Source organism: Synechococcus sp. W4D4, from assembly GCF_047716805.1.
Taxonomy (GTDB): domain Bacteria; phylum Cyanobacteriota; class Cyanobacteriia; order PCC-6307; family Cyanobiaceae; genus Vulcanococcus.
Genome location: NZ_CP180404.1, coordinates 1308402 through 1415187 on the forward strand (window position 1 = coordinate 1308402; position 106786 = coordinate 1415187).

Genomic DNA, 106786 nt, shown 5'->3' on the forward strand with positions numbered 1-106786 from the left:
TCCCCAGGGGCCTCCGGTTTGCCACTGATGGCGGTGTACGAGCGCTTGGCCACCCGACGGCTCAAGTCGAAGCCCTCCTCCAAGGCCAACTCCCCCGCCACGGCGACGTAGTCAACGGCCGGAGCAAAGAAGGCTCCCGGCCAGCGCTGATCCACAAAGGCGCGCATCGCCGTGGGCCGAAGCGCCGTGTGGGGACTGCCCAAGGTGTAAAGGCGATCGACCCAACGCTGGGCGCCATAGCAGCGTCCCATCCAGGGATCTGAGCTAAGCAGCAGGCGCAACATCACCCCGCCCGAGCTATGGCCAATCAAAGTCACCTTGCCCGTGGTGGATTGCCCAGCCGCGGTCTCCACCAGGGCAGCCGTGCGATCCAGCAGACGACGCCAACCCCAGCTTGTTGCCGTCAATAACCAATCCAGCCGCGTCGCAGGAACGACAACAACAGGCTGCTGTAGGGAATCCTCAAGCCAACAGCGCATCGGCTCATAGGCCTCAACACCAATCAAAAATCCGCCCAGGATGACGACAGGCTGGGTTGTCATCAGCAGCTGGTCCAGTCAAACAATCCGAACTATCTTGCGGCCACAGCAACTGCTGCGTGAATTGATATCCCATTCCGGTTTGATTCCATGCCCCAACTCAAAGAACAAACAACCGCACCTAAACAGGCCAACCAACCACACCAAAACGGCGAGCGCGCTCTTCATCAGAAGAGACCCCTCTCACCTCCATCCAGCAGCAGTGCACCCAGTTGGGATGACTTATTGGGACGACGTTGAGCACTAATCCTTCAGAGCGCGCTTGACTGACGCGATGGACAAGCGTTTGTTGGATCTGCGTTGGCCTGTCACCGTGCTCCTGCTTGGAGCCATGGTTTTTGTCCTGCTCGCTCGGAGCAGCAAGCATCCGATTCAGCTGCGGCTGCAGGTGAACTTTGACAATCCCTTAGCGGTGGGCGGGACGATGCAACACGAGCTGCTGATGCAGCAACCGGTGCAGGTTCGGATGACAGAAGCCGCACCGATTCAGCTGAAGATGAGCCACCCCAAACCCATCCGGGTTGAGGTCAGTGAGAAGAAACCCATGCAGGTCAGGGTGGGCGAAGACCAACCGATGGAGGTTCAGGTCAAACCGGAAGGCTCCGTGAAAGTGCGGCTAGGGCTCTAGGCCAGCTTTGAAAACCACGGATAGCTTGAAGCCAGCACCCGTTGGATGATGGCTCCCGAACGTTTTTTTCTCGAGCTAACCCCAGCATCTGAACTCCTCAGAAGCGCACCCCATGTGGTGATCGTCGGAGGTGGGTTCGCCGGTCTACGGGCGGCCCACGTGCTGGCGGGGAAAACCATTCGCGTCACCCTGATCGACAGGCGCAATTTCAACCTGTTCCAGCCGTTGCTTTACCAGGTGGCCTCTGGGTTGGTCTCCCAAACCGATGTGGCCTCACCATTACGGGTGATGTTGGGCGAATCCGAAAACATCCAAATCCTGATGGGGGAAGTGGATGACATCAATACCGATGAGAAGGAGGTGGTCTTTAACAACCGCCGCTACAAGTACGACCATCTCGTGCTGGCAGCCGGGGCCACCAGCAGCTACTTCGGCCATGACGAATGGCGCAGCGAAGCCATCCCGATGAAGACCCTGGAGGATGCCTATGCCATCCGGCGCCAGGTTCTCAGCTCCCTCGAGGAAGCCGAGCAAACCCCTGACCTGGAGCGGCGCAAGTGGCTGCAGTCCGTCGTCGTCATCGGCGGAGGCCCGACCGGCTGTGAACTCGCCGCCTCCCTGAACGATCTGATGCGGCACACCCTCGAGCGGGACTTCATGCAGATCGATCCCACCCATTGCAACGTCACCTTGGTCGATCCGGGTGATCGGGTCCTGCGGGCCATGGATCCGCAGCTCTCCCAATCGGCTGGGGAGCACCTCAAAGCCAAGGGCGTCGAGCTCCTGCTGGGGGGCCGTGTCAAGGACATCAGCGACGGCAAGGTCGTGGTCACCACCCCGAATGGCGAGGTCAGCCTGGAGGCCAGCACCATCTGCTGGACCGCCGGTGTCGCCGCCTCACCCCTTGGAAAGATGCTCGCAGAACGCACCGGCTGCGAAGTGGACCGGGGCGGGCGCGTGGTGGTGGAGCCCGACTTTTCGATCAAGGGCCACGGCGAGATCCGCGTGATCGGTGACCTCTGCAGCTACAGCCACACCCGCGATGGCAAACCCCTACCCGGCATGGCTGGCCCGGCCGTGCAGATGGGGGGATGGGTGGCCAAGGACATCCTGGCCCAGTGCCAAAGCCAAGCCAATCCTGCCTTCCAATTCACTGACTTCGGCAGCATGGCGGTGGTCGGTCCGCTCTTTGCCGTGGCCAACCTGAGGGGCCTGAAGCTCAGCGGCACCCTGGGCTGGATCCTCTGGGGCTTCGCCCATTTGGCCTTCATGCCTGCGAACGAAAGCCGGTTGACGTTGCTGACCAAATGGCTCTGGATGATTGCCACCCGCGAGCGCTCAGCCCTGGTGATTACGGAGACGTCTTCGTAGCGTCCCCGGAGAGAGCATGCAGCGCGTGGTAGATCGGCTTGGTGACGAACTGACGGCTCACGTAGGCCGCCAAGACGCAAGCGACCAGTAGACCCGGCAGCAATTGCTGATCGCCCGCCAAGCGAATACCAAAGAGGACCGACATCACCGGTAGCTGGGTCGCACCGGAAAGCCCAGCGACCATGCCCAAGGCCAAAAAGAGCTGGGGCAAACCGGCAAGATCTGCAATCACCTGGCCCATCACCGCACCAAAGGTGAAAGAAGGGTCAATCAATCCGCCGGGAATCCCTGTGGAGAGGGCCAAAACCGGACCAATCACTCGGAAGAGGAGTGTCATCAGATCGGTCCACAACCCGTGGGGCAGCTCAACGCCATTGGATGAACCAAACAGCAGGCGGCCCATCAGCAACTCCCCGTCTCCGCCGCCGGTTCCGCCACTCACCAGCAGGAAGACACTCAGGCAGGCACCGACCCCAAGGCCCAGACGAATCGGATAACGGCGAGCCAACCCCACACCGCGGCGCGTACCAGCCAAGAGCAAGCGGGCAAAGGCTGCCCCCACCAAGCCACCGAGCAAGCCAACCGGAAGAGCCCAAAGCACCTGGGCCAATTCCATCGGCTCCACCCCGACGGTGCCCAAGGCAAACATCGGCTGACCGGCCAGGTTGCTGAAGGAGGCGGCCATGCCACTAACGACCATGGCGGGCCAGATCAAGGTGGAGGAGAACGCACTGATGAACTCCTCGACGACAAACACCACCCCCAAAAGCGGCGTATCGAAACCACCGGCCAAACCAGCGCCACCGGCCACAGCTAAGAGCTCGGCCTGCCCCAAGCCATAGAACCAGTTGGGGAAACGCTTACGCAGAAAGTGAGCCGCGGAGGCGCCAACCTGCACCACCGGTCCCTCCCGGCCAATCGGCAACAAGGCCAAGCTGGCGATACCCCAAAGCGCCAAGCGCTGCAGGCTGGGCGCCCAACCGAGCAGGGCGGACGCCTGAGCGGGATGCTCAATACTGGTCATGGTTTGCGGAATGCCAGAGCCGGCTCCCCGCGACCAAATCCCCTGTTGCAAGAGCAGCAGCACGGGCACGACCACGAGCGGTGAGCAGGCCAATGCCAACGCCGCGGGCGTCCACTCTTCGCCGCTGAAGGCTGGCAGCAGGTTGAGCAGCTGGTCCTGCCAGCGGTCGAGCATGTTGAACGGCCAGCAGGCCACACCCACCAGCACACCCAGCAGAGACAACTGCAGCAGGTTGCGGATCAACTCGCGGGTGCGCAGAACCACTAAAGGCGAGTGCTCAACAGTGATCAGCCTGGCCGCGGCCTTTCAAAATGTCAGCTGAACTGTCATGAAGCGGAGGCGAGCGGCCTAGCGTTCAAGGACAGCCTTGTGTTGCCATGGTCCGCCGCGTGCTCCTTGCTGGCTCCGGGCTGGTGTTGATGGCCTTTCTGGTCGCTCATCTCATCGGCGTAGCCATTGCGCCAGTCGCACCGCTGCAGTTCGAGCGCTATGCCAGCGCACTCCACCAAAGCTGGTGGCTTCCCCTTCTGGAAGGCCTGCTGCTCGCTGCCGCCAGCGTGCATGCAAGCCTCAGCCTGAACAAGGCCTTGAATAACTGGAAGGCTGGCAACCACGCCCTGCTCATCAGTCGACGCGGGGACCCCCTGGGGAGCTGGAGCGCTCGGTTGCAACCAATCGGTGGTCTCACCCTGTTGCTCTTCATCGCAGTCCACCTCAAACAGCTGCGTCTTCCGCGACCTGCCCCTGGATTCGAGCTAGTGCACTTGAGCGCAAGCCTCCAGTCCCCCCTCACGCTGGTGCTCTACGGCCTGGCCTGTCTCGCCCTAAGCCTGCACATCGCCCAGGGCGGAGAATCGGCGCAACGAAGCTTGGGGTTACTGACGCCACAGAACGCTGAGGCCATCCGCCAGAGCGCCCGTGCAGCGGGATTACTGCTCGGCCTTGGCTTTGCGGGATCAGCGAGCTGGCTGGCGCTGCTGGGATGACTCCGATGTACGCACTGAATCCTCGTATTCCTAGTGGTCCTCTCAGCGACGCCTGGACACGCACAAAAGAAGAGCTCCCGCTCATCAGCCCGCTGCGCAAGCGCGAGCTGACGGTCCTGGTTGTGGGAACTGGATTAGCGGGATCATCGGCGGCAGCAACACTTGCTGAACAGGGATACCGCGTGAAGGTGATCACCTTTCACGACAGTCCGCGCCGCGCCCATTCGGTCGCCGCCCAAGGCGGAATCAATGCAGCCCGTCCTGTCTCCGTTGACGGAGACAGCGTGAGCCGACTGTTCAGGGACACCGTCCGAGGCGGAGACTTTCGCGCTCGCGAAGCAGGCTGTCACCGCTTGGCCGAAATCAGCAGCGCAATCATTGATCAATGCGTGGCTCAAGGGGTTCCCTTTGCCCGCGAATACGGCGGGACGTTGGCCACCCGTAATTTCGGTGGTTCATTGGTGAGCCGGACGTTCTACGCGAGGGGGCAAACAGGTCAACAACTTCTCTATGGCGCTTACCAGGCCTTGATGCGGCAAGTCCATCTTGGCCGCATTGAACTCTTACCCCGACGCGATCTACTCGAACTCGTTCGCATCGATGGTGTCGCCCGTGGCGTGATCTGCCGGAACCTGCTGAGTGGCGCCCTTGAAACTCACACAGGCCATGCTGTTGTGCTGGCCACCGGTGGGTACAGCAATATCTACTTTCTCTCAACCAATGCCCTGAAATCCAACGCCAGTGCCATTTGGAGGGCCCATGAACAGGGAGCACTCTTTGCCAACCCCTGTTTCACGCAGATCCACCCAACCTGCATTCCAAGTGGTGACCCCTACCAAAGCAAGCTGACGCTCATGAGCGAAAGCCTGCGCAACGACGGTCGCGTCTGGCTTCCGCAAGAGAGTCATGACACCAGAGATCCAGAGTCCATTCCGGAATCGGAACGGGATTATTTCCTCGAGCGCCAATACCCCAGCTACGGAAACATGGTGCCGCGGGATGTGGCCTCCCGCAGAGCTCAGGAACTCTGCAATTCAGGCAAAGGTGTTGGACCAGCCGGTCGCTCGATCTACCTCGACCTCCGCGATGCAATTCAACAGAACGGTCGTGATGTGATCGCCAAGCGCTACGGCAACCTGCTGGAAATGTATGAGCGAATCAGCGGTGAGGATCCTTATTCCAAACCGCTCAAGATCTACCCAGCCCCCCACTACACCATGGGAGGGCTTTGGGTTGACTACCACCTAATGAGTACGATCCCTGGACTCTTCGTGCTTGGAGAAGCCAACTTCTCTGAACATGGAGCAAACCGCCTTGGGGCAAGTGCCTTAATGCAGGGCCTTGCCGATGGCTACTTCATCGCCCCAGCGACCGTGACCGCATGGCTCGCCAGTCACCCCACCCCAGCAGTGAATGAGGAGCATGAATCTTTCCGTGCTGCCCGAGCAGCCGCACAAACAAGGATCGACTCACTCATGACGAACGAAGGAGACACTCCCGTCGATCAATTCCACCGTCAACTGGGACTCACAATGATTGAGCGCTGTGGCATTAGTCGTGATGCCGCCGGCTTGCAAGAGGGACTACAAGAAGTCCATCAGCTCGAACAAGAATTTCATCATCGAGTTCGAATCCCGGGCTGCACCTCTGGGCCCAATGTCGAATTGGAGAAAGCGCTGCGATTGGGTGACTTCTTCGGCCTCGCCAAACTCATGCTGCGGGACGCGCTGGCCCGTGAGGAATCCTGCGGGGCCCATTTCCGTGAAGAGCACCAAACCCCTGAGGGAGAAGCCCTCAGAGACGACAAACACTTCGCCGACATCGCCGCTTGGGAATACCAGAAAGGCGCCGATCCGCTACGCCATAGCGAACCCTTGCTGTTTACGGCCCTGCAGCCCAGCACCCGCAGCTACCGATGACAATGCCCCTCTCACTCATGCTGCGGATTTGGCGCCAAGAGAACCGTCAAACCAAAGGCAATTTTGAGACCTACCCCGTCCAAGGGCTGAGCCCCGATCTATCGCTGCTTGAGGTGCTGGATCAGCTAAACGATCAACTGATTCGCCGTGGAGAGAGGCCGATCTATTTCGAGCACGACTGCAGGGAGGGAATCTGCGGAAGTTGCGGATTTCTCGTCAATGGCCAGGCCCATGGCTCCCAACGGGCGACGACCGTCTGTCAGCTCTATGTCCGGCAATTCCAGAACGGAGAGACCGTGACCTTGGAACCCTGGCGCGCAGCGGCCTTCCCCCTCATCCAAGACCTGGGCGTCGAACGCTTGGCCTTCGATCAGATCATTGCCGCAGGTGGCTATTGCTCGGTGAATACCGGCCAGGCCCCGGATGGCAACGGAATGTTGATCGGGCAAGAGCAAGCCCTCTCAGCCTTTGAAACAGCCATGTGCATCGGCTGTGGGGCCTGCGTCGCCAGCTGCCGCAATGCATCGGCGAGCCTCTTCACGGCTGCCAAACTGGCACATCTGGCTCAACTTCCCCAAGGCCAACCAGAACGGCGATCCAGGGCTCAAGCGATGCAGGCAGCCATGGAGGCCGAGGGTTTTGGTAGTTGCAGCAGCAACCTCGAATGCGAAGCGGTTTGCCCGAAGGAGATTTCAGCGAACTGGATCAGCTGGATGAACGGCGAAGCCCACTAAGAGCAACGCATGGGACCAGAGGGACTTGAACCCTCACAACGTTGCCGTCTGCGGATTTTAAGTCCGCTGCGTCTACCAATTCCGCCATGGTCCCGGCGCCGCCCATCTTAGATTTACCGAGACGTTGCACCATCGCCGTGCCACTGCCCGGGTTCCTCAGCTCCCTCTCCAATGAGACCCTGCTGGTGCTGGCCGCCTATGGGGCCCTCGCCGGTGCCTACCTAGTGGCCGTGCCCTTGGCCCTCATGACTTGGATGACCAAGCGTTGGACCTTGATGGGCAAGATCGAGCGCACAGCCGTCTATGGACTGGTCTTCCTCTTCTTCCCTGGACTGATCCTCTTCGCACCGTTTGTGAACCTGCGCATGCAGGGCCAGGGCAACACTTAATGGGATCTGGGATTACGCGGGGCAAAGCCCTTCTGGCAGGCCTGGCCATCTTTGGCATAGGGGGCATCGGGTACTGGGCCTTCCAAGCGGCTGGCTTTGAAGGCTTCAGTGCCGGCATTGCCGCCCAGGCTCTCTTGGTGGTCATCGTCCTGGTCTGGACTGGCTCCTATCTCTTCCGGGTCGTGAGCGGAAACATGACCTACATGGAGCAGCGTCGCCGCTACCGCTCGGTCTATGACGCCGCGACCGATGAAGAGCTGCAAAAACGCTTCGATGCCCTGAGTCCTGAGGAACAGGAACGACTGATGCGGGAGCTGGCCCAAGAGGCCGAGGGCTGAGGCCATAGGCTCAGCAGCAGATCTCACGCTGCCGTGACCACCAGCACCCCGATCCAGCAGCGTTTTCAGGAGCTGAAGTCGGAACAGCGTTGTGCCTTGATGCCATTCCTGATGGCAGGCGACCCTGATCTGGCCCAAACCCGCTCCACCCTCTTGGCCCTGGAGACAGCAGGTGCCGACATGATCGAGCTGGGGATTCCCTACAGCGATCCGCTAGCGGATGGTCCAGTGATCCAGCTCGCCGCGAGCCGAGCTCTGGGTTCCGGAACAACCCCTGGTCGTGTGCTGGAGATGCTGCAGAGCCTCAAGGGCGAGCTCTCGATTCCGGTCATCCTCTTCACCTACAGCAATCCGCTGCTGAACCGCGGGATGGAGAACTTCTGCCGCGACGCCGCCGCCGCCGGCGCAGCAGGACTGGTGGTCCCTGATCTCCCCCTCGAAGAAGCCGAAAAACTCTCGGCCATTGCTGAAGCCGCAGGGCTGGATCTTGTGCTGCTGGTTGCTCCCACCACTCCGACTGATCGCATGGCACGGATTGCCCAGGCCAGCCGCGGCTTCACTTACCTGGTCAGCGTCACCGGCGTGACCGGCGTGCGCACCACCCTGGAGAACCGGGTGGCCACCCTCGTGCAGCAGCTCAAAGGGATGGGTCCGACCCCCGTGGCCGTTGGCTTTGGCATCTCCGGAACCGAACAGGCGCGCCAGGTCCGCGATTGGGGAGCCGATGGCGCCATCGTCGGCAGCGCCCTGGTCAAAGTGATGGCGGAAAGCCACAGCCAACAAGGAGATGTCGCCGCTGCGGCCGCTGAATTCTGTGGTCAACTGCGCCAAGCCCTCGACCACTAACCATCCAGCACTGGATCCGCACGGCAGAATTCCTTCAGTTCGATCCAGCTGGGGACCATTCCACATGGCGCTGCGCACCCGCCTCTCCCGCGGCCTCTTGGGCGCTGCCTTGCTCCTAGCCCCCAGCGCTGCCCAAGCCGGCTGGAGTGAGTTCACCTCCAACATCTCAGAGGTCGACGCCTGCAACCAGGCCCAATACCTGATGCCCGATCAGGCCGTGCCTCAGCAATATGTCCTCAAGGTCCAGGACGGCACCTTCCGCTGCAAGGTGCGCTGGAGCGACAAGGCCGGCGCTGAACCCAGCAACCGGCCGGTCCTACTGCCCGCCAAGATCCAACAGCCGATCTTCGCCGGGGGCTGGCTGTAGCTTGCTGGGACACGCCAACTGATCCGTGCGCTTTGTTCTCTGGGGGACCTACTGCGAGAACGCGCTGGACAAACGAACCCCCTACCGCGAGGAACATCTCGCCGGCCTGCAGCGCCAAAAGGATGACGGGCTGCTGATCACCCTCGGCCCCACCGAGACCAGTAGCCACGTCTTCGGGATTTACGAGGCGGAGTCCAAGCAGCAGGTCGAGGACTTGCTGCATGACGACGTCTACTGGCGCCAGGGAATCTGGACAGCCCTCGAGGTCCACCCCTGGATCCAGGCCTTCTAGGTCAAGCCTTCGGCCAGCCGGCCTGGCTTTGCTGCCAGACCCACTCGGCCACCTGCTGGACACCGTCCTCTCCCAGAGCCTCCGCATACCCGCTCATCTGCCCCTGGCCTTGGGAAGCGATCGCTGCAATCGCCTCCTGGGAGGCGATGCCCTGGCGCTCGAGGGTCGCCAATTTCAGGTTCTTACCGCGGCGAATGATGTTGCCGCCGTTGAGATGGCAGCCCGCGCAGTGCAGTTCAAACAGCTGAGCGCCGTCAGCCCAGGCCGGCTCTGAAACGCTCAACCCGAGAACCAAGACCAGGGCCAAGAGCAACCGGCGCAGGGCAGAGAGCGTCATGGAATTCAGCACAGAGGGGGCGCAGAGCACCAAGCGTCAGTCTGACCGGCCCACGACCCCAGGGGCCGCGCTGAAATAGCCCCACAACTCCCCACATGCATGCTGTCGTTTCTGCACAGTGCCGACTGGCAGATCGGCAAGCCCTACGCCCGGGTCGAGGACCCTGACAAACGGGCCAAACTGCGGCAAGTGCGGATCGCGGCCATCGATCGAATCGGCCTGTGCGCGCTCGATCAGGACGCTGCTTTCCTACTGGTCGCAGGGGATCTGTTCGACTCACCGACACCAAGCAGCAGCGACATCAGCGCCGTCTGCCAAGCCCTCGGCCGGCTGGACTGTCCTGTCTTGGTGATCCCTGGCAACCATGATCACGGTGCCCCAGGCAGCGTCTGGCACCAGCGTTTTTTCCAGGAGGAGTGCCAGCGGCGGGCCCCCAACATCCAGGTGCTCCTGGAGCGCAGACCGGTGGTGCTCGAGCAGGCGATTGTGCTGCCCTGCCCCCTCCTCCGGCGCAGTGACAGCCAGGACCCGACGGCCTGGGTGCGATCGATCGATTGGGAATCGCTGCCCAACGACCGTCCTCGCCTCCTGCTGGCCCACGGCTCCATCCATGGCTTCAGCTCCGATGACCTGGATGCCGATGAGGAGAACACCTCCAGCGCCCTGAACCAACTGCGCCTGGATGACGGTCTGCTCGAGCAGCTCGACTACGTCGCCCTTGGGGATTGGCACGGTCTTAAACAGGTCCATGCCAAGTGCTGGTACAGCGGAACCCCTGAACCCGATCGCTTTCCTCGTCATGACGCCTACCGCGATGGAGTCGTCCTGGCGGTCCGGGCAGAACGGGGCGGCCTCCCCCAGGTCACACCAGTGCCCACCGCAGCCTTGCAGTGGCATGCCGCAGCGGTGCGGCTCAGCAGCGACGACGAGCTGGAACGCTTTGAAGTTCAGCTGCAGGGGCTCCTGGGCGACGAGCCCGGACAGCATCTGCTGCTGCTGGAGGAGAGCGGCAGCTTGAGTCTCGCGGGCCATCGCCGCTACGACGCCCTGATCGAGCGCCTGGAGGCCCAACTCCTGCGCCTGAAGCGTCGGGGGCGCTGCGCGCTGACCCCAGATCCCACCGAACTCAAGGCCCTGAGCCAACGGCCCAGCGACCCTTTAATTGCGAACGTCGCCCATCGCCTGCAGTCCGAACTGGACGACACCGCGCTCGTGGAGGAGCGGCGCGAGCTGCTGCAGCTGGCCCTCGCCGAACTGCACCGCTGCGCGAGGGACTGAGCCATGCACCTGCTTTCCTGTCGCCTGCAACGGGTCCGTCAACACCTGGATCTGCAGCTGACCTTTGGTCGCCAACTGACCCTGATTGGCGGGGTCAATGAATCCGGCAAAAGCACCCTCGTCGAGGCGCTGCATAAAACCCTGTTCCTACGGTCCACCGCCACCGGTCGCGGGGTCGAGGAGCTCCGCTCGCGAACCCATGGCGGCCTGCCGGAAATCGAGCTCTGCTTTGCCGCCAACGGGGAGCGTTGGAGCCTGCGTAAACGCTTCGCCGGCGCCGGGGGAACCTGTCAGCTCAGCAACCAGCAGGGTCAAGCCCTCAGCGGTCCCGCGGCGGAAGAGGAGCTGGCGCGCCTGCTGGGTCTGGAGGGGCCCATCGAAGGACGGCGGATCGCCCAACTTCCAGAACGCTGGGCTCACCTCTGGGTGCGGCAGGGGGACTCGGGTTTCAACCCCTTGGAGGGAAAACCCGAGAGCTACGACTACGAGCGGCTGCTCCAACAGCTCCAGTCCAAGACCGATCTGGGGACCCTGCAGTCCTCCCTTGATCGCCAGGTCGTCGAGCAGCTCCAGCAGCGTCTGGGCCAGTTGTTCACCCCAACGGGCCGCATCAAAGCCGGCTCCCCGCTGGCCCAGGTCATCCAGAAGGAACAGGACTGCCTTGCGCAGCTGAACGAGGCCAGGCAGCAGCTACGCGAACTCGAGCAGGCCATGGAGCGGCTGGGGACCATCGCCGAACGCCTGAGGACCATTGATCAGGAGTTGCGGCCGGACTTACTGCGGGAGCGGGAACTGGAGCAGCAACAACAACTGCTGCAGGCAGAACTGGAGCCCGTGCTGCTGCAACGGAACACCCTCGAGCAGCAGCAAAAGCAACGGCAGGAACTCGAGCGCACCCAACAGGAGCAACGCAAAGAGCAGCTCCTTCTCCAACTGCAACTGGCCGAGTCCGACGAGCACCAGAAACTCAGGACAACCCAACGGCGGCAGGACGAACAGCAGATCGCTGCAGCTCAGGAGCAGCTGCAAAAGTTGCGGGTCCGGCAGGAGGCCATTCGACAACGCATTGCTCTCCAGCAACTGCGGCGGGAGCGTCAACAGCTCGAATCCCACCAGCAGGAGATGAACCGCCTGCAGTCGGAAGCCTCCCGGCTGAAGCAAACCCTGGCCGAACTGCCGCCGATCGATGCGGAACAGGTACGTGGCTTCCGGCGGGCCGAGCAAGCCGCCGCCCAAGCGGAGGCGCGGCTGGAGGCCATGGCCACCAGCATCGAAGTGCTCCAAAGCAATCAAGCCATCCAGCTCGCCGGAGAAGCGATCCAACCCGGGGAGAGGCGACAGCTCAACAGCATTAGCGACCTGCAGGTCGGCGACGGTGTTCGCCTCAGGGTGAGTCCCGGTGGCGGCGAATCCTTGCCCCAGGCCCAAGCCCAACTGGAGCATTGCCGCAAGGAATGCCAGCTCCTGGCGCAACGGCTGGGGGCCGCCAACAGCGAAGCGGCGGAGACGATTGAGCAACAACGACGCAGCCTCGAGCGGGATCTCATCAACCTGCGCAACGCCGCCAAGGCCATCCCCTGGTCTGGGCTGAGTGAGCGCCTCAACGCCTTGCTGCCGCGGCAGCATGAGCTCGAGCAAACCATCGCTCAGGACAGCCAGGAGGGACTGCCGGAGGACGCCACGGCGCTCGAAGGCCTGGATGGAGAACTGCGCCAGGCGATTCAGCAGCAAGACACCGCTCTTGACCGCCAGCAACAACACCAACAACAGCAGCGGCAACAGGAAGAAACCCAGGCCCGCCAACTGGAGGAACGCCGCAACCGCCTCGAGCAACTCGGAGGCTCCTTAGCCATGCTCAACGCGCGACTCCAACAGGAATCCCAAGGCGAGTCCCCCGAGGACGTCGCCGAGCGGCTGAAGCGTCTGGAGCAACAGCTGCTAGAGCGGCGTGCCGCACTGACGGCCATCGACAGTGAGCGAAAACGACTGCAGCACCAGCGCCCCGGATCTCTGGGGGCGGCCCAGCGACTCGAGCAGCTCGACCAGGAGAAAGAGCAGCTGCTGAATGAGCGGGGACAGAACGAGCAACTCTGCGCCAGCCTCGGAGCCCAAAACCCCACCGCTCAACTGGAGCTGGCCCAGGCCCGCTGGGAAAACGCCCAACTGGACAGGCGCAACCAGGAGCGTGAAGCCCAAGCCCTGCAACTGCTGCAGGAGCACTTCCACCAGGCCCAGGCGGAACTCGCCAATCGCTACAGCGAACCGCTCTGCTCGGCCCTCAATCCCTACCTCGAGGTTCTGCTGAATACAGGGCCAGAACGGGCCCTACTGGAATTCAATCCCAAACATGGCTTCCAGCAATTGCAACTGCTGCAAGACACCCAGGCCTATGCGTTTGCGCAGCTCAGTGGAGGAATGCGCGAACAACTCTCTGGAGCCCTGCGACTGGCCATGGCCGAAGTCCTGATGGGTGCCTATGACGGCGCTCTGCCCTTGGTTTTCGACGATGCCTTTACCAACACCGACCGGCAGCGGCTAGCGCAATTGCAATCGATGCTGCATCGCGGCATGGAGCAAGGCATTCAACTCATCCTGCTGAGCTGCCATCCTGAGGACTATCAAGACGTCCTGAACTGGGCACAAAAAAACCCCCTCGAATCGCTCGAGGGGGCGTCTGGAGTCGAAGTGAATCTCAGCCGTTGAGGCCGACGATCACTCCTCGTCCTCGTCGCTACCACCGGCAGGAATCAGACGAATCTGCTTACGACCGAGCTTGATTTCGAATTCGTCACCGGGCTGCAGATCAAGCATGGCGGTGTAGGCCTTACCAATCAGCAGGTTGCCGTTGCCCTGAACGGTGGCGGTGTAGCTGAGCTTGCGACCGCCTTTACCAACCTTGCTGCTGACGCCCAATTCAACGCCCTTGGCCTCCAGCAGTGCCTCGTAAAAAGCGGTGAAGTTCAGGCGCTCACCGCCATCCTTCTTGGAGGAGACATAACCGCAAGCACGAACGATATCGGACTTACTTACATCGCCAAGCTCTTTAACCTTGGCCAGCAGATCGGAACCGGTGAGCATTGAAGTAAAGGGTCTTAGCCGGATACTGATGCAACATACAGCACGGTTTAGCTAGCGACCAGATCCAAGAAAATCAAATCAAGCCAGAATTCGGCAAGGTGTTGACTAACAAAGCCCTCGATGCATCGAATCCGAGAATTACGCAGGGAGGAGCACTGTGAAGCGATCAGGATTTATCAGCAGGCGGTGCTGAGTTGCGACCAGGAGCTGTACACCGAGGCACAAAGAGAGGCCTGGGCTAGTCAAGGGTCTTCCATTCGTACACAGCTTCAGCGTGGCCATGCGCTTGCAAGCGAACAGGACGATGGCCGAATCGTCGCTTTTGCCCTACGGGATCCCCGCCAGCGCCTGGCCTTGCTCTACTGCCACCCCCGGGCCCAACGCCATGGCCATGGACGCGCCCTGATTGAGGCCGTGGAAGCGCGAGCAGCGCGGGACGAGCTCTTGGAGCTACAGACCGAAGCCAGCCTGATCTCCACTCCGCTGTTGCTGAAGCTCGGCTGGCGGATCCGCTGGAGAGAAGAGCTGTTGATCCGTGGGGTGAGCTTCGAGCGGTTCAACCTGAGCAAAGGGTTGAAACCGATACTGAGCTGATGGCCGAAGCCCAGCTCCAACAGTTCCTCAAGAAGATTGAGCAACTCAATGCCTTCGTGGCCTTGAGCGAAGCCCAGCCCGAGGTTCGGCAAGCGCTGCAGGACTGCAGCAATCACCACGATGTGGTCCAACTGGCGGCCCAGTTCGGTTTTGAGATCGGCCGGCGCTGGGGGGACAGCAGCCCCAAACAACCGAGACCCACGGATCAACCGAATCTGCTGCGGGGGGACTGCCCCACATCAGGCCAGGAGCGAACCGATGTACTGGCCAGCGGTCAGCATTGGCGCCTCGAGCGGATTCACTCCTGTCAGGCCAGCAGCCCAGCGGAAGGGTGGTACGACCAGGAGGACAGTGAATGGGTTCTGGTGCTCCAGGGGAGCGCCTCACTGCAATTTGAAGACGAAGAGTTGCCTCGGGACCTCTGCGTCGGCGATGCGCTGTTGATCGCACCGCACCGCCGGCATCGGGTTACGGCAACCGATCCGGATCCTGGGACGGTGTGGCTGGCTCTGTTCTGGTCGGCGGACGCTTGAGGTGCGATTGACGCACCAGCCAGTAAGCCGCCGCCAAGGAGACGATCGCCACCCCCAAGCCGATCAGCACAGCCGGGTCCTTCTGCATCCCCGGAGGGAAGACGATCACCTTTCGGGCGACCGCCGTCAACGCCGTCACCAGCACCAACTCGATCTGAACGACGTGTTCCCGCAGGTAGGCGGTGAGGTTCTGGAGGACCTCCACGGCAATCAAGATCACCAGGACTTGATCCAGGAGACCCACCAGGCCCTCACCGGTCCAGTTGACCTGGAGATCCAGCAGGTCGCTGCCTAGGACAATCAACAGTTGCAGGGTCGCCACCACTAGGACCACCGTGAGGGTGACCGAGAGGACCTTGGCCAGCGCGCGCTCAAACCCTGAGATCCCTCTCAGGAAGGTGCGATCACAAAACAGAGACTTCAATTGCGAAAGGGCGTGTACTGGGGCTTCGCCGGAGTATCCCCCGGAGGGTTCACCAGTTTGGTGTCGCAGGTGATACTTCCGTCCGCCGCCGTCACGCAGTTTTTGGGCTCGACCGTGGTGGCGGGGCCCACATTGCTGCCGGGCCCCCAGAGGAAGCTTTCCGACTGGGCCTGAACGGCCGCGGGGCAGGCCCCGCCCAGGGCAACGGCGGAAGCCCAGGCCAGCCAACGGGTGCGGGACATCTCAACGGTGCAACGTGCACCCACTGTGACGTGGGTCGAGGCGGCCGTCAGCCGTCTCCGACTTCCAGTCGGATTTCTTCCAGGAGGAGATCGAGTTGCCCCAAGGAGTCCTCGACAGCGGGTGAGGTCTCAGTAGGCCCAACGTCTCCTTGATCCTCGCTTTGCCAGACCGCCTCGATGTCACAAAGGCGTTCCGCCAACCCCACCAAGCCATCCCGCCGGTAGGTGCGATCCAACTCATCGAGCAAGACCGGCATCCGAATCGAACTGGCCCGCAGTGCCCGCCGCAAGTCGGACTGGGTGCGGCCGCTATGGCGAAGCCAGTCCTTGATGAAGGACTGCAGTTCATCTAACTGCTCAGAGGTGAGAGCAGCCATCAGCGCGTCGGGGGAAACCAGCGATCCAGTTTGCGCTGCGCCCGCATCCGAATGGGGTCGCTCATGTGACTTGTGCAAAGACCCAGCAGGGCGGTCAAGGCCACCAGGTCATCACTGAAGCCCGCTGCTGGGATGAAATCGGGGATCAGATCAACCGGCACAAACAGATAAGTCAGGGCCGCCAGCATGGTCAGCCGGACCTGAGGCGGTGTGCCTGGATCCAACATCAGCTCTAAGCATTCAATGGCTGGCCGGGCGATGGCACGGCCGGCACGGCGCAACAACCGCCGCAGCGCGCCCTCATCGACCTCCGTGCTGCCCAGCACCTGGGCATCAATGGGCTGGGCAGCAGGATCGACAGCCATGGACTGGTGTCACCTCAAGCGATCACACCATTCTGAAGGCAGGCCTACTGCACGACGGAATTGACATCGACCAATCCGCTTTGGATTCCAACTTTGCGTAGCTTGCGCAGAGCTCGCTGGACGACCTGACGGCAGTACTCACGGCTGCAGCCCAGCAAGCGAGCAACCTCCGCGAGGGTGCGCCATTCATGGCTGCCATCGAGACCAAAGCGCAACATCACCACGGTGCGCTCTTTCGGGGTGAGGTTTGACTGATCCAAGAGCTTCCAGACCGCGGCATTGCGCTCAGCCAGTTCGCAACGCTCCATCGGCGGAAGGTCCTCACTCGGCAACACATCCACCAACTCCGTGGGATCGGATTTGGATTTGACGATGCCCTGCAGGCTGACGGTGACGCTACGGAGCTCACAACCGAGCAAATCTTCAATTTCATCAAGAGGCAGGCCCATTGCTGTCGCCAACTGTTGAGAGTTGGGCGCCATTCCATTGCGCTGCATCAAGCGAGCCTTCGCCGCCCGCAAACGTGTCAACTTTTCATTGACATTGACAGGAATGCGAATCGTGCGACTTTGGGTCGAGAGAGCACGGTTCAGGCCCTGACGAATCCACCAGTAGGCATAAGTACTGAACCGGTGGCCACGGGTGGGGTCGTACTTTTCAACCGCCCGAGTCAACCCAAGGGTTCCCTCTTGGATGAGGTCCAACAGGTCAAGTCCTTTGCCCTGGTAGCGCTTTGCCAGGTTGACCACCAAGCGCAGGTTGGCCGTAATCATCTGATCTTTCGCCCGCTCGCCAACGCGCATCGTTCGCTTTTCGATGTCGTTGTAGGCGCAGGCCTCGCCAACACCACCAGCCATGGTGCAGCGCTCATGCAACTGCACCATCGCTTGTACCTTGCGGCCAAGCATCAGCTCTTGCTCTGGTGTCAACAACTGGTGACGACCAATTTCACCCAAAAAAGCACTCAGCGAGCTGGCCATGATTGCGGGTTCTGCTGATTTGAACCTAAGGGCTTTTTTACTCAATAAAAAAAGCCACTAAAAAGCTTCCAAGTTTCCAAGTTCCTTCCCAAATTCAGATTCACTTCGCAACTACAGATTGGCTTCCAAAGCATGAGCAGAACCAGCTCAGGAGCTCAGTCGCTACGGTCTAAAGCCACGTACAGCCCAAGGCCATGCCCGCCCCGGCTCTGATCGCCGACATCGCACCGACCGTTCTCACCCGAGCGGGCGTGGCCTACGTCCACTACCTGAGCTTCATGCTCTGCTTTGGCGCCCTGGTGCTGGAGCGTCGCTTGATCCAGCCCAACCCGAACCGCAAGGACGCCACCTTGATGGTGATCACTGATGTGGTCTACGGAATGGCCGCGCTTGCCCTGCTGGTGAGCGGCATCCTTCGGGTGATGTACTTCGGTCAGGGCTCGGAGTTCTACACGGAGAATCCGCTGTTCTGGTGGAAGGTCGGCCTCTATCTCTCCGTTGGTGGCCTCTCCCTCTACCCAACCGTCACCTACATCCTCTGGGCCATCCCCCTACGCAAAGGGGAGCTGCCTCAGGTCAGCGAAGCCCTCGCCAAACGCCTGTCCTGGATCCTCAACATTGAATTGGTGGGCTTCGCCCTGATCCCCTTCCTCGCCACCTTGATGGCCCGGGGCGTCGGGCTGCCGGGTTAATCCCAGCGATGGAGCTTCCGCCTCCAGCCTGCTCCCTGGCCTCCGAAGTGCGCCCCTGGTCCAGCCAGGGGCCGCTCCTGATCAAGGCGAGAACCGTCAGCGACAACGGCGTTGGCTACAGCAGTCGCCTCAAGACCACCCCCGCAGGCTGGCCAAGCCGCCCGCACTGGTGCGTCTGGGTTGAGCCCGTGAGCGCCAAGGGGCCTGGGGCCATCTGGGAGCAGCGCTGGCACCAAGCCGTGCAGGCCGCCCTGAGCACCTGGCAGGACCAGCTACCGATCCAAGTGGTCTCCGATCCACTGCGGGCCCAGGTCCTCGTGGAGCGGCGCCGACCTCCACGGCTGAACAACCGCGCCAGCAACGGCAGGGCGCTGCTCCAACTGCGGGAGGTGCAGCGGGAACAGCGCTGGCAGCGGGAGCCCCTGGTGACGGTGCTGATCAGCCCCGGGCAAGCCCAAACGGCGATTCAAGCCACCAGCCTCCATGAGCTAGGCCACGCCTTCGGGCTCTGGGGCCACAGCGACCAAGCCGGCGATGCCCTGGCCGTCAAAGCCGGGCCAATCCCCGTCCTGGAACTGAGCCCCAGAGATCGGGCCACCCTCAGATGGTTGCAAGAACAGCCGGGGCTGAACCAGGCTGATCTGCCCTCTACCCAGCCATGACTCCGCCGAGGCGGACCCTCTCAGATCTGTTCCTGAGACGGCCCGTGTTCAGCTTGGTGCTGAGCTTGCTCCTGCTGCTGATGGGGGCCCTCAGCTTGAGCGGCTTACAGGTGGAAAACCTGCCGAGCATTGCCCCTGGTCGCGTCAGTGTTCGGAGCTCTTACCCCGGGGGAAGCCCGGAGGTGGTCGAGCAGGGTGTCACGGCTCTGATCGAGCAGCAACTCAATGGGCTCGAGCGACTGGAGAGCATCCGCTCAAGCAGTAGTGGCAGCGGCAGCAGCATTCAGCTGAACTTCCGCGGCGGCTCCCCCGAGCTCAACCAGGTCAACACCCAAAACGAAATCGCCCAGGTCCTTCGACGACTGCCGGCCCAGGTCGCCCGCCTCGGCGTTCAGGTCAGACGCAGTTCCGATGACCTCTTGATGATCCTGAGCTTCAGCGCTGATCCCCAGCGCTACACGCCGCAGTTTCTCAACGGCTGGGTGAGTCAAGTCGTGCAGCAACGGCTGCAGCGGGTCGAGGGGGTCGGCGATGTCCGCCTCTTTGGCGGCAGCCCCCTGGCCTTCCGGCTCTGGCTGAATCCCGCGGCGCTGCTCGAGCGGCAACTGACGATCAACGATGTGGAACGGGCCCTTCAGGCCCAAAACGTCTTGGCTGCCCTGGGGCAAACCGGTGAAGCGCCCATGCCTCCCGGACAGGCCACCACCCTCCCACTGGAGATGGAGGGACGGCTCCGCAGCAGAGCGGAACTCGAGCAACTGGTCGTTGGGGAGGGGCCCGAGGGCGGGGTCGTTCTCCTGAGTGACATCGGGCGGGTGAGCCTGGGCAGCGAGAGCTATGACGCCGTCGCCACGAACCTCCAGGGCCGCAGCGCAGTCGCCATTGGGGTCTACCAACGCGATGGCACCAATGCCCTCGCCGTCAGCGAATCCGTGGAGCAGGCCCTGGAGGAGCTCCAGCCAGATATCCCCCCGGGCATTGATCTACAGCTGATCGTCAACGAAGCGGAGACGATTCGCACCAGCATTGGCGAAACCGCGGGCAGCCTCAGGGATGCGGTCCTGCTGGTCTTCCTTGCCCTACTGCTGGGGCTCGGCAACAGTCGCCTGGCCCTGATCAGCGCCCTGGCCGTCCCGGTCTCCCTGCTCGGATCGATCACCTTGATCAAGCTGGCCGGTGGCTCGATCAACACCCTCAGCCTGTTTGGAATGGTGCTGGCCTCGGGCCTGGTGGTGGACGACGCCATCGTCGTCAGCGAGGACATCGGACGCCGCTTGGAAGCGGGGGCCTCCCCCTTGGCCGCTGCCCGTGAGTCCATGGCCGAACTCGGCGGAGCGGTGGTCGCAACCTCTCTGGTGCTGGTGGTGGTCTTCCTCCCGGTGATCGGTCTGGAGGGAAGCGTGGGCCGCCTTTATGCCCCGATCGCCATCAGCATCAGTGCGGCCATCGCCGTGTCGACGTTCAACGCCATCAGCTTTACCCCGGTGGCAGCGAGCCGCTTGCTCCATGCCGAGCAGCGCGAGCCCGCCTGGCTGCTGCGTTGGATTGATCCGCCCCGGCGCTGGCTTGAATCCTTGGAGGAGCCCTACAGCCGTTGGTTGGAGGGCTCCCTGAAGCTCCGCCGTCGCGTCATGGCCAGCGTCTTGGTGGGCCTTCTCGTCACAGCCCTGGGCTTGAGCTGGAGGCCCACGGCCTTTATTCCCCAGGAGGACAACGGGCAGTTGAGGGGGGTGGTGGTCCTGCCGGAGGGGCTCTCGCTGCAGCGCACCGAGGCCGTGATGACCCAGGTCCTACAACTGGCTTCGGCGGACCCGGCGATTCGAACCGGCAATTTCTATGCCGGACGGTCCTTCGGCGACAGCACCCCCAACAAGGGCCTGCTCTTTCTGCGGCTCAAACCGATCGGTGAGCGAGGGCCTGGCCGTCCCAGCACCGAAGCGGTGGCCAAACGGCTCAACCGTTTACTGCGACAACAGATCTCAGGGGCGACGGTGATCGTGAGCCAAGCGCCCAGCGTGCGCGGATTCAGCAGCGAAGGGGGCCTGGAGCTGGAGCTACTGGATACCAGCAATGGGCAGTTGTCCCTGCAGCAATTTGCTGGGGAGGCCCAACGGCTGATCCAAGCCGCGAATGCCACTGGTCTGTTTGAGCGGGTCTCAACCCGCTTCAGCGCCGATTCACCGCTCTTGCGCCTGGAGCCCGATCGACTGCAGATGGCCTCCCTCGGGGTGGAACTGAGCCAATTGGTGAGCACCTTGCAGGCCAGTTTGGGCAGCAGCTATGTCAACGACAGCTTTGAGGGCGACCAGGTCCGCCGGGTGATTGTTCAACTCGATGGCTCAGGACGGCGCAATCTCGATGACGTCCTGGCTCTGCAGGTGCGCTCCAAAACAGGAGCGCTGATTCCCGTCGGCCAGCTTGTTCAGGTGGAGGCCTCGAGCGGAGCGAGCACGATCAACCACAGCCGCTTGGTGCGCTCCATCAGCATCCGCGCCCTGCCGGCCTCTGGGGTGAGCACCGGGCAAGCCATGGCGGAATTGGAGCGGCTGCAACAGCAGCTCGGCGGCCGCAGCACCGACCTGGCCTGGAGGGGACTGGCCGAGGAAGAGAGACGCTCAGGCGGCAGCACCTTCCGGGTCTTTGCCCTGGCGGTGTTCGTGATGGGGCTGGTGCTCGCCGGCCTCTACGAGAACCTGCTGGACCCCTTCATCATCTTGATCACCGTCCCGCTGGCCCTGCTGGGGGCGCTGGGGGGCCTGGTGCTGCGGGGGCTGCCGCTCGACGTCTATGGCCAGATGGGGCTGCTGGTCCTGGTGGCCCTGGCAGCCAAAAACGGAATCTTGATCGTGGAATTCGCTAATCAACGGTTGCGGGAGGGGCTGAACCTGGACCAGGCCATCCGCGAGTCCGCCCGCTCCAGGCTGCGGCCGATTCTGCTGACGGCCATCTCCTCCCTCGCGGGATTCCTACCGTTGTTGTTGGCCAGCGGCAGCAGCGCCAGCAGCCGCATCAGCATCGGCACCGTGGTTTTCTTTGGCCTGCTGGTGGCCACTGTTTTAAGCCTGTTTGTCGTCCCCAGTAGCTACAGGTTGATCAAGGGCTGGGAGCTCCAACTCAAGGCCCGGAGAACGCATGCCTAAATCGCTCTGGCCGGGTCTAGCCACCCTTGGACTTCTCGCTCTCTGGGGCTGCGGATCCCCTGCAGGGCGGCCGGCGCAAAAGGTCAAGGCGGCGCCGCTGGAGCGGGAAGTGTTCGTGCAAAGCATCGACACCGTCAGCACCCTGGAGGCCACCGATGAGATCGAACTCGCGGCCCAGGCCGGCGGGCGCATCCAACGGGTGCTCGTCCAGTCAGGGCAATCCGTGCAGGCGGGACAACTTCTGCTGGTGCTCGATCAAACCCAACTGAAGGCGGATGTCTCCGCCCTTCAAGCCCAAAGCAAGAGCGATCAACTGGCCTACGAACGTTTTGCAGGCCTGGTGAAAGAGGGTGCGGCAACCGCCCTGCAGCGCGATGAATTCGAAGCCAAGGCGATCGGCTCCAGCCAAGCCCTTCGGGCGAAGTTGGCGGATCTCTCCTACAAAGATGTGCGCGCTCCCATCGCAGGGGTCATCAGCGATCTGAGTGTCAAAGCGGGGGATGTCCTGCAGGCGGGTAGTCCCTTTAGCCGGATCATCCGCAACGAGGCCCTACAGGCCCGCATCGACGTGCCGGCGGCCCAGGCGAACCGTCTGGCGAGCGGCCAACTAGTGCAATTGCTGGATGGACAGGGTCAACGCCCCGTTGCCAAGGGGCGATTGACGATGATTGACCCCAACATCAACCCCACCAGTCAGACCCTTCTGGCCAAGGCCAAGATCAACAACCCCAAGGGGACGCTTCGAGACGGCCAGCGGCTCAGAACCCGCTTGATCATTGGCGCCGAGCGCCACCTCGCCGTTCCGTTTGAGGCGATCACGCGTCAGTTCGGCCAGACCTTCGTCTTTGTGGTTGGGACCCCGGCCCAATGGAAGAAGGATCCCGGCAAAACGCCGCTGACCAGCATCGAGCGCCTACCGGCGGGCAGCAAAGTCGCGCTTCAGCGCAGCGTCAGCCTGGGACCCTTGCAGGGCGATCGCTATCCCGTCCTGAGCGGTCTCTCGGCGGCGGATCGTGTGATTCTGAGCAACCGCTCTGGGCTCCGCCACGGGAGCCCCGTTCGACTGAAGTAGCCCTACTCGCGGCGGGGTGCTCCGCGGCGGGCCGCCAGCACTTCCTGCACCCGGCGCCAGCTCACACCGTGGTGGGCCAAGGCGACCTGGAGGTGGAAAACGATGTCGGCCGCCTCGCCCGCCATCTCCTCAGGACTGTTGTCCTTGCAGGCCATCACAAATTCGGCGCTCTCCTCCCCGATCTTTTTGAGGATCCGGTTGTCACCGCCCTCGAGCAGCTTGTTGGTGTAGCTGCCGGGCTCGGGCTGATCGCGGCGGCCTTCGATCACCCGCATCAACTCCGTGCAGGCATCGGCGGGCGGGGGAGCGGCGCTGGTGCCACCGCCCGTCGGGCTCGGGCCGTCGTCGTAAAAGCAACTACGGGCCCCGGTGTGGCAAGCCACATCGCCCTTCTGCTCGATCGTGAGCAGCAACACATCGGCGTCGCAGTCGTAGCGGAGTCCCCGCAAGGCCTGGGTATGGCCGCTGGTCGCCCCCTTGTGCCAGAGCTCCTGCCTGGAGCGGCTCCAGTAATGCACCTCACCGCTGACCAGGGTGCGCTCAATCGCCTCTTGGTTCATCCAGGCGACCATCAACACCGCCCCATCGAGCCAGTCCTGCGCCACCGCCGGGATCAAGCCTGCCTCGTTAAAACGAAGGGAGCTGATGAAGGCCGGATCTGTGGCCTGAAATGATGCCTGCAAGGGCTGCCGATCCATCTCACCCGATCCTCCCTCAAGACCCACATCCAGCACCCACTGGCGATGACCGCCGCCTACACCTGCAGCAAAACCTTTAGCGGCTATCCCTGTTGCCACCGGCAGTGGCGACACAGCGGTCATTGCCGTTTTGTGCACGGTTACAGCCGCAGTTTCTGCTTTTGGTTCCAGGCCAAGGATCTGGACGAGAACGGCTTTGTGGTGGATTTCTCCAGCCTGAGCGAACTGGAGCAACGCCTCAGGCAGCAGTTTGACCACACCTTTTTGGTCAACGCTGACGACCCGCTCTTGGAGCAATGGCAGGGCCTCCACGAGCAGGGGGCCCTGGATCTGCGGGTGATGGACAACGTCGGCATGGAAGCCAGTGCCGCCCTGGTCTGGGACTGGGCCAACACGCTGTTGAAGGCCCGCGATGGCGGCCGCAGCTGCTGCTGGAAGGTCGAAGCGCGTGAGAACGAAAAGAACGCCGCCTCCTACGCGGACGTCCCCACATGGTTTAACAACGAAACCCGGGAGGACTGATCAAAACCCAGCAGGATGGCGCCACCGCTCGAGCGCCCCATGGTCAGCAGTCCTGAACGTCCGACCAAGACCCGCGCGTTCAGCCCTGCAAGCTGCTCGGAGCCACCAAAACGCGTGGCCATTGGCATTGCGCCTCTCGGAATCGTGTCCATCGGCATCGTGCCCATGGGAGTGGTGAGCATTGGTGTTGTTCCCATGGGCGTGGTGAGCCTGGGCGTCGTGGGCATGGGCGTGCTCAATGCCTGCCTCGTCGGCATGGGGGTGGCCGTCGCGGGGCTGAACACCATGGGCCTTTGGACCCTGAGCCCAAGCCCAGAGCATGCACATCAGCCCGCATCCAAGGCACTGACCATCTACCCCAGCCAGCAGCAGGCCCTGAAGAAGGCCCAGGACTTCGGCTGCTCCGGCGCCCACCCCATGGGCTCTGGCTGGATGCCCTGCAACGAACACCCGCATTGAAACGCGATCCTGTCGCATAGACGACATTCAAGTCTCAGGGGTCGTAATTTAAGATCCGCTTTCGATTTCGCGAAAGCTTTTTCTTGCCCGTTGCACTCCTGGTTCCAGCACTGCAGTTGCTCAATCCCATGCCAGGGGTTGTGACCCAAGACGCCCACGCGGAACATCCAGCCCTGGACATCGCCTGCGCCGTTGGCACTCCGGTGCGCGCGGCCCATGACGGTGTAGCCACGGTGGTCCGCAGCCACACCCATGGCAACACTGTGGTGCTGGTGGGCAACAACGGCCTCGAAACCAGCTACAGCCACCTGCACAGCACCCAGGCGCCAGGGACCTACAAACGGGGTGACCTGATCGGGCTTTGCGGCAACACCGGTATCTGGACCACAGGCCCCCACCTGCACTTCGAGACCAACCGACCGGCACTGCTGAGCAACCTGGACACGAGCTTCTACAGCGACATCGCCCAACAACCCAGCACTCCCAGCGCCGAGGTGACTGGAATTGGAGGTTCCCCAGCGGCCTTGGCTGGGCAAAACTAAGGACCCCAGCCGCTGCTCTCGCCCTTGGCTCGAATCGCGACGATTTGGGCCATCTTCCAGGGCCTCTTGATTGAAGCCCTGCCCTTTCTCTTGATCGGGGTGCTCATCGCAGGCCTGGCGCGCTGGGTCGCACCAGGCGGACGCTGGCTGCAGCGCCTGCCCAAGCAGGCCGTCTTGGCTCCACTCAGCGGAGCCGCCCTGGGCTTTGCCTTACCTGCTTGCGAATGCGGCAATGTCCCGGTGGCCCGGCGACTGCTGGCCGGGGGGGCCTCCATGGGGTCGGCACTGGGGTTTTTGTTTGCAGCCCCTGTTCTCAACCCGATTGTGTTGGCCAGCACCTGGGCGGCATTCCCCGATCAGCCCTGGTTGATCGCAGCGCGCCCCTTGGGAGCGCTGCTGGTCGCGGTGGTCCTCTCTGGATTGCTCCAGAAACTGCCCGAGGGACAACTTCTTGAATCAAGCCTGCTCGCCGAGCGCCGGCTCAGCCAACCCTTAGCGGAGGCCAGCCTGCTCGAGAGAAAAAGTGGTGTGCTCGGCACACCCACTCAACCCCCTCAAGCAAGACCGAATCGTCCGAGCCTGACCACGGTGCTCGAGCACAGCACGCGGGAGTTTCTCAACCTGGCTGTCTTGCTGATCATCGGCAGCCTGATCGCCGCCACCGTGCAAACCCTGCTGCCTCGCAGCTGGCTGCTGGCGGTGGGGGGATCGCCAACGCTCTCCATTCTCAGCTTGATGCTGATGGCCGTTGTGATTTCGGTCTGCTCCAGCGTTGACGCCTTTTTAGCCCTGGGATTTGCTGCGCAAATCACACCCGGTGCGCTCTTGGCTTTTCTGGTTTTAGGTCCAGTTGTCGACCTGAAATTACTGGGACTATTTGGAGTGATCATGCGACCCAAGGCGATCGCCGTCACCGCGATCGGAGCCAGTGTTGTTGTGTTGTTAATTGGGCAATGGGTCAACCTGTGGCTGCTCTGATCCGCCCAATCACCTTGGCCCTCTGGGGGGCCGTGCTGGTGCTGAGCACCCTGAGCGGACGTTTAGATCTGTTGTTGCGAGGAGTGTTCCACCCACTCGTGGGACTCTGCGGTTTCGCCCTGCTCGCTCTGGCCATTCAGCAACTCCTCAGGCCGGGTCAGGCGCTGGAGTCGCCCAAGACCAACCAGGCTTGGATATTCAGCAGCGCCATGGCCATCGCTGTTTTGATCGCCCCTCCCAACCCCTCCTTTAGCGATCTGGCGGCAAACCGCAGTGAAGCCTTGGCCTCACCTGCAGAACTGGAATTTGTCCTACCCCCATCCCAGCGAACGCTGACGGATTGGGTCAGGCTTCTGCGCAGCCAACCGGATCCCCAGCTGTATGTCGGCGATCCCGTCAACATCAGCGGCTTTGTTTACGAACCAACCAGAGGAATGCCACAACTCGGTCGCCTCACTGTTCGCTGCTGCTTAGCCGATGCGACCCCGATCGGCATTCCGATTCGTTGGCCTGAGACCTACAGACCAAAACGCGACGAATGGCTCCTCATCCGCGGGCAGATGGGCATGGAGTTCACCAGCAATGGATCCAGCCAAAGCGTTGTGATCCCTGAGCAAATCCGATCCATTCCAAGGCCTGAGCAACCCTTAGAGCCATGAAGCAGCTGAGCTGGTTACTCGGAGCTGGTCTTGCTCTAGCCGCCGTTCAGCAGCAGCTCCTGCTGAAGCGTCCTCCCCATGTGCGCCAGCTGGACTCGAGCACCCTGAGCTCTGGACCTGCAGCTCTCAATGTTGAGTTCAGCCGTCCCATGCAACGCAACAGCGTTGCGTCGGCAAGCGAACTCAGCCCCAGGATGAGGCGCCAATGGCTTGGGGCGGGCAACCTCTTGCGTCTGCTTCTTGAGCCCGGCCAAACCATTGCAGGTCCCCTACAAGTCGTCCTTCGGGGAGAGGATCAACGTGGGATTGCCATTTCCCCAGAACGCTTCTGGTGGGATCCAAGGCCCAGGCTGCTTGTGGTCGCACCCGGACCAGAGGGGGATCGCCTGGACATTCTTCAGCGCGATGGACGCTGGAGGACCTTGAGCCGAGCGAACGCGCCCATCTCCTCGGTCACCCCCCTCGGCAATGGTTCAGGAATTGCCTTCAGCACCAGTGGCGAGCGAACTGAACAGACCTGGCTCCTCGAATTAGAACAACAAGCCGTCTATCGATCAAAGACTCCAAAACTTGTAGTCAAAGGACTCAAGCAACTTCTCGACGCTCAACTGACCTTCACCCACTTCAGCACCAACAGCACAGGGGATCTGTTAGTGCAGTGGGGTGCTCCTGGCTTTGCACGCTCTTTCACAACGTTGGTGGAAGCCAATGGGCAGCGAAGACGCCTCGACCTTGAAGCATCAGGGACAGCTCAGCTTCTTCCAGGAGGAGGCGCACTGATTGCACCAGAAGCCGATGGGCTGGTTTTGAGCAACCTTCCTGGACGACCTCAACGTCGGCAGTTCCTCCCAGGGAGTCGGGACCTCAGCAGTTTTTGTCCAACAGGAGGGCGAGCTCTGCTGGTGCGTCGATGGCCGGACTACCGTCAATCCATCGAGCTCCTAGAGCCTGGACAAGCACCCAAGCAGCTTTGGATTGGCCTGGATGCCGTGATGGGAACAGCCTGCGAACGCAGCGGGGAAAGGATCTGGCTGTTATTGACCCATTGGGATCCAGTCAAGAACACACAGACCCCAAGGGTGATTGCAATGAGCCGTTCTGGGGTCATCCAAAACCAGCGAGAGCTCAAAGGCTGGGAGCTTGAAACTCGGAGCCATTTTGAATTGGATTCAACACGGGATGTCCTCCTTCTAACCCTGAGAAATCCAAAGCAGAAGTGGGGACGTGCAGCAGAACTTCAAGCGTCAGACTTAGAACTAAGCATTATCGATAAGCCCATCAAGCAAGCATTCTGGTTACCTGCGCAATAGCTGCAATGGCAGGGTTGCCATGCATACGACACCAATCACAGGACCCGGCGGAAGATTGATCGATTCCTGCACCGCCAATACAAACCCACCGCCAGACAAAACCAATCCCCAAAGGGCCGATCGAAGCAGGGCTTGCCGCAAACTCCTGGCCTTGGGCAGAGCCAGTAATGCAGGAGCTGCCATCAAGCTGACAACCAAGACGATGCCCACTGCGCTAACGGCACTCACCACCGCTGCGGCCGCAACCAACGTCAGCAAAAAGCGCAGGGCTGTGACCTGGAGCCCTGCGGCTTGGGCTCCAACAGGATCGACGCCGAGATAGACGTACTGGCGATAACGCCCCGCCAACAGAATCACAATCAAAGCCAAGGCCATGAGGCTTTGGATGAGCTCACGGGGGCCAGCGGCCAAAAGATCCCCGAACAAGACAGCCTCAAGATCGACGCGGATCCCCAGCAAAGGAATCAGGAGAACACCGAGACCAAGCGATCCGGCCAACACGGAGTTGAGGACTGCTTCCCTGTAGCGATCTTCCTGGGGCAAAGCACTGGTCATGCGCTCCGCCACCAGTGCAAATAACACCCCACTGATCAGGCCGCCGATGCCGGGTTCAATTCCCCAGAAAAGGGCAATGGCCAGTCCGGGCAGCACAGCATGGGAAATCAGGTTGACCTGAAACAGCCGTCGTTGCACCAAGAGTGCTGTTCCTGCCAGAGGGCAGAGCATGCCCACCACAAGAGCGATGGTGAAGGGAAAGAGCCACCAAGAGTCAGCCATAGGATCAGGAACACCTCCGAAGTGGAAGCGCATGCCCTCCCAGGCTGCCGGGACTAACGAGCGGCAGCAGCTGATCATTCAGCACCTGGAGGATGCCGATCAAGAGCTGTCGGGACAGGACCTGCACGCCCGTCTGCGGGCCAGCAACAGTCCGATGGGACTGGCAACGGTTTACAGACACCTGCGCCAACTGCAGCAACGCGGACAGATTCGCTGCAGGCATCTGCCCAGCGGGGAAGCCCTCTTTGCGCCGCTGGGACGGGATGAACATCACATCACCTGCGTGGACTGCGGTGAAACGGCTGTCCTCAACAGCTGCCCCGTTCATCATGTCGACCTCGGCACAGCTGACAGACATGGCTTCGAATTGCTGTTTCATACCCTCGAGTTTTTTGGGCTGTGCGAACAGTGCAAGTCCCGCCAACGGGACTAACCGCAGCACTGATGCCCCACTCTCAAATCACCCAATGAGCTCCTGACCGTCTCGGGGGCACCCTGGGCAAGAAGCGCGCAATCCAAAACGAGAACTTGGTCGTAGCAATCCAAATCACTGCCCCAGTCATGGCTACTCACAAGCAGCGTCAACCCTGAATCACACAGCTGACGCATCACCTGCAGCAAATTTGTGCGTGATGGGGGGTCAATTGCCGCGCAGGGTTCATCCAGAAGCAAGAGCTGGGCGGGCTGCAACAGCGTTCGGGCGAGAAGCGCCCGCTGCTGCTGTCCGCCTGACAGCTCATCCAATCGACGGGTCCCTAATCCTGCAAGGCCAACCCGCTGCAAAACCGCATCCACATCGCAACAGCCCGGACGACGACCCAACAAGCGGCCAAGGGCCACCAATTCATGGACCGTGATCGGAAAGGTCCAATCAATGGCTCCCCGTTGCGGCATGAGGGCGATCTGACGTCGAGCCAAGGCGGGCGTCAGTGGACAGCCAGCCAACTCCATGACGCCAGACGATGCCGGCAACTGCCCCTCAAGGGCATGCAAAAGAGTGCTTTTACCAGCCCCATTCGGCCCAACCAAGGCCGTCAATGACCCAGGCTTGATGTTGAACGAGACATCCTCCAGGACAAGCTGCGGACCGCGATGGACGCAGAGATTTTGAACGCGAAGCAAGCCGGTCAAGCGTCTCTAACTCAAGCTAGTCGGATCTCTGCGCAATCCCCTAAAAGCGAAGGGTCACTCCAGTACCGATGTGATGCTGGAATCCAATTCCCCAACCTTCGCCGCCCTCGGAGCTATAGACCGCCTCCCAGTGAGCGAAAGCAACAACATTGTCCGTGATGGGGTATTCAAACTCAATCTCACCACCCCAGTCCGTGCGCTGGGGAAGGTTGGCGTAGCGACCAGGGGTGTAGAAGCGGGGGCCTCCCGAGAGGGTCACATTGAGCTGGTCATAGTTAAACCCAAAGCCTGCCCAAGCGTCGGTGTAATTACCGAGGTACGTCCCATCACTGTCCCAGCCCGTGTTGTTGTAGGCAGAAACAAATACGCCGTCGACAACGCTTTCAAGGCCATCGCCCAAAGCGAAATTGACATCACCATCACCAAAGGCATAGAGAGCACCAACCTGGACCTCATTCCTTAAACCCAACTCATCTTCGAGACCATCCTGCGTCTGAGTTCGGGTGATGTAATAGGGCTTCCAGGTTGCCTGAAACGAAAGATTCCCAGTGGGTTGATACCGGGCGGAGAGATAACCCTTGATATCAGTCCGGCGCCAGGGGCTAGCCGACGAAAATGATTCCGCCTCATCCTCACCATGATCATCATCATGCCCTTCATCCTCATGGGAACCATGGGCATGAACTTGGCCATAGAAGTGTTCAGCCTCACCCCACACAAAAGCAGGACCAATGGCGGCTTCGATCGCAAAACTGCCTTTGTTCTCAAGCCCCCACTCGAGAACCGTTCCGTAGAGCCCATCGATGGCGTAGTGCCTCGGTGGTCCCTGCACATTGTTCTCGAGCCCACCATGCCCTTCGATGGTGATGATTGGAGAAGCCTTGAACTCACCAGGCTTTAGATCCTGACCACCGGGACCGCCATGGGCAAAAGCGGGCGCCGAAAGGGTCAGGATGCAGCTCGCCGTCCAGGGAAGGCGCTTAAGAAGAGAGATGAACGAGCAGAGATGCGTCATGCCCATGGCAAAAGTTTCAACGAAAGGAAAAAGGATTCAGCAAGACGACTAAATTGCACTCCAGCGAGATGCAATTTGATCACCAGACGCACGGTCGCAACGCCCCCCTTGCGCACTCACCAGAGCACAGACATTGGAAACAAACGTACCGACATAGGTCTTCCGCTTTGCAACTCCATCCACGACAAGATGCTTCCGATAGACAGGGACACCCGAGGTCTTACTAATGCGACGCAGCGTTTTCGACGTTGCACTTGATTCTGAAAACAGATACTTCGTTCCTGATGCCTTCACAGCCATAGAGATCTCGCGAAGACTGCTGGGACGAAGCGGCCCACCGGATGAGAATGATTCCATCAAAGGCACATAACGAACCTGGTAGCGCCTGGCCAGAGAAGAGAGCGCATCATGCTCCGTTAGAACAACTCGGTGGGCCTTGGGAACGGTGGCGAACTGAGCTGCAGTCCAGCGATCCAATTGCTGCAGCACAGAGGCAACTCGCGTGAGCCGGCCATCAACCGAGGCACGGGCCGCTCCAGACACGCTGCCCCTGAGCTGGACGGCAACCACCTTCGCCATCGCTACCGCCTGAAGAGGGTTATGCCAAACATGTGGATCCCGAGATGGGCTGGACGGCACGGCGACTTCAGCAACCTTGACCGTCCGCTTCAGCTGCCCAATGCGCTCCAGCGCAGGGCTTAATCGGTATCCATTGAGGAACACAACCGAAGCCGACTGAATCTTCGAGCGATCCCTGGCACTCAAGCGGTAGTCGTGGGGATCCGCTCCATCCGGGACCAAGCAAGCGACGGAGACCGTGGATCCAGCCACGACGCGAACGAGGTCGCAAAGAATTCCGTTGGCCGCCACCACAGAAGGGATCTGCTGAACAGCAGCGACGGGACGAACGGCCAGAGCGGTCACACCGGCGGCAAGACTCATTCCGGCAACAAGCGCAGAGCAGCGCACCAAGACCAATACACGTTTCCAAGAATGATAACAGTTCTCAGTCTCAGCGATTTGATGTCTCGTTGCCATGCCGTTGCGCCGTCATCAGGCTGTGGACAAGGCCTGTCATTCCGCTGCTGATGCAATCCCTCAGACGTTCTGGAGCCCATGCCGGATTCATCGCCGCAGGCCTCTTGGCCCTGACGGCCTGCCAATCACCCAGCGCTGACTCCACGGCGATGAGCCTCCAACAGAAAGAACTCCTCGCCTACAACGAAGGCGCCATCACAGCCCTCGAAGGCCACCTGTTGAAGGGCATTGCGTTAGCTCCGGAACGCTTTGATCCCGAAGACGACCACGACCATGAGGCTCTGATCCAGCAGATCCGAGCCACCGCAACGCGTTACACCGACGCCCTACAAAGCATTCAGGCCAGCCTCCAGGACGGCCCCTGCAAAAGCGCCCAAGCGCGCTATCTCGTACTCGAGCAACAGGAACTGGGTGTGATCAACGCCATGCTCGATGCCTTCTCCGATGGGGATGGGACTGGAGCCAAAGCCGCGGCCCAGTCCTACAAGGACCTCACCAGCTCAGCCAAGAACCAAGCAATCGCGCAGACCTATCGGGAGACCTGCGGCTTGAGCGGCTTCTAAAGCTGCAGGCCACGTCCCAGACTGAGGGGACCGATCGAAGCCGCAGCAAGCAGCCTTCACCATGAGCAGCAGCCTGATGGATCAGGCCCCCAGCGGGCTCCCCGTAACCATCCTCACGGGCTTCCTTGGAGCGGGAAAAACCACGCTGCTCAACCACATTCTCAGCAACCAGCAGGGCGTCAAAACGGCGGTGCTGGTCAATGAGTTCGGGGAGATTGGCATCGACAACGACCTGATCATCGCCACCGGCGAGGACATGGTCGAACTGAGCAACGGCTGCATCTGCTGCTCCATCAATGGTGAGCTGCTCGAGGCCGTCTATCGCATCCTCGATCGTCCAGATCCCGTGGACTACCTGGTGGTGGAAACCACGGGGCTTGCGGATCCCCTGCCCGTAGCCATGACCTTCCTTGGCAGCGATCTACGGGATCAGACTCGGCTCGACTCGATCATCACGTTGATCGATGCCGAAAACTTCAGCGACGAGATCCTCGAGGGGGAGGTCGCCCGCGCCCAGGTCGTCTACGGCGACATCCTGCTGCTCAACAAATGCGACCTCGTCAGCGAAGCGCGGCTCAACGAGGTGGAAGCCCAGTTACGGGAGATCAAAACCGATGCCCGGATCCTGCGCTCGGTGAAAGGCGAGGTCAACCTGCCGCTGCTGCTCAGCGTGGGCCTGTTCGAAAGCGACAAGGTCACTGCGGAGCAAAACCACGACGACTGCGACCACGACCACGGCCACTGCGTGCATGAGCACGACCATGCCGACGATCACAGCCATGCCCATGACCACAGCAACTGCGATCACGACCACGGTCACTGCGAGCACGATCACAGCCACGACCATTCCCACGAGCACTCCCACGCGGATCACCTCGCCATCGAGGGATTCACATCCCTTTCCTTTGGCAGCGAAGGTCCCTTCTCGCTGCGTAAATTCCAAAACTTCCTCGATAACCAGCTCCCCGCCGGGGTGTTCCGCGCTAAGGGAATCCTCTGGTTCAACGAGAGCAGCAAGCGACACGTCTTTCACCTGGCCGGCAAGCGCTTCTCCATCGATGACAGCGAGTGGAGCAAGCCCAGCGACCGCAAAAACCAACTGGTGGTGATCGGCAAAAACCTCGACCACGCCAAGATCCGCAAGCAACTTCAGGCCTGCGTCGCGAAAGATGCCGGCAAGGGTTTCTCCTGAAGCGATAATCCGATCAGCGGTTTCCTGGACTCAGCCCAGGAAGGCAACGAGGAAAGTCCGGCGCGAATCCGGCACTGTCCCGCAGCTGTGATGGGAGCCTCGCGCTCTCCAGTCAGAACGCTCGCCGCGCCTCCTCCTTCAACCTCAGCACCGGCGCGGACCGGATCTGCCATGACCTCGAAACTGACCCGATCGCTGCTGACCAGCACCGCCGCCGGACTGGGCCTGAGCCTGCTGTCGGTGCTGCCAGCCGGAGCCCATGGAACCGCCGACCATGGAGTGTTGGGCGGAGCCCTGCATCCCCTGCTGGGCTTGGACCACCTGCTGATGCTGGTGGCCGTGGGCCTCTGCGCCGCCCAGGCCGGCCGCCAACTGCTGATCTATGCCCTGGCTGGGGCCCTGATCGGTTCGGTCTTCGGCAGCTTCGGCGGCCAACTGCCTGGAGCCGAAGTGCTGGCAGCCCTGGCGGTCTCCGCCGTGGCCACCGTTTTGGTCCTGGTGCTGCGGGGCAGCTGCGGCCGCCAGGTGCTGGCGCTCACCGTTGCTGGCGGCCTTGGTCTCCACGCGATGCTCCACGGCCTGGAGTCCAGCGGCACCTCCCTCTGGTGGGCCGGTGCTCTGCTGAGCTCGGTGGCTGTGGTTGGTACCAGCGCCTGGCTGAGCCAGCGGTTTGAACGCAGCCAGGTCAGCCTTGGGGCAGGCCTGCTGGCGCTGGCTGGCGGCCTGCTGGCGATCGCTCCCCTCTGAGCTGCAGCAACCGCGACAGCAGAAGCGAAAAACACCGTTATGGTGTGTCGAACCGCATCCCCCTGGATGGCCGAGTTCGCTGCACTCACGACCGTTCTGGGGCTCGTCGGTCTGATCTTTTGGCTCGCCACCGATTCCGACGATGACAACGGTGGCGGTGGTTTGATGCAGCCATCGCTCGTCCCGGTTCGCGTCAACCGGCGCTAGTCATCCCTCGGCTTCCTGCTGAGCGCAGCTAGGGCAGAGAGCGCGCACGTTCAACACACAATTCAGCAGTTGAAAGCCGTGTAAAGCCGCGGCCTCTCCACCAGCCTGCAGCACCGCTTCGCTCTCGAATTCTTCGGTGTGGCCGCAGCGGGCGCAGACCAGGTGGTGATGGTCCCGGTGGGCCTCATCGCTGGCCAGTTCAAAGCGCCGGCCCCCTTCCGGCAGCTCCAATTCGCACAACAGCTCCATGGAGCTCAGCAGCCGCAAGGTGCGATAGACCGTGGCCAGTGAGACCCGTTCATCCGCCTTGAGCAGGCGCTGATGGACCTCCTCAGCGCTGAGGTGACTGCCCTCCCCAAGGCGCTCAAACAAAGTCAAGACCCGTTGGCGCTGGGGCGTCAGACGCTGCCCGCGATCATGCAGGGAGCTGCGCAATGCATCGGCCTGCACCTGGGAGACAGGACCAGCGGGCACGACGCTCTCTCAGGGCACTTCTCAACAATACCCATTGTTGCGAAGTGCCGCCAGGTCCCTGCGGGCGGCGGCGGCCACCAGCAAATCCGCCAACGAGACGACCAGGCGATAGCTCAGGGCCACGGCCAACAGCGGCGCCTCAGGAACAGAAGCCGCCAAGCGAAGCACCAACACCGCTTCAAACACCCCCAATCCTCCGGGAGCAGCGGGAACCACCAGACCTGCGGTCCAAGCCAGGGCAAAGCCCGCCAACCAACCCGTCCAGTCCAGCTGGAAGGCCAAGTCGAAGGCTTGAACGCAGCAGGCGAAACCGCCAAAGCGGCATAGAACAAAGACCAGCTCAGCCGCCAGGGGCCACCAGGGATAGCCCGGCAGGCGGAGGCTGCCTGGGGTGAGGCCAGAAGGATCCACTTCAAGCGCCTTGGCGCGGCGGCGCTCCAGACGCTCCAGCAGGGGATTGAGCCAACGGGGCATCAAAGCCAACAGCGGCAGCAAGGCCAACAGGGCCAAACCACCCCCCAAGGCCACCAAGGACAACGCCGCCACGGCCATCAGCAGCGGATCGAGCAGGACCGCCCCGAGGGCTTGACGCCCGCTCAGGGGTTGCCGGCAAGGGCCGCCAGAGCGCAGAGCCCGAAGCCGCTCCAGTAGATGCCAGACCCCGCCAGGCAGATACTTGCGCAGGTTGGACTCCAGAAACAACAGCACCACCGGCGTCCAACGCGGAGCAGCCCCCAACCAACGCAGCACCACTCCCCAGGCCAAGCCATTGACCACCAGGCTCAAGGCGCTGATGCCCAAGCCCAAGGCCAGCCAAAGCCAAGACTGACGATCGAGGCTCAGCTGCAGCAACTGACGGCCATGGGAGACCACCGCAGAGGCCAGAAAGGCAACGCTTGAGGCGCTCACCCAAAGCCGGGCGCCCCCTGGGAGGGAGAGAGTTCTCAGCCGCCGGATCACCGTTGCGCCTCCAGCCACTGGAGCAGGTTGGAGCGCAGCTGATCAAGGGGCAGCCGCCGCTGCTGAGCCAAGGGAATCAAGTCCTCCAACTCTGGCTTGCACAGCACACTTCCATCGGGGCGCATGGAGCTCTTAAAGCGCACCAGTCCCCAGGGCGTCTGCCGCTGTTCGACCTGTCGGGGCAGGGCCCAGCGCTGCTGAAGCTGCTCCCGTACCCCCAGGCTGCTTCCATAGCGCCACCAGATCGCTCGCAGGGCCTCGGCCTGCTCCGGCCAGGCCAGGGCCGTAATCAAGCTGCCCAAGCGCCCCTTCTTCATCGCAACCGACTGGGCGAAGACCTCGAACGCTCCGGCCTCCCGCAGGGCGTCCTGAAGGAAGGCCAAATCCTCTGCGGTTGCATCGTCGATCTGGGCCTGCTGCTGCACCACCATCTGCAACTCGGGCTGAACGCCAACGGAGTCAGCCGACTCGGCGAGGAGAAAGCGCAACTGATTAGGGCGATCCAACTCCCGAGAACCCAGACCGATCCCCAGCCGGGTGGGGCGCAAGGCAGGCGCAGGCGCAAAGCTGTCCGCCCAGGCCACCATCAAGGCCAAGCCAGTTGGGGTCGTCAGTTCCGCCGGGGGAAACCCCGCGCTACTGGCCAGGGGAACCCCATGGCACGTAGCCAGCTCCAAAACGGCGGGCACTGGGACCGGCAACAGACCATGGGCGCTGTTCACCTGGCCGTGGCCCGCCGGAGGCGGACTGCAGATCAAGCGCTGAACGCCGAAGTACTGCAACCCAGCACAGACACCGACCACATCCACCAGGGCATCCAGGGCTCCCACCTCGTGGAAATGCACTTGCTCCGGCGGATAGCCATGGACGGCACCTTCAGCCTCCGCCAACACACCAAACACCTTCAGCACCGCCTGCCGCAGTGCTGGGGCCAACTCGGCCGTTTGCACTTGCTCCCGCAGGCTGGCCCAGTGGCGATGGGGGGGCTGCTGCTCGAGCAGCTCCACCTCCAGATGCAAACCGCGCATGCCAGCGCTGCGGCGCTCCTCAAGCGTCAAGCGATAGAGCCCGCCCAACCCCAGAGCCGCCAGGGGTTGATGGACCACCTCTTCTGGCAGCCCGCAGTCGAACAGGGACGCCAGCAGCATGTTCCCGGCCAATCCCGTCGGGCAATCGACCACCGCCAGGGATCCCATTAGGCCTCCTGGAGAAGTTGCTCCGCGCTGGCCTGCAGCTGCTCGCGGTGCTGCTCGAGCCACTGCTGCACCTCGCGGCGGGCGCGACGCTGCTCGTTTTGGGCCGTCATCACATCGTGGCCAGAGAGGCCCCAGAGGCGACCCAACAGCGCCCGGTCATCGGCGCCACCACGGGAGCCTCCGTACTCCACCACCTCCGCCACCATCCCAGCCAGCAGGACTCGGCTCCAACGCCGCAAGTCCTCCAACGGCATCTTCACCTGGGCGGGGGGCTCCAATTCCGTGCTGCCATTCACCCGCAAACCATGGCGCAAACAGGCGCGGCTGCCCACCAAGACCTGCTTCACCGGCAGCTGGTTCTCTCCCGCCAGCAGCAGGTGACCCGCCTCATGCACAGCAATGCGCCGCAGCCTGGAGCGGCCCAAGCCGAAGGGGAGGGACTCCGCAAGGAGATGCCCCCCCAGGCCACCAAAACGGGCCGCATCGACGGTGAGCGCCGTGAGTGCCCCGCCCGCGGCTCCAGCAATCAGCCAGGGCGAGAGGCCCAGCACTGGGCCCGCGACGGAGATCACGCTGACGCCAGCAACGGCGACACCGGCCCTGAGTGCGGCCGTTGAACCTTGATCGGAGCTAGCCAAATGCAGCGGCGGCTGGGTCATGGCCGCTCCTGGTCCCTAGCGGCGGCCACCACGGGCACCGCCGCGACCACGGCCAGCCCGTTGGGGCACCGGAGCGATCACTTCGTGGTTCTCAAGCTGCAGGGTTTGCCCCTCACGGCGCAGATCCAAAGAGACGAAATGGCGCAGATGGGCCGGATCCATTTGGCCCTTCAACTGCAGCTTGAAGGGTGTCGGGCGGCGACCGTCGGGCCTTGGCTGCTGGCGGATCTTGACGACCAAGTCGCCGTCTTCTGGACGGGTGTAGATCAGCTCACCGCGCACGGAGAAGTAACCATCGCCTTCGGGCAGATCATCGGCCTCCTCCTCTGCGCTCTCCTCAGGGGAGAGGGTGCTGGGCTCCCAGACACCCACCAACTGCAGATGCAGCTGATCGGGATCGCGGAAACGGGGATAGGCCACCCACAGGTGGGGCTTGCTCAAGTCCAAGTGACGACGCATCAGCGTCAGCACGCGACCCAAGACCACCGCATCAATCTCGGAGCCGTCCTGGGTCTGAATCACTCCACGGGTGAGCTGATCTGCATCAGCGGGCACGTAGGTCCCCCGCACCACGCCGATGGCGCGGTACTGCATCGGCTCTGTGACCGGGGAAATGGGGTGTTGACGCATCGTGGCTGAAACCCTCTGGGCGCTCGTGAAATCCATCGCCCGTAGGCCAATGTACCGAGCTTGCAAAAAGGCCCCAGACTGAGCCCAACTTGCAGGTTCCTCGATGCCGGCACGAGGCCGCCCCAACCAGCGCGATGGCGTGCTGATCGCCCTGGTGGCATCGGGGTTGGTGACCGTTTCGATCACCGGCGGCTGGCTTCTGGGTCAGCACCAAGCCTTGAAAACCCAAGGCAGTCCAGAGGGCAGCAGCGAGAGGCAAATTGCCCTGCTTCAAGCCCGCCTCGGGGAGGGATCAGCGAGCGCCGCCGATCAACAGCGACTGGTGGACCTGCTGATCCAGCAAGGCCAGTCCCAAGAGGCCAGCCTGGTGTTGGAGCACCTCGCCGATCAGCAGCCTCAAAACTGGCAGCTGCGTCTGCTCTTGGCCGAGCTCCGCCGCAACAGCAACGACCGCCCTGGGGCCGAGCGGGAGTTACGCCAGATCCTGAACCTCAAGCCTGATCGGATTGAAGCCCTGCAATTGCTCACCCTTCTTCAACTGGAACAAGGGCGCGGAGCCGAGGCTGAAGCCCAACTCAAGACCCTGCTGGAGGCCAGCAGCAAACCCACTCCCCAACCGCAAAAGCTGGGGCTGGGACTGCTGTTGGGCGATCTCCGCCAGCGCCAAGGGAAAACTGCAGACGCCCTGGCCCTCTATGGACAGCTCGCCAAGGACTTCCCGCGTGATCCCAGGCCACTTCTGGCCATGGCCTTGCTGAAGCAAGACCAAGGAGACCTCCAAGGGGCTGGACAGGCCCTGGCTCAAGCCCAAGCCAGGCAACCCGAAAAAAAGGATCCCCGCCTGGATCGGGTGGCGGCGAGCTGGGGACTTGAAAGTCTCCGAGACAGCAAGAAGGCAGCGACGACGACTAAGGAGCCGTCACCAACGGAGAAGAAGCCCCAGAGTTAGGGGTCACCGACTGGGCATCGAGCTGGCGGAGAGCCGCATCAATGGCATCTCCGGGATCGGTGGCGTCATCCATCGCCGTGCTGCGCCGCAGCTTGTTCATCAAATCGATCGGGTTTGTGCTGTCGAGCAGCGACCCGCCTTGGCGACTGGTCCCACCTGGTCCCTGGTCAAAGACGCTCGGCTCGGGAGCGAGGTTGGAGTTGCTGGACTGGGCTTGAGCCACTGGGGACAGCACTGCGGCTGCAGTGATTAAGGCCGAGGTGAGGCAGCTGGCGAGTCCCCGAGGCATGGCTGATCCGTCGAACGGCTTGGCGGGAATGCTAGGAGCAGCCCCAAGCCACATCCCTCCGATGCGCATCGCCAGCTGGAACGTCAATTCGGTGCGGACCCGCCTGGATCAGGTGCTCGCGTGGCTTCAGGCCAACGAACCGGATGTGCTCTGCCTGCAGGAAACCAAGGTCAGCGATGACCTCTTTCCGCTGCAGGCCTTCCAGGAGATCGGCTACCACTGCGCCATCAGCGGACAGAAGGCCTACAACGGCGTGGCCTTGATCAGCCGGGAACCGCTTGAGGATGTCCAAGTCGGCTTCGAGGCCCTCTTGCCGGAGGACCCTCAAGCACCCCAGCTCAGTGAGCAAAAAAGGGTCATCAGCGGCTTACTCGATGGGGTGCGGGTCCTGAACCTCTACGTCCCCAATGGCAGCTCCCTGAAGAGCGAGAAATACCCCTACAAGCTGGAGTGGCTTGCTTGCCTGCAGCGCTATCTGGCGGTGCAGGAGGAGCAGGGTGATCCCCTCTGCATGGTGGGGGACTTCAACATCGGCCTGGAAGATCGGGACCTGCCGGACCCCGAGCGCCTGAGCGGAACGATCATGGCCAGCGATCCGGAGCGGACGGCCCTGTGCACTGCCCTCGGTGATCGACTAACGGACGTCTTTCGGGTGTTCGAGCCGGGCAGCGGCCATTGGAGCTGGTGGGACTACCGCAGCGGTGCCTGGGACCGGGACCTGGGCTGGCGGATCGACCACATCTATTTGTCTGAGGAGCTGCTGGGTTGCGCCACCGGCTGCGTCATCGACAAACAGCCGCGCGGCAACGTCCAACCCAGTGACCATGCCCCCGTCGTCGTCAACCTGGCCTGGCCGCCGGAAGAGGAGGACGACGACGAGAGCTGGCCCTAATAGAGCTCGACCCCATCGGGGAGCTTGCGGCCTTCCTCCTTCAGCTCGACCCAGCGGCGAGCCGACTCGCCGCAGGTCTTCGGGGTGGGAAAGATCTTCCCAGGATTCGCCAGTCCATCGGGGTCAAAGGCCCGGCGCACCAGTTGCATCGTCTCGAGATCGTCCGGGCTGAACATCCAGTCCATGTAGCAGCGCTTATCGCTGCCCACCCCGTGTTCGCCGCTGATGCTGCCGCCGGCATCGAGGCAGAGCTTCAAGATGGCCGCCCCTAAGGCGGTCACCCGCTCGTTCACCCCCGGCTCATCCGAGCGGTAAAGAATCAGGGGGTGGAGGTTGCCGTCACCGGCATGGAAGACGTTGGCCACCGCCAAGCCGTGCTCCTCACTGAGTCGTTCGATGGCCGCCAAGACCCGGGGCAGGGCCGTACGCGGCACCACTCCGTCCTGGAGGTAGTAGTTGGGGAATTGACGGCCCAGGGCTGAGATCGCACTCTTGCGGCCCTTCCAAAGCCGATCCCGCTCCTCCTGGCTCCAGGCCTCGCGAACGCCGCCCGCCCCGGCCTCCCGGCAGAGATCAGCCGCCATCTGCACAGACTCTTTGACCTCGAGGGGATGACCATCCAGTTCCACCAACAGCACCGCAGCGGCATCGCGGGGGTACTCATCCACCCCAAAGAAATCGTTGACCGCGTGGATGCAGCGTCGATCCATGATTTCCATGCCTGCCGGTAGGACCCCAGCGGCGGTGACCAGCCGCACGGCCTCTCCTGCCGCCTCCATCGAGGCAAAATCCGCCAACAGCACGGCCACGCAGGCGGGTTGCCGCAGCAGGCGCAGGGTGATCGCCGTCGCAATGCCCAGAGTCCCTTCGCTACCAATAAAGACGCCGCGAAGGTCGAGCTCTGGGGTCTCCGCCATCCCCGAGCCCAAGGTCGTGACGCTGCCATCAGGCAGAACCACCTCCATGGAGAGGACGTGGTTGCTGGTGACGCCGTACTTGAGGCAGTGCACACCACCGGAGTTCTCGGCGACGTTCCCACCGATGCTGCAGGCCACCTGGCTGGAGGGATCGGGGGCGTAATAGAAACCGTCACCCGCCACTGCGCGGGTCACCCAACTGTTGATCACCCCAGGCTCCACCGTGATGCGCTCATTGGGGAGGTCGATGGCAATGACCCGGCGCATACGGCTGGTGGCGATCACCAGGGCGGGCTGCTCCGCTAAAGCCCCACCCGAGAGGCCTGTCCCACTACCTCGAGCAATAAAAGGAACCTGCAACTCATTGCAGAGCCGGACCACCGCAGCCACCTCAGCGGTGGTCTCCGGCAGGACCACCAAGGGCGGTTGGTGGCGGTGCAGCGTCAAACCATCGCAGTCGTAGGCCAGCAACTCCTGACGCTTGGCCACCACCGAGCGCGCGGGCAACAGGGCCCTCAATCGACGCTCAACCAAGCCCCAGTCTGGATTCACAGCGATTGTGGGGACGCCCATCGACCTTAACGAGCTGGCACGGTCTCGACCGCTGGGGCGGTGATTGCGTAAGGATGGGCGACGCTTAAGGCCCAATTGGGGTCTCGAGCCCCCATCCAGTCTGCGGATTCCGTTTTGACCTCGGCTCCTGTCTCGGCACCTGTGCACAACACCACCCTGTCCCAGGAACTCTTCAGTGCCGCTCAGAAGCTGATGCCAGGCGGCGTGAGTTCACCCGTGCGCGCGTTCCGCTCGGTGGGCGGCCAACCGATCGTCTTTGACCGCGTCAAAGGGGCCTACGCCTGGGACGTCGACGGCAACCGCTACATCGATTACATCGGCAGCTGGGGCCCTGCCATCTGCGGCCACGCTCACCCCGAGGTGATCGCCGCTCTGCACGACGCACTGGAGAAGGGCACCAGCTTTGGCGCCCCCTGTGCGCTGGAGAACCAGCTGGCGGAGATGGTGATCGACGCCGTCCCCTCAGTGGAGATGGTGCGCTTCGTCAACAGCGGCACGGAAGCCTGCATGTCGGTGCTGCGCCTGATGCGCGCCTTCACCGGCCGCGAAAAAATCATCAAGTTCGAAGGCTGCTATCACGGCCACGCGGACATGTTCCTGGTGAAGGCCGGCTCCGGTGTGGCCACCTTGGGTCTGCCCGATTCCCCTGGCGTGCCGCGCACCACCGCCGCCAGCACCCTCACCGCTCCTTACAACGACCTCGAAGCGGTCAAGCAGCTCTTTGCTGAGAACCCCGGCGAAATTGCCGGTGTGATCCTCGAGCCGATCGTCGGCAACGCCGGTTTCATCACCCCCGAGCCAGGCTTCCTCGAAGGCATCCGCGAGGTCACCAAAGAGAACGGCGCCCTGCTGGTCTTCGATGAAGTGATGACCGGCTTCCGCATCAGCTACGGCGGTGCCCAGGCCAAGTTCGGCGTCACCCCTGACCTGACCACCATGGGCAAGGTCATCGGCGGTGGCCTGCCCGTGGGTGCCTACGGCGGCCGCGCCGACATCATGAGCATGGTGGCTCCTGCTGGCCCGATGTATCAGGCCGGCACCCTCAGCGGAAACCCCCTGGCCATGACCGCCGGGATCAAAACCCTGGAACTGCTGAAGCAACCCGGCAGCTACGAGCGTCTCGAAGCCGTAACCAGCCGACTGATCAACGGAATCATGGACGGCGCCCGCAGCGCGGGCCTGCCCATCACCGGTGGCTCGGTGAGCGCCATGTTCGGCTTCTTCCTCTGTGAGGGCCCCGTGCGCAACTTCGAAGAGGCCAAAGCCGCTGATGCTGAGCGCTTCGGCAGGGTGCATCGCGCCATGCTCGAGCGCGGGATCTACCTGGCCCCGAGTGCCTTCGAGGCCGGCTTCACCTCGCTCGCCCACTCCGATGAGGACATCGACGTCACCATCGCGGCCTTCCGCGAGTGCTTCGCCGCGGTGGCCTGACGATGCAACGGCGGGGCCTGCTGCGCGCTGCGGCCACAGCAGCAGGCACCGCAGGCGCAGCCGGACTGCTGGGCGCCTGTCGCATCCGCAAAGCCGATAGCGCATCGGGGATCGTGCGTCCCCAGGTGCGTTGGCGCATGGCCACCAGCTGGCCCCATTCCCTGGAGACGATTTTTGGTGGGGCTCAAACCATCAGCCGCCGCGTCGCGGAACTGAGCGAGGGGCACTTTCAAATCGAGCCCTATGCAGCCGGGGAACTTGTGCCTGGCTTGGAGGTCCTCGACGCCGTGCAAAACGGCTCCGTTGAGTGCGGCCACACCGCCAGTTACTACTACGTCGGTAAAAACCCAGCACTGGCCTTTGGCACCTCCATGCCCTTTGGCCTGACGGCACAGCAGCAGAACGCCTGGCTCTACGAAGGCGGCGGCAACGAGGCCCTCAACCGTCTCTACGCCGATTTCGGTGTACTCAGCTTTCCGGCGGGGAACACCGGGGCCCAACTGGGTGGCTGGTTCAAACGACAACTGGAGGGACTCCAGTCGCTGCGCGGTCTGAAGATGCGCATCCCTGGGCTCGGCGGCAAGGTGATGGCCTCCCTCGGGGTGAATGTTCAAGTCCTCCCCGGCGGCGAGATCTACCTGGCCCTTGACCGCGGTGCCATCGATGCGGCGGAGTGGACCGGTCCTTACGACGACGAGAAACTCGGCCTACAGCGGGCTGCGCGTTTTTACTACTACCCGGGCTGGTGGGAGCCGGGTCCAACCCTGGCGGCCCTGGTCAACCAGCGGGCCTGGCGGGAGCTGCCTGCGGACTACCAGGCGATGTTCAGCACGGCCTGCTACGAGGCGAACCTCTCGATGCTGAGCCGCTACGACAGCCTGAACGGTCAAGCCCTGCAACGGCTGATCGCCGGCGGGACTCAACTGCGCGCCTACGACGAGTCGATCCTGAAGGCTGCACAAGAAGCGAGCGAGCAGCTCTACGCCGACACGGCGCGCACGAACCAGGATTTCAAAACCACCTACGCGGGCTGGCAAACCTTCCGTGACCAGGTCTGGGCCTGGAACCGGATCAATCAGCTCTCCTACGCCAATTTCATCTACCGGCAGCCCAACTGATGGCTCGCTTCGACTGGCCCGAGCAGATCGATCGCATCAACCAGGGAGCCGCCTGGATTGGCCGCTGGTCGATCCTGCTGATGTTGGTGGTCGGGGCCTGGAATGTGGTCGGGCGGTACCTCGGCCTAGCTCTGGGTCTGAGCCTGAGCTCCAACGCCTTAATCGAAGCCCAGTGGGCCCTCTTTTCCGTCGCCTTTCTGCTGGGGCTGGGCTACACGCTCCAACGCAATGGCCACGTCCGTGTGGATGTGCTGCACAGCCGCTGGTCCGCCCGCAAGCAACGGCGGGTTGAACTGGGCGGCACGTTGCTGCTGCTCCTGCCCTTTGCGGTCATGGTGCTGCTGGTCTCGCTGCTGCCCGCCGTGCAGTCCTGGCAGATCTGGGAACAGTCCCCCGATCCCAACGGTCTGCCGCGCTACTGGATCAAAAGCCTGATCCCCCTGGGCTTCGGCTTACTGACCCTGCAGGGCCTCGCCCAGGTGCTGCGCTTGAGGCGCGAGCGCTGATGGAAGTCGAGGCCTTCGGCTACGTCATCACGTTCTTCCCAGGGGAGGTGCTGGGGCCAGCGATGTTCATCGCGCTGGTGCTGGCGCTGTTGAGCGGCTATCCGGTGGCCTTCGGTCTGGGCGGCATCGCGGTGCTGTTCGCCCTGCTGGGAATGGCCTTTGGGGTGATTGATCCCCAGTTCCTCACGGCCCTGCCCCAGCGGATCTTCGGGATCATGAGCAATTTCACGTTGCTGGCGATTCCGGCCTTCGTCTTCATGGGGGCGATGCTCGAGCGCTCGGGCATCGCTGAACGCTTGCTTGTGGCCATGGGGCAATTGCTGCGGGGCGTCCGCGGCGGCCTCGCCTTGGCAGTGGTGCTGGTGGGGGCACTGCTTGCAGCCACGACCGGTGTCGTCGCTGCCACGGTGACGACGATGGGGCTGATCTCCCTGCCCGTGATGCTGCGAGCGGGCTACGACCGCTCCCTGGCCACCGGAGTGATTGCCGCCTCGGGCACCTTGGGCCAGATCATTCCACCGAGCATCGTCCTTGTGGTGCTCGGCGACCAGCTGGGCGTCTCCGTTGGCGACCTCTTTCTGGGCTCGCTGATCCCCGGGCTGCTGATGACCGCGGGCTTCGCTCTCTACGTGGTGATCATCAGCAGCCTGAAGCCCGAGCTGGCGCCGGCACTCAATCCTGACTCCAGCTCCGAGCAGCCGGGCGGCTGGCACCTGTTGCGGGTGCTGCTGCCGCCCCTGGGTTTGATCCTGCTGGTGTTGGGCAGCATCTTTTTTGGCCTGGCCACCCCGACCGAAGCCGGCGCCATTGGCGCCGTCGGGGCGATGGCCCTCGCCGCCCTGGAGGGGGGACTGAACCGCCGCGGCCTCAGTCAGGTCTGCGACGACACCCTGCGCACCACGTCCATGGTGATGGCGATCCTGCTGGGGTCGACCGCCTTCAGCCTGGTCTTCCGCGGCGTCGGCGGCGATCAACTGATCAGCGATCTGCTGCTCAACCTGCCGGGGGGCAAAGCCGGCTTTTTGCTGGTGAGCATGGCCGTGATCTTTGGCCTGGGCTTCTTCATCGACTTCTTTGAGATCGCCTTCATCGTCTTGCCATTGCTCCTCCCGAGCGCGCGGCAGTTGCTTGGCCCCGAGGCCCTGCTCTGGTTTGGGGTACTGATCGGAGCCAACCTGCAGACCTCATTCCTCTCGCCCCCCTTTGGTTTTGCCCTGTTCTTCTTGCGGGGGGTCGCCCCAAAGGAGGTCAGCACGCAATCGATTTATCGCGGGGCCTGGCCCTTCATCGGGGTTCAGCTGACCGTGTTGCTGCTGATTCTCTGCTTCCCGCCTCTGGTCAACTGGCTGCCCTCGATGCTGCGTACCTAAGGGCTCTCTGGCACGGCCGCCGCGTCGGGTCGACGCGGATCGGCCACGCCCCAGCTGCCGACGGGTTTGGCCTCGGAGTCGTCGGCATAGCGGACTTCCGCGGAGTTCGCTGACCCCATCGCCGGGCGCAGCTGAAGTTGATGGCCCCGCTGCTCCAGCAGCGACCAGGTGTCGGGACTGAGCCCCTGCTCTGTGCTGATCTGATCGGGCCAGAGTTGGCTATGGATCCGGGTCTCCGCTACGGCTGAAGCCAGGTTGAGGCCATGCACCAACCGGTTCAGCAGCACCTGCAGAACGGTGGTGATGATTCGACTGCCCCCTGGACTGCCCGTGGCCAAGAGCGGCCGGCCATCGGGGTGGAAAACCAGGGTGGGGGTCATCGAACTGAGCGGGCGGCGCTCCGGAGCGATGGCGTTCTGACTGCCCTGACGCAGGCCATAGGCATTGGGCGCCCCGGGCTTGGCCGTGAAGTCATCCATCTCGTTATTGAGCAAGAATCCGGCGCCGGGAACGGAGATGCCATTTCCATAGGCCGTGTTCAAGGTCGTGGTCGTGGTCACCAGCCCCCCATCACGGTCCACCACCGAGAGATGAGTCGTGTTGGTGCCGCCATAGACCGGCAGCGCTTCCGCTTCCAGTTCGGTAGCAGGGCGGTGACGGTCCAAGCGAATCCGTCGACGTTGAGCCGCCGCATAGCGATCGCTGAGGAGACGATCCAGGGGCATCGCCACCTGATCAGGATCACCCAGTAGTCGATTGCGATCCCGGTAGGCCAGGTTCATGGCCTCCACCATCCGATGGATCGTCGCAGCACTATTGAGTCCAGTGCTCTGCAGCTGCAGCGGCTCCAGGACCTTGAGCAGCTGCAGCAAGGTGGCACCTCCCCCACTCGGTGGGGGCATGGTCAACACGGGATGCCCCCGCAGCTCTCCCTGCAGGGGACGCATCCAGGGGGCTTGGTAGCGCTCGAGATCCTCAAGGCTGATCAGACCGCCCTGGGCCTGCATCAACGCGACCATGGCCTGGGCCAAGCGACCGCGGTAGAAGCAGCTGGCGCCCTGCTCGGCAATGCAGCGCAAACTCGCCGCCAGCAAAGGTTGCTTCAGTCGCTCGCCCGGGCGGTAGGGCGTGCCATCGGCCTTGAAGAACTGTGCGGCACTGCTGGGGTCGTTCTTCAGAAACGGCGCCGCCACCCGCAGGGAGGCACCTAACTCAGGCCCCACCACAAAGCCCTGGTCAGCCAGGCGAATCGCCGGCTGCATCACCTCTGCCAGGGAGAGACAGCCGTAGCGCCGCTGCACCTGTGACAAACCGGCCACGGTGCCGGGCACCCCCGTACTGAGGAGGCTGCGCAGGGCCAGGCGGCGATTGACCGTTCCATCGGCGTTCAAGAACAGGTCCGGCCTGGCCGCCAGCGGGGCCTTCTCCCGGAAGTTCAGAGCCACGGCCTCGCCGCGGCCCAGGTTCATGGCTTCGGGAAGCTGGGGTCCTCTGGCCGCTGCCGCACAGGTCTCAATAGTCCCCCGCTTGGGCAACCAGAGCAGCAGGAACCCTCCGCCCCCCAGGTTCCCCGCCTGGGGCAAGGTCACCGCCAGGGCAAAGGAGGCGGCCACGGCCGCATCCACGGCGTTGCCGCCCTCCCGCAGGATCTGGGCCCCGACCGCCGCAGCCTGGGCCTCCTGGGCTGCCACGATCCCGGCGGAGGACTCCACCGGATGGAAGCGTTGACTGCGCTCCTGCAGCAGGTTCGCCTGGGCTGGGTTGGAAAGGGCCAAGGCGACCGAGGCCAGCCCAACCGCGACGCGAGATCGCTTTCTCATGAGTCGATCGCTCCGTAGGCCCCACCACCGGGGGTCGCCATCTGCAATTGATCACCAGGCTGCAACTCCACCAGCGTGGAGCCGGGCAGGGGTTCCATCTGCTGGGCACCCGCCCGCAGCAGGCTGTTTTGACCGCAAGCCCCAGCTCCCCCCCCGGCCAAACCAAAGGGAGGGACCAGACGACTGCCGCACAACAGCGAAGCGGTGAGGGGCTCCAAGGCTGTCATCGTCCGCAGAACGCCGTTGCCGCCAGGCCAGCGGCCCACTCCGGCACTGCCAGCACGAATCGCAAATTGCTCCAGCCGCACCGGCAAGCGCTGCTCCAGGATTTCCGGATCCGTCAAGCGGGAATTGGTCATGTGGCTCTGCACCGCATCGGCTCCCGCAAACCCGTTACCAGCTCCAGTTCCGCCGCAAACCGTCTCGTAGTACTGGCAGTTGGCATTGCCAAAGCTCAGGTTATTCATCGTTCCCTGGGAAGCCGCCAGGACACCCACCGCTGCGAAGAGGGCATTGGCGACCGCTTGAGAGGTCTCAACATTCCCCGCGACCACGGCCGCTGGCGGGCTGGGGTTGAGCAGACAGCCCGGGGGCACCACCAGCTCCAAGGGATCAAAGCAGCCGGCATTGAGCGGAATGGACTCGCGCACCAAACAGCGGAAGACGTAGAGCACCACGGCCTTGGTGATCGCCAATGGAGCATTGAGATTGCCCTCGATCTGAGGGGAGGTCCCGCTGAAATCGATGCGGGCCCTGCGCTCCTGGCGATCCACCAGCAAGCGCACCACGATCTCAGGGCCCGCATCGAGCTGAACCCGCGCCTCCCCATCGGAGAGTCGGCTCAGGACCTGGCGCACAGCCGCGGCCGCTTGGTCCTGAACATGGCCCATGTAGGCCAGGACCCGCTCCCCTCCCGCTGAACCCATCAAGGCCAACAGGCGTTGCACACCCAGGTCGTTGGCGGCCAGTTGCGCCTGCAGGTCCGCCAAGAGCTGATCGGGATTGCGAGCCGGCCACGGGCCCTGGGCGAGGCGATCACGCCAGGCCTGCTCCAGCAATCTCCCGCCCCGCACCAGCGGAACGTTGTCGAAGAGCAGACCCTCCTCATCAATGGAACGACTACTGGATGGCATCGATCCGGGTGTGATCCCTCCGACATCCGCGTGATGGCCGCGGGAGGCCACGAAGGCCACCGGTTGATCCCCACCGGAGGGGGCAAACAGCGGTGTGATCACCGTGAGATCGGGCAGATGGGTGCCGCCGTTGAACGGGTTATTGGAGACCACCGCATCACCCGGCTGCAGGGGCTCAAGATCCCCGTGCTCCACGGCCCGCATTAAGGCCAAGACGCTCTCGCCCATCGACCCGAGATGGACAGGGATGTGCGGGGCATTGGCCACCAGGCGTCCGCGCCCGTCGAACAAGGCGCAGGAGAAATCGAGGCGCTCTTTGATGTTCACCGAGACGCTGGTCTGCTGCAGACGCGTCCCCATCTGCTCGGCAATCGCCATGAAGCGATGGCCAAACAGCTCCAGGGTGACGGGATCCGGATCCTTCACCTGCTCGGCGCTGCTGCTGGGGCGGGCTTCTTGATCACAGCTCAACAGCAGTTCCCCACCAGGCAGGCAGCAGGCACTCCAGCCAGCAGGCAAAAGGTTGGTGCCTGTGGTCTCACAGATCAAAGCCGGACCCTGCAGAAGCTGACCAGGAGCGATCTGGGATCGCTGCCAGAGGGCGGCCGTCCTCCAGGCGCCATCGAGATAGACCGAAAGGCTTCCCGCCTCGGCACCTTGTGCAGCGGTGGAGCTGGGCTGAGACCTGACAGCTGCTCCGGGCCAGCTGAACTCGAGGCTGAGGCGATCCACCACGACCTCCAGTGGATCGCCGTTGGGGAGGTAGCCATAGCGCTGTTGGAACTGCGCGATGAAGTGCTGCCGCAGATGCTCAGCACCGGGGCAGGGTCTTGGCCAGGGCACCGGTAAGCACTGATCCCGGCCTGGCAAGCGCAACTGCAGGATCCGCTGCAGCTGGGCACCGGCTGGGACGCCGCTGATCCGCTCGGCCGTGACTCCCTCGAGCTCCGCCAGGCTGCTGGCATCGAGCAGTCGCCCGAAAGACTGCTCCAACACCTGGCCCTCATCGGCCAGGCCAATCCCGTAGGCCGACAGCACTCCAGCGAAGGGGTGCAGGAGCACCTGCTGCATCCCTAACCGCTCCGCCAAGGCACAGGCGTGTTGACCGCCAGCCCCGCCAAAGCAGCAGAGCACCGCCTCGCGTACGTCATGGCCCTGCTGGATCGAGATGCGGCGGATCGCCTCCGCCATCCGCTCCAGGGCGAGCTCCAGGGCGCCCTCGGCCGCCGCCTCCGCCGAACAGCCCAAGCGCTCACCGAGGCGCTCGAACTGCTGGCGCACGACAGCACCATCCAAGGGTTGATCGCCCCTGGGACCAAACACCGCTGGGAACTGATCGCTCTGCAGGCGCCCCAGCAACAGGTTCGCGTCGGTCACGGTCAGGGGCCCGCCGCGGCGATAGCAAGCCGGCCCGGGATCAGCCCCAGCCGACTCGGGGCCCACCCGCAAGCGCACCCCATCGAACTGCAACTGGGAACCACCGCCTGCGGCCACGGTGTGAATCGCCAGCATCGGCGCCTGAATCGGCAACCCCTCAAGCTCCACCTGATCGAGGCGGGGCCACGGGCCATCGCAATAACAGACGTCGGTGGACGTCCCGCCCATGTCAAAACCAACAATGCGACCAAAGCCCGCCAGGGCCGCCGTGCGCACGGCCCCCACCAAGCCACCGGCTGGCCCCGAAAGGATCGTGTCCTTAGCGCGCAGTGCGCCGGGTGCGGCCAAGACGCCACTGGACTGCATCACCCGCAGCGGCACATCGGGCCCGAGGGCCTCCTGCACCTGTTTCAGGTAGCCCTGCAGGACCGGTCCCACTGATGCCTCAAGCAACGTGGTTTGCCCCCGCGGCACCAGACGGGGAAGGGGACTGACCTGATGGGAGAGCGCAATCTGCACAAAGCCGAAGGCCTCCAACCAGGAGCCAAGTTGCCGCTCATGGCTCCCATTGGTGGTGCTATGCAGTAAAGCCACGGCAACACTGCTGTAGCCATCAGCCTTCGCCTTCTGAACGGCAGCCTTGAGCGTCTCGTCCAAGAGCAGGGGCTGAAGCTCATGGCCGTCGGCGGCCAAACGGCCCTGGACCTCAATCACTCGCCCCTGAAGCGGCTGGGGCCGGCGAATGGCCAAGGCAAAGAGATCAGGTCGGTGCTGATCGCCAATCGCCAGCAAATCAGCGAAGCCCTTGTTGATCAGCAACAGGGTGCGGGCGCCGGCGCGCTCCAAAAAGGCATTGGTGGCCACGGTGGTCCCCAACCGCACCTCGGCCACCAGACCCGGAGGAATGCCCTGGTCCGGAGAGCTCAGGCCAAGGCATTGTCGAATCACCCGGACCGCCGGGTCACCGGGTTGATCGGGTTGTTCTGAGAGGACTTTGAACACCTCCAACGCCCCAACCGGAGAGCTGGCCACCACATCGGTGAAGGTGCCGCCTCGATCAATCCAAAAACGCCAGCCTGAGCGGGTCATCGGCTAGCTGAAAGCGCTCTGGGGTGCGAGTTTAGAAAGACTCCCCATGCGGCCTCACGCTTGGTTGATCTGGAAACCCTTGCGGCGCTCGATGGCCTGCTCTGGCTCAGGACCGGTGACGCGGCTGCCGAGAAGCTGTCCCTCAGTCAACCAAGCATCTCCCGCCGCGCCAAGCAGGCCCAGACCATGTTTGAGGTCTCCAGCAAAAAATGCGATGGGGAGTGGGATCTACTGAGTGATGCCCCCTTGCTCAATGCCGAGCGCAGGGTGCATCAACTGGCGCGCTGGAAGGGACTAGCCCCCCTGCGGCTCGAGGCCGCCTATTGGTGGCAACCGCTCATCACCCAACCCAGCCCGCCAGGGTGGATGGTCGGGCTGTGCGACATCGTTGGCGTCCCGCGCAACCTGGAGTTGCTGCGCCTGGGGATCGTCGACGCCTGGATTGGTGCCAAGCCGGACGTCCCAGAGAACGACGACCCCGAGTTCTGCACTCTGCCCCTCAGTGCCATGCCGGTGCACTGCGTGGTGGCCCCCAACCATCCGCTTCTGCAACACAAGCAGCTGAGCTTTAACGATCTCGAGGGCTTCCCCAGCCTGGCGCTCCCCCGCGGGGCCTATCCCCAGGTGGAGGCTGCACTCAAAGCGGTCGGACTCTGGTCCTCGCCCGTGCGGATGCAGCGCTACGACATCAACAAGTGGGAGGGCCGCAACGAAGCCGAACTCACGATCGCCTACGCCACAGCCATGACCCTGGACCTGCTGGGTGGAAGCCTGGTGAAACTTCCGCTCACGCTGCCGCTGGAGTCCGGGGATGTTTTGGTGTGCAAGCGGGAGTTCGCCGAAAGACCTCAGGTCGAGCTGTTAACGGAACGATTGAGGGAACACGTGCAGGAGTTAAGGCAACGCTGGCCTGAAATCACACCCTGCGGCTGAATCCCTCCTAGCGGTAGTTCTGGAACTGCAGGGGCACTTCCACGTCCTGATCCTTGAGCAGCTGAATCACCGCCTGCAGATCATCTTTGCTTTTGCCCGTCACGCGCAGAGCATCACCCTGGATGGCGACGGTGACTTTTTTGAGCTCGTCGCGAATGGTTTTACTGAGCTTTTTCGCAAGATCCTGGCTCAGGCCTTTGCGCAATTTCACCACCTGCTTGACCTTGTTTCCGCCCACGGGCTCCGGGGTTTGGAAATCAAAAATCTTCAGGGAGAGATTGCGTTTGGTCGCCTTCTGACGCAGCACATCTTCCACCGCCTGCAGTGACATATCGCTCGCGGTGGTGATGGTGAAGCTGGTTTCCTCCAGGTCCACTTCAGTTCCGGAATCCTTGAGGTCGTAGCGGGTCGAAACGTCGCGGCGCACTTGGTCCAGGGTGTTCACCAATTCCTGCCAATCGAAATCGGAGACGACGTCGAAGGAGTAGCTGGAGGCCATGCGGTCGCGCGGGGTGAACCTCTACCACCCTAGAAAAGGAGGCAACCCAAGCCCTGTGGCCCTGATGCATCCCGCCTTTGCCTGGTCGCTCTTCCTCAGCGCCGGTGTTGTGGTCTCCAGCCTGGTCCCCCTCGGCGCAGCCCGCTCCAAGGCCAACTTCCAACTGAGCGACCTCGCCGCGCCCAGGGCCATGGCGGAGCGCCTGCCGGACTGGGGCAAGCGGGCCAACTGGGCACACCTCAATAGCTTCGAGGCCTTCACCCTCTATGCACCGGCAGCGTTGATCTGCCTGATCGCTGGGGTCGGCTCGCCGGTGGCGATCGCCGCCGCCTGGATCTATCCCGCCCTGCGACTGGGGTACATCGCCGCCTATGTCGCCAACCTGCCACCCGTTCGCTCCCTCTGCTGGGCCGGTGCCATGACCTGCGCAGGCCTGCTCTATTGGGAGGGACTACAGGCCGTCATCGCAGCAGCCAACTGACACCTGCTGGAAGAAGGGGTCAGTCGAAGTACATCAGGCTGACCACCTTGCCCATGTCCTCAGCCGTACGGCAGCTCGTCAGCAGGGTTTCACTGTCGTGAAAGGCGAAACAGATCAGCTGATCGCAGCGGCGAATGATCTCCTGATTGCAAAGGCTGCTGGCCATCGGCAACGGCAACTCGTCGTTCTCAGGTTTCTCGACGAGATGCAGCACCCGATCGAGCTGATCGCGTGACTCCTTGGGTTGACGGTCAAGGCTTTGCGGCAGGAGCACCGTCAGGCGGGATGGGTCAATTTCAAGGACGCCGCGAATCACAGCCGCATTCACGCCCTGGGAGCCCGACGTAATCAAGTTGTGCCCTTCTTGGGCGAGGGAGCGGGCCACCAACTCCACCAAGTGAACCGAGACCACCGGAACATGGCGACTTCCGAGGATCGCGATGCGACGCTTGCTCCGGTCCTGAAGCATCGCCAGCTCTTGAGCCAGGGTGTCGATCCGGTCGAGGGCAGGCAAATCGAGAGACCGGGTCAACGCAAAAACACCAGCTGACGCTTCGAAATTAGCAGTGTTTATGCAGCAACAGGCAGTCGTAGACGACTAAAAAGCCGCTCAAAATCGCAATGCTCTTCCACCAGCCGGAAGGCATAGGTGGCCTTCACCGATTCATGCAGCCTGACTTGGCCGAAGGCATTTTCGATCACACCAACGGTGGTCAAGGTGTCGTGATCGACCTTGAGCAACGGAACCTCAAGTTCCTCCGCCCGGGAGATCAGCTGAGGAAGCGGGTCGCCAGCCCCCGTGAGAATCAAACACTGGGTTGAAGCCTCCAGTGCCGCCAATTGAATATCGGTACGGTCCGCGCCGGTCACCACGGCCATGTTGCGGCGGCGGCGGAAAAACTCCATGGCGGAGTTCACGTTCATGGCACCAATGGACAGGGTCTCCACCAGCAGATCGTGCCGCTCCGGGCAGCAGAGGGTGCGGGCATCGAGCCGGCGGGCCAGCTCCTCAACGGTGACGCTGCGCAGGAGGGGCGAGCGGGGCATCACCCCCAGCACCGGCAACCCCAACCGCTCCAGCGCGGGGACCACATCGGAGCGCAGGGCTGTGACCTGAGCGGGGGGAACGCCATTCAGAACCACTCCAGCCAGGAGATCTCCCAACTGATCGCGGGCTGCCAACAGCGGCTCGACGCTGCTGCTGTCCTCCCATGCATGAACCAGGAGCACAGGGGCCTTAAGACCTTGCGCCACCTGGGCCAGGCTCAGCCCATAGAGCCGACCGTCATTGAGGCTGCCCGAGGCCTCCATCAGGGTCAGATCATCCGCAGAGGATTGCAGTTGCTGCTGCAGCTGCTGAAAACCCGCACCGGGCTGAAGGTCCCCATCCAACAGGCGCGCGCGGGCCGCCTCTGCGTCCTTGAGATGGACCGAAGGAACCAGCTGGTCCCCCTTCAAACCAAGAATCTGACCAACGAAGCGCACATCGTCGTCAATCAAGGGGGCCGACCCGTCTGCGCTGTCAGCCAGGGGTTTACCAAGCCGGACCTTGACCCCCCGCTGCAGCAGCTGGCGGGCCATGCCAAGCACCACCGCCGATTTGCCGCTAAAGGGCGCACAGGAACCGATCAGCAGGGCGGGGGAAGCGTGATTCGCCGCATTGCCCTGGACCATGTGACCCCAGTTGTTGTATTGAATCTAAGGGGTACCGGGACTTGGACTGGGTTCAAGACCCAGTAACAACCATTGCCAGAAGCTGTCCGGCAGATCCCTCGCCCCCTCTGGTCCCGTGCGATCCATCAACCAGAGCACCAGCGCAGAGGTGGCCACAGAACAGGAATATGTCGCCCCCGGCAACGCTGGCGACGGGCGAGACGGATCAGCCTCCACCACCAGCTGCAGCTGCGCTGGCTCCAGTGGGGCCACCCCCGCTGTCCAGCTCAGGCGAAAGGGCCGCTGTCCGTCTGGCTTGAGTTGACGCACCCCCGAGCAGGAGCCGCGGGCCAATGTCTCGAGCGCTTGCTCCAGCTCCTCCGGGCGCTCGCTCCCCTGGCAATAGGGAGCGAACAAGGCCACCAGCCCCGCCGACATGCCAGCAACGTCCTCTGCACCGAGGATGGCGCAAGCTGAGGCCATCGCCCACCGCTGCATGGGACTGACGCGCTTTCAAGGTCGCACCGTTGCCATCACTGGAGCTAGCGGCAGCCTGGGGCGCGCCCTACTGCTGCAGCTAGATGCAGCCGGTGCCCAGCTAATTGCTCTGACCAGCAGCGATCAACCGCTGCGCCTGGAGCGCAGCAATGGTGACCCCGTACCCCTCGAGCAGGTGCGCTGGAGCGTCGGCCAGGAGCAGGCCTTGAGCGGCGTTCTGGCACGCGTCGACATTCTTCTGATCAACCATGGCGTGAACTGCCATGGCGAGCGCAGCCCCGACGCCATCGAGCGCTCATTGGAGGTCAATGCCCTGAGCAGCTGGAGGTTGCTGGAGCTGTTTGCCCAGCAGGACGACGGCAAGACTCCCCGCGAGATCTGGATCAACACCTCAGAAGCCGAGATCCAAGCCGCGCTCAGCCCGCTCTATGAGATCAGCAAGCGACTTCAGGGCCAACTTCTCAGTCTGCGCAGCCTGGACCTGGCCAGTGAAACCTTCCGCATCCGCCGCCTGGTCCTGGGACCATTCCGATCTGCTCTCAATCCGATTGGATTGATGTCAGCGGATTTTGTCGCCCGCGAAATTCTGCGGCAGGCCCACTGGGGGTTGGGGTTGGTGATCGTGACTCCCAACCCCCTGACCTATCTCTTGATGCCCTTGGCCACCTTGAGCCGCTGGGCCTATTTCCGCGTGGTCAGCAGCCGGTCTTAGAAGTCCCTGTCCGTCAGGATTTCGCAGCCGTCGCTGGTCACCACAATCGTGTGCTCCCACTGGGCCGAAAGGCTGCCGTCAACGGTCACGACGGTCCAACGATCCTTCAGGGTGCGGCAGATCTTGCTTCCTGCATTGAGGATCGGCTCCACCGCCAGGGTCATCCCGGGCCGCAACTTCATGTTCGGAAGCTCCCGGGTGCGGTAGTTGAAGACTGAGGGCTCCTCGTGCAGGTTGCGGCCTACGCCATGGCCGGTGTAGTCCTCCACCACGGCAAAGCCGTTGGCCTCGACATGGTCCTGAACGGCACCAGCCAGATCCATCAGGGTGCTTCCGGCCTTCACCGTGGCCAGGCCCTTCATCAAGGACTCCTGGGCGACGCGCGCCAGGTCCTGGGCCTCCTTTGAAGCCCCCTCGCCCACCAAGAGGCTGATGCAGCTGTCGCCGTGGTAGCCGTCGAAGTAGGCACCGGTGTCGACCTTGACCAAGTCTCCGGCCTTGATCACCCGCTTGTTGCTGGGGATGCCGTGGACGACCTCGTTGTTAATGGAGGCACAAATGCTGGCGGGAAAACCGTGGTAGCCCTTGAAGCTGGGCACCGCCCCCATCTCGCGAATCCGCTTTTCCGCGTGGGCATCGAGATCGCCGGTGGTCATGCCCGGCTGGGCGAGCTCCATGATCTCGCGCAGGACCGTGGCCACGATCCGGCTGGCCTGGCGCATCGTCTCGATTTCGCGAGCGCTCTTCACTTCAACGCCCCGGCGGCTCTTCTGAATCCGAGGACCGGTCTGGGTCGCCACCGACTGGGGCACCTGACCCTGATCCTTCTGCGTGGCGGCCAGCAAATCAGCAAAGAGGTTCATCGCGCCAGAGCAGGCCTGCTCTCCGCAAGTTAGAACCTGAGGCCTGATCTGTGCTGCCACCAACAGCCCTGGCCCTGCCCCAATGAAAGCGACCCTGGCCTGGATGCGACGGCTGCATGCCGCGCTGGCGCCCGTGGTGGTGCTTCCACTCCTGCTGACGGTCTGCAGCGGCATGGCCTACCGGCTGCTCAAAGACTGGGGGGGCTTCGGTCGAGACCAGGTGCACTGGCTGATGGTCTTGCACGAAGGGGAATGGCTGGGCCCAGCTGCTGAGCCGATTTACGTCCTGCTGAATGGCCTCGGTCTGCTATGGATGCTCGTGACGGGCTCCACCCTGGCGATCCGCCGGCTGTGGCGCCTTCGCCCCCGAGATCCGGGGGCACCCTGAGCCAGTACACTGGTTGTTTGGCCAGGCGTTTCACGGAGCTGGGATGGCAGCGGATTCCAAGGACATGACTGACGAGATCAAGAACGAAGAGACCCAGGAAGCCGCCGGCAACGAGGCTGCAACTGACTCCGCCGTGGCTGTGGCCGAAAAGCCTGCTGCTGCAAAAGCAACCGTGGGCAAGCTCAGTGCCCACGCTCTGATGCAGGCCTTCGAGGCCGAGCAGATCGCTAAGAACCCCAAGGAACTCCCCGACATCTATGTCGGTGACACCGTCCGGATCGGCGTTCGCATCACCGAGGGCAACAAAGAGCGCGTTCAGCCCTTCGAGGGCGTGATCATCGCCAAGCGCCACGGCGGCCTCAACGAGACCATCACCGTTCGCCGCATCTTCCAAGGGATCGGCGTTGAGCGCGTCTTCATGATTCACAGCCCCCAGGTGGCTTCCATCAAGGTGGAGCGTCGCGGTAAAGTGCGCCGGGCGAAGCTCTTCTATCTGCGCGACCGGGTGGGCAAAGCCACTCGCGTTAAGCAGCGCTTCGATCGCTGAGGCCAATCGCCTTCAGCACCACGGCCACTTCGTTCTGTTGTGGCCACTAAAGACCTCTGAACTTCAGTGGTCTTCGAGGGGACATCGGCCCTGCGCCGTTAGTTCAGTTGGTAGAACGCAGGTCTCCAAAACCTGATGTCGGGGGTTCAAGTCCTCCACGGCGCGTTCGATGTCCCCTACCTGCAGTCTCTCGTTTCCGGACATGGAGTTGGATCTACAGCCCGGTGATGTCGTCAAGGTTCTGGAATCTGCCGCCCTCGGCTGGGTTCGTGCCCGGGTGATCCGCGTCAAATCCGGCGGTCGCGTGGTCGTCCAAAGCGATCAAGGCCGTGAGTTCACTGCCCGCGGCAATCAGGTCCGCCTGATCGAACCCGCCGGTTTCCGCCCCTGAACTTTGAGCACCGCTCATCACTGTTGAAAAGCCCGCCAATGGCGGGCTTTTTTATGGCTCAAACCCGGGGCCAGTTCATAAGGTTTGCCGTCTTCATCGCTGAGTGTGTTGACGGAGGGCAGGGCGACAACGGATACTTTTGTGGTCGCTGACGCGGCACGGCTGGGAACGCAAATCCCAGACGTAGAGAGCTCTCAGAGCACTCAAGGGACTGTAGTTCAACCGGTTAGAGCACCGCCCTGTCACGGCGGAAGTTGCGGGTTCGAATCCCGTCAGTCCCGTTTCCACCTTGAGGTCAACGCCAGTGACTGGAACTGGAGCGGCGGTCCGTGTGCGTCTCGCCCCCAGCCCGACTGGAACTCTCCACATCGGCACCGCCCGTACGGCAGTCTTCAACTGGCTCTTCGCCCGTCATCTCGGTGGCGAGTTCCTGCTGCGGATCGAAGACACCGACAAGGAACGCAGCAGGCCCGAGTTCACCGCCAACATCCTTGAGGGCCTGCAGTGGCTCGGAATCGACTGGGACGCTGAGCCCGTGATTCAAAGCGAGCGAATCAATGCCCATCGGGCCGCCATTCAGCAACTGCTGGACTCCGGCAAGGCCTACCGCTGCTACGCCACCGAAGCTGAACTCACGGCGATGCGGGAGCAGCAAGCGGCAGCAAACCGCGCTCCCCGCTACGACAACCGGCACCGCAACCTCAGCCCCGAGCAAGAGCAGGCCTTCATCGCCGAGGGGCGTGAAGCCACGATTCGCTTCCGCATTGATGACGATGCCGTCATCACCTGGAACGACCTGGTCCGTGGTGCCATGCGCTGGTCCGGCAGCGACCTGGGCGGAGACATGGTCATTGCCCGCCGGGCTCCGGCCGATCAAATCGGTGATCCCCTCTACAACCTCGTGGTGGTGGTCGATGACGCCGCCATGGTGATCAGCCACGTCATCCGCGGGGAAGATCACATCGCCAACACCGCCAAGCAGCTGCTGCTCTATGCGGCCCTTGGCGCGGCGGTCCCCGAATTTGCCCACACCCCTTTGATCCTCAACAAGGAGGGCAAAAAGCTCTCCAAACGGGACGGGGTCACCTCGGTCAATGACTTCCGCGAACAGGGCTACACCGCTGAAGCCCTAGCCAACTACATGACCCTGCTGGGCTGGTCCCCACCGGAGGGCATGGAGGAGCGCTTCAACCTCACCGACGCGGCCAAGGTCTTTGGTTTCGATCGGGTCAACAAGGCCGGAGCCCGCTTCGACTGGGACAAGCTGAACTGGCTCAACAGCCAGGTGCTGCACGAACGCAGCCCCGAGCAACTGCTGGCGGAACTGCAACCCCAGTGGAATGCCCTGGGCTGGGAGCACAGCGACGCCAACTGGCTGAAGGAGCTTTGCGGCCTCCTGGGCCCATCGCTGGTCACCCTCAAGGACGGCGTTGATCAGGCCCGGCCCTTCTTTGAGCGGCCCGAACTGAGTGAAGCCGCCCTGAAGCAACTCGAGGTTGAAGGGGCCCGTCCTGCCCTCAAGGCCCTGCTGGAGCACCTCCCCGAAGGCCCCCTGAGCACTGACGCCGCCCAAGCACTACTGGGTCAGGCCGTGGCTGATGCCGGCGTGAAGAAAGGGGTGCTGATGAAAACCCTGCGGGCCGCCCTACTCGGCAGCCTCCAGGGTCCCGATTTGCTCACCACCTGGCTGCTGCTCCAACCCAGCGGCGAGGCCAGAGCTCGCATCGAGCGCAGCCTCTAGGTCACTCTCAACAAGCCCCAGGCGACGGGCCAGTGGGGGAGCGGAGAGTCCCTGCACGGCGACGGTGATCAGGATGGTCAGGAACACCAGGCCCTTGAGCGCGCCACCGCCAGAGATGCCGGCGGCACTCAATTTCAGGGCAAACAGGCTGGCCACCGCTGCCGTCACGATCCCCCGCGGCGCGACCCAGCTGAGCATCAACTTGTCGCTCCAGTTCAGACCCGGCAGGCCCACCGAACCGGCCTGAACCACCAACCAACGGAACAGCATCAAGGCGGCCACACAACTCACGCCGCCCCAGCCCAGGGGAGAGAGCTCACCCCAGGAGAGATCCGCTGCCAAGAGCGGAAACAGCACCGTGATCGCCAGCTGCGCCAGGTGGGCGATTAACGCATCGAGCGTGCTCGCTTCATCGTTCAGGAGCAGGCCCACCACGACCCCCGCTGACACCGCCGCCGGCAACCCCGCCTCCGGCAGAAGGGCCTGGGTGCCACTCACCAAAAGAAACAACACCCCCAGGCTCAGCTGCAACTTGAGACCCTCTGCGTCGCTCGGCAGGCGCTCCAGCACCAGGACCAGTAGCCAGCCGCAGAGACTGCCGATCAACACCCCACCACCCAAGCGCAGCAGCAACAGCGGCAGGACCTGATCCCACTGGGACAGATCACCCAGGGCTAACTGCAACAGCAGCAGGGCCAACACCGCCCCCACCGGCTCCAAGATCAACCCCTCAGCCTCCAAGACGTTGGCGAGCCGCGGCACCAGGCGCATCTGCTGCACCAGGGGAGTGATCACCGTGGGCCCCGTTCCCAGGGCGATGGCACCAAAGACCCAGGCCAAAGGCCAAGGCAGCCCCGCCAGTTCATGGGCCAAGAGCGCGCCACCCACCAGCCCGAGCAGGCCACGGGTCAGCACCAACTGCAACACCGTGCGCTGCAGGTCCCGGCCGGCCAAGCGCAGATTCAGGCCGCCATCGAAGAGCACCAAGCTGACCAGCAGCCCCACCAAGGACTCCAGCCCTCCCCCCAGGGTCTCGGGCTGGACCCAATCCAGCCCGGCATCACCGATGAACAGGCCCGCCGCCAGCAGCAACACCACCGATGGCCAGCCACTCAGGCGGGCCAGCAGCTGAGCCAGGGCCCCAGCAAAGAAGGCAAAGCCCCAGATCAGCTCAGAAGTCATCGTCATCGAGGGCCCCAAACACTGGCTCCACTCGGATCCCCTTCACCGCACTGGGGCGCACCACCAGGTACTCACCGGGAAGCTCAGTGATCGGGACATTGATGAAGGCATCGGCCGGTCCGGCATTGAGCACCGTTCCGTACCACTGCTGAAAGGCGTCCAGGCTGGGGAAGTGCACCACCTGCTCATGGCCCCCGGACAGCAGCAGATGGATCGCGTAGCGGCTTGGGTTACGGGTCATCGGAGGGCGGAACCAGGCCGAAGCTCCTCCCCAGAATGGGCCAAACGCAGCGGCTGCGCAGCCTTGGCCGCATAGAGGGGATGCCGCGGCTGACCGCTGGCGGTCAGGCCCAGGGCCAGGAGCGGGACGTCCTGCTCGAGCAGAACGGGCAACACCGCTTGAGCCCGCCCCCGCCACTGTCCGCCATTCCCCCAGCCCAGCCAGACCGCAGACCCTGGAGCAGGCGTCAGGGCCCTCAGGCGCTGCTGCAACCACTGGTCGGTCTGCGAGCCGATCGGATCGGCGCTGCGCCGGAGCACCGCCGGAGTGGCGGAGATGCGTGAAAACAGGTTCAGGACCTCCAGTGCTCCATAGCCCCAGGCCTGAGCGAAGCCGATCAAGCGCCGCAGGGTGGGATCGTCCCGCTGACCATCGGCCCGGGAGGGATTCAGGCCGATGAACAGCAGGCGCGGGGCCCGCGGCTGCCACTGCCGCTCGAGCCACCAGCGATAACGGCCGCAGGGACTCAAGGCAGCACGGCCCGTTCTGCCAGGCTGGGTCCACTCGATTTCCAGGGCGTTTTGACCGGCGGCACCACCCTCAAACCCCTGCTGCTGCTGGTGGATGGCCACTCCCTGGCTTTTCGCAGCTTCTATGCCTTCAGCAAAGGAGGGGAAGGGGGACTGAGCACCAAAGAGGGCATCCCCACCTCGGTCACCTACGGCTTTCTCAAGGCCCTGCTGGACAACTGCAAAGGTCTGGCCCCCCAAGGGGTGGTCATTGCCTTTGACACGGCTGAACCCACCTTCCGCCATGAAGCTGACGAGGCCTACAAAGCCCATCGTGACGTAGCCCCAGAACACTTCTTCCAGGACCTGGGGAACCTGCAGCAGATCCTCGAGCAGTCCCTCGATATCCCCCTCTGCATGGCACCCGGCTACGAGGCCGACGATGTCCTGGGAACCCTGGCCAACCGTGCGGCCAACGACGGTTGGAGGGTGCGGATCCTCTCGGGGGATCGTGACCTCTTCCAGCTGGTGGATGACGAGCGCGACATCGCCGTCCTCTACATGGGTGGCGGTCCCTACGCCAAGAGCAGCGGCCCCCTGGAGATTCGCCGCGACGGCGTCGTGGCCAAGTTGGGAGTCACCCCTGAAGAGGTGGTGGACCTCAAGGCGCTCACGGGCGACAGCAGCGACAACATCCCCGGAGTCAAAGGGGTGGGCCCCAAGACCGCCATCAACCTGCTCAATGCCCACGGCGATCTCGATGGGATCTACACCGCGCTGGAGGAGCTCGAAGCCGCAGGCCCCAAGGCCAAAGATCCCAAGGGAGCGCTGAAAGGCGCCCTACTGGGCAAGCTCAGCAATGACCGGGAGAACGCCTACCGCTCGCGGATGCTGGCGGAAATCCTGGTAGACATCCCGCTCCCCAAAGACCCGCGTCTTCCCCTGGGGTCAGTCAAGAGTGACTCCCTGGCCGAAAGCCTGGAGGAGCTGGAACTGTTCAGCCTGCGGCGGCAGGTCAACAGCTTCGCCACGGTCTTCTCCAACGACCCCCCAGCGGCAACAACCACAACCACAGCCGACCCGGTAGCCGCGGCCGACGCCCCACCCGAACCACTCCAGGAGAGCGGCCATCGCAGCAGCGAGCCCCCAGCCCTGGAGCCCCAACTGATCACCAGCACCGAAGCCCTCGAGGCCTTGGTGCAGCGGTTGCTGGGCTCCAGCGACCGGCAGAGCCCGGTGGCCCTCGACACCGAAACCACCAGCCTCAATCCCTTCCAAGCCGAACTGGTGGGCCTCGGCCTCTGCTGGGGCGAGGGCCTCAGCGATCTGGCCTACATCCCGATCGGCCATCAGGCCGAACTCAGCGATCCACCCCAACTGCCCCTCGATCAGGTGCTGGGGGCCCTGGCCCCCTGGCTGAGCAGCGCCGAGCACCCCAAGACCCTGCAGAACGCCAAGTACGACCGGCTGATCCTTTTGCGCCATGGCCTGGCCTTGGCCGGAGTCGTCATGGACACCCTTCTGGCGGACTACCTGCGGGATGCGAACGCCAAGCATGGCCTGGAGCTCCTGGCCCAGCGCAATTTCGGCTTCTTGCCCACCAGCTACAGCGAACTGGTCCCCAAGGGCGCCAACTTCTCGGCGGTCCCCATGGCCCAGGCCGCCCTCTATTGCGGCATGGATGTCCATGTCACCTACCGCCTGACCCCACTGCTGCGGGGACAGCTGGAGGCGATGGGTCAACCTCTGGCGAAGCTGCTCGATCAGGTGGAGCTGCCCCTGGAGCCGGTGCTGGCCCAGATGGAAGCCACCGGAATTCGAATCGACACCGACTACCTCGGTGAACTCAGCCGGGAGCTCAAGGCAACCCTCGAGCGGTTGGAGACGGAAGCCAAGGACGCCGCCGGTACCGAGTTCAACCTGGCCTCACCCAAGCAACTGGGTGAGCTCCTGTTCGACAGCCTCGGGCTCGATCGCAAGAAATCACGCAAAACCAAGACCGGCTGGAGTACCGACGCGACGGTGCTCGAGAAGCTGGAGGAGGCCCACCCGGTGGTGCCCCTGGTGCTGGAGCACCGCACCTTGAGCAAGCTCAAGAGCACCTATGTCGATGCGCTCCCGGCCCTGATGGAGCCTGAGACAGGGCGAGTCCACACGGACTTCAACCAAGCGGTCACCGCCACTGGACGGCTCTCCAGCAGCAACCCCAACCTGCAGAACATCCCCGTTCGCACCGAGTTCTCCCGGCGGATCCGCAAAGCGTTTCTGCCCGAGGCCGGCTGGACCCTGATCAGCGCCGACTACTCCCAGATCGAGCTGCGGATCCTGGCCCACCTCTCTGGCGAGGAGGTGCTGGTGGAGGCCTACCAAAACGGGGACGACGTCCATGCCCTGACAGCCCGGCTTCTGTTTGAGAAGGAGGAGGTCAGCAGCGACGAGCGCCGCTTGGGCAAGACGATCAACTTCGGGGTGATCTACGGGATGGGCGTTCAGCGCTTCGCCCGTGAGACCGGTGTGAGCCAGGCCGAAGCCAAGGAGTTCCTGAGCAAATACAAGCAGCGCTACCCGAAGGTCTTTGCCTTCCTGGAACTGCAGGAGTGCCTGGCCCTCAGCCGCGGTTACGTGGAAACAATCCTGGGGCGCCGTCGCCCCTTTGCCTTTGACCCCAGCGGCCTGGGCCGCCACCTCGGCAAGGACCCCCTGGAGATCGAACTCGACGTGGCACGCCGCGGAGGCATGGAAGCCCAGCAACTCCGAGCCGCCGCCAATGCCCCAATCCAGGGCTCCAGCGCCGACATCATCAAGCTGGCCATGGTGCAGCTGCATCAACGGTTAGCGGAAAGCGCCCTGCCGGCGCGCCTACTGCTGCAGGTGCATGACGAACTGGTGCTGGAAGCGGCGCCGGAGGCCCTCGATCAGGTGGTGACCCTCACGCGTGAAACCATGGAGCGCGCGGTGACCTTGTCTGTGCCCCTGGTGGTGGAGACCGGTATTGGCCCCAACTGGATGGAAGCGAAATGACCCTGCGGCTCACCAACACCCTCACCCGCCGCGTCGAGGAGTTCAAGCCGATCGAGCCCGGCAAGGTCAGCATCTATTGCTGCGGCGTCACGGTTTATGACCTCTGCCACCTGGGCCACGCCCGCAGCTACATCGCCTGGGACGTTCTGCGCCGCTACCTGCGCTGGAGCGGCTATGCGGTGACCTTCGTGCAGAACTACACCGACATTGACGACAAGATCCTGAACCGTGCCAGCGAGGAGGGGACCTCGATGGAGGAAGTCAGCGAGCGCAATATCGACGCCTTTGTCGCCGACATGGGGCGACTGAACATCCTCCCGGCCGACCGGATGCCGCGGGCCACCCGCAGCCTCGATGCGATTCGCACCTTGATCAGCGAACTGGAGGCCAAGGGCGCCGCCTACTCCGCCGATGGGGACGTCTACTTCGCCGTGATGAAGCATGCCGGCTACGGCAAGCTCAGCGGCCGCGATCTCGAGCAGCAGCAGGACAACGCCGCTGGTCGGGTTGCCAGCGCGGAAGAAGCCCGCAAACAACATCCCTTCGATTTCGCCCTCTGGAAGGGAGCCAAACCGGGGGAGCCCAGCTTCTCCTCTCCCTGGGGCCAGGGCCGTCCGGGCTGGCACATCGAGTGCTCAGCGATGGTGCGCGAGGAACTGGGGGAGACCATCGATATCCACCTCGGTGGCGCGGACCTGGTCTTCCCCCACCACGAGAACGAGATCGCCCAATCGGAAGCAGCCACCGGCAAGGAGCTAGCCCACTACTGGCTCCACAACGGCATGGTCAATGTGGGCGGCCAAAAGATGTCGAAATCCCTCGGCAACTTCACCACAATCCGGGCGCTACTGGATTCCGGGGTCTCGCCGATGACCCTGCGCTTGTTCACCCTCCAGGCCCACTACCGCAAACCGCTGGACTTCACCGCCGAGGCCCTTGAGGCCGCAGCCACCGGCTGGAAGGGTCTGAACGCCGCCCTGGGCCTGACCGTTGGAACCCCTCGGACGCAGTCCGAGCTGCCCGTCCCATTGCAGGAGGCCCGAAAGCGCTTTGCTGCAGCCATGGACGACGACCTCAACACCTCCGCCGCCCTGGCGGTGCTGTTTGAGCTCGCCAAACCGCTGCGGGGTCTGGCCAACCGGATCGAGCGCGGTGACGCCAGCGCGAGCAGCGAACTCGAGCAGGCCAGCAGCCAGCAGCAACTGGCCTTGCTGCTAGAGCTCGCCGCGGTGGTTGGGCTCCAGCACGAACCGCAAGAGACCGCGGGAGCCACAGGGGTTCTCGAGGATCGGGCGATTGAAGCCCAGATCGAAGCGCGCAGAGCGGCCAAGGCCGCAAAGGACTTCGCCGCAGCCGACCAGATCCGCGATGACCTCAAGGCCCAGGGCATCGAGTTGATCGACAAACCCGGCGGCATCACCGAATGGCTGAGGAGCTGAACGCTCAGCAGACTTGGCCCAAGGTTGATTGGATCGCTCATGCGGCACCTCAGCACCGCCCTCGGTGGACTTGGCCTCTGCGCCGTCTTGGGTCTTCCGGGGCAGCCCCCTGCTTTGGCTGCAGAGCCAGCCGCAAGCGAAGCGCAAGCAATCAGCCGTTTCGTTGGGGTTTGGGCCCTCACTGACAGCCGCAACAACTTGTTCAATGTGCGGGTTTACGCCGATGGCAAGGCCGTCAGCACCGTCGGCACGGCAGGGGTCCCGAACGCCGGCTCGACGCAGCTGAGGGATGCGGAATTCCGGGAGTTAGGCCAGTGGAGCAGCTGGGGGAATGGCATCCGCGTCGACTACAGCGATGGCTGGAGCGACTGGATCTATGTCAGCCCCAGCGGCTTGAGCCACTCGGCCTGGAGCCCGGGCCAATCCCGCAGCGAACAACCCTCCAACTTCGGAACCGCGGTCAAGCTCCAGGGGGCAGCGGCGGATGCTGTGGGGGTCTACAGCTTCCCGCCGGCACAGCCAGGGCTCCCTCCCTACACGGCAGCGCTGCTCTCCAATGGCCTGGCTTTCAACAGCATTGACTCCCAATCGGGTGGCGTCTGGCACCTCAACGGCGACACCGTTGTGATCCAGTGGATTAGCGGCTGGCGTACGGACATGAGCTTGGCGCCGTCCAACCGCCTGGAGTTACGGCACTGGGCACCTGGCGCAAACCGCCAAGGTCCGCCAACGGCGGTGCGGCAGGCGCAAGTGATCGAGTAGTGAACCCTCAGTTCTTCGGAGCCTGCTGATCGCGCATCATTTTTTCGATCTTGCGGATCCGGGTGGCGGTGGTGCTCCAGACCTCCTTTTGAAAGCCCGGCTCACACTCCTCCACCAGCGTCTCGATCGGCTCGCCCCGCTCAAAGGCCTCCCACAGCTGACGCTCCAACTTCGCCCGCTCAATGAAGTTGAAGCGCTGGAGCCACTGGGGACCGATGGCCATAGGACGAGAAAAGCTGGGATCAGTTAAGCGCCAGAAGCGCTCCAGCTCTTGGCCAAGTCGATGATCGAGATCAGCAGACCCAAGCTGATGGCTGGCACGGAGATCCAACGCAGGGCCCAGCGCAGCAGCCGCACCAGCTCCGGCGACGACCCCGACTCGATCAGATCGCTGCGGAAGCGATCGGGCACCTGCCAGCCCAGCAGCAGGGCCATGAGCAGGCCACCGGCGATCAGGCAGACGCCACCGAAGAGGGCATCCATCCGCTCGAGCACCGCGACATCCAGGCAGGACGGCAAGCCGATGACGGCGATCAGCAACACCATCAGCCAGACCGCCCGGGAGCGGCTCCAGCCCAGGCGATCCATCAGCGAACTCACCGGGACCTCCAGCAGGGACACCGATGAGGTGATCGCGGCCACGTAGGCCAACAGGAAAAACACCGCGGCCACCACCCGGCCGCCGCCACCCAGGGAAGACAGCCCTGTCGGAAGGCTGATGAACAGGGTGCCCACGGTGCTGCCGCTCACCACATCCACCAGGCCAAAGCTGGCCACCAGCGGGAAGGTGATGCAGCCCGCCATCAGGCCGACGGCAGTGTCCATGCCCACCACAGCCACCGCTTCCCCAGGAATGGGGCTGCGGCGCTGGAGATAGGTCGAATAGGCCAAGATCGCTCCGATTCCGGTGCCGATCGAGAAGAAGGCCTGGGTGAAGGCGTTGCGAATCGTGGTCAGGTCCGTGAGCTTGCTTGTGTCCCAACGCAGCAAGAAGCCGCTGTAGCCCTGATGGGCCCCGGGCAAAAAGGCAGCCCAGATCACCAGGGCCAGCAGGAGGACGAACAGCAGCGGCATGGCCCAGCGGGTCAGACGCTCAATGCCGGCCTTGATGCCAGCGGCCACCACCAACCCGGTGAGGGCCAGGCTGATCAGGTGCCCCAACACCGCGTCCCCTCCGCTGCTGATGCCGGCAAAAAACCGTTCAGCCGCGGGGATATCGGCCGGGAGCGGAGCACTCAGGGCATGGACCAGGCTGCGGCCGGTCCAGCCCATCAAGACGGCGTAGTAGCTGAGGATCCCCACCGCGGCAGCCATGAACAGCCATCCCAGCGGGGCCCAGCGGCGCCCGCCGGCGGTGATCGGCGCCAGTAGGGGGGCATGGCCCGTGCTGCGCCCCAGGACCATCTCGGCCACCAAGACCGGCAGACAGACCACCGAGACGATCAAGAGGTACAGGAGCACAAACGCCGCGCCGCCCCCCTGGGAGGCGCGGTAGGCAAATCCCCAGAGGTTGCCCAGGCCAACGGCACTCCCCGCCGCGGCCAGAACAAAACCAAGGGAGGACCCCCACTGCTCGGGGGGATGACCGCGATCACCGGGGGCCATTCAAGGGACTGCAAGCAGCCCCCAGTTTCCCCGGCGCGGCAAGGGAGCGGCCTCAGCCCCCCATTTCCGCGGCTCCCATGCGCTGTTGAACCCGCTCAAGACCCAGCACCAGCAGCACCCCAAGGCCCATCAGCAACAGGGCCATTGCGAAGGCCGAACCGCTAGGGGGCGCCGCCAGGGCGTCCCGCAACACGATCAACTTGCCCTTCGCGTTGGTGGTGCTCTCCAGCACGGTGCGGAAGGGCCAGATCTTCCAGAGGGAACCGGCCATGAAGCCCATCAGCAGGGCGACGGTCTGGCCATGCCAGCGCTTCAGCAGCCAGCTCAGCAGACGCACAAACAGCAGCAGTCCCGTCGCACAGCCCAGGGCGAAGGGCACCAAGGTCGCCAGATCCAAGGCCTTCACCCCCTCCATCACGTGCTGGTACTGCCCCAGCACCAGCAGCAGAAAGGAGCCCGACACACCGGGAAGGATCATCGCCATGATTGCCACCGCACCGCTCCAGAAGATCGTGAAGGGGTCATGGGGCATGGTCACCGGAGTCCGGGTCACGAGGACCAACGCCGCCACCACACCGATCACCATCGCCACCAGGCCGGCGGCCCCCCAATGGGCATGACGGGCGATCAGCACGATCGAGCCCAGGATCAAGCCAAAGAAGAAGGCAAAGAGCAGAACCGGCTGGTTCACATAGAGCCAGGTGATCGGGCGCACCAGCACCAGAACTGAGCCGAGCAGACCGGCCAGCAGGGGCACCAAGAACCCCAAGTGCACCCGCGCGGCCGCTTCTGCCCAAGCACCGCGGCGCAGCAGGCCAAGAAGCTCGAAATCAAAGCCCGAGATGGCCTCCAGCAGGGTGCCGTAGATCCCCAGGATGAAGGCCATGGTGCCTCCGGAAACCCCCGGAACCACATCGGCAGCCCCCATGGCGAAGCCACATCCCAGGACGTAGGGCCAGCGCTGGGGCGCCGCCGGGTTCTGCTCGGCCATCGCGGATCAAAGGAGTGCCGGCAACGCTACGCGCCTGGAAATGGGAAACTGGCCGCAGACCCCTGGAGCTCCGCCGTGAAAGCCCTCTCCGTGCTCGGCTCCACTGGATCCATCGGCACCCAAACCCTGGAGATCGTCGAGGAGTTTCCCGATCGCTTCCGCGTGGTCGCCCTGACGGCCGGGAACAACCTCGATCTCCTGATCCGCCAGATTCAGAAGCACGCCCCTGAGGTGGTGGCCCTGGCGGATGAGGCCAAACTCCCCGCCCTACAAGAACGCCTCCAGGCCCTCGGCCCCGCTGAGCGGCCAGCCAAATTGCCGGAGTTGGTCGGTGGCTCCGACGGACTCTGCACGGCTGCGGCCTGGTCCAGCGCTGACCTCGTGGTCACCGGCATCGTCGGCTGCGCTGGCCTGCTGCCGACCTTGGCCGCGATCCGCGCCGGCAAGGACCTGGCCCTGGCCAACAAGGAGACCCTGATTGCGGCCGGTCCGGTGGTACTACCGGAACTGGCCAAGAGCGGCTCGCGCCTGCTGCCCGCCGACTCGGAGCACTCCGCCATCTTCCAGTGCCTGCAGGGCACGCCCTGGGCCGACACCGCACGCCTCTCCACGGGGGTTCCCACCCCAGGGCTGCGCCGGATTCAGCTGACCGCGAGCGGCGGTGCCTTCCGCGATTGGGACGCGGCTGATCTGCACAAGGCCACCGTGGCCGATGCCACCAGCCACCCCAACTGGAGCATGGGGCGCAAGATCACGGTCGATTCCGCCTCCTTGATGAACAAGGGCCTGGAGGTGATCGAGGCCCACTACCTCTTTGGCCTGGACTACGACCACATCGAGATCGTCATTCACCCGCAGTCGATCATCCACTCGATGGTGGAGCTGGCGGATTCCTCCGTGCTGGGGCAGCTGGGTTGGCCGGACATGAAGTTGCCGATCCTCTACTGCCTGAGCTGGCCGGAGCGCCTCGAGACCCCCTGGCGCCGCCTGGATCTGACGGAAGTGGGTCAACTGACCTTCCGCAAGCCCGATCCCGCCAAGTACCCCTGCATGGAGCTGGCCTATGCCGCCGGCAGAGCCGGTGGAACGATGCCCGCGGTGATGAACGCCGCCAACGAACAGGCCGTGGCCCTGTTCCTGGAGGAACGGATCCACTTCCTCGACATCCCGAAACTGATCGACGTGGTCTGCGATCGCCACAAGGCCGATCTCACGGCCCATCCCTCTCTGGACGATGTGCTGGTGGTCGACGCCTGGTCCCGGCAGGCGGTGCGTGAAGCTGCAGCCGTCTCTGCTTGACCCAGCCTTGACCCAGCCTTGATCCACCATCACCTGCTGCTTTGCGCCACCCCAGCCAAGGCGCTCTGCAGTCCTGATCCAGCGATCGGCATCGCGAGCTGGAATGCCCTCAAACGCCTGGTGCGGGAGTGGGGCCTGGAGAATCCAGCGCGCCCCGAAGGGATCGTGCTGCGCAGCAAGGCGGACTGCCTGCGCATCTGCGCCGAGGGGCCGGTGCTGCTGATCTGGCCCGAAGGAATCGTCTACGGCGGAGTCACTGCCGAGCGCATCGAGCGGATCCTGAAGGAGCACGTCATCGGCGGTACTCCCATCGAGGACTGGATCGTCAAACGGATGCCGTTTCAGCCCAGCAAACGCTGAAACCATCGGGCCGTGAGCTGATCGGTCCAGCAGCCACCGCGGCCGTGGAAGCCGTTGTGTCCACCCTTGGCCGTCAGCAGCACCTGGAAGCGCTCGTCCTGGATCGCTTCGAGTGTGCGGGTGGGCTCCACGGGCACCCAGGGATCATCCTCGGCATGGATGAGCAAGGTGGGCGGCAGCTGGCTTCTGTAGCGGGCCTCCTGCAGGCGCCAGAGGGGACTGGCCTGGCGGTAGTAGTCATCCACCGAGGCATAGCTCCAACGGGGAGCCGTAATCGCCGCATCGAAGGCGCGGATGCTCGGCAGGGGTCCCTCGAGGGCTTGCCGTTCGGTGGCCGTGACCCCGAAGGGGTCGGCCAGGGTCTGGGCCGCCAGCCGCTTCAAGAGCCAGTGCTGGTAGATGCGGTTGCGGGGCCGTTCGATCTGGCGCGAGCAGCTCTCGAGATCCACCGGAGAGCTGATGGTGACCAGCCCATCCAGCAGTGGCGCCTGGGGATCAAGACCTGCCGTCCGGCGCTCCACTGACGTGGAGGTCAGGGCATTGAGCAGCTTGGTCCCGCCCAGCGAAATCCCCATCCCCAAGAGAGGGCGGCCGGCGGCCAAGGTCCGGGCCTGCCGCAACACCGGCAGCAGATCGCGATTGCTATTGGCCGCATAGGTGCCACGGGCCAGGGTCCGTCCAGAGCCTGCACCCCGCATGTTTAGGCGAAGCACGGCAAAGCCGGAGCGCTGGAGGGTGTCCCCCATTCGCCTGAGCCCGCCGCGCTCACTGGATCCGCCCAGGCCATGCATCAACAGCACCAACCCCAGGGGCTCCCCTGTCAGGGGGGCGTCCCATTTGCCCAGCAGTTGGTCGCCATTGCCCACATCAAAGGGCAGGGGGTGGCCTCGATCCGCGGGCAGATCGATCGGGCGGAAGCTGTCCCTGAGGGTTTGCAGATCACCGTTCCACCAGGGAAAGCGAGGCTGAAAGGGAGGCTCACCGTCCATGAAAAAGGGGCCCGGAGGACCCCCGATGCTGATCGATTGTGAGGACCGGATCAAGCGGCCTTACCGACGCCCTGGCTACGCAGTTCAGCGCAGAGACCTTGCAGCACTGCCTTGGCATCGCCGAAGACCATGGCGGTTTGGGGCAGCTCGAAGAGGGCGTTCTTGATGCCGGCATAACCGGCGCCCATGCTGCGCTTGACCACGAACACCTGACGGGCCCCGTCCACCTCGAGAACGGGCATGCCGTAGAGGGGGCTATTGGGGTCGTTCTTGGCGTCGGGATTCACCACATCATTCGCGCCCAAGACGATGACCACGTCGGTGCGGGGGAACTCGGGGTTGATGGTGTCCATCTCGAGCAGCTGCTCGTAGGGGACATCGGCTTCCGCCAGGAGCACGTTCATGTGACCCGGCATGCGGCCGGCCACCGGGTGAATGGCGTAGCTGACTTCGGAGCCATTGGCTTCGAGCATCTTCGCCAGCTCACGCAGGGCGTGCTGGGCCTGGGCCACCGCGAGGCCGTAGCCAGGAACGAAGACCACGCGCTCAGCGCTCTCGAGGGCCATGGCGCATTCCTCGGGGCTGCAGCTGACGATCCGGCTGTAGCCGGCTTCATCGCCACCACCGCCAACGGGGGCACTGCCACCGAGGGCACCACCAAAGAGGACGCTCACCAGGGAGCGGTTCATGCCGGTGCACATCACCTGGGTGAGGATCAGGCCAGCGGCACCAACCATGGCGCCGGCCACGATCAGCAGTTGGCTACCCACCACGAAACCAGCGGCAGCGGCAGCCACGCCGGAATAGGAGTTCAGCAGCGAGATCACGACGGGCATGTCGGCGCCGCCGATGGGCAGGGTCACGCCAATGCCCAGCAGGCTGGAGGCCACAACCAGCAGCCAGAGGGAGGAACCAGCGGGGTCACCGGGGAGGGCGAAGGCACCCACCAGGGCCGCAACGGCGATGGCGATATTCACGCCATGGCGCACCTGGCTTTGGGTCCAGCCGGGGGTATCGATCCAACCCTGCAGCTTGCCCATCGCCACGATGGAGCCGCTGAAGGTGATCGAACCGACGAAGACAGAGATCACGATGGACACCAGGGCCACCATGTCCGACTCAGCGGAGTTGTAGAGGGCCACGGCAATGGCCACCAGCAGGGAGGCCATGCCACCGCAGCCGTTAAAGAGGGCGACGGTCTCCGGCATGGAGGTCATCGGCACCCGGCGAGCGGTGAGCAGACCCAGCAGACCGCCGGCAGCCGTGCCGACTGCGATCCAAAGCCACGCCACCGGTGCGGGCTGCAGCTGAATCAACAGACCCACCACTGCCAAGCCCATGGCCAGGGCAGCCAGGCCGTTGGCGGAGCGGGCGGAACGAACCTTGGAGAGGCCCTTGAGGCCCAGGGCCAGCAGCAGGACTGCCAGCAGGTCAATCAGATAACCAAACAGCGCGAGGCCACTCATCGGCGTGCTCCTGACTTCTTGCGGCTGAACATGGCGAGCATGCGGTCGGTCACTAGGAAGCCCCCGATCACGTTGAACAGGGCAAAGCCCAGGGAGACCGCGCCGAGGATCAGCATCCCGGGATTGCCCTGGGCCTGAGCGATCAGGGTCAGGGAGGCCAGCACGGTGATGCCACTGATGGCGTTGGCACCGCTCATCAGGGGGGTGTGCAGGGTGGGGGGCACCTTGCCAATCAGTTCCAGACCCAGGAGGCTGCCGAGCAGCAGCACCCACAGGGCTTCATTCAGGCTGCTCATGCAGCACCTCCGGCAGATTCAGGGGCGTTGTGGCTGAACAGGCAGCCAGAGACGATCTCATCGTCGAGATCGAGATTCACCGAGGAAGCCCCCTCGGCGGTGGTGTTGAGCAACAGCTCCAACAGAGCGGCGATGTTGCGGGAATAGAGGGCGCTGGCGTGGTTGGCCACGCTGCAGGGCAGCCCGTCACCGGCGACCAGTTGAACGCCGTGACGGAAGACGGTCTGACCAGGCACCGTGCCTTCGCAGTTGCCGCCCTGAGCGACTGCCAGGTCAACCACAACACTGCCGGGGCGCATGTGTTGCAGCATCGCGTCGTCGATCAGACGCGGGGCCTTCTTGCCCGGCACCTGGGCGGTACAGATCACCATGTCAGCCAGGGCCAGCTGCTCGGTGAGTTGACGGCGCTGCTCAGCCAAGAACGCCTCAGTGGCCTGCTTGGCGTAGCCACCCGATTCACCGGGCTTTTGATCCAATTCAGGGGGATCGATGAAGCGGCCACCCAGGGACTCCACCTGCTCCTTGGCGGCGGGGCGCACGTCACTGACGTAGGCCACAGCGCCGAGTCGACGGGCCGTCGCCAGGGCCTGGAGGCCGGCCACACCGGCGCCCAAGATCAGCGCCCGAGCCGGCTGAATCGTGCCGGCGGCGGTCATCAGCATCGGTACGTAGCGATCCAGCGCTGCCGAAGCGAGCAGAACCGCTTTGTAGCCAGCGATATTGGCCTGGGAGGAGAGCACATCCATGCTCTGGGCCCGGCTAATCCGAGGCAGCAGCTCCAGGGCCAGTGCGGTCACCCGACCGGCCTCAAAGCGCTGCTTCAGGGCGTCGTTGCCGTGGGGCTCCAGTAGGCCAAGGAGCAGAGCGCCGGGCTTCAGCGAAGCAAGTTCGGAGCGCTGCTGGGCCAGATCTGAGCCCTGGACAGCGAGGACCACGTCGGCTTGGGACCACTGCTCAGTACTGGGGTCCACCAGTGCAGCACCGGCGTCCGCATAGGACGCGTCGTCGTAACCACTGGCCTGACCAGCGCCGCGCTCGATGGCAAAGGTGCAGCCGCGTGCCGCCAGACGGCGCACGGTTTCGGGAGTGGCCGCAACCCTGGTTTCACCAGGTCGGCACTCCCTTGGCACTAAAACACGAATCAATGTCTCGACCCTGGGTTGAGGCAGATTCGCATACGGCCGGAAGCGTTCTCAAGCCAACCAGCTGGCAAGCGCAGGGGGTTCAGACGCGGGAGAGTCCGGGACCGCACTCGTGATCTCAACAATGCGTCCGACGCTGGCCGGAGCCTCCAAGGCATCCAGGCAAACCCGGGCCACCAAGCGGCGCGGAAGACTGCCGTCCTGCTGTTGATCCGCGCCGGAGAAACGCAGGTGCTGAGCGGCGAGGTCCTCCTCGGCTTCCTTCAGGCCACCGGGACGAACGATCGTGACGTCCAGCCCGCTCTGCTCGAGCCACTGCTCACCCAGACGCTTCCAGACCAGGATCAGCCCAAAAAGGTTGAGGGGGTGCAGCCATCGACCCGCACAGAGCGAACTGACGAGCACCACGCGCTTGAGCCCCACGCTGCGGCAAGCCTCAAGCTGCTGACGCACCCCTAGGGCGTCCACTTTGAGGGGACCCAGCAAATCGATGCTGGGACGGGCACCTGTAGCGATGACCAGGGCGTCGCAGCCGCGCAGGGCCTCCTGCAGGGCTGCGCCATCACTCAAGTGGAGGCGATGGATCTCGGCTCCCTCTAAACCCGGCGGAAGACTCGAGTCAGGTCGGACGATCGCTCGAACCTCGGAACCACGGGCTAGGGCTTCGGCGACGACTCTCCAACCGGTTTTGCCGGAGGCGCCAGTGACCGCCACACGCATGGTCTCAGAACAGAGGCAGGAGCTCCTGTTCTAAGCAGCGGGCGTGGGGACTGGAGCCCTGCCGGCGCAGCATGCGGGCCCGAAGGATCATGGGATCGAGATCGCACTCCAAACTCAGCGCCAGCTCGAAGCGCTGCCGGAGCTCATCGGTGCTCAGCGAAAACAAAGAACGCTCATCCATGGGCAACAGGGGCAAAGCCCGGGAGCGGGTGATGGCCGGAAGTTAGTGCCTCCAGCGCCGATGCGAATAGGTAGAAGTGCCCAACTTTTTTGGCCGAATCCCCACACAATGGCGGCATGCCATCGCTGTCGTTTGATCTGCGCGTCCCCAAGCGCGCTCCTGCCGCTGCGGAGGAGTCCGCAGCAGTGGAGCCGCGGCCGCTCAGCAACCTGCAGCCGCGGCAGTGGCAAATCCAGCTGATCCAACTGCTGCGGCGCCGACTGGAAACCCGTCAGGGCAGTGACGTCCTGATCAACGCCGGGCCTGGGGCCGGCAAAACCCTGGGGGCCCTGCTGAGCTTCGAGCGGCTGCTCCGGGAAGGCCGGCTTGCTCGCTTTTTGGTGTTCTGCCATCGGAGCTCCATCGCCGCCCAGTGGATCTCCTCGGCGGAGCGCCTCAACCTGAAGCTCAAGGACTGGCAACCAGAACTCAGCGCCAGCGATCTTGCGGACAGCGATGGCCTGCTGATCACCTATCAGGCTGCTGGGCGCAACCTGAAGTCCCTCGAGCAGGAACTCCAGCACTGGGACTGGGGTTCCTGGCTGGCCATTGCCGATGAGGTGCACCACCTGGGGGTTGACCCGGAGGAACCGGAGGCGACGGCCTGGGGCCACGCCTTTAGCCGCCTGAGCCAAAGCGCTCAGCTACGGCTGGGGCTCACCGGGACACCGTTTCGCGCCGACAACCTCGGCTTCTGCGCAGCCCGGCGGATTCAGGTCCATGACGGCCAGGAATGGGTCGAGCAGATTGCTCCCGACCTCAGCGTCGAGCCCCGGGAATTGATCCAAGCCGGTGATGTCCGCCCCCTGGAATTCCGCTTCCAGGACGGCTGGGTGGACCATGGCCGTCGGGGGGAAGTGGGGGACACCGAGCGCTCACCGCTCTCCCAGGAAGAGCGGGAAAGCTGGCGGGCGCGGAACCTACGGCGGGCCATCCGCCTGGGGGACAGCAGCAGCATTGCTTTACGTCTTCTGCTGAATGCCCGCAAACGGCTCGAGGCGGTGCGGCGGGAGCACCCGGAAGCTGGCGGCCTGGTGGTGGCCCGTGACATCGCCCATGCCCGCAGAATTTGTGGGCTGCTGGAGGAGGAGGGGGACCGGGTTCAGCTGGTGCACTCCCAAGACCCTGAGGCGCCCGAGCGAATGGAGCGCTTCAAAGCCGGGGACTCCGACTGGCTGGTCAGCATTGACATGTGCGCCGAGGGGTTCGACGCCCCCAGGCTGCGGGTGGTGGCCTATCTGACCACCGTTGTGACCCGCACGCGCTTCGTGCAGGCCATCACGAGGGCTGTGCGAATGAACGGTGAGCGCGCCCTCGCCGAAACCGTCCCCAGGCACCCGTCCTACGTCTTCGCACCGGCTGATCCGCTGCTGATGCAGTACGCCCGCACCTGGTCCCTCAGCGAGCCCTACATCCTTCGACCCAAGAACAACGAGACTGTTGAAGAAGCAAGTGGCCAAAGCCGAGGCGCCAGCCTGCCGCTGCAGGCCGTGGAGGATGGAGCCGGAGGGGTAATTCGCGTGCGTGGCCCACGCCTACCCGACTTCTTGATGCATCAATGACTACATCGAATATGCAGCAATTAATGCGACGTTGTGCGTACTAACCACTGGAGGCGGCACCTGAGCTGTCAACGTGGTCTCAACCGCAAGGGGAACCATGCACGGTTCAATCCAACGGCGGATCACCGTCGCAACAAATTGGGCGGTCACTCGCATTGCTTGCTTGGATGATCGCGAGCTCTACGAAGACAGCTACGCCCTGACAGAGGAGTTCCGGGAATGGATCCTCTGCTCTGACGACCAACCCGAACTCCTTCAGGACCAAGTTTTGATGGTCCCCAACTTCGAGAAGTTCCCAGAGAGCGAAACCAGCAGCGAATCCGACGGCCTGCTTGAAATCTAAAGAGAATCTTTAGAGCAATCTCTTTATTTGCTCTGCTCAATGGGTTCTGCGGGCAGCCACCCGGGCTGCAAACCCAACCCAGCCGCGATCGATCCCTAAACTAAAGCGAAGTCATTCCGCCTTAGGTCATGGCCGCTGGTGCACCCGGATCGGTTGAAAACCTTGTCATCGTGGGGTCAGGTCCGGCGGGATACACCGCGGCCATCTATGCCGCACGCGCCAATCTGAGCCCAGTGCTGATCACGGGTTTCCAGGATGGGGGCATCCCTGGCGGTCAGCTCATGACCACCACGCATGTCGAGAACTTTCCTGGCTTCCCCGACGGGATCCTCGGGCCAGAACTCATGGATCGGATCAAGGCCCAAGCCGTGCGCTGGGGCAGCCGACTGGTGGAAGCTGATGCCGATTCGATTGACCTCTCCCAGCGCCCTTTCCGGATTCAGGCGGACGGCCGGACGATCCAGACCCACGCCGTCATCCTGGCCACGGGTGCCAGTGCCAATCGTCTCGGCCTGCCCAGCGAGCAGCGCTTTTGGAACGCTGGCATCAGCGCCTGCGCCATCTGCGATGGCGCGACACCGCAATTCCGCGATGTGGAACTGGCAGTCGTCGGAGGCGGCGACTCCGCCTGCGAGGAAGCGGTCTATCTGACCAAATACGCCAGCCGCGTTCATCTGATCGTTCGCAGCGACAAGCTTCGGGCCAGCAAGGCCATGGCCGATCGCGTGCTGGCCAATACCAAGGTCCAGGTCCACTGGAACCGGCAACTGGCGGACTGCAGCGGTGGCGACTGGCTCGAATCCATCCAGCTCAAGGACACCAACGGCGGCCCGAGCGAGGACCTGCCCGTGCGCGGGTTGTTCTATGCCATCGGCCACACCCCCAACACCCGCCTGGTCCGCGAGCAGCTCAGCACCGACAGCAAGGGCTACCTGATCACCCAGCCTGGTCGTCCCGAAACCAGTCTTGAGGGGGTCTATGCCGCCGGGGACGTCGCTGATGCGGAATGGCGCCAGGGGATCACGGCCGCCGGAAGTGGCTGCCAGGCCGCTCTGGCGGCAGAGCGCTGGCTGACGGAGAAGGATCTCGCGGTCACCGTTAGCCATGACCCTGTCGATCCAGCCGAGGTCGGCGAAACCAAGCGCACCGCGGTCAGCGACGAAGCCAACTACAGCGCTGATGCCCTCTGGCAGAAGGGAAGTTTCGCCCTGAGGAAGCTTTACCACGACAGCACCAAGCCCCTGGTCGTCGTCTACACCTCACCCACCTGCGGCCCCTGCCACGTGCTCAAGCCTCAGCTCAAGCGGGTTCTCGATGAACTGGGGGGACAGGCCCAGGGCATCGAGATCGACATCGAGACGGAGCAGGAGATCGCCCAGCAGGCCGGCGTCAGCGGTACGCCCACCGTTCAGGTCTTCCTAAACAAGGAGCTCAAGCAGCAGTTCCGTGGGGTCAAGCAGCGCAGTGAATTCAAGGCGGCGATCGAAAGCCTGCTCTGAGTAACCCCAACAACAAAAAACCCTGGGCACAGGCCCAGGGTTTCGAGATTGATGGATTAACGACGGCGGGGACCACCAGGACGGTTGCCACCTGGACGGGGACCGGCGTTGGCGTTGCGTTCGCGGTAGGTGATGCGACCGCGGCTCAGGTCGTAGGGGCTGATCTCAACCAGCACCTTGTCGCCAGCCAGCAATTTGATGCGGAACTTGGTCAGCTTGCCGGCGGCGCGGCAGAGGCATTGGTGGCCAGCGGGCTGCTCGAGGGTGACCAGGTAGAACCCGTTGCCCTGTTCCTTCTCGATGACGCCGGAGGTCTCAATCATGCGCTGCTGCTAGTGGCCAACCCAGGTGCTCTCCGTAGCTTAGTTGTCGCTAGGGTCAGCCCTCACAATTGTTGTGGCAGCCGGCATGGTTCTCCCCCCTCTTTCGATGGATCTGGGATTGCTCCTGATCTCGATTGGGGTTGTGAACCTCTGGAAGGCTCGCCAGGCTTCCTGAGCTGAAAACAGCGCAGCTTCTGACCACACTCCTTTTTCACAAGCCCTTCGGCGTCCTCAGTCAGTTCACACCTGAGGACGGCAGCAGATGGGGATGCCTGGCGGATCACATCGAGGTCCCCGGGGTCTATGCGGCTGGGCGGCTGGATGCCGACAGCGAGGGGCTGCTGCTGCTCACCAGCAACGGGCGACTGCAACAGAGGCTCACCGATCCGGCCTGGGGTCACTGGCGCCGCTACTGGAGCCAAGTGGAGGGACTCCTCAGCGACGAAGCACTCGCAGCCCTGCGCTCAGGGCTGGTCATTCAGGGCAAACGCACCCTCCCGGCCCAAGCCCGAGCACTCCAGGACCCCGGCTGGCCCGAGCGGGACCCGCCTATACGCGTCCGTCAAAACATCCCCACGAGCTGGCTGGAGCTGGAGCTGCGGGAGGGGCGAAACCGCCAGGTGCGGCGGATGACCGCTGCGGTGGGGCTTCCCACCCTGCGGCTGCTGCGGGTGGCGATCGACCTGATGGATGGAGGCCCACCGCTCAGCCTGAAGGGGTTAGCCCCAGGCGAATGGAGATCCGTGAATGAGGGCGAGGAGCAACGCCTTCAATCCCTGCTGCAGTCAGGCCGGGGAGGCCGCGCCGGTGGCGGGAAGTCGGGCCGCGCTGGCGGAGGAGGAAAGGGAGGCGTCGCCAAAGCCAAATTCCGGAGATAAGACAGGGGAAACGCGCGCTATTCCCAATGGACTACGCCGTCCCCCTACTGGTTGCGGGCATTGTGATCGCCCTCGCTCTTTACGGAGTGCGAGAGTTGATCCGTGAGGTCGCTGTGGTTCTACAAGGCACAGCCCAGCACAAGGGCCATGCCGGGAGCAGCTAAGCATTGAGAAGCGCCGGAGATCTGCTTCGAACAGCAGCGGTCTTGAGTTTCTGGGCCCTGCTGATCGTCACCGCGATTCTCTCCTCACAACTGCGGCTCCAGCGCTCCCGGAACACCATCGATTTTTGCGACGAGGACAGCCTGGGTAAGGTCTGCGCCTTTCACGCGGTGCTCAAGGACTGAAAGCCGTGAAACAGCTACCTGGCCGCCAACGTCCTCGCTGGATCACCGTTCTGCTGCAGGGCCTTGCGGCGGTGGTCGCCACCATCTGGCTCGCCAGTCTGCTGCCCTATCTGCTGCTCATGGCCCTGGTGGTCAGCCTGATGCTGATCCCCACCCTCAGGCGGCTGCGCAAGGAAGCGGAGCGGACGGCAGCGTCCCAGCCAAGCAATCCATTCCAGGGGACACCGCTTGAGCCCTTCTTCGCAAACCTCTACCGCCAGGCCGCCCCACGGCCAATGGTGGATGTCACCCCGCCCCACCGGAAATTGATTCGGGCCTTCTGGTTGTGGCGCCAGCAGCGCTAGATCCGTTCGCGGTGCTTGGTGCGTAGCCGCTCGGTAACCAGAACCCCCTTGGTCCCGAAATCAAGGCCATCCACCAAGGCCACCTCCGCCTCAATCCCCTCCGCCCTGAGCTGCTCAATCAACCCCTTCATCACCTGCTCCTCCACCAATTTCTGGTCGAGGCGGTCGGGCGTTAGAGCTTCAAAGAAGCGATTGGTTTTGGCCGCGACCACGTTGGAGGCGTTCGTGATTTTCAAAACCAGCATTCGCCGGAATCAGGGCGGAACCCGGTAGTCCTAGTCGCTTCATCCAGGCTCCGCAATCGCTACGGTCTGCCAAAGGGGGAGATTGGGCGATGGGGGAATCTGAGCAGTTCGTCAAAAACCTCATTGGCGATGTACGTCAGCTGCTGCGAGCCCCAGCCACCTTGGTCAAAGCTGAACGGGAATGGTCCCTCTCGACCATCTGCGCGGTGATTGATGCCCGCAACGCGGCCCCTCAAGTCGTCACCACCCATGTGGGCACGATCAATTCGGTGCTTGTCGCCAGTAGCGCCCTCGATAGCCCCTTGCTTCAGGCCTTTCTGAAGCGTGCCCGAGAGAGTGACCCCGAGCATGCGTTATCGGAGTTCCTCGATAGTTCGGATGCGGAGGCCTTCACCGAGATCTACGAGCGCTACAGAGAAGAACGCGAAGAAAAAGGCCATGCAGTTTGGTCCGTGGGCGATTCTGCGGCCTTTGTGGCGAAATCTCGGGAAGCCTGGAACGACCGTGAATTGGCCTGTGTTGCCGTCACCCCAGGACCCACGGCTAAAACCCACGGAGTATTGACCTTCTCACTCCCCCTGGACTGGCTGTCCTAATCGGGCAGTCCGGTCTGTTGCTCAACAACCCACTTCGTCGCTGCTTTCTGGGTCTGCCAAGCCTGCATCAATTGCTTGGCCAAGCTGCGGAGCTGATCAGGATCCGTTGTGGCATCGAGAGCGCGATTGAACCGCTCAATCTCAAACTGTTGACCAACCGTGAGTTCAATCGAGTTGGACATTGCGCCTTCAACCGATCACTGATGGAAAGGTATCGGCTTGAACCAGGCACGACGTAACTAGAGCTACCAGGTGGCGCGATTGTCAGTGTTTCACGTTGTAATCAGAGCCACGCAGGCGCAGCAGCAGGATTGATAGTGAACGGGTTGCAGATTCACTCACATGCAGCTGAGTTGGAGCCAACACCTCGAAGCGGCCCGGCTGATTGAACGCTGCAGCACGAAAGATTGCGGCACGGCCCTCGCCCTAATGGGCATCGCCCTTCTCGTCCTCAGCGAAGACCTGGCTCGAGCCTGCGAGCAGGAACAGCGAGCCGTCCTGCTCTGACTTGCTCCAGGACGGCCTCCACTAGGCGCTCTGGAGATCGCAGTGATCATCGGCATGGAGCTCCTCGTCTGCCGCGAGCAGTAGCTCCATCAAGTTGGCGAAGTCATGCTCGGAGAGCTCACCTGTGGGCTGCCATTTCAAGCAGGTCCGGCGCTCGCAGCTTCCTGACTCTGGGTGCCTGTGATCAGCCATGGTCTCCTCCTCTGGCTGTGGCTCTTTTCCTACGACAGGTGAAAAGAAGCCGTCCAGAGCAGAAATACCCGGCCTTACACAAGCATTAAGACCCAGTCAAGGTTCCCGCGAGTAATGCTGGAGTGGTTGAAGCTGCAGAGCCAATCGATGGAACAACGCGTTCCCAGCAGCGCAGACCAGGGAGACGCCGCCGCCGCCGCCGATCGGGACTGGGAGGTCCACAACCCCCGTGTCTCAACAGAGCAACTCAACGCACTGCGCCAAAAGGAGAAGCTGGTGGCCCGTCGCCTGCGTCAGCAACAAGAGAAGGATCTTGCCGCCTAGGGAGCCTCCCAAGTCCCATTGCCCCCATTTGGGGAATAGCCACGGCAGTGACCAGAGCAAGAGCCTTGAGGGACCGTGAGGCGAATCACGATGCTCCGCTCTTCCTTTACAGACCCTCCGCGCAAGATGCACTACGGGGACATGCTCAGCAGTTGCCGTGGTTGCCGAGAATTTGTTCCCGAAGGACTGTTCTGTACTGCCTGGAACAGCGTGATTCTGCCGCAATCGACGCTCTGGCGTGGTTGCCCGCACAAACGCGCCGCCTAACTCGAGCCAGCGAGGCCGCACAGTGATGGCTTCAACCCTTTGCTTTCGCCCGGGGCAGCATCAGACAAACCCCGGAGATGATCAGCACCAGCGTGAGCAAGCCGAGGAGCACGGAGTAATAGGGCTGGAGGTTGAGCGGGCCGAAGCGCCCGGAATGAATCTTGAGTAGCCAGAACGCATCGACCCCCTGCTCCAACAAGCCGCTATAGATCGACCCGGACAACGCCGTCAGCAACAGGGGAAAGGCCGCGATGGGCACCAGCAGCCGGTGAATCTTGCGAGCCTTCATTGCCTGCGCTGGGCACGATGCAGATCAGCCTCATCCAGGCAAGGCATCCAAGCCCCTTTGTTCTGATGCGCACCTTGGCAACGCAATTGGGAGGCTTGCTCCAATGCAGCCTGTTTCGTGGCGTAGATCCCTTTGCTATGCGCCCATACCAGAGCTGGGGCAATCACCACAGAGACCGCGATAGACAGGCATGCTTGGGGCAGCATCAACCTTGAGCCTTGAGCGAGAACAACGGGTCGAACTGACGATATTCAGGCTTATTCAAGCCTTCATGCTTGAGCATCTGACGCAGACGATTGATCTCGTGTCTTTGGCTAAGAATGATCTGCTGGGACAGCCGCTGAATTGCCGTTGTTTTTGATTTTTTCAGGGCGTCATGGGCCATCTGTAAGGCCCCACCGTGATGCATCAACATTCCTTCGAGGAACCAGACCACTCTGTTGGCCTCAGTGGGCTTGGTGCCCATCATCTGCATCCCTTGAATTTGTTCAGCTGTCATGCGCGGCAGCTCAGCGACATCATCTGGATTGACACCAGAGCGCCAGGCCACCGGATAAATCGGCGCCTCGGGATACCACTCTTTGCGCCATTGCCGCATGGCTTTGATCTCCCGCGCCTGCTCATACCAAATGTCATTGGCCAACGCACCAATGCCCGGCTCGCCCACATTGAAGAGCTCTTCACTCATGCGCAATGCACCGGTGTGGTGCTGAACCATGGCGTCCAGCCAGCGCAGGTCATAGGTCGCACCAGCGGGACCCAAGTCATCACCGTGGGCATGAGCAGCGCCTGGCTTAGGAGCTGCACCACCAGCTGGCATCTCGTGGTGATGGTGATGGTGATGGTGATGGTGATGGTGATGCTCCTGCGCCAATGCGGGAGCCAGGCACAACACAGACGACGCGGCAGCGGCAATCAAACGGCGCATGGGAAGCGGGTGGAGCTCCGCATCGTTCTAACCCTCGGCAGCCCCGATGCGAGACACTGCTGCCATGGGGAATGACGGCGGCATCCAGGCTCTTGTGGAGAGCGTGCGCGACGAGCTGGCGGACATCGCGCGCAAAGCCGAAGCTCACGCGAGCTGGTCCCTAGCGCTGCCCGTAGCGGTTATTGATGCCCGCAAGCTGCCCACCCGGGTGCACGAGACGGCAATCGGCACGATCGGATCGGTACTGCGCATCTCCCGGACCGTGGACCACCCCCTCATCCAACAGCTCTTTGTGCTCCATGAAGAGGTCGGACCAGAGAACGCGCTTCAGCTCCTCCTCAATGGAGAGGACGGAGAGGAATTCGCCGAGCTCTGGGTCGAATACCGGGAAGAGGCGAAAGGTGAACTGGTCTGGGGGGCAAACGACGCAGCGGCCTTTGTGACCAAGAGCAAGGCCTGCCATGACGACGGAGAACTCGCTCTGGTGGCCCTGGTGCCAGGACACCTTTATTCCTGCGGCGTGCCGATCAGAGCTCTGACGATCTAGCCCAGAGCGTCCTTCAGCTCACGCACCACCTGCCGCAACTGCATGGCTCCCTAGCTGGTGGTTATTCCGGTGGGCACAAGGATCAACAAATTGGAAGTGGTTGGTCCCTGCCGCAAGGCTCTAGATCGAAATACCGGTCGCAGCAGCAAGAGGGAGATCCAATGCATGTGCGTCGTCTGCGGCACCGTTGGGTGGTGGCAGAAAAGCAACTTTGGAGCTGGCCAAGCCAACTGCAACTGTCACCGTGAGGTTCAGCGAGGTCTGTCCAATACCCGTGTTGGAATCCTCTGGACCAGGGCCCGCAAACGTGCGCGGGAGCAGCAGATTCCTTTCGACATTGACCACTCAGACATCGAGATTCCTGAGGTCTGTCCGGTCCTAGGGATCAAGTTGGAACACGCCACGGCGGAGAGCCAACAGGTTGAAAGCTGATGCCAAGACAGAGGAGATCGAGCTGCTTCTGAATTGGATGAAGTCACACTCGGAATTTGGAGCAAAGTGATGGCCCCCACACCTGAAGGGACTGCCAAGAGAGAACAGACCTTCCGTCGCCAGTCGATGGAGGCCAGAGCTGCTGCTGCGGGTCTCAGGCAAGAAATTCGATCAGGTCACCGTCCATAAGAACGAGATGCCTGGCGCATACAACTGAGCCGAAACCAGTCAGTCGCTCCTAGTCTGGACTCATCTCAAGAAGGAGGCCCCGTGGCCACCTGTCATCTGCCGGCACCCGGGGTTGAGAATCCCTCGGCGTTGGCGTTTCATCAGCTCAAAGAGATGTTGCAGGCCGATTCCGCCTTTGCCCAGGCCCTGCGAGCCACAGAGTCAACGGAAGCGGCGGCAAGGTTGGCTGCAGAGCACGGCGTTCAGGTGTCGCCCGAGGCGCTTTGGCGTCATCGCGGCACCCAGGAGGCTGGCGGCCTGCCCACCTGGCGCGGCTGAGGAGTTTGAACTGAAGCAAATTCTCCCGATTCGGGGGGATCGCTCAAGCTCATGGAGGCAATGCGGAGATGTCCTGTGCGATCTCTATTTCTCGCTGTGCACAGCGGATTGCCTATGGAGTGACAGACCCGCTGACCACTGCTAGGTGGCGGGGAGTGTTGAGACCGTGGCGACTGCGTCAGGCATCGCCCCTACAAGGACTACGAGTAGACCTTGGCGATTAGCGGACCAGCTTCTTCGTCAGACAGAAGTGGAGTCACCTCCCAATCCAGGCACTCAGCCCACTCAGCCGCATGCTCGTAGCAGGCAGATGCGTCGTCCGCCTCAACAAGAATCCAACCTTCTACCGAGCCAGGTGCGTGGAAGCGTTTCCAGGACTTGCACTCGGGGAAAGGGGCACATGTCGCAATGAACTTTTTGGCGGCAATTTCGTGATAGCCGGTCTTGAAAGACCAGTGCATCAAAAAGGTCATGGAGAAGTTCCTGACGCATGCACACTGACCGCAACGAAGCAAATACGTGCGTATCAACCGAAACTAACCAGCGTTTGGCATGGGCCAAGACAGCTTTCCAGCTCAGATCTCGCAGCAGGGAGCTGTTGAAGTGAAGGACCTCCGTCACGGAGATGGAGCAGTCACTCCTCAGCAATGTCGGCACATTGGCGAGGGCGAACTAACCGCAGAAATCTTTTGCGTTGCCCACTGTCCTGCGGACTCGGCTCTAGTTCATCTCGATCAACATGCCAGCCAGCGACGAGTCGCTCATCTACTTCTTCGATGTCCATGGTCAGGATGGACTCCTCAGAAACTCCTGGTCTTGAGCCAGCTGCATCATGCGCAGGGTCTCGTAATCAGTGGTGCACTCAGCACAGGTGCATGGAACACCGTGCAGATCCCAGCGGTCCAGCATGTAGCCAGTCAGCTCGGCTTGGTCTCTGTGGAACTTGGTCACAGCGAGGTGACGAAGGTCAGGTAAACGCTCTCGTGGATCAGATCGAGAAGCAGTAGTGAAAACCGCCCATGTCCTGGAGAACACACTTTTTTTGGTAGCCATTGCTCCCCGACCGCTTTATTTCTGCCAGTTTCAAGCTGAAGGAGAAGTTTTTCGGAAACTTGTTGTTGTGACGCAGGAAAGTGCTTAAGAAGAGAACTGATTCAACTTGCCAGAGGCCATGCACGGGTTTGACATAACCGCCCATACCCCTAGCGGCGAGAAGCGCATTCATTTTGTGGCTATCAACGAAGCGGTTGCCTTGGGCCTTGCGAAGCGATCCTTCGGCGATTATCCCCTCACGATTCGCAAGTACTACGGACCGACCCGCAGACAGCGGGAAGCAATATTTGTCCAGGACTAGCGTAACGCCCAGCGGACGGAGAAGAGGCTGCTGCAATCCTGCTCCAGTACAAAAAAGTGCCCCGGTAAGCGATGGCTTGACGGCGAGAAACGCCTCAATCTCGGCATGCCACTTAAATTTGCGGGAATGTACGTGTTTATGCGAACTGAACGCATCTCGTGTCGCATCAACCTGCCGGGGATTGCCTCTCTTCATCAAAAGCGAAGGTTTTTCATAGGAAGCCGACCTGCCCAGGCGCAAAAAGCATCTATTTTTAGTGCCAGATCGCTTGGCACGAGTGCAAGTGGGGCTCCGGCCTCCGGAACCACAGGCAGCTCATAACGCCGGCAGCGTGGTTCCGATAACTGTTCCTACAGCAATCGTCCCCATCACAAGCAACAGCAGCCAGTTCACAGCTCAGGCCGCTTTGTCATTTGCATGCTGCTGCTCTGTTTTGAGTTTTAGCCACATCGCTTTCTCAAGCACTGTGAGCTTTGGGGACTTTTCATTGAGTACTGCTCTGGCACGCTCCTTGGCAGCCTGAATAACCCGAAGCGTTGGATCTGTTCGATCGAATGCCATGTCCTCGTGATTGACGAGAAACGCAAGGTAATGACGTCATAAATTCCTGCAACCAATGACAGGAACTGCTCACCCAGCTCGCACCAGCAATAGCGCTTTGACGCCAATGACACCGTTTTGACCTCCATTGGTGGTGTGATCCCAAGGAGATTCAGTTGTTTTTACCCAAGTCAGCCGCGTTGATCGACCTTGTGCATCCCTTCCACAGGCACGAACGTGTTCTCCATCGAAAGACTGACCTGCAAAGGCTGGAGGCAAACCGAAGAACATCCAGACCACGACCTTGCCCACTTGCACGCACGGCTGAAGAATTTCGCGGATGGCTCTACCTACAGAGTCATCGACCCTGACCAGACCATGGTTTGCCTGTTCTCAGGCGGCGCCACGGAGTGCTGGACAATGGATCACGTGAAGGTTGGGTGAGTCCAGGGCTGCTTAATCGCTACAGCTCCCCCGGCTTCAAAGGCGCCGCATCGGAAGGATGTGGAAGTGGCTAGGGGGTTATGACCACCGTTCGGTTCGAGACAGTTCACATCTCGTCCATTGGATTAATGGCAACGCCCGTGCAATCAGGCAATGGCTCCCTGGCTCATAGCGGTCGACGGCGCGATCGCCGATCTATGTGCAAGCTTCGAGAATGGAAACGAGTTTCAGCACCCGTCCTAGCGACGAGGATTTAGCCCTTTTGTGGCCGAAAACCCCCTACAACTGCTGGATGGGGGGCGACTTTGTATTGCCGTGCAGGTGTGAGCTGTGCGCTGCTCACCGACGCTCACGCTGGGAAGAAGAAGAGGAGTAGCGCCCAAGAGCTCCCCAACCCACTGCTCAGTAGCGGGGAGTGCGAGGTGGGGGAGCTATGGCACTCCCCCATTTCGGGTCACGGTGCTTGCACCTGCCTTTCCCTGAGCTGTTATGGCCTAGGTCTGCTCAGACGCGAAAACAGGAGCTTTCGCCCACGTTTTGCCCAAGCTTTAGAAAAAGCAATAGCTACTGAAGCCTGAGCCATGTCAATAGTGCTGTTCTTCCAAAGAACACGCATCCATGACCGAGAGATTGGCATCGACAACGGCCAGCCTTTCCATGATCAACGTCAGGTCGACATCGGACAACTCACCGTTGCATGTCCACTTCATACACGTAGATCCAATGCAATCAGGTCGGTTTTGATGTGCTTCTAACCGTTGTGGCGTGAGGCAGGTCATCTCTGCACCCTCGACTTTGGTTGAGACCACTCTTCTGGTAAACCCATAGGTACCGATACCCCCTAATGGGGGCATCGGGATTGGCCAAGATCGAGGAGAATCAGCCAATAGACAACACCTTGCTCCACCTTCTCTGACGCCTACTTCGGCCTGGTAAGCAGCTGTCCGGAGTGGATTGCTGATTGCCGAGTGATTTCTTTGAATCTGCCAATACCTCTGGCTCACGTGATGCAGATTGATCAGGAGTTCACACGACTGCGCAACGACAACTCTGCCAACTAGACATGTCGCTCGATCAACTCAAGGCCTTTCTGGCACGCCTGCAGGCCGATGAACCCCTGAAGCAGCAGGTGCTGGCCGCTGCGACCGCCGATGACGTCGCCCAGATCGGCCTGAAGCTGGGCTTTGAGTTCTCCGGTGATGAACTGCTGCGGGTCTCAGGCAAGAAATTCGATCGGGTCACCGTCCATAAGAACGAGATCCCTGGCGAATACAACTGAGCCGAAACCAGTCAGTCGTTCCTAGGCTGGACTCATCCCAAGAAGGAGGTCCCATGGCCACCTGTCATCTGCCGGCACCCGGGGTTGAGAATCCCTCGGCGTTGGCGTTGCATCAGCTCAAGGAGATGCTGCAGGCCGATTCCGGCTTTGCCCAGGCCCTGCGAGCCACAGAGTCAACGGAAGCGGCGGCAAGGTTGGCGGCGGAGCACGGCGTTCAGGTGTCGCCGGAGGCGCTTTGGCGTCATCGCGGCACCCTGGTGGCTGGCGGCCTGCCCACCTGGCGCGGCTGAGGAGTTTGAACTGGAGCAAATTTGCCCGATTCGGGGGGATCGCTCCAGCTCATGGAGATGTCACGGGAGCAGACATAAGCCGTATCTGCTCTCTTCCATTCCCGTGCCTGCATTTGAGCCAACCGGGCAAGCAGGTCTCTCCGACCAGGTGGCCGTTGAGAGAGCCGACACTTGGCTGGCCATCTGGCCGTAACCCCTGTCTGCCTGCCTGATTTCGCTAGATCAACTGCGGTGTAGGCGAGCGGAGCAGACAGTATCTGTGACCGCTCCTGTCTGAGTTGACCTGCCGAGGGCAACGGCTATTGGTGCAGTTGCAATTGATGCGTTCGTGACATGACTTGGGGACTTCAGGCTGGGGGTGGCACCCCAGCTTTTTATGTGATCCCACGGGGATCGCTTTTGTCAGCAGGACCAAGCGCGGTAATGCCCATGGCCGCCCACGCTGGACAGAGCGATAACAAGATCGAGAGCGACATTTGTGTCCGTCGCACTCACTCAGGGAGTTCGTGTTCACTCCCGCAACGGTGTCCCGGCTCCCTACCCCATCTATGCCTGGATGCTTGTTGTGCCCTGAGATATGAGCAGCAGTACCCATTGCTCCTTCCGTGGGATCCGCTTCTATCTGTGTAGAACATGGTTTACGGGCCACCTTCACCGGGTGGCTTCTTTCTTGCCGTGACCAGATCACTCCGGGCGCCATTCCGGCACTGATCTCACTGTCATGGACGACGCCTGCGTATCCCTGCCGATCACGCTTCCGTTGAGCCTCGCTGAGAAGCGAATCTTCAGGCCGGCCGGGAAGATGGGTGAATGAGATCAGTGGGGTCCAACCCCTCAGCAAGACGGCAGACCGGGATCATGAACAGCATCGGCAACGCACAGACCAGCAAGAGGGAAGCATTGAGTGGTCGCGTTCCAAAGAACGCATTCATCCAAGCCGTCTGACTGAAGAGCCACTGCAGAGCAAGCGTGGCCATCACTCCGAGAGGCACCGCCGGCGAGGTTCTCACTTTCGACCAGGGGATCGGCCAGAGGCTGCGCCAGTGACTGATTTTCCACAGATAGACCAAATGCGCCAGGACCAAACCTTGGACGGCCATGGTGCGGGCCAACGGCAGATCACCAAACTGCTGCTCGCCCCAAAAGAACAACCCGAAGATCACAGACCAATTGAAAAGGGAGACCAGAAGCACACGGCGAATTAATCCCGGACTTAAGAGGGGTTCCTCCGGCCGGCGTGGGGGTTGGCTCATCAAGGCGGGGTTGTGAGGCTCGAAAGCCAAGGCGATCGACATCGTGAGTGAACAAATCATGTTCAGCCACAACACCTGTAAGGCACTCACAGGCAGAGCTGTTCCAAGCAGCGCTCCCATCAAGATGGTCATCGAAGCGCCACCGTTCACAGGGAGAACGAAGGCCAGGGTCTTGCGCAAATTGAGATAGACGCCGCGTCCTTCCTCAACGGCCGCCTCAATCGTCGCGAAGTTGTCGTCAATCAAGAGCATGTCAGCCGCCTGACGCGCGACCTCGGTCCCACTTCGGCCCATGGCGATACCGATGTCAGCTTGCTTGAGGGCAGGGGCATCGTTCACCCCATCGCCGGTCATCGCCACCACCTCGCCATTGGCCTGAAGCGCCTCAACCAGATGCAGCTTCTGTGCTGGGGTGATCCGCGCGAAGACATCCACCGACTCGACCACCTCAGCAAGTGCATCGGGCGATAAAGGATCAAGAGCCGTTCCACCGATGGCCTTGATCTCCGAGGACGCGCCGATGCCCATCAACCGAGCAATCGCCACGGCTGTTTCCAGGTGATCTCCAGTGATCAGCTTCACCCTGATCCCAGCCGACCGGCAGGCAGCTACCGCTTGGATCGCCTCAGGGCGTGGGGGGTCCTGCATCCCTTGCAAACCCAAGAAGGTCAGGTCGCCATTGAGGTGGTGATGCTCCAGTTGCTCCTGTCTAGGCCCCCCCTGGCCGATAGCGAACGCCAACACGCGCTCGCCTTGGCCGGCCATCGCCGAAACCGCCTCCTGAATGGCTGATGCGTTGAGCTCCCTGTGCTCCCCGTGCTGATCCAACTCATCCGAGCAGCGCTGAAGAACGGCCTCCACAGATCCCTTCAACAAGATGCGCTGCTGGCCATGCAAGGTGGCCATGTATTGCTGCTCTGATTCGAAGGGAATGACATCCCTACGGGGGTAGTCATCGTGGGCTGAACCATGACTAATCCCCACCCGTTGCGCCGCCTCCAACAGGGCCGTCTCGGTGGGATCGCCAACCCATCCACAGGCTCCACTCGCGCGGGCGTCGTTGCACAGGAGGCCAGCCAGAAGTGTTTCGTGCAGGGCAACGTTTAGCCCCCCAGCCGGCTGATCAGCGGGCCAAAGCTCATGCAGCGCTTGCAACACTCCGGCCGCATACACATGCTGGACGGTCATCCGGTTCTGGGTGAGAGTCCCGGTTTTGTCGGAGCAGATCACCGTGGTGCTGCCCAGGGTCTCAACCGCGGGCAACTTGCGGATGATGGCCTGGCGTTTAGCCATGCGATGAACGCCAATCGCCAAAATAATGGTGATGATGGCGGGCAGTTCTTCAGGAATCGCGCCAACGGCTAACGCCACCGCCCCGTCAAACATTTCCGCAAGATCTCTGCCTCGGGCCAGGCCAACCGCAAAGGTCAGAGCAGCCAGCAGCACAATCAGTCTCAACAACGTTCGACTGAAACCCGACAACTTGCGGGTTAACGGCGTGGAGAGATTGACAGGGCGATTCAAGGACGCGGAAATCTGGCCCACTTCAGTGGCATCCCCCGTCGTGACCACCACTCCAGTTCCCTGGCCTGCGATCACAAAACTCCCCGCATAAGCCATACAGCTGCGCTCAGCGAGGGGCACAGCAGGATTCAACGGTTCCGTCCCTTTCTGTACAGGCAAAGACTCGCCGGTGAGGGCTGACTCATCGGTTGCCAGCGACCGGGCCGTGAGGAGCCGCAGATCCGCTGGGACCTTCGAACCAGCCTCGAGCTGAACCAGATCCCCTGGCACCAACAGCTCTGAATCCAAGCGCTGGAGGGACCGGTCTCGAAGCACCACAACATCCGTGCGGACGCTCTCAGCAAGGGCCGCGATGGCACTCTCGGCTTTGCCTTCCTGCACCGTGCCAATGACGGCGTTGATGCAGGTGACGCTGATGATCACCAGCGCATCCTGGGGGTCGCCAATCGACAGCTTGATGGCTCCAACCAGGAGCAGTGTGATCAGCAGCGGGTTGTCGAACTGCTGAAGCAAGCGCAGCCATAACGGCTTCTGCGGAGCTGGACTGAGCCTATTGGGTCCCTCCTTTTGAAGGCGTGCCTCCGCCTCCTCTTGGGCTAGACCACAAACGAAATCAGTCTCCAGTGCAGCGATCACCTCCTCCGCACTCAATACATGCACAGAAGCGAGAGATCCCGGCATCGCGGCAAGGCTGAGGTGCCCTAGCCATAGCTAGAGCAGCTGAAAAGGTCTAGACCGCGGACTCGGCGATGACCTTGCCCCCTTACGGCCCTAGCGAACGAACAGCATCTCTTGGTAGTAGGAGATGGCCTTAGAGGGCAAATAACGAGATGGGCAGACTTCTTACCACCACCGCATCAGAGTTGGTACAAGATCGACGCAAATCTGGGGAGTCCGCCCACTAGTGACCTTCTCCGCGTCAGCCCAGCGGATTTCATCCCCACCAGGCCGGAATCCTCCGAATTTATGCTGCTGAACTCAGCATCTCGGGGAAGGAGCAACTCCAGTTCATGTTCTTTGATCGGCTGATAAGCGTGGTGGAGTCCATTCACTACCACGCAAAGCCGCTGATGATCTCAACGCGATTATCAGGCTCGAGGTCCAGTAAAGCGGTATATTCCTTACCTAAGAGAGGAAATTGGGAACTCTATTGACAGTAGTTTCGAATCTATATTCCACTTTTCAGCCAGCGTTCAAGGAGCAAAACCTCTGCCGCAAAGAGACAGATAAGTGCAGTGGCTGTAAGGCAAATAGTGAATACAAGCATGGTGTCCCATCTGGGCTGCTTTTATCTTCAACTGTATAAAGCCTCTAGGCAAGAGGCAAAAGCCGTACTCCCAGAAGATTGCTGCATGGCCTAAGTGTTGACCAGTGTCAACGCTTAGGCCACGGGAAGGCAAAAGAAAGGCCGCCCCTCCTCGCAGGAAGAGACGGCCTACCTAGGTCGTTCATGCATGGGATATACCCAATGCTTAATGGACGAAAGATGGGTTCGGAGCTGCTGAGGGAGGTCACCTGGGGCCAAGTATCCAGGTGTGGAGCAGATGCATCTCCGGGGGCACCTGTGTCGGTGCAGTTGAAGTGTCTGGCTAACGCCTACGTCATCGCTGGAGGCTCTAGAAGACCCGCTCACTGATTGAGAAGACTGTTGGAGCAGGCGCCTTCAGTCAGCCCGCTCCTACTTGCCGGGTGGGTGGAGTGTCGTCCATGAACGCCTCCGAGATCGATGTACCCACCATCGGTTTGATTTGGGCAGAGGGCAATCAGGCTTTATGCGCATTTCCTTGCGAGGGCGAACCTCCGATAGTGAGGGCAGCATGCCTTGAGGGGCAGGCCGTTCCGAGGTTCCGATGTTCCGATGAGCATTCCTCTGGTCAGGCACTCCCAAACTCAAGAGCGTGCCGGATCTCAGTTGAACCCATTCGGGGCTATCCCCAATCCACTGGGTTGCTGTTGAGTGGCAACAACTCCGAAAGGAGGGGCCAGATGATCATTCCCTCTGAAACTTTCCTGTGGGCAAAGGGATTTTTATTGGCGGCCAAAACACCCCCCCCCCGCTCCACGGCTCAGTAGCGGGGGGGTTGTTGGGGGCGTATGGCCACACCACTGACTTGGATCACGGGGTTCTCTCGGACCGTGTCCTCAGCTGTTATGGCCTTGGTGGCGCTCATCACGCAAGAGGGGAGGGGTGAACCGGCGATTCACCCCCTTGAGCCGCCATGCCTTGACGAAGAGATTGCGGCTCTTGGCCTTTATGGCGCGCCAATCACCGTTAGCGCGAGAGGAATGTGACCTTCAGACATTCGAAATTCAGAAAAGCCCCTGAGAGCGACAGCAGGGGCGCTGAGCGATCTCTTCGTCAAGAGGCGCTCTCCATCCCTACTTGAAGATTCGTAGTCAGTACAAGGAGCAGTTGCTACACCCATTCACGACATGGCTGGTCACCACAAGGATTACGAGCTTTGGTGGCTTAATCAAACGCAAGCTTGCCGTAAGCCAAGTTCAGCAACAGATCCCCTGGCTCTTGCTCTGGAGAAACAGCTCGACAAGCGCTGACGATGCCGATGTGGAAAAGGGGCGGACTGGTACCCGAGGGTTTCAGTCGATGAAAGCTTTACTGCGATGCAGAAATTTAGCCCGCCTACTAATACCATTACTTCGGAGGTTTCCTCAAAACTGAAAGAGTATAGACACTCCTATGTGGTCAAATTTCACTTTCCTGGCTTGTGTAAGTTCCTACGGACGCATTGTTGTTTTGAGTTCTATTCACGTCGTTTAGCTCAGATACACCGGTTATGACGGATCAGTGGGAACTCAACCGAATCAACTTTGAGGGGGTGTGGCAAGGGAACAGTCATTGGTATGTCCGTCGAGACGATGGCGAGCTTGATTTCCGGCAACCCACCAGCGTCGTGACCAACACCCGGTACGCAATCAGCTTCGAGGATGCCGATAATGGTCTTTGGGAAGGCACTGGGCTGTTCTTTGCTCCTGGTGGTGCAGCGCAGTATGCCTTGAGTCGATCCACTTACAACGCTTCAGGAGCCTGCTGGCAATTTGCAGGTGCTGGGGGCCAGTCGAGTCTGGAGGTTTCCGATGATCTGGGCCGGTTTGGCCACGAAATCAATTTTTTTCACGGCCGATCGCGCTCGATGCTGGTGCTGCTTTGGAAGCAGGATGGCTGTGATTGGCGTCTCAATGCCATTGGTGCGGTTGCATTCCGTTGTCAGCTCAGTAAGGAGCTTGAACCGTCAAGGCGCCAGGCCAACTCGATGAGTGCGTTATTGAAGCCTTTGGATGGATGCTCTGGAGTTGTCGAACGCTTCAATCCGTTTTCTGGGGTTGCTGGCTTGTCATCAGCGCCAGAGTTTGTCCGGTGGGATCCCGAACCCTTTCTTCAAGCAGAGCTACAAGGAGTGTTTAATGATGGATTGGCATGCGGTGTTCCTGAGCGCTTGCCAAATGGTGGCTTTCGCTTGGAGGTCGGATGTTTGCAGCCTTCACATTTTCAACAGCTGCGCATCGACTTTGATGAGCATCACAGGTTGCGTTGGTGGGAACGGCTCTTATTCGCTCTACCTTGTGCAGCCTGAATAGCAGCACTGCAATCTGCTTTTGTCGACGAGGCAGAGGCTAATGACTTAGTAGAGGTTCTGCTCGTAGCACGTGTAGCCCTAAACATAGCTTATAGTTCCCAAGGTGACTAAATAGTTTGTACATGCTATCTTGAGTACTGCAATATTGCTAGCGGGAGACGTGAAGCGACATACTTGCAAGACTTAATACGTGTGGCGAGGGCTAAAAATGCGTAGCAGCTACTTCAACAAACATTTTTGGCGAAGAGAACTCAAAGCCGGCGTCTTTTATCTTTTGATTTGACACGAGGGCATTTGATACTCTCATACCTGGAAGATTTGTATTTGCCCACAAAACTGGAGGGAGTCCTTCTGCCTCGCAAACCTTGTTCGAAAGTTGACGACGAGTAAGCCGGGCATCATCAACAATATTGTATATACCCCGCAATTTGTTTTCGAGGGCGAACTTAATCGCCCTCGTTATATCGACTATGCTTGTCCATGACTGCATGTCATCTCCGTTCTTGTGTATCTGACTGCCAGCCGCCTGCTTTATCAATGAGACCATATCACGTCCTGGACCGTATATTCCGCCCAGCCTCAATATGCAGGAAATAACGTCTTGTCTGCCCAGATTTAGAAGCATCTTCTCAGAGTCTACTAGCAATTTATTTACCTGATGACTGCAGTCCACCTCAGTAGACTCGTCTACCATCTCACCTCCACAGTCACCGTATATTCCAGCAGAACTTATATATATAAGCTGCAGTGGGGTGCTACTCCTACGATTACGCAACGCATTGGCAAGGTTGCTTATCCCTTTTCCGAATAGCGACTCATATCCTTCGCCATTACGAGTTGGAGCTGCTGAGACAAGGAGTGCGTCCTGATGCTCAAGAAAAGAAGAAGGAAAGTACTCATCTGAAATGTCCAGCAAAAATGCCTCATCGACGATGTCACGAATTCCGATCAGTCCCTGCGTTGATCGGGATGTACCAGTAACCCTGTATCCAGAGTATCTAAGAGCGGTTGCAGCGTCTCCACCAACATATCCACACCCAATAATGGCAATGCTTTTAGTCATCTCAAAGAACTACTAATGGGAAAAAATAATTCGGTTGAAAACTTGGGTGTTTATTTGCTCCCTAGGTTTTGGGTTGACTCTGAGATAGCCCAGTTGGTTACAGCTTTTTGCTGGATCCAGGCCCTCAATAAAGTCTTTGCGAGTTTTTGCAAGCTGTCGATGTCTTCAGTTTGGTCAATTTCGCGACTAAAGCGCTCTATCTCAAAGTGCTGACTGGTTGAGAGTGATAACTGTTTCATGGAGTACACCAGGCACACCTGAAACATAACGTGACCAGAAGTTGCTTGTCGTGCAAATGGTATTAAATGCTGCGCTCTTGGTTGCTGCATCAACATCCGCAGACACAAACTGTGTTTAGCAGCCTTACGCATTGCGCGCTTATGAACTCGAAAACAGATTCTTATGGCTTACTTTGTCAGTAGCTGTAGGGCCTTTATGCATTTCGAATGGGGTCAGCACCTAGAGCTTTCGAAAGAAGTAGCGGATGCCTCAGACAGGCAGATGGGAATCTCTCTCGCTTTAATGGGTGTAGCGATAACTCTCCTGATGCAGAATCTTTTGGCGCATGAGCTTCAAAATCGTTCTTAAACGGCTTCTAAAGTTTATGACCTGTTGTCGATGTGATTTCGTTGATTCTTTCGGTATTTATGACTACTTTTTCTTTTTGAGTGGATGCTCTCTTTTCCACATCTATTAGAGATGCATTTCTCGATAACCCCCGTTTCTGTCAACTGCGCTTGCAGTAACCGTCTCTAGAGAGTTGCGTCTTTGGCGGTGCTCGTAACCCAAGGGATGGCGCACCCGCGAGGAAGATTCTGGAGCTAAGTCCCAGAAAGATTCGTGCGATGCACGATCTTTACCGTCTGAACAGCTCCTCAAATGCGAAGCAGGTCCTGCGGCTTCGGGAAGAAGCGACGTGAGGGGATTTCTCGTCGAATGGGCGCTGCTAGCCATGGCTGGATGGATTGAGCAGCCCACGTCTCATCCTGTGGAGTTACGGCATCGCCTGCGAAATCAGGCCATAGCTCCCCGACCCACTGCTCAGTAGCGGGGGGTGTTTTGGGGGAGCTTGGCACTCCCCCGTCTCGGATCACAGTGCCTGCGGGGACCGTGTCCTCAGTGGTTATGGCTCTGATCGACCTAGGAGTGCAAGGGCTCAGCCATTAATCAGACCCTGCTGTAACCCAGCATCGTTTTGAAGATTTTTAGTGGGAGCCCGAACGACTCCATCAGAGCCTTGCACTCATCGCCGACAGTTCCGTAGACCTCAACGCTGAAGCCGTCGCCAAGCTCTGCATGCTTCTGCAAATACTCCTGAACGGGGGGGTTTGAGACATGAGCGGCAAAGGCTGCATCGTTCGCATAGACCTCTGACCAGACGAATGCCATTGGATCATCTGGATCTTGATCGAAAGTGTGGTGCAGCATTCCGGGTTCGCTCGCTTGAACTGCAGCATCGGTAACACGTGCCAACTCCAAGTACTCATCAACACGTCCCTCCTTGACGTGGATACGAGCCAAGAGCATGAAGGGGGTGCTGTGGTCGAAAGCCGCCATGGAATCAAGAAAAAGCCTTTGCTCTCCAACCTTGACAGGGTTGAGCTGTTGTCAGGGGGCTGCTGACGATAAGCTGAAAGTCCGACCAACGCGTCGAGCTCACGGATGATGCCGACTTCGCCAAGGGCACGACTGGCATCCGAGCGCTGCAGTCGATCGATATCGCCGTCAGACACCCTGAAAGCTTCGCTGCGATGAAGGACGCGATTACCTGACGTTCAGGACTGGGGCTGGTTTTTTAAGTGCATGAGGTGGCCTTCGGGTCGCCTTTTCTCTTGCCCTTTGGCATCGACAATGGGCATTCTGGCTGCAGCCGCTTAAAGGCCTTGCTTCGTCTGATCATCGGGATCGGAGTCATCCTGCTGCCTCTGCAGTTGTGGTCGCACCCAAAGGGCATGTATCCATCACGCGCGGAGGCTGCCACAAGAGCTCACGAGCTTGGGTGTGAAGGCACACATATGAATGAAGGGAAATGGATGCCATGCCTTGACGAGGCCTCGCTCCACCAAGTATTGCGAAAACAGTGAATCTTCGACGCATTCATCGAGTGATCGTGCCTGTAGCGGCGGTACCACTCCTCATTACTTCCCTTTCAGGTTCGGTCTACAGCGGCTTGCTTGATCAAGGTATCGATGCCTTCCGGCTGTTAAAGCTGCATACCGGCCGGTTCGGACCAATTAGCTTGCAGCCCTACTACTCAGTAATTCTTGGCCTATTGACAATTGCCTTGATCGTTTCTGGTGTATCACTATTTCTGCCTAAACGAAGAAGTCCAAAAACTTCTGAGTAGGCGAAGGTGGCTTGAGCTGGGTCCTTCTAACCTTGATGCATGAGGGGCATCCGAAGGCGCGCGTTTCATCTAGCGTCAGCTCAAAATTCCTTAGCCTGGTTTAGGCACTGAGATCTAGTTAGTAGTGGCCATTAAGAGCATTGCAGCGGCAGCAAGAGAGCTGGGATATCGGAGTCGCTCAAGCCTTCAGAACTTGATGGATGACGGCTACCTGGATGACTTCATTTCACTGAATGAGAGGGGTCATCGGCAGCTGGAGATGAATGGACTACGGGAGCGTGTCGCTCAGGTGGTGAACTGGAGTGACCGTAACGTGGTCGCTAAGGAAAGGCTTAGCCGCGTTGACCTGGAGACGATCCTGCGGATCGGGGACTACTGCAACGCGCTATGCGAGCGGTATGGATGGAAGACGCGTCATACGGCAGCGGAATGGATGCTGCTGGAGGCTGAGATGCAGAAAGCAAGGCGGACGGAGGCAATCAACTGATCGATTGCACGTGGGCTCTGGGACTGACAAGCCCTCCAAGAGCTGAGCCGCTTGAACTGGCCATTGAACTCAGTAGTCGTCGCCGTATTTCACCGAAGACGACGCATCCATCAGCTCGACAGTGGTCTGGTAGCCGCTTTGCACGGTGAAGTCATGCTGGATAGCAACGTACTGAAGTGCCTCGACGTCGAGTTCAGGCGCTGTTATCCAGCTGAAGCCCTTGCCAAAGGTGTTGTCTGGGTTGACCACGTACCAGTGACAGGCCGTGTCGGGAACAGCCACGGAACACTTGGTCCAGTCGTTGTCCCACTGGGGAACTTGAACAAAGAACAGTGCGGCAAAAACAACGCTTAAGAGACCGGACAGCATTCACATATTTCTCAGGGGTGAGACCCTATCGGCTTTTGAGGGATGTAATCACTCCCCAGATCACTCTCCAGTCAAGTGAAGGCGTGAGGTGGGGCGAATGCACTTCGCCCCAGGTCTCGGACAACGGCTCTTGCGAGAACCGTCTCCTGGGCAGTTATGGCCTTCGTCACCACAGGAGTCCAAGTCGATCCCACTGGAGACCCATCACGGCGTGTTCCTCGATCTTTGTGCACGATTGGTTCATGGCAGTAACCCTGAACAGCCTCAACAACACACCAAGCGACGACGACCTCGCACTCCTCTGGCCTAAGACCCCTTATGCATGCTGGTTAGGCGAAAAGTCAGCCTGCCGCTGCGCTCTATGCACTGCTCATCGGCGGGTCCGCTGGGACAGCCAAGAGCATTGACTCCAAGCCGCGTTTCCGCCCAGGGCGGCCACCTTCCCTACTTGGCGACTACCCCAAAGGGACGCGGCCGCTGTTGAGTGAGGTATGGACCAACTGAGCTCGCATCAACTGAGATCTCTTCGGTTGGATGCGCTTGCCCGTGATCATCAGGTTGTCTCCGACCTGAATGAGGGCATCACCAACGGGCCCGACGCTTTGGTGAAAGAGCTGATGGATGTTCATGGCTGGCCTGCTCATGAAGCTCTCGACGCTGTCCACCGACTTCAGGAAAAAGCGCTCCAGGGCACTGCAGACCAAGCAGCTGCTTGAGGCACCTTGAACATTGCTCCTAGCTTTTGTGTATCGGTATGAGCCATAACAAAGGGGTGTCATGCAGGCACAGGGAGAAAAAGCCGGTTGGTGACCGGCTTTTTTCTTGCTCGCCAACAGCTCACCGACCCACTGCTCAGTAGCGGGGAGTGTTGAGTTGGGGGAGCTTGGCACTCCCCCGTCTCGGATCACGGGGTTCTCTCGGACCGTGTCCTCAGCGGTTATGGCATTGGTGTTGCCGTCAATGCAAGGGGCAGCCAAAAAGGGCCGTCAGGCCCGCAAAGTTCATGGTTAGAACTTTCTGGGGTATGGGGTCTGACCGGCCATCTCCACGTCAATCTCGCGGCAGATGTTCATCCAAGCGTTCAACCCAAAGTTCACGCCATTTGGTCCATCAATAAACTCCTGAAATTCTTCAGCAGAAATGCCGTCCCTTACTTCCCAGATACAAAAGGCAGGCCCCTCGGGGCCAACTGGACAGAAGGAGTGGTTGTAGAAGCCGGCCTCCAAGTTCATTGCTACGGCGGCGTCCCAGCCACCGTCGGGAGCCATAGCCGCTTGTGCTTTCTCCCACCATGAATGAGCTTTTCCTGCTCGGAATTCATGGTGTACGTGGAAAAACTTAGAGGCCATCGAGCGGTTGCAACTGTGAGATTATCGACGATCCCCGGAAATGCATGGGGCATTAAAAACTTCTATCGTCCTTGGACGGTAGGAATCAGGCTTAGGCATCCGCCGGAACCGTGTCCATGGTGGTTATGGCCTTGGTGTTGCCGTCAGTGCAAGGGGGGCCTACGCCTAAAGGTGGGGACTGATTTGGGGACCTCGTACACGAGGCTGAACCCAGGACATCAATCGGGGCGACAGGATTCGAACCTGCGACCTAGTGCTCCCAAAGCACCCGCGCTACCAAGCTGCGCCCCGTTCGAATTACGAGCAGTCACTCATCGGGTGCTCGTCGGCTTCTCTAAAGAAGACGTGGCAGAAAGGGTCTGGCTCCTTTGCCGTCTTCTTGCGGATGACCGCCGCTACTGCCCAGAGGAACAGAACGATGAGGACGCCATCGGTGAGTGGTTCCACAGCCTTTCCGTGTCTGCTTTTGGTCTAGCCCTCATTGGTGAGGCGCAGGCCAATGCAAGTCCTTCTCTTCATCAGGGATCGGCTTACTCAAGTCCTCGGACCTACCTGGTCCAAGACCACTGGTCTGCGTACTTCCAGCAGATCGCTGCGTAGCCACTCCTGACCATCTGCTGCTGGACGTTGGTTCCACCCACGAAGAGCTCTCCAACGGTGCGCCCGTACCGATCGGTCGTTATCCGGCGCAGGTTGTCGGTCCTGCCGAGCACCAGCGATCGCAAGTAGTCCCTTGAGGCTTTGGCAGGTAATGGGTTGGCCCTCCGTCCTTCGAGCTCTGGGGCATCGATGCAGGCCAGCCGGATCCGCTCACCGCTAAGGGGGCGGCAGGTATTCCCGTCGTAACAGGAGGCGATCACGACGCTGGCTAGGGCTGCAAGGAGCATCTATGCGCTCTTGCTGAGGACAGGACGTGTCATGAAGCTCCCTGTCTCAGCAGGTCGGGGGGTTTTTCCTCGGATTTTTGAGCACTTGTTCTCTTAAGGCCCAAGGCAACTACCCCCTGAGGGGTAATGGAGAGCCTCAATAAGGGAAAAGCACCCCTGCAAGCAAAGAAAAGCGACTATCAAGAAACCTGATCAAGGCTTCCTTGCGCCCTCAGACGGGTAACAACTAGAGATAACAAGTCGGCAGCTTGGGCCGACCGCCGGAATCGCCAAGATCTCTAGCCCAGAGCGTCCTTCAGCTCACGCACCACCTGCAGCTGCCCGTAGTAGTAGTTCGCGCGGGCACGGCGGTCAGCATCCTCCATGCTGTCGACCACGTCAAAACCGACGGTCTGCCAGAGATCACTGCCGCAGGCGCGGCTCACCTCATCAACGGCCTCTTGCTCAAGCAAACCGAGACGGCGCTGCAGGTTCTTGATCTGAGCAATAGCCACCGTAAAACCTCAATCGTCAATCAATAGTACAAGCGAACCAGTCAGGTCGCCAGTGCTTACTGGATCAGAAGGGCAGTTTCTTCTTGGCGTCCTTGTCCAGGTCAGCCTCCATGTCCCGAAGACGCTTCAGGATCGTGTCGTAGTACTCCTTGAGATAGGCCTCCATCTCGGTGGTCTCCGCGGGATCCAGACCGAAGGCGGCGTAGCTCTCCTCCATCGGTGCAGACAGGGCTTCGCCACCACCCATCACCTTGTCGAAGGCCAGGCGCTCGGCCACGTTCACCGACGGCTCGAAGAACGAACTGATGCCCTGCATCAAGCGCAGCAGGAACGGCTGAACCCGAATCACCCGGGCGCTCTTGGCGGAGTACTTCTCACACATCTGGGTGATCTCACCGGTGCTCCAAGCGCGGTTCCCCACCACCGGGAAAGCCTTGCGGCTGGTCTCAGCACGGCTCAGGGCCGCCACCGCAAAACGCGCCAGGTCCTGGGTATTCATGTAGGCAACCGGAGTCGGCGTGCCGCTCACCCAGACGGTCTGATTTTCCAAAACAGGGATCGCGATCTGACTGATCAGTCCCTGCATAAAGGCGACACCCCGGAGGATCGTGTAATCGAAATCGGAATCAATCAGCGCCTGCTCGGTGCAGTGCTTGATGTCCATCAAAGGGACGTCCCGGTGCTTCTCAGCACCAAGGAGTGACAGAAAGACGAAGCGCTTCACCCCAGCCCGCTCACAGGCATTCAAGAGGTTGAGCTTTCCTGTCCAGTCAGTGTCGTAGACGCTGCCAGGGTCCGTGGCTCGAGCCGTCGCGGCGTCAATGACAGCTTCTTGACCCTCGAGGGCGTAGTCCAGGCTGTCAGGCTCGAGCAGATCTCCGCGGGTGAGCTCACAGCCCCACTCCTGCAGAAACGCTGCTTTGCGCGGGGAGCGCACCATGCAACGAACCTGATGTCCGGCATCCAGGGCCTGACGTGCGATCTGGCGACCCAGGGTTCCTGTTCCACCGATCACCAGGACCTGCATCGAGCTGACTCAAGAGACGCTCGAGCCTAAAGGCGAGCCGAACCGGCCGGCGATTCAGACGCGTCCCTGGTCAGCTGTCGCCTTGGAGCTTCAGCAGCAAGGCACCACCGACCAGACCCAGGGGGATCAGAATCCAGAACAGCGCTGCGGTGCCAAAGATTTCCGAGGCCATGAACCCAAGCCGTAACGCCTACCTGTTTAGCGCAGAAGCCAGCTCCACGACGCGCGAGAAGGGCGCATTGGAGCGGAACTGAGCAGACATCACCCCTGAGCGCTTGGCCTCAAAGCCCTCAGCCCGAAGGCAGCCGATGAGCGCATCCAACCGAGGCGGACCACTCCCCAGGCGTTTGGCCAGGGCATCCACCGGCCAACAGGTCACCGGTAGGCCGTCATCGGCCTGCAGTCCCTCCAGCAGGCGCCGGCTCGCTGGGACCAGGCTTTCCTTGGGCAGTGACTGGGCTTCCTGAAGCAATTCACCCAGGACCTGAGGATCCTGCAGGGGGCCCAACCAGAGGGGGCCCGAAATCGCCAGGGGCGCCGCCGGGTCATCGCCGCAGCCACAGCCAGGCCAGCGGCGCAGCCGCAGCAGACTTTGCTGAGACTGCTCGGCGCAGCGGTGGCAATAGGCCCAAAGCCCCAGCTGCTCCTCCTCCCGGGGCGCCGGGCGTCGCAGCAGCTGAATCGCCGTGCGAAACGTCCGGCCCTCACTAAACGAAAAGAGGGGCCGAATCCCTCTGCCCATGGCCCAGGCCGCCTTCGCCACCACCGCCAGCTGCAGGCGCAGGGCCAACTCCCAGCTGGAGGGATGGGCACGAGCTGCGGCACCCAAGGAGCGAATGGCCGCGGGTCGGTCGTGGCCCGTGGGGGAGCGACCGTCGGTGCTCGCCAGGTAAAGGACCCCACCAAATTCCAGGGCCTCCAGAGCCAAGGGGACCAGGGCTGTGGGGCAGCCAAAGGCGTCGAGATCGAGCAGATCGAAGCGGCGCTGCTGCATCAGG

Annotated in this window: 126 protein-coding genes, 4 tRNA genes and 1 riboswitch (2 of these 131 only partly in view); of the genes, 68 read left to right on the forward strand and 62 right to left on the reverse strand. The window is 61.8% G+C overall.

The genetic code is table 11. From position 1 onward, the window contains the following. A protein-coding gene (locus tag ACLM42_RS07235) for an esterase/lipase family protein (RefSeq protein WP_415398657.1) crosses the window boundary here: on the reverse strand, positions 1-542 show its 5' portion. It extends 136 nt beyond the left edge of the window; only the first 542 of its 678 coding nucleotides appear in the window; its start codon is at positions 540-542; its stop codon lies beyond the left edge, outside the window. 271 nt (positions 543-813) lie between these two features. On the opposite strand from ACLM42_RS07235, the gene ACLM42_RS07240 reads away from it, so the two are divergent. Together ACLM42_RS07240 and ACLM42_RS07245 are read left to right on the forward strand one after the other, a co-directional pair. Further along, positions 814-1167 carry a hypothetical protein gene (locus ACLM42_RS07240; protein ID WP_415398658.1) on the forward strand — a complete coding sequence of 118 codons (354 nt, stop codon included), beginning with the start codon at positions 814-816 and terminating at the stop codon, positions 1165-1167. Positions 1168-1215: 48 nt separating this feature from the next. After that, the gene (locus tag ACLM42_RS07245; RefSeq protein ID WP_415398659.1) at positions 1216-2538 is read left to right on the forward strand and encodes an NAD(P)/FAD-dependent oxidoreductase; all 1323 of its coding nucleotides are present in this window, start codon (positions 1216-1218) and stop codon (positions 2536-2538) included. Here the strand turns inward: ACLM42_RS07245 and ACLM42_RS07250 are convergent. Then, the gene (locus ACLM42_RS07250; RefSeq protein WP_415398660.1) at positions 2519-3826 is read right to left on the reverse strand and encodes a chloride channel protein; all 1308 of its coding nucleotides are present in this window, start codon (positions 3824-3826) and stop codon (positions 2519-2521) included. The genes ACLM42_RS07245 and ACLM42_RS07250 overlap by 20 nt on opposite strands. Positions 3827-3939: 113 nt before the next feature. Here ACLM42_RS07250 and ACLM42_RS07255 point away from each other — a divergent pair, with 113 nt between their 5' ends. The 3 genes from ACLM42_RS07255 to ACLM42_RS07265 are packed head-to-tail and all read left to right on the forward strand — an operon-like array spanning position 3940 to position 7201. Then, positions 3940-4548, forward strand: coding sequence for a succinate dehydrogenase (locus ACLM42_RS07255; RefSeq protein ID WP_415398661.1), 609 nt, complete (start codon positions 3940-3942; stop codon positions 4546-4548). Further along, positions 4545-6467, forward strand: coding sequence for a fumarate reductase/succinate dehydrogenase flavoprotein subunit (locus tag ACLM42_RS07260; protein ID WP_415398662.1), 1923 nt, complete (start codon positions 4545-4547; stop codon positions 6465-6467). Before ACLM42_RS07255 ends, ACLM42_RS07260 begins: the two co-directional genes overlap by 4 nt. Further along, complete coding sequence (locus ACLM42_RS07265; protein ID WP_415398663.1) at positions 6464-7201, forward strand: succinate dehydrogenase/fumarate reductase iron-sulfur subunit; 738 nt, start codon at positions 6464-6466, stop codon at positions 7199-7201. Before ACLM42_RS07260 ends, ACLM42_RS07265 begins: the two co-directional genes overlap by 4 nt. Before the next feature lie 10 nt (positions 7202-7211). On the opposite strand, the gene ACLM42_RS07270 is transcribed toward ACLM42_RS07265, so the two are convergent. Next, positions 7212-7295: transfer RNA gene (locus ACLM42_RS07270), tRNA-Leu, on the reverse strand. 43 nt (positions 7296-7338) lie between these two features. On the opposite strand from ACLM42_RS07270, the gene ACLM42_RS07275 reads away from it, so the two are divergent. The 5 genes from ACLM42_RS07275 to ACLM42_RS07295 all read left to right on the forward strand — a co-directional run bounded on the left by ACLM42_RS07275 (position 7339) and on the right by ACLM42_RS07295 (position 9433). Continuing rightward, positions 7339-7590, forward strand: coding sequence for an NAD(P)H-quinone oxidoreductase subunit L (locus ACLM42_RS07275; protein WP_247910554.1), 252 nt, complete (start codon positions 7339-7341; stop codon positions 7588-7590). Beyond that, positions 7590-7928 (forward strand): DUF3007 family protein, encoded by a 339-nt coding sequence (locus ACLM42_RS07280; RefSeq protein ID WP_415398664.1) that lies wholly within the window; start codon positions 7590-7592, stop codon positions 7926-7928. Before ACLM42_RS07275 ends, ACLM42_RS07280 begins: the two co-directional genes overlap by 1 nt. Before the next feature lie 33 nt (positions 7929-7961). Then, positions 7962-8774: a tryptophan synthase subunit alpha gene (gene trpA, locus ACLM42_RS07285; RefSeq protein ID WP_415398665.1), complete on the forward strand. Its 813-nt coding sequence runs from the start codon at positions 7962-7964 to the stop codon at positions 8772-8774. 64 nt (positions 8775-8838) lie between these two features. Beyond that, positions 8839-9141 (forward strand): hypothetical protein, encoded by a 303-nt coding sequence (locus tag ACLM42_RS07290; RefSeq protein WP_415398666.1) that lies wholly within the window; start codon positions 8839-8841, stop codon positions 9139-9141. A 25-nt stretch (positions 9142-9166) separates the two neighbouring features. Next, entirely contained in the window at positions 9167-9433 is a 267-nt protein-coding gene (locus tag ACLM42_RS07295; protein ID WP_415398667.1) for a YciI family protein, read from the forward strand. A gap of 1 nt (position 9434) precedes the next feature. Here the strand turns inward: ACLM42_RS07295 and ACLM42_RS07300 are convergent, their stop codons facing one another. Next, complete coding sequence (locus tag ACLM42_RS07300) at positions 9435-9770, reverse strand: c-type cytochrome (protein WP_415398668.1); 336 nt, start codon at positions 9768-9770, stop codon at positions 9435-9437. A gap of 99 nt (positions 9771-9869) precedes the next feature. Here ACLM42_RS07300 and ACLM42_RS07305 point away from each other — a divergent pair, with 99 nt between their 5' ends. After that, positions 9870-11048, forward strand: a complete 1179-nt coding sequence (locus ACLM42_RS07305; RefSeq protein ID WP_415398669.1) for a metallophosphoesterase family protein — start codon at positions 9870-9872, stop codon at positions 11046-11048. A gap of 3 nt (positions 11049-11051) precedes the next feature. After that, entirely contained in the window at positions 11052-13751 is a 2700-nt protein-coding gene (locus ACLM42_RS07310; protein ID WP_415398670.1) for an AAA family ATPase, read from the forward strand. Between the two features lie 9 nt (positions 13752-13760). On the opposite strand, the gene ACLM42_RS07315 is transcribed toward ACLM42_RS07310, so the two are convergent. Continuing rightward, entirely contained in the window at positions 13761-14126 is a 366-nt protein-coding gene (locus ACLM42_RS07315) for an AbrB family transcriptional regulator (protein WP_247910546.1), read from the reverse strand. A 120-nt stretch (positions 14127-14246) separates the two neighbouring features. On the opposite strand from ACLM42_RS07315, the gene ACLM42_RS07320 reads away from it, so the two are divergent. After that, positions 14247-14720 carry a GNAT family N-acetyltransferase gene (locus tag ACLM42_RS07320; RefSeq protein ID WP_415398671.1) on the forward strand — a complete coding sequence of 158 codons (474 nt, stop codon included), beginning with the start codon at positions 14247-14249 and terminating at the stop codon, positions 14718-14720. After that, positions 14720-15253, forward strand: coding sequence for a Nif11 domain/cupin domain-containing protein (locus ACLM42_RS07325; protein ID WP_415398672.1), 534 nt, complete (start codon positions 14720-14722; stop codon positions 15251-15253). The genes ACLM42_RS07320 and ACLM42_RS07325 overlap by 1 nt, the downstream gene beginning before the upstream one ends. Here the strand turns inward: ACLM42_RS07325 and ACLM42_RS07330 are convergent. Genes ACLM42_RS07330 through ACLM42_RS07350 form a run of 5 tightly spaced genes read right to left on the reverse strand, consistent with a single transcriptional unit; the run spans position 15189 to position 17641 of the window. After that, entirely contained in the window at positions 15189-15677 is a 489-nt protein-coding gene (locus ACLM42_RS07330; RefSeq protein WP_247910543.1) for a phosphate-starvation-inducible PsiE family protein, read from the reverse strand. The two genes, ACLM42_RS07325 and ACLM42_RS07330, sit on opposite strands and share 65 nt — an antisense overlap. Then, complete coding sequence (locus ACLM42_RS07335; protein WP_247910542.1) at positions 15674-15919, reverse strand: hypothetical protein; 246 nt, start codon at positions 15917-15919, stop codon at positions 15674-15676. The genes ACLM42_RS07330 and ACLM42_RS07335 overlap by 4 nt, the downstream gene beginning before the upstream one ends. Positions 15920-15966: 47 nt before the next feature. Beyond that, positions 15967-16296, reverse strand: coding sequence for a hypothetical protein (locus tag ACLM42_RS07340; protein WP_247910541.1), 330 nt, complete (start codon positions 16294-16296; stop codon positions 15967-15969). Further along, positions 16296-16661, reverse strand: a complete 366-nt coding sequence (locus tag ACLM42_RS07345) for a YkvA family protein (RefSeq protein WP_247910540.1) — start codon at positions 16659-16661, stop codon at positions 16296-16298. The genes ACLM42_RS07340 and ACLM42_RS07345 overlap by 1 nt, the downstream gene beginning before the upstream one ends. A gap of 44 nt (positions 16662-16705) precedes the next feature. After that, a complete protein-coding gene (locus tag ACLM42_RS07350; RefSeq protein ID WP_415398673.1) occupies positions 16706-17641 on the reverse strand; it encodes an RNA polymerase sigma factor RpoD/SigA in 936 nt (311 codons plus the stop codon). Positions 17642-17835: 194 nt separating this feature from the next. Between ACLM42_RS07350 and ACLM42_RS07355 the strand changes: the two genes are divergently transcribed. From ACLM42_RS07355 to ACLM42_RS07370, 4 genes are read left to right on the forward strand one after another with little or no spacing between them, the layout of a single operon-like run. After that, a complete protein-coding gene (locus ACLM42_RS07355; protein WP_247910538.1) occupies positions 17836-18333 on the forward strand; it encodes a DUF2214 family protein in 498 nt (165 codons plus the stop codon). A gap of 8 nt (positions 18334-18341) precedes the next feature. Then, on the forward strand, positions 18342-18995 hold the full coding sequence (locus tag ACLM42_RS07360; RefSeq protein WP_415398674.1) for a peptidase: 654 nt from the start codon (positions 18342-18344) through the stop codon (positions 18993-18995). After that, positions 18992-22135 (forward strand): efflux RND transporter permease subunit, encoded by a 3144-nt coding sequence (locus ACLM42_RS07365; RefSeq protein WP_415398675.1) that lies wholly within the window; start codon positions 18992-18994, stop codon positions 22133-22135. The genes ACLM42_RS07360 and ACLM42_RS07365 overlap by 4 nt, the downstream gene beginning before the upstream one ends. Then, positions 22128-23207 carry an efflux RND transporter periplasmic adaptor subunit gene (locus tag ACLM42_RS07370; RefSeq protein ID WP_415398676.1) on the forward strand — a complete coding sequence of 360 codons (1080 nt, stop codon included), beginning with the start codon at positions 22128-22130 and terminating at the stop codon, positions 23205-23207. The genes ACLM42_RS07365 and ACLM42_RS07370 overlap by 8 nt, the downstream gene beginning before the upstream one ends. A gap of 2 nt (positions 23208-23209) precedes the next feature. Here the strand turns inward: ACLM42_RS07370 and hisIE are convergent, their stop codons facing one another. Further along, positions 23210-23905 carry a bifunctional phosphoribosyl-AMP cyclohydrolase/phosphoribosyl-ATP diphosphatase HisIE gene (hisIE, locus tag ACLM42_RS07375; protein ID WP_415398677.1) on the reverse strand — a complete coding sequence of 232 codons (696 nt, stop codon included), beginning with the start codon at positions 23903-23905 and terminating at the stop codon, positions 23210-23212. Between the two features lie 45 nt (positions 23906-23950). Between hisIE and ACLM42_RS07380 the strand changes: the two genes are divergently transcribed. From ACLM42_RS07380 to ACLM42_RS07405, 6 genes are all read left to right on the forward strand, one after another. Further along, positions 23951-24427, forward strand: a complete 477-nt coding sequence (locus tag ACLM42_RS07380; RefSeq protein ID WP_415398678.1) for a 6-carboxytetrahydropterin synthase — start codon at positions 23951-23953, stop codon at positions 24425-24427. Between the two features lie 39 nt (positions 24428-24466). Then, positions 24467-24886, forward strand: a complete 420-nt coding sequence (locus ACLM42_RS07385) for a hypothetical protein (RefSeq protein WP_415398679.1) — start codon at positions 24467-24469, stop codon at positions 24884-24886. Between the two features lie 83 nt (positions 24887-24969). After that, positions 24970-25428, forward strand: coding sequence for a M23 family metallopeptidase (locus ACLM42_RS07390; RefSeq protein WP_415398680.1), 459 nt, complete (start codon positions 24970-24972; stop codon positions 25426-25428). A gap of 24 nt (positions 25429-25452) precedes the next feature. Continuing rightward, positions 25453-26406 (forward strand): permease, encoded by a 954-nt coding sequence (locus ACLM42_RS07395; protein ID WP_247910530.1) that lies wholly within the window; start codon positions 25453-25455, stop codon positions 26404-26406. After that, complete coding sequence (locus ACLM42_RS07400) at positions 26382-27065, forward strand: TIGR03943 family putative permease subunit (protein WP_415398681.1); 684 nt, start codon at positions 26382-26384, stop codon at positions 27063-27065. The genes ACLM42_RS07395 and ACLM42_RS07400 overlap by 25 nt, the downstream gene beginning before the upstream one ends. Beyond that, positions 27062-28375 (forward strand): hypothetical protein, encoded by a 1314-nt coding sequence (locus tag ACLM42_RS07405; RefSeq protein ID WP_415398682.1) that lies wholly within the window; start codon positions 27062-27064, stop codon positions 28373-28375. The genes ACLM42_RS07400 and ACLM42_RS07405 overlap by 4 nt, the downstream gene beginning before the upstream one ends. Here ACLM42_RS07405 and ACLM42_RS07410 read toward each other — a convergent pair. Further along, on the reverse strand, positions 28361-29152 hold the full coding sequence (locus ACLM42_RS07410; protein ID WP_415398683.1) for a metal ABC transporter permease: 792 nt from the start codon (positions 29150-29152) through the stop codon (positions 28361-28363). The two genes, ACLM42_RS07405 and ACLM42_RS07410, sit on opposite strands and share 15 nt — an antisense overlap. A 31-nt stretch (positions 29153-29183) precedes the next feature. On the opposite strand from ACLM42_RS07410, the gene ACLM42_RS07415 reads away from it, so the two are divergent. Continuing rightward, positions 29184-29585 (forward strand): transcriptional repressor, encoded by a 402-nt coding sequence (locus ACLM42_RS07415; protein ID WP_247910526.1) that lies wholly within the window; start codon positions 29184-29186, stop codon positions 29583-29585. On the opposite strand, the gene ACLM42_RS07420 is transcribed toward ACLM42_RS07415, so the two are convergent. The 3 genes from ACLM42_RS07420 to ACLM42_RS07430 are packed head-to-tail and all read right to left on the reverse strand — an operon-like array spanning position 29582 to position 32240. Beyond that, on the reverse strand, positions 29582-30274 hold the full coding sequence (locus ACLM42_RS07420) for a metal ABC transporter ATP-binding protein (RefSeq protein ID WP_415398684.1): 693 nt from the start codon (positions 30272-30274) through the stop codon (positions 29582-29584). The genes ACLM42_RS07415 and ACLM42_RS07420 overlap by 4 nt on opposite strands. Positions 30275-30323: 49 nt before the next feature. Beyond that, complete coding sequence (locus ACLM42_RS07425) at positions 30324-31304, reverse strand: hypothetical protein (protein ID WP_415398685.1); 981 nt, start codon at positions 31302-31304, stop codon at positions 30324-30326. A 42-nt stretch (positions 31305-31346) separates the two neighbouring features. Then, the gene (locus ACLM42_RS07430; protein ID WP_415398686.1) at positions 31347-32240 is read right to left on the reverse strand and encodes a metal ABC transporter substrate-binding protein; all 894 of its coding nucleotides are present in this window, start codon (positions 32238-32240) and stop codon (positions 31347-31349) included. 146 nt (positions 32241-32386) lie between these two features. On the opposite strand from ACLM42_RS07430, the gene ACLM42_RS07435 reads away from it, so the two are divergent. The 4 genes from ACLM42_RS07435 (at position 32387) to ACLM42_RS07450 (ending at position 35045) form a co-directional block, all read left to right on the forward strand. Further along, positions 32387-32899, forward strand: a complete 513-nt coding sequence (locus ACLM42_RS07435; protein WP_415398687.1) for a hypothetical protein — start codon at positions 32387-32389, stop codon at positions 32897-32899. A 61-nt stretch (positions 32900-32960) separates the two neighbouring features. Next, the gene (locus ACLM42_RS07440; protein WP_415398688.1) at positions 32961-34091 is read left to right on the forward strand and encodes a CobW family GTP-binding protein; all 1131 of its coding nucleotides are present in this window, start codon (positions 32961-32963) and stop codon (positions 34089-34091) included. After that, a riboswitch (cobalamin riboswitch) is annotated at positions 34092-34235 on the forward strand. Positions 34236-34262: 27 nt separating this feature from the next. Then, on the forward strand, positions 34263-34838 hold the full coding sequence (locus tag ACLM42_RS07445) for a HupE/UreJ family protein (RefSeq protein ID WP_415398689.1): 576 nt from the start codon (positions 34263-34265) through the stop codon (positions 34836-34838). Positions 34839-34904: 66 nt separating this feature from the next. After that, on the forward strand, positions 34905-35045 hold the full coding sequence (locus ACLM42_RS07450; protein WP_247910520.1) for a hypothetical protein: 141 nt from the start codon (positions 34905-34907) through the stop codon (positions 35043-35045). Here ACLM42_RS07450 and ACLM42_RS07455 read toward each other — a convergent pair whose 3' ends face one another. From ACLM42_RS07455 to ACLM42_RS07475, 5 genes are read right to left on the reverse strand one after another with little or no spacing between them, the layout of a single operon-like run. Beyond that, positions 35046-35519, reverse strand: a complete 474-nt coding sequence (locus ACLM42_RS07455; RefSeq protein WP_247910519.1) for a Fur family transcriptional regulator — start codon at positions 35517-35519, stop codon at positions 35046-35048. A 21-nt stretch (positions 35520-35540) separates the two neighbouring features. Continuing rightward, a complete protein-coding gene (locus tag ACLM42_RS07460; RefSeq protein ID WP_415398690.1) occupies positions 35541-36497 on the reverse strand; it encodes a lysylphosphatidylglycerol synthase domain-containing protein in 957 nt (318 codons plus the stop codon). Next, positions 36476-37675 (reverse strand): nickel pincer cofactor biosynthesis protein LarC, encoded by a 1200-nt coding sequence (gene larC / locus ACLM42_RS07465; RefSeq protein ID WP_415398691.1) that lies wholly within the window; start codon positions 37673-37675, stop codon positions 36476-36478. The genes ACLM42_RS07460 and larC overlap by 22 nt, the downstream gene beginning before the upstream one ends. Then, entirely contained in the window at positions 37675-38334 is a 660-nt protein-coding gene (locus ACLM42_RS07470; protein ID WP_415398692.1) for a hypothetical protein, read from the reverse strand. The genes larC and ACLM42_RS07470 overlap by 1 nt, the downstream gene beginning before the upstream one ends. Positions 38335-38349: 15 nt before the next feature. After that, the gene (locus ACLM42_RS07475) at positions 38350-38964 is read right to left on the reverse strand and encodes a hypothetical protein (protein WP_415398693.1); all 615 of its coding nucleotides are present in this window, start codon (positions 38962-38964) and stop codon (positions 38350-38352) included. A gap of 103 nt (positions 38965-39067) precedes the next feature. Between ACLM42_RS07475 and ACLM42_RS07480 the strand changes: the two genes are divergently transcribed. Beyond that, the gene (locus ACLM42_RS07480) at positions 39068-39913 is read left to right on the forward strand and encodes a tetratricopeptide repeat protein (RefSeq protein ID WP_415398694.1); all 846 of its coding nucleotides are present in this window, start codon (positions 39068-39070) and stop codon (positions 39911-39913) included. Here the strand turns inward: ACLM42_RS07480 and ACLM42_RS07485 are convergent. Further along, on the reverse strand, positions 39873-40271 hold the full coding sequence (locus tag ACLM42_RS07485; protein ID WP_415398695.1) for a hypothetical protein: 399 nt from the start codon (positions 40269-40271) through the stop codon (positions 39873-39875). The genes ACLM42_RS07480 and ACLM42_RS07485 overlap by 41 nt on opposite strands. On the opposite strand from ACLM42_RS07485, the gene xth reads away from it, so the two are divergent. Continuing rightward, positions 40264-41094, forward strand: a complete 831-nt coding sequence (xth, locus tag ACLM42_RS07490; RefSeq protein ID WP_415398696.1) for an exodeoxyribonuclease III — start codon at positions 40264-40266, stop codon at positions 41092-41094. The genes ACLM42_RS07485 and xth overlap by 8 nt on opposite strands. On the opposite strand, the gene ACLM42_RS07495 is transcribed toward xth, so the two are convergent. Continuing rightward, positions 41091-42584, reverse strand: coding sequence for an FAD-linked oxidase C-terminal domain-containing protein (locus ACLM42_RS07495; RefSeq protein ID WP_415398697.1), 1494 nt, complete (start codon positions 42582-42584; stop codon positions 41091-41093). The genes xth and ACLM42_RS07495 overlap by 4 nt on opposite strands. 192 nt (positions 42585-42776) lie before the next feature. On the opposite strand from ACLM42_RS07495, the gene hemL reads away from it, so the two are divergent. Genes hemL through ACLM42_RS07515 form a run of 4 tightly spaced genes read left to right on the forward strand, consistent with a single transcriptional unit; the run spans position 42777 to position 47009 of the window. Next, positions 42777-44015 (forward strand): glutamate-1-semialdehyde 2,1-aminomutase, encoded by a 1239-nt coding sequence (hemL, locus tag ACLM42_RS07500; RefSeq protein ID WP_415400145.1) that lies wholly within the window; start codon positions 42777-42779, stop codon positions 44013-44015. Positions 44016-44017: 2 nt separating this feature from the next. Further along, positions 44018-45133, forward strand: coding sequence for a TRAP transporter substrate-binding protein (locus ACLM42_RS07505; RefSeq protein WP_415398698.1), 1116 nt, complete (start codon positions 44018-44020; stop codon positions 45131-45133). After that, positions 45133-45639 carry a TRAP transporter small permease subunit gene (locus ACLM42_RS07510; RefSeq protein WP_247910511.1) on the forward strand — a complete coding sequence of 169 codons (507 nt, stop codon included), beginning with the start codon at positions 45133-45135 and terminating at the stop codon, positions 45637-45639. The genes ACLM42_RS07505 and ACLM42_RS07510 overlap by 1 nt, the downstream gene beginning before the upstream one ends. Beyond that, the gene (locus ACLM42_RS07515; RefSeq protein ID WP_247910510.1) at positions 45639-47009 is read left to right on the forward strand and encodes a TRAP transporter large permease; all 1371 of its coding nucleotides are present in this window, start codon (positions 45639-45641) and stop codon (positions 47007-47009) included. The genes ACLM42_RS07510 and ACLM42_RS07515 overlap by 1 nt, the downstream gene beginning before the upstream one ends. On the opposite strand, the gene ggt is transcribed toward ACLM42_RS07515, so the two are convergent. Together ggt and ACLM42_RS07525 are read right to left on the reverse strand one after the other, a co-directional pair. Continuing rightward, positions 47006-48784, reverse strand: a complete 1779-nt coding sequence (ggt, locus tag ACLM42_RS07520; RefSeq protein WP_415398699.1) for a gamma-glutamyltransferase — start codon at positions 48782-48784, stop codon at positions 47006-47008. The two genes, ACLM42_RS07515 and ggt, sit on opposite strands and share 4 nt — an antisense overlap. A 41-nt stretch (positions 48785-48825) precedes the next feature. After that, positions 48826-52428: a hydantoinase B/oxoprolinase family protein gene (locus ACLM42_RS07525; protein ID WP_415398700.1), complete on the reverse strand. Its 3603-nt coding sequence runs from the start codon at positions 52426-52428 to the stop codon at positions 48826-48828. Positions 52429-52488: 60 nt separating this feature from the next. Here ACLM42_RS07525 and ACLM42_RS07530 point away from each other — a divergent pair, with 60 nt between their 5' ends. Next, on the forward strand, positions 52489-53361 hold the full coding sequence (locus ACLM42_RS07530; protein ID WP_415398701.1) for a LysR substrate-binding domain-containing protein: 873 nt from the start codon (positions 52489-52491) through the stop codon (positions 53359-53361). A 7-nt stretch (positions 53362-53368) separates the two neighbouring features. Here ACLM42_RS07530 and ACLM42_RS07535 read toward each other — a convergent pair whose 3' ends face one another. Next, positions 53369-53860 carry a YajQ family cyclic di-GMP-binding protein gene (locus ACLM42_RS07535; RefSeq protein ID WP_247910506.1) on the reverse strand — a complete coding sequence of 164 codons (492 nt, stop codon included), beginning with the start codon at positions 53858-53860 and terminating at the stop codon, positions 53369-53371. A 64-nt stretch (positions 53861-53924) separates the two neighbouring features. On the opposite strand from ACLM42_RS07535, the gene ACLM42_RS07540 reads away from it, so the two are divergent. Then, positions 53925-54341, forward strand: coding sequence for an MAPEG family protein (locus tag ACLM42_RS07540; protein ID WP_247910505.1), 417 nt, complete (start codon positions 53925-53927; stop codon positions 54339-54341). Positions 54342-54360: 19 nt separating this feature from the next. Here ACLM42_RS07540 and ACLM42_RS07545 read toward each other — a convergent pair whose 3' ends face one another. From ACLM42_RS07545 to ebsA, 3 genes are read right to left on the reverse strand one after another with little or no spacing between them, the layout of a single operon-like run. Then, positions 54361-54873, reverse strand: a complete 513-nt coding sequence (locus ACLM42_RS07545) for a DNA-protecting protein DprA (RefSeq protein WP_247910504.1) — start codon at positions 54871-54873, stop codon at positions 54361-54363. 38 nt (positions 54874-54911) lie between these two features. After that, entirely contained in the window at positions 54912-56015 is a 1104-nt protein-coding gene (locus tag ACLM42_RS07550; RefSeq protein ID WP_247910503.1) for a phosphotransacetylase family protein, read from the reverse strand. Between the two features lie 24 nt (positions 56016-56039). Continuing rightward, positions 56040-56477: a type IV pilus biogenesis protein EbsA gene (ebsA, locus tag ACLM42_RS07555; RefSeq protein WP_247910502.1), complete on the reverse strand. Its 438-nt coding sequence runs from the start codon at positions 56475-56477 to the stop codon at positions 56040-56042. Between ebsA and ACLM42_RS07560 the strand changes: the two genes are divergently transcribed. Next, on the forward strand, positions 56458-57204 hold the full coding sequence (locus tag ACLM42_RS07560; protein ID WP_415398702.1) for an SDR family NAD(P)-dependent oxidoreductase: 747 nt from the start codon (positions 56458-56460) through the stop codon (positions 57202-57204). The two genes, ebsA and ACLM42_RS07560, sit on opposite strands and share 20 nt — an antisense overlap. Here the strand turns inward: ACLM42_RS07560 and map are convergent. Further along, positions 57201-58067 (reverse strand): type I methionyl aminopeptidase, encoded by an 867-nt coding sequence (gene map, locus ACLM42_RS07565; protein WP_247910500.1) that lies wholly within the window; start codon positions 58065-58067, stop codon positions 57201-57203. The two genes, ACLM42_RS07560 and map, sit on opposite strands and share 4 nt — an antisense overlap. 82 nt (positions 58068-58149) lie before the next feature. Here map and ACLM42_RS07570 point away from each other — a divergent pair, with 82 nt between their 5' ends. The 6 genes from ACLM42_RS07570 (at position 58150) to gltX (ending at position 61134) form a co-directional block, all read left to right on the forward strand. Further along, positions 58150-58455, forward strand: a complete 306-nt coding sequence (locus ACLM42_RS07570) for a peptidase (protein ID WP_247910499.1) — start codon at positions 58150-58152, stop codon at positions 58453-58455. A 43-nt stretch (positions 58456-58498) separates the two neighbouring features. Next, on the forward strand, positions 58499-59002 hold the full coding sequence (gene rplS / locus ACLM42_RS07575; RefSeq protein WP_247910498.1) for a 50S ribosomal protein L19: 504 nt from the start codon (positions 58499-58501) through the stop codon (positions 59000-59002). 92 nt (positions 59003-59094) lie between these two features. After that, positions 59095-59167: transfer RNA gene (locus ACLM42_RS07580), tRNA-Trp, on the forward strand. Positions 59168-59204: 37 nt separating this feature from the next. Then, on the forward strand, positions 59205-59393 hold the full coding sequence (locus ACLM42_RS07585) for a hyperconserved protein Hcp (protein ID WP_006043540.1): 189 nt from the start codon (positions 59205-59207) through the stop codon (positions 59391-59393). Positions 59394-59600: 207 nt separating this feature from the next. Beyond that, positions 59601-59674 (forward strand) — tRNA-Asp (locus ACLM42_RS07590). Positions 59675-59697: 23 nt separating this feature from the next. Next, positions 59698-61134: a glutamate--tRNA ligase gene (gltX, locus tag ACLM42_RS07595; RefSeq protein ID WP_415398703.1), complete on the forward strand. Its 1437-nt coding sequence runs from the start codon at positions 59698-59700 to the stop codon at positions 61132-61134. On the opposite strand, the gene ACLM42_RS07600 is transcribed toward gltX, so the two are convergent. The 3 genes from ACLM42_RS07600 to ACLM42_RS07610 are packed head-to-tail and all read right to left on the reverse strand — an operon-like array spanning position 61039 to position 63168. Further along, positions 61039-62316 (reverse strand): cation:proton antiporter, encoded by a 1278-nt coding sequence (locus ACLM42_RS07600; protein ID WP_415400146.1) that lies wholly within the window; start codon positions 62314-62316, stop codon positions 61039-61041. The two genes, gltX and ACLM42_RS07600, sit on opposite strands and share 96 nt — an antisense overlap. Further along, positions 62306-62557, reverse strand: a complete 252-nt coding sequence (locus ACLM42_RS07605; protein ID WP_247910496.1) for a hypothetical protein — start codon at positions 62555-62557, stop codon at positions 62306-62308. The genes ACLM42_RS07600 and ACLM42_RS07605 overlap by 11 nt, the downstream gene beginning before the upstream one ends. Next, positions 62554-63168: a DUF1643 domain-containing protein gene (locus ACLM42_RS07610; RefSeq protein ID WP_415398704.1), complete on the reverse strand. Its 615-nt coding sequence runs from the start codon at positions 63166-63168 to the stop codon at positions 62554-62556. The genes ACLM42_RS07605 and ACLM42_RS07610 overlap by 4 nt, the downstream gene beginning before the upstream one ends. On the opposite strand from ACLM42_RS07610, the gene polA reads away from it, so the two are divergent. The 3 genes from polA to ACLM42_RS07625 are packed head-to-tail and all read left to right on the forward strand — an operon-like array spanning position 63118 to position 68267. Further along, positions 63118-66066 (forward strand): DNA polymerase I, encoded by a 2949-nt coding sequence (gene polA, locus ACLM42_RS07615; protein ID WP_415398705.1) that lies wholly within the window; start codon positions 63118-63120, stop codon positions 66064-66066. The genes ACLM42_RS07610 and polA overlap by 51 nt on opposite strands. Then, on the forward strand, positions 66063-67505 hold the full coding sequence (gene cysS, locus ACLM42_RS07620) for a cysteine--tRNA ligase (protein ID WP_415398706.1): 1443 nt from the start codon (positions 66063-66065) through the stop codon (positions 67503-67505). The genes polA and cysS overlap by 4 nt, the downstream gene beginning before the upstream one ends. 39 nt (positions 67506-67544) lie before the next feature. Continuing rightward, entirely contained in the window at positions 67545-68267 is a 723-nt protein-coding gene (locus tag ACLM42_RS07625; protein WP_415398707.1) for a hypothetical protein, read from the forward strand. A gap of 7 nt (positions 68268-68274) precedes the next feature. On the opposite strand, the gene ACLM42_RS07630 is transcribed toward ACLM42_RS07625, so the two are convergent. The 3 genes from ACLM42_RS07630 to ACLM42_RS07640 are packed head-to-tail and all read right to left on the reverse strand — an operon-like array spanning position 68275 to position 70863. Next, positions 68275-68490: a hypothetical protein gene (locus ACLM42_RS07630; protein WP_415398708.1), complete on the reverse strand. Its 216-nt coding sequence runs from the start codon at positions 68488-68490 to the stop codon at positions 68275-68277. 23 nt (positions 68491-68513) lie between these two features. Continuing rightward, complete coding sequence (locus tag ACLM42_RS07635; RefSeq protein WP_415398709.1) at positions 68514-69872, reverse strand: sodium-dependent transporter; 1359 nt, start codon at positions 69870-69872, stop codon at positions 68514-68516. A 52-nt stretch (positions 69873-69924) separates the two neighbouring features. Continuing rightward, positions 69925-70863 (reverse strand): DUF368 domain-containing protein, encoded by a 939-nt coding sequence (locus ACLM42_RS07640; protein WP_415398710.1) that lies wholly within the window; start codon positions 70861-70863, stop codon positions 69925-69927. A 75-nt stretch (positions 70864-70938) separates the two neighbouring features. Between ACLM42_RS07640 and ACLM42_RS07645 the strand changes: the two genes are divergently transcribed. Further along, positions 70939-72162, forward strand: coding sequence for a 1-deoxy-D-xylulose-5-phosphate reductoisomerase (locus tag ACLM42_RS07645; protein WP_415398711.1), 1224 nt, complete (start codon positions 70939-70941; stop codon positions 72160-72162). A gap of 18 nt (positions 72163-72180) precedes the next feature. Beyond that, positions 72181-72522, forward strand: coding sequence for a (2Fe-2S) ferredoxin domain-containing protein (locus ACLM42_RS07650; RefSeq protein ID WP_415398712.1), 342 nt, complete (start codon positions 72181-72183; stop codon positions 72520-72522). Here ACLM42_RS07650 and ACLM42_RS07655 read toward each other — a convergent pair. Genes ACLM42_RS07655 through ACLM42_RS07680 form a run of 6 tightly spaced genes read right to left on the reverse strand, consistent with a single transcriptional unit; the run spans position 72504 to position 77316 of the window. Then, positions 72504-73511, reverse strand: coding sequence for a YheT family hydrolase (locus tag ACLM42_RS07655; RefSeq protein ID WP_415398713.1), 1008 nt, complete (start codon positions 73509-73511; stop codon positions 72504-72506). The two genes, ACLM42_RS07650 and ACLM42_RS07655, sit on opposite strands and share 19 nt — an antisense overlap. Before the next feature lie 50 nt (positions 73512-73561). Beyond that, entirely contained in the window at positions 73562-74977 is a 1416-nt protein-coding gene (locus ACLM42_RS07660; RefSeq protein WP_247910485.1) for an NAD(P)(+) transhydrogenase (Re/Si-specific) subunit beta, read from the reverse strand. Continuing rightward, positions 74974-75273 carry an NAD(P) transhydrogenase subunit alpha gene (locus ACLM42_RS07665; RefSeq protein ID WP_010315729.1) on the reverse strand — a complete coding sequence of 100 codons (300 nt, stop codon included), beginning with the start codon at positions 75271-75273 and terminating at the stop codon, positions 74974-74976. Before ACLM42_RS07665 ends, ACLM42_RS07660 begins: the two co-directional genes overlap by 4 nt. Then, positions 75270-76418: an NAD(P) transhydrogenase subunit alpha gene (locus ACLM42_RS07670; protein ID WP_247910484.1), complete on the reverse strand. Its 1149-nt coding sequence runs from the start codon at positions 76416-76418 to the stop codon at positions 75270-75272. Before ACLM42_RS07670 ends, ACLM42_RS07665 begins: the two co-directional genes overlap by 4 nt. Positions 76419-76466: 48 nt before the next feature. After that, positions 76467-77135, reverse strand: coding sequence for an SDR family oxidoreductase (locus ACLM42_RS07675; protein ID WP_247910483.1), 669 nt, complete (start codon positions 77133-77135; stop codon positions 76467-76469). Positions 77136-77139: 4 nt separating this feature from the next. Continuing rightward, entirely contained in the window at positions 77140-77316 is a 177-nt protein-coding gene (locus tag ACLM42_RS07680) for a hypothetical protein (RefSeq protein WP_247910482.1), read from the reverse strand. Positions 77317-77432: 116 nt separating this feature from the next. On the opposite strand from ACLM42_RS07680, the gene ACLM42_RS07685 reads away from it, so the two are divergent. The 3 genes from ACLM42_RS07685 (at position 77433) to trxB (ending at position 80759) form a co-directional block, all read left to right on the forward strand. Next, on the forward strand, positions 77433-78917 hold the full coding sequence (locus ACLM42_RS07685) for a DEAD/DEAH box helicase (RefSeq protein ID WP_415398714.1): 1485 nt from the start codon (positions 77433-77435) through the stop codon (positions 78915-78917). Positions 78918-79014: 97 nt separating this feature from the next. Beyond that, positions 79015-79260, forward strand: a complete 246-nt coding sequence (locus tag ACLM42_RS07690) for a hypothetical protein (protein ID WP_247910480.1) — start codon at positions 79015-79017, stop codon at positions 79258-79260. Between the two features lie 128 nt (positions 79261-79388). Beyond that, the gene (gene trxB / locus ACLM42_RS07695; protein WP_415398715.1) at positions 79389-80759 is read left to right on the forward strand and encodes a thioredoxin-disulfide reductase; all 1371 of its coding nucleotides are present in this window, start codon (positions 79389-79391) and stop codon (positions 80757-80759) included. A 56-nt stretch (positions 80760-80815) separates the two neighbouring features. On the opposite strand, the gene infA is transcribed toward trxB, so the two are convergent. Then, on the reverse strand, positions 80816-81082 hold the full coding sequence (gene infA, locus ACLM42_RS07700; protein WP_010310444.1) for a translation initiation factor IF-1: 267 nt from the start codon (positions 81080-81082) through the stop codon (positions 80816-80818). A gap of 176 nt (positions 81083-81258) precedes the next feature. Between infA and ACLM42_RS07705 the strand changes: the two genes are divergently transcribed. Genes ACLM42_RS07705 through ACLM42_RS07720 form a run of 4 tightly spaced genes read left to right on the forward strand, consistent with a single transcriptional unit; the run spans position 81259 to position 82651 of the window. Next, the gene (locus tag ACLM42_RS07705; protein WP_247912053.1) at positions 81259-81960 is read left to right on the forward strand and encodes a pseudouridine synthase; all 702 of its coding nucleotides are present in this window, start codon (positions 81259-81261) and stop codon (positions 81958-81960) included. A gap of 26 nt (positions 81961-81986) precedes the next feature. Beyond that, positions 81987-82124 (forward strand): hypothetical protein, encoded by a 138-nt coding sequence (locus ACLM42_RS07710; RefSeq protein ID WP_247910478.1) that lies wholly within the window; start codon positions 81987-81989, stop codon positions 82122-82124. Between the two features lie 42 nt (positions 82125-82166). Next, positions 82167-82307, forward strand: a complete 141-nt coding sequence (locus tag ACLM42_RS07715; protein WP_415398716.1) for a hypothetical protein — start codon at positions 82167-82169, stop codon at positions 82305-82307. 5 nt (positions 82308-82312) lie between these two features. Then, positions 82313-82651 (forward strand): hypothetical protein, encoded by a 339-nt coding sequence (locus tag ACLM42_RS07720; protein ID WP_247910476.1) that lies wholly within the window; start codon positions 82313-82315, stop codon positions 82649-82651. On the opposite strand, the gene ACLM42_RS07725 is transcribed toward ACLM42_RS07720, so the two are convergent. Beyond that, on the reverse strand, positions 82648-82896 hold the full coding sequence (locus ACLM42_RS07725; protein ID WP_247910475.1) for a hypothetical protein: 249 nt from the start codon (positions 82894-82896) through the stop codon (positions 82648-82650). The two genes, ACLM42_RS07720 and ACLM42_RS07725, sit on opposite strands and share 4 nt — an antisense overlap. Positions 82897-82985: 89 nt before the next feature. Here ACLM42_RS07725 and ACLM42_RS07730 point away from each other — a divergent pair, with 89 nt between their 5' ends. Continuing rightward, positions 82986-83492 (forward strand): hypothetical protein, encoded by a 507-nt coding sequence (locus ACLM42_RS07730; RefSeq protein WP_415398717.1) that lies wholly within the window; start codon positions 82986-82988, stop codon positions 83490-83492. Here the strand turns inward: ACLM42_RS07730 and ACLM42_RS07735 are convergent. Then, the gene (locus tag ACLM42_RS07735) at positions 83489-83674 is read right to left on the reverse strand and encodes a hypothetical protein (protein ID WP_247910473.1); all 186 of its coding nucleotides are present in this window, start codon (positions 83672-83674) and stop codon (positions 83489-83491) included. The two genes, ACLM42_RS07730 and ACLM42_RS07735, sit on opposite strands and share 4 nt — an antisense overlap. 160 nt (positions 83675-83834) lie before the next feature. On the opposite strand from ACLM42_RS07735, the gene ACLM42_RS07740 reads away from it, so the two are divergent. Then, complete coding sequence (locus ACLM42_RS07740) at positions 83835-83999, forward strand: hypothetical protein (RefSeq protein ID WP_247910472.1); 165 nt, start codon at positions 83835-83837, stop codon at positions 83997-83999. A gap of 339 nt (positions 84000-84338) precedes the next feature. Next, positions 84339-84515, forward strand: a complete 177-nt coding sequence (locus tag ACLM42_RS07745) for a hypothetical protein (RefSeq protein ID WP_247910470.1) — start codon at positions 84339-84341, stop codon at positions 84513-84515. A 298-nt stretch (positions 84516-84813) separates the two neighbouring features. Here ACLM42_RS07745 and ACLM42_RS07750 read toward each other — a convergent pair whose 3' ends face one another. Genes ACLM42_RS07750 through ACLM42_RS07760 form a run of 3 tightly spaced genes read right to left on the reverse strand, consistent with a single transcriptional unit; the run spans position 84814 to position 85891 of the window. Then, on the reverse strand, positions 84814-85071 hold the full coding sequence (locus tag ACLM42_RS07750; protein ID WP_247910469.1) for a hypothetical protein: 258 nt from the start codon (positions 85069-85071) through the stop codon (positions 84814-84816). Continuing rightward, a complete protein-coding gene (locus ACLM42_RS07755) occupies positions 85068-85277 on the reverse strand; it encodes a hypothetical protein (RefSeq protein WP_415398718.1) in 210 nt (69 codons plus the stop codon). Before ACLM42_RS07755 ends, ACLM42_RS07750 begins: the two co-directional genes overlap by 4 nt. After that, positions 85277-85891, reverse strand: a complete 615-nt coding sequence (locus ACLM42_RS07760) for a DUF305 domain-containing protein (RefSeq protein WP_371820724.1) — start codon at positions 85889-85891, stop codon at positions 85277-85279. The genes ACLM42_RS07755 and ACLM42_RS07760 overlap by 1 nt, the downstream gene beginning before the upstream one ends. Between ACLM42_RS07760 and ACLM42_RS07765 the strand changes: the two genes are divergently transcribed. The 3 genes from ACLM42_RS07765 (at position 85850) to ACLM42_RS07775 (ending at position 87485) form a co-directional block, all read left to right on the forward strand. Next, entirely contained in the window at positions 85850-86074 is a 225-nt protein-coding gene (locus ACLM42_RS07765) for a hypothetical protein (protein ID WP_415400194.1), read from the forward strand. The genes ACLM42_RS07760 and ACLM42_RS07765 overlap by 42 nt on opposite strands. Then, the gene (locus tag ACLM42_RS07770; RefSeq protein ID WP_415398719.1) at positions 86046-86546 is read left to right on the forward strand and encodes a hypothetical protein; all 501 of its coding nucleotides are present in this window, start codon (positions 86046-86048) and stop codon (positions 86544-86546) included. Before ACLM42_RS07765 ends, ACLM42_RS07770 begins: the two co-directional genes overlap by 29 nt. A gap of 702 nt (positions 86547-87248) precedes the next feature. Next, a complete protein-coding gene (locus tag ACLM42_RS07775) occupies positions 87249-87485 on the forward strand; it encodes a hypothetical protein (RefSeq protein WP_415398720.1) in 237 nt (78 codons plus the stop codon). A gap of 200 nt (positions 87486-87685) precedes the next feature. On the opposite strand, the gene ACLM42_RS07780 is transcribed toward ACLM42_RS07775, so the two are convergent. From ACLM42_RS07780 to ACLM42_RS07790, 3 genes are all read right to left on the reverse strand, one after another. Further along, on the reverse strand, positions 87686-87958 hold the full coding sequence (locus tag ACLM42_RS07780) for a DUF3303 domain-containing protein (RefSeq protein ID WP_247910465.1): 273 nt from the start codon (positions 87956-87958) through the stop codon (positions 87686-87688). Positions 87959-88473: 515 nt separating this feature from the next. Next, positions 88474-89034 carry a hypothetical protein gene (locus ACLM42_RS07785; protein WP_247910464.1) on the reverse strand — a complete coding sequence of 187 codons (561 nt, stop codon included), beginning with the start codon at positions 89032-89034 and terminating at the stop codon, positions 88474-88476. 201 nt (positions 89035-89235) lie between these two features. After that, positions 89236-89400 carry a hypothetical protein gene (locus tag ACLM42_RS07790; protein WP_247910463.1) on the reverse strand — a complete coding sequence of 55 codons (165 nt, stop codon included), beginning with the start codon at positions 89398-89400 and terminating at the stop codon, positions 89236-89238. A 1486-nt stretch (positions 89401-90886) separates the two neighbouring features. On the opposite strand from ACLM42_RS07790, the gene ACLM42_RS07795 reads away from it, so the two are divergent. Further along, entirely contained in the window at positions 90887-91102 is a 216-nt protein-coding gene (locus ACLM42_RS07795) for a Nif11-like leader peptide family natural product precursor (protein ID WP_415398721.1), read from the forward strand. A gap of 53 nt (positions 91103-91155) precedes the next feature. Continuing rightward, positions 91156-91392, forward strand: coding sequence for a Nif11 family protein (locus ACLM42_RS07800; protein WP_247910460.1), 237 nt, complete (start codon positions 91156-91158; stop codon positions 91390-91392). Between the two features lie 785 nt (positions 91393-92177). Here ACLM42_RS07800 and ACLM42_RS07805 read toward each other — a convergent pair. Next, positions 92178-94850 carry a cation-translocating P-type ATPase gene (locus ACLM42_RS07805; RefSeq protein ID WP_415398722.1) on the reverse strand — a complete coding sequence of 891 codons (2673 nt, stop codon included), beginning with the start codon at positions 94848-94850 and terminating at the stop codon, positions 92178-92180. Between the two features lie 2114 nt (positions 94851-96964). Between ACLM42_RS07805 and ACLM42_RS07810 the strand changes: the two genes are divergently transcribed. After that, positions 96965-97762, forward strand: coding sequence for a hypothetical protein (locus ACLM42_RS07810; protein ID WP_415398723.1), 798 nt, complete (start codon positions 96965-96967; stop codon positions 97760-97762). A gap of 205 nt (positions 97763-97967) precedes the next feature. On the opposite strand, the gene ACLM42_RS07815 is transcribed toward ACLM42_RS07810, so the two are convergent. From ACLM42_RS07815 to ACLM42_RS07825, 3 genes are all read right to left on the reverse strand, one after another. Continuing rightward, entirely contained in the window at positions 97968-98828 is an 861-nt protein-coding gene (locus ACLM42_RS07815) for an NAD-dependent epimerase/dehydratase family protein (protein WP_415398724.1), read from the reverse strand. Between the two features lie 50 nt (positions 98829-98878). After that, on the reverse strand, positions 98879-99199 hold the full coding sequence (locus ACLM42_RS07820) for a hypothetical protein (RefSeq protein ID WP_415398725.1): 321 nt from the start codon (positions 99197-99199) through the stop codon (positions 98879-98881). A 796-nt stretch (positions 99200-99995) separates the two neighbouring features. Then, entirely contained in the window at positions 99996-100385 is a 390-nt protein-coding gene (locus ACLM42_RS07825) for a putative quinol monooxygenase (protein ID WP_185187357.1), read from the reverse strand. A gap of 395 nt (positions 100386-100780) precedes the next feature. Between ACLM42_RS07825 and ACLM42_RS07830 the strand changes: the two genes are divergently transcribed. Both ACLM42_RS07830 and ACLM42_RS07835 read left to right on the forward strand, forming a co-directional pair. Then, complete coding sequence (locus ACLM42_RS07830) at positions 100781-100912, forward strand: DUF3721 domain-containing protein (RefSeq protein WP_185188214.1); 132 nt, start codon at positions 100781-100783, stop codon at positions 100910-100912. A 459-nt stretch (positions 100913-101371) separates the two neighbouring features. Continuing rightward, complete coding sequence (locus ACLM42_RS07835; protein ID WP_415398726.1) at positions 101372-101662, forward strand: hypothetical protein; 291 nt, start codon at positions 101372-101374, stop codon at positions 101660-101662. A 69-nt stretch (positions 101663-101731) separates the two neighbouring features. On the opposite strand, the gene ACLM42_RS07840 is transcribed toward ACLM42_RS07835, so the two are convergent. After that, positions 101732-102031, reverse strand: a complete 300-nt coding sequence (locus tag ACLM42_RS07840) for a hypothetical protein (protein WP_415398727.1) — start codon at positions 102029-102031, stop codon at positions 101732-101734. A 491-nt stretch (positions 102032-102522) separates the two neighbouring features. Between ACLM42_RS07840 and ACLM42_RS07845 the strand changes: the two genes are divergently transcribed. Continuing rightward, a complete protein-coding gene (locus ACLM42_RS07845) occupies positions 102523-102747 on the forward strand; it encodes a hypothetical protein (protein WP_415398728.1) in 225 nt (74 codons plus the stop codon). 291 nt (positions 102748-103038) lie between these two features. On the opposite strand, the gene ACLM42_RS07850 is transcribed toward ACLM42_RS07845, so the two are convergent. The 7 genes from ACLM42_RS07850 to ACLM42_RS07880 form a co-directional block, all read right to left on the reverse strand. Next, on the reverse strand, positions 103039-103380 hold the full coding sequence (locus ACLM42_RS07850) for a hypothetical protein (RefSeq protein ID WP_415398729.1): 342 nt from the start codon (positions 103378-103380) through the stop codon (positions 103039-103041). Positions 103381-103602: 222 nt separating this feature from the next. Beyond that, a tRNA-Pro gene (locus ACLM42_RS07855) sits at positions 103603-103671 on the reverse strand. 257 nt (positions 103672-103928) lie between these two features. After that, positions 103929-104267: a thermonuclease family protein gene (locus ACLM42_RS07860; protein ID WP_415398730.1), complete on the reverse strand. Its 339-nt coding sequence runs from the start codon at positions 104265-104267 to the stop codon at positions 103929-103931. A 278-nt stretch (positions 104268-104545) separates the two neighbouring features. After that, positions 104546-104761 (reverse strand): hypothetical protein, encoded by a 216-nt coding sequence (locus ACLM42_RS07865; protein ID WP_247910419.1) that lies wholly within the window; start codon positions 104759-104761, stop codon positions 104546-104548. Between the two features lie 64 nt (positions 104762-104825). Continuing rightward, positions 104826-105788, reverse strand: a complete 963-nt coding sequence (locus tag ACLM42_RS07870) for an NAD(P)H-binding protein (RefSeq protein ID WP_415398731.1) — start codon at positions 105786-105788, stop codon at positions 104826-104828. 70 nt (positions 105789-105858) lie between these two features. Further along, positions 105859-105960 carry a cytochrome b6-f complex subunit PetM gene (gene petM / locus ACLM42_RS07875; RefSeq protein WP_247910415.1) on the reverse strand — a complete coding sequence of 34 codons (102 nt, stop codon included), beginning with the start codon at positions 105958-105960 and terminating at the stop codon, positions 105859-105861. A gap of 18 nt (positions 105961-105978) precedes the next feature. Next, on the reverse strand, positions 105979-106786 hold the 3' portion of the coding sequence (locus tag ACLM42_RS07880) for a N2,N2-dimethylguanosine tRNA methyltransferase (protein WP_415398732.1). 335 nt of this gene lie beyond the right edge of the window; 808 of the gene's 1143 nt are visible here — the last part of the coding sequence; its start codon lies off the right edge, out of view; it ends in the stop codon at positions 105979-105981.

What these genes read in the sequence shown, in the direction of transcription:
- ACLM42_RS07240 (WP_415398658.1), top strand. Translation starts at nt 814, where the DNA reads ATGGACAAGCGTTTGTTGGATCTGCGTTGGCCTGTCACCGTGCTCCTG.
- ACLM42_RS07245 (WP_415398659.1), top strand. Translation starts at nt 1,216, where the DNA reads ATGGCTCCCGAACGTTTTTTTCTCGAGCTAACCCCAGCATCTGAACTC.
- ACLM42_RS07255 (WP_415398661.1), top strand. Translation starts at nt 3,940, where the DNA reads ATGGTCCGCCGCGTGCTCCTTGCTGGCTCCGGGCTGGTGTTGATGGCC.
- ACLM42_RS07260 (WP_415398662.1), top strand. Translation starts at nt 4,545, where the DNA reads ATGACTCCGATGTACGCACTGAATCCTCGTATTCCTAGTGGTCCTCTC.
- ACLM42_RS07265 (WP_415398663.1), top strand. Translation starts at nt 6,464, where the DNA reads ATGACAATGCCCCTCTCACTCATGCTGCGGATTTGGCGCCAAGAGAAC.
- ACLM42_RS07280 (WP_415398664.1), top strand. Translation starts at nt 7,590, where the DNA reads ATGGGATCTGGGATTACGCGGGGCAAAGCCCTTCTGGCAGGCCTGGCC.
- ACLM42_RS07290 (WP_415398666.1), top strand. Translation starts at nt 8,839, where the DNA reads ATGGCGCTGCGCACCCGCCTCTCCCGCGGCCTCTTGGGCGCTGCCTTG.
- ACLM42_RS07300 (WP_415398668.1), bottom strand. Translation starts at nt 9,770, where the DNA reads ATGACGCTCTCTGCCCTGCGCCGGTTGCTCTTGGCCCTGGTCTTGGTT.
- ACLM42_RS07305 (WP_415398669.1), top strand. Translation starts at nt 9,870, where the DNA reads ATGCTGTCGTTTCTGCACAGTGCCGACTGGCAGATCGGCAAGCCCTAC.
- ACLM42_RS07310 (WP_415398670.1), top strand. Translation starts at nt 11,052, where the DNA reads ATGCACCTGCTTTCCTGTCGCCTGCAACGGGTCCGTCAACACCTGGAT.
- ACLM42_RS07315 (WP_247910546.1), bottom strand. Translation starts at nt 14,126, where the DNA reads ATGCTCACCGGTTCCGATCTGCTGGCCAAGGTTAAAGAGCTTGGCGAT.
- ACLM42_RS07320 (WP_415398671.1), top strand. Translation starts at nt 14,247, where the DNA reads ATGCATCGAATCCGAGAATTACGCAGGGAGGAGCACTGTGAAGCGATC.
- ACLM42_RS07325 (WP_415398672.1), top strand. Translation starts at nt 14,720, where the DNA reads ATGGCCGAAGCCCAGCTCCAACAGTTCCTCAAGAAGATTGAGCAACTC.
- ACLM42_RS07335 (WP_247910542.1), bottom strand. Translation starts at nt 15,919, where the DNA reads ATGTCCCGCACCCGTTGGCTGGCCTGGGCTTCCGCCGTTGCCCTGGGC.
- ACLM42_RS07340 (WP_247910541.1), bottom strand. Translation starts at nt 16,296, where the DNA reads ATGGCTGCTCTCACCTCTGAGCAGTTAGATGAACTGCAGTCCTTCATC.
- ACLM42_RS07345 (WP_247910540.1), bottom strand. Translation starts at nt 16,661, where the DNA reads ATGGCTGTCGATCCTGCTGCCCAGCCCATTGATGCCCAGGTGCTGGGC.
- ACLM42_RS07350 (WP_415398673.1), bottom strand. Translation starts at nt 17,641, where the DNA reads ATGGCCAGCTCGCTGAGTGCTTTTTTGGGTGAAATTGGTCGTCACCAG.
- ACLM42_RS07355 (WP_247910538.1), top strand. Translation starts at nt 17,836, where the DNA reads ATGCCCGCCCCGGCTCTGATCGCCGACATCGCACCGACCGTTCTCACC.
- ACLM42_RS07360 (WP_415398674.1), top strand. Translation starts at nt 18,342, where the DNA reads ATGGAGCTTCCGCCTCCAGCCTGCTCCCTGGCCTCCGAAGTGCGCCCC.
- ACLM42_RS07365 (WP_415398675.1), top strand. Translation starts at nt 18,992, where the DNA reads ATGACTCCGCCGAGGCGGACCCTCTCAGATCTGTTCCTGAGACGGCCC.
- ACLM42_RS07370 (WP_415398676.1), top strand. Translation starts at nt 22,128, where the DNA reads ATGCCTAAATCGCTCTGGCCGGGTCTAGCCACCCTTGGACTTCTCGCT.
- hisIE (WP_415398677.1), bottom strand. Translation starts at nt 23,905, where the DNA reads ATGGATCGGCAGCCCTTGCAGGCATCATTTCAGGCCACAGATCCGGCC.
- ACLM42_RS07380 (WP_415398678.1), top strand. Translation starts at nt 23,951, where the DNA reads ATGACCGCCGCCTACACCTGCAGCAAAACCTTTAGCGGCTATCCCTGT.
- ACLM42_RS07385 (WP_415398679.1), top strand. Translation starts at nt 24,467, where the DNA reads ATGGTCAGCAGTCCTGAACGTCCGACCAAGACCCGCGCGTTCAGCCCT.
- ACLM42_RS07400 (WP_415398681.1), top strand. Translation starts at nt 26,382, where the DNA reads ATGGGTCAACCTGTGGCTGCTCTGATCCGCCCAATCACCTTGGCCCTC.
- ACLM42_RS07405 (WP_415398682.1), top strand. Translation starts at nt 27,062, where the DNA reads ATGAAGCAGCTGAGCTGGTTACTCGGAGCTGGTCTTGCTCTAGCCGCC.
- ACLM42_RS07410 (WP_415398683.1), bottom strand. Translation starts at nt 29,152, where the DNA reads ATGGCTGACTCTTGGTGGCTCTTTCCCTTCACCATCGCTCTTGTGGTG.
- ACLM42_RS07415 (WP_247910526.1), top strand. Translation starts at nt 29,184, where the DNA reads ATGCCCTCCCAGGCTGCCGGGACTAACGAGCGGCAGCAGCTGATCATT.
- ACLM42_RS07425 (WP_415398685.1), bottom strand. Translation starts at nt 31,304, where the DNA reads ATGGGCATGACGCATCTCTGCTCGTTCATCTCTCTTCTTAAGCGCCTT.
- ACLM42_RS07430 (WP_415398686.1), bottom strand. Translation starts at nt 32,240, where the DNA reads ATGAGTCTTGCCGCCGGTGTGACCGCTCTGGCCGTTCGTCCCGTCGCT.
- ACLM42_RS07435 (WP_415398687.1), top strand. Translation starts at nt 32,387, where the DNA reads ATGCAATCCCTCAGACGTTCTGGAGCCCATGCCGGATTCATCGCCGCA.
- ACLM42_RS07440 (WP_415398688.1), top strand. Translation starts at nt 32,961, where the DNA reads ATGAGCAGCAGCCTGATGGATCAGGCCCCCAGCGGGCTCCCCGTAACC.
- ACLM42_RS07445 (WP_415398689.1), top strand. Translation starts at nt 34,263, where the DNA reads ATGACCTCGAAACTGACCCGATCGCTGCTGACCAGCACCGCCGCCGGA.
- ACLM42_RS07450 (WP_247910520.1), top strand. Translation starts at nt 34,905, where the DNA reads ATGGCCGAGTTCGCTGCACTCACGACCGTTCTGGGGCTCGTCGGTCTG.
- larC (WP_415398691.1), bottom strand. Translation starts at nt 37,675, where the DNA reads ATGGGATCCCTGGCGGTGGTCGATTGCCCGACGGGATTGGCCGGGAAC.
- ACLM42_RS07470 (WP_415398692.1), bottom strand. Translation starts at nt 38,334, where the DNA reads ATGACCCAGCCGCCGCTGCATTTGGCTAGCTCCGATCAAGGTTCAACG.
- ACLM42_RS07475 (WP_415398693.1), bottom strand. Translation starts at nt 38,964, where the DNA reads ATGCGTCAACACCCCATTTCCCCGGTCACAGAGCCGATGCAGTACCGC.
- ACLM42_RS07480 (WP_415398694.1), top strand. Translation starts at nt 39,068, where the DNA reads ATGCCGGCACGAGGCCGCCCCAACCAGCGCGATGGCGTGCTGATCGCC.
- xth (WP_415398696.1), top strand. Translation starts at nt 40,264, where the DNA reads ATGCGCATCGCCAGCTGGAACGTCAATTCGGTGCGGACCCGCCTGGAT.
- ACLM42_RS07485 (WP_415398695.1), bottom strand. Translation starts at nt 40,271, where the DNA reads ATGCGCATCGGAGGGATGTGGCTTGGGGCTGCTCCTAGCATTCCCGCC.
- ACLM42_RS07495 (WP_415398697.1), bottom strand. Translation starts at nt 42,584, where the DNA reads ATGGGCGTCCCCACAATCGCTGTGAATCCAGACTGGGGCTTGGTTGAG.
- hemL (WP_415400145.1), top strand. Translation starts at nt 42,777, where the DNA reads ATGCCAGGCGGCGTGAGTTCACCCGTGCGCGCGTTCCGCTCGGTGGGC.
- ACLM42_RS07505 (WP_415398698.1), top strand. Translation starts at nt 44,018, where the DNA reads ATGCAACGGCGGGGCCTGCTGCGCGCTGCGGCCACAGCAGCAGGCACC.
- ACLM42_RS07510 (WP_247910511.1), top strand. Translation starts at nt 45,133, where the DNA reads ATGGCTCGCTTCGACTGGCCCGAGCAGATCGATCGCATCAACCAGGGA.
- ACLM42_RS07515 (WP_247910510.1), top strand. Translation starts at nt 45,639, where the DNA reads ATGGAAGTCGAGGCCTTCGGCTACGTCATCACGTTCTTCCCAGGGGAG.
- ACLM42_RS07525 (WP_415398700.1), bottom strand. Translation starts at nt 52,428, where the DNA reads ATGACCCGCTCAGGCTGGCGTTTTTGGATTGATCGAGGCGGCACCTTC.
- ACLM42_RS07535 (WP_247910506.1), bottom strand. Translation starts at nt 53,860, where the DNA reads ATGGCCTCCAGCTACTCCTTCGACGTCGTCTCCGATTTCGATTGGCAG.
- ACLM42_RS07540 (WP_247910505.1), top strand. Translation starts at nt 53,925, where the DNA reads ATGCATCCCGCCTTTGCCTGGTCGCTCTTCCTCAGCGCCGGTGTTGTG.
- ACLM42_RS07550 (WP_247910503.1), bottom strand. Translation starts at nt 56,015, where the DNA reads ATGGTCCAGGGCAATGCGGCGAATCACGCTTCCCCCGCCCTGCTGATC.
- ACLM42_RS07560 (WP_415398702.1), top strand. Translation starts at nt 56,458, where the DNA reads ATGGCGCAAGCTGAGGCCATCGCCCACCGCTGCATGGGACTGACGCGC.
- ebsA (WP_247910502.1), bottom strand. Translation starts at nt 56,477, where the DNA reads ATGGCCTCAGCTTGCGCCATCCTCGGTGCAGAGGACGTTGCTGGCATG.
- map (WP_247910500.1), bottom strand. Translation starts at nt 58,067, where the DNA reads ATGAACCTCTTTGCTGATTTGCTGGCCGCCACGCAGAAGGATCAGGGT.
- ACLM42_RS07570 (WP_247910499.1), top strand. Translation starts at nt 58,150, where the DNA reads ATGAAAGCGACCCTGGCCTGGATGCGACGGCTGCATGCCGCGCTGGCG.
- rplS (WP_247910498.1), top strand. Translation starts at nt 58,499, where the DNA reads ATGGCAGCGGATTCCAAGGACATGACTGACGAGATCAAGAACGAAGAG.
- ACLM42_RS07585 (WP_006043540.1), top strand. Translation starts at nt 59,205, where the DNA reads ATGGAGTTGGATCTACAGCCCGGTGATGTCGTCAAGGTTCTGGAATCT.
- ACLM42_RS07600 (WP_415400146.1), bottom strand. Translation starts at nt 62,316, where the DNA reads ATGACTTCTGAGCTGATCTGGGGCTTTGCCTTCTTTGCTGGGGCCCTG.
- ACLM42_RS07605 (WP_247910496.1), bottom strand. Translation starts at nt 62,557, where the DNA reads ATGACCCGTAACCCAAGCCGCTACGCGATCCATCTGCTGCTGTCCGGG.
- cysS (WP_415398706.1), top strand. Translation starts at nt 66,063, where the DNA reads ATGACCCTGCGGCTCACCAACACCCTCACCCGCCGCGTCGAGGAGTTC.
- ACLM42_RS07625 (WP_415398707.1), top strand. Translation starts at nt 67,545, where the DNA reads ATGCGGCACCTCAGCACCGCCCTCGGTGGACTTGGCCTCTGCGCCGTC.
- ACLM42_RS07630 (WP_415398708.1), bottom strand. Translation starts at nt 68,490, where the DNA reads ATGGCCATCGGTCCCCAGTGGCTCCAGCGCTTCAACTTCATTGAGCGG.
- ACLM42_RS07635 (WP_415398709.1), bottom strand. Translation starts at nt 69,872, where the DNA reads ATGGCCCCCGGTGATCGCGGTCATCCCCCCGAGCAGTGGGGGTCCTCC.
- ACLM42_RS07640 (WP_415398710.1), bottom strand. Translation starts at nt 70,863, where the DNA reads ATGGCCGAGCAGAACCCGGCGGCGCCCCAGCGCTGGCCCTACGTCCTG.
- ACLM42_RS07655 (WP_415398713.1), bottom strand. Translation starts at nt 73,511, where the DNA reads ATGGACGGTGAGCCTCCCTTTCAGCCTCGCTTTCCCTGGTGGAACGGT.
- ACLM42_RS07660 (WP_247910485.1), bottom strand. Translation starts at nt 74,977, where the DNA reads ATGAGTGGCCTCGCGCTGTTTGGTTATCTGATTGACCTGCTGGCAGTC.
- ACLM42_RS07665 (WP_010315729.1), bottom strand. Translation starts at nt 75,273, where the DNA reads ATGAGCAGCCTGAATGAAGCCCTGTGGGTGCTGCTGCTCGGCAGCCTC.
- ACLM42_RS07675 (WP_247910483.1), bottom strand. Translation starts at nt 77,135, where the DNA reads ATGCGTGTGGCGGTCACTGGCGCCTCCGGCAAAACCGGTTGGAGAGTC.
- ACLM42_RS07680 (WP_247910482.1), bottom strand. Translation starts at nt 77,316, where the DNA reads ATGGATGAGCGTTCTTTGTTTTCGCTGAGCACCGATGAGCTCCGGCAG.
- ACLM42_RS07685 (WP_415398714.1), top strand. Translation starts at nt 77,433, where the DNA reads ATGCCATCGCTGTCGTTTGATCTGCGCGTCCCCAAGCGCGCTCCTGCC.
- ACLM42_RS07690 (WP_247910480.1), top strand. Translation starts at nt 79,015, where the DNA reads ATGCACGGTTCAATCCAACGGCGGATCACCGTCGCAACAAATTGGGCG.
- trxB (WP_415398715.1), top strand. Translation starts at nt 79,389, where the DNA reads ATGGCCGCTGGTGCACCCGGATCGGTTGAAAACCTTGTCATCGTGGGG.
- infA (WP_010310444.1), bottom strand. Translation starts at nt 81,082, where the DNA reads ATGATTGAGACCTCCGGCGTCATCGAGAAGGAACAGGGCAACGGGTTC.
- ACLM42_RS07710 (WP_247910478.1), top strand. Translation starts at nt 81,987, where the DNA reads ATGGACTACGCCGTCCCCCTACTGGTTGCGGGCATTGTGATCGCCCTC.
- ACLM42_RS07725 (WP_247910475.1), bottom strand. Translation starts at nt 82,896, where the DNA reads ATGCTGGTTTTGAAAATCACGAACGCCTCCAACGTGGTCGCGGCCAAA.
- ACLM42_RS07730 (WP_415398717.1), top strand. Translation starts at nt 82,986, where the DNA reads ATGGGGGAATCTGAGCAGTTCGTCAAAAACCTCATTGGCGATGTACGT.
- ACLM42_RS07735 (WP_247910473.1), bottom strand. Translation starts at nt 83,674, where the DNA reads ATGTCCAACTCGATTGAACTCACGGTTGGTCAACAGTTTGAGATTGAG.
- ACLM42_RS07740 (WP_247910472.1), top strand. Translation starts at nt 83,835, where the DNA reads ATGCAGCTGAGTTGGAGCCAACACCTCGAAGCGGCCCGGCTGATTGAA.
- ACLM42_RS07745 (WP_247910470.1), top strand. Translation starts at nt 84,339, where the DNA reads ATGGAACAACGCGTTCCCAGCAGCGCAGACCAGGGAGACGCCGCCGCC.
- ACLM42_RS07750 (WP_247910469.1), bottom strand. Translation starts at nt 85,071, where the DNA reads ATGAAGGCTCGCAAGATTCACCGGCTGCTGGTGCCCATCGCGGCCTTT.
- ACLM42_RS07755 (WP_415398718.1), bottom strand. Translation starts at nt 85,277, where the DNA reads ATGCTGCCCCAAGCATGCCTGTCTATCGCGGTCTCTGTGGTGATTGCC.
- ACLM42_RS07765 (WP_415400194.1), top strand. Translation starts at nt 85,850, where the DNA reads ATGAGCAGCGCCTGGCTTAGGAGCTGCACCACCAGCTGGCATCTCGTG.
- ACLM42_RS07760 (WP_371820724.1), bottom strand. Translation starts at nt 85,891, where the DNA reads ATGCCAGCTGGTGGTGCAGCTCCTAAGCCAGGCGCTGCTCATGCCCAC.
- ACLM42_RS07770 (WP_415398719.1), top strand. Translation starts at nt 86,046, where the DNA reads ATGCGAGACACTGCTGCCATGGGGAATGACGGCGGCATCCAGGCTCTT.
- ACLM42_RS07780 (WP_247910465.1), bottom strand. Translation starts at nt 87,958, where the DNA reads ATGACCTTTTTGATGCACTGGTCTTTCAAGACCGGCTATCACGAAATT.
- ACLM42_RS07785 (WP_247910464.1), bottom strand. Translation starts at nt 89,034, where the DNA reads ATGAAGAGAGGCAATCCCCGGCAGGTTGATGCGACACGAGATGCGTTC.
- ACLM42_RS07790 (WP_247910463.1), bottom strand. Translation starts at nt 89,400, where the DNA reads ATGGCATTCGATCGAACAGATCCAACGCTTCGGGTTATTCAGGCTGCC.
- ACLM42_RS07795 (WP_415398721.1), top strand. Translation starts at nt 90,887, where the DNA reads ATGTCGCTCGATCAACTCAAGGCCTTTCTGGCACGCCTGCAGGCCGAT.
- ACLM42_RS07800 (WP_247910460.1), top strand. Translation starts at nt 91,156, where the DNA reads ATGGCCACCTGTCATCTGCCGGCACCCGGGGTTGAGAATCCCTCGGCG.
- ACLM42_RS07805 (WP_415398722.1), bottom strand. Translation starts at nt 94,850, where the DNA reads ATGCCGGGATCTCTCGCTTCTGTGCATGTATTGAGTGCGGAGGAGGTG.
- ACLM42_RS07810 (WP_415398723.1), top strand. Translation starts at nt 96,965, where the DNA reads ATGACGGATCAGTGGGAACTCAACCGAATCAACTTTGAGGGGGTGTGG.
- ACLM42_RS07815 (WP_415398724.1), bottom strand. Translation starts at nt 98,828, where the DNA reads ATGACTAAAAGCATTGCCATTATTGGGTGTGGATATGTTGGTGGAGAC.
- ACLM42_RS07820 (WP_415398725.1), bottom strand. Translation starts at nt 99,199, where the DNA reads ATGCGTAAGGCTGCTAAACACAGTTTGTGTCTGCGGATGTTGATGCAG.
- ACLM42_RS07825 (WP_185187357.1), bottom strand. Translation starts at nt 100,385, where the DNA reads ATGGCGGCTTTCGACCACAGCACCCCCTTCATGCTCTTGGCTCGTATC.
- ACLM42_RS07830 (WP_185188214.1), top strand. Translation starts at nt 100,781, where the DNA reads ATGTATCCATCACGCGCGGAGGCTGCCACAAGAGCTCACGAGCTTGGG.
- ACLM42_RS07835 (WP_415398726.1), top strand. Translation starts at nt 101,372, where the DNA reads ATGGATGACGGCTACCTGGATGACTTCATTTCACTGAATGAGAGGGGT.
- ACLM42_RS07840 (WP_415398727.1), bottom strand. Translation starts at nt 102,031, where the DNA reads ATGCTGTCCGGTCTCTTAAGCGTTGTTTTTGCCGCACTGTTCTTTGTT.
- ACLM42_RS07845 (WP_415398728.1), top strand. Translation starts at nt 102,523, where the DNA reads ATGGACCAACTGAGCTCGCATCAACTGAGATCTCTTCGGTTGGATGCG.
- ACLM42_RS07850 (WP_415398729.1), bottom strand. Translation starts at nt 103,380, where the DNA reads ATGGCCTCTAAGTTTTTCCACGTACACCATGAATTCCGAGCAGGAAAA.
- ACLM42_RS07860 (WP_415398730.1), bottom strand. Translation starts at nt 104,267, where the DNA reads ATGCTCCTTGCAGCCCTAGCCAGCGTCGTGATCGCCTCCTGTTACGAC.
- ACLM42_RS07870 (WP_415398731.1), bottom strand. Translation starts at nt 105,788, where the DNA reads ATGCAGGTCCTGGTGATCGGTGGAACAGGAACCCTGGGTCGCCAGATC.
- petM (WP_247910415.1), bottom strand. Translation starts at nt 105,960, where the DNA reads ATGGCCTCGGAAATCTTTGGCACCGCAGCGCTGTTCTGGATTCTGATC.